We start from the raw sequence: 115343 nt of genomic DNA, 5'->3' as shown, positions 1-115343 counted from the left end.
GAAAGTGCTTTCATCTGCTCCACGGTGAATATCCTTCCTGTTCCAAGCGGGCTGTACGCTTCAAGGAGCATATCCCTTTGTCTGCAATACTTAACAAGCTCCCTCTGGGTCTCCCCCGGACACAGACGTATCTGGTTCACCATAGGGGGTATCTTTGCGCTTTTCATAAGCTCATCAATATGGTGCTGACGAAAATTGCTGATGCCGATAGCTTTTATTTTTCCTGCCTCGTAAAGCTCCTCAAAGGCTTTCCATGTCTCGGCGTTGGTCCTTTGCCAGCTGCTGCGGTACTGCAGGGGATTGGGCCAATGTATCAGAAACAGGTCAACATAGTCGGTATCAAGCTTTTTTAAAGTTTCCTCAAATGAGGACATGGTATTGTCGTAGCCATGCATAGGGTTATCCAGCTTTGAGGTTATAAACACTTCTTCACGGCGTACTCCGCTTATTTTAAGTGCCTCTCCCACCATCTGTTCGTTTCTGTAGCCCTGGGCGGTATCAATATGACGATAACCTGCCTGCAAAGCTGTCACAACAGCGTCGGTACCCGTTTTGTCCCCGGGGGTCTGCCATGTGCCAAAGCCAATTACAGGTATCCTGACGCCGTTTAACAGGGTGTATTTATCCATAGTCCTTCCCCTCCTTTTTATTAAGCAGAAGTATACCATATTCACCCGTCAAAGTCAATCACACACGATTTCAGACTATACAGGCAAATAAAATCACCCGGGAAACAATATCCCGGGCGCATATTTTTATTTCAGTTTTCCGTAATCCTCATCCGACACAGGTTCACACCACTGAGTGCTTGTTTCCTCACCCTGTATCTCTATTGCAAGGTGTGAGAACCAGCTGTCGGGTGCGGCACCGTGCCAGTGCTTGACCTGAGCCGGGATATTTACAACGTCCCCCGGTTTAAGCTCTCTTGCAGGGCTTCCCCACTGCTGGTAATATCCTCGTCCGCCCACACAGATAAGCATTTGTCCGCCGCCGCTTTTTGACCGGTGGATATGCCAGTTGTTGCGGCAGGCAGGCTCAAAGGTCACATTGAAAACAGGTATCTGCTCTGTTGAAACAGGGGCAAGATAGCTTTGTCCCACAAAAAACTCGCCGTAAGGATTTTTTTCACCTATGGGGAACAAAAGTGTCTTTTGGTACTTATCCTTTTCGGTAAGGGCATCCGCATTGTCGGCGTAGACCTCCTTGGCGATGTTGAACACAGCCCATGCATGTGGCCAGCCTGCGTAAAAAGCAGTATGGGTTATCACCGCTGCCATTTCCTTTTGAGACACACCGTGGTTTTTGGCATTGTGGATATGGTAACGGATAGAGTTGTCGGTAACGCCCTGGGACATCAGCGCAACCACGGTGATAATTGACCTAGTTTTAAGGTCCATATCGGTATTGTTCCAGTTCTCACCGAACAGAACATCATCGTTGAAGTGTGCAAATTCGGGAGCAAACTCACCAAGTGCATTTCTGCCTGCTGTCTGTACTATTTTCTCGCTCATTTTTTATCCTCCTGTTATTTCATAATGATCTGCCAAGTTCATATGCAGCATCCGGATATTCACTGTTTCTTGTCATTGACGGACTTCCGCAGCCGTAGCCCAGAACCATTCCCATATCTTCAAAATTGATATACCGCACCAGAGTTTTGTAGTGCGACTCAAGGGCATCAAAGGTCCAGTCGGCGGAATTCCATGCGACTGTCAGCAGCGCAGATCTCAGATGTCTGCGGTTAAGGCTGCTGTTATACGCACAGAATCGGTCCACCACCGCTTTGAGCTGTGCTGTCATACCGTAATAATACAGTGGTGTGGCTAACACCACCATATCCGAGGACAACAAGCTTTGGCGTATTTTTCCCACGTCGTCTTTGCGAACACATGGACCTTCATATCCGCACTTTACACAGCCTATGCAGGGATGTACATCTGCATGGCAGACATCTATCACCTCAACGCTGTGACCGCTTTGCTCGGCGCCCTTTTTAAAGCTTTCCACAAGTATACCTGTGGAGCCGTTTTTGTTGGGACTTCCCATCAGAACCGTTATTCTCATAGCTACCTCACTTTGTTTTCACGTTGTTTGCTTTCAACCATTGGGAAACGTCCTGCGGCATACTGTCGCCGCCCGAGTAGTGCACCGACAGCCCCTCTCCCATGACCGAATCAGGTGCCAGCTTTGCAATAGCTGTAAGGCTTTGTCCGAAGCGTCCCCCGCCGTGGGAACAGAAGGGGATTATACGCTTGCCGGAAAGATCATAGCTCTCCAGGAATGTGGCGATAGGCATTGGGACAGACGCCCACCAGTTGGGGTATCCCAGCAGTACGGTATCGTATTTGCTCACATCAACGGTGCCGTTTATCTTTGGTCTTGCCTGCTTATGCTGATCCTCCTGTGCCTGCATCAGCACAGTGTTATAATCGGTGGAATAGGGCGTTTGCAGGGTTATCTCAAAAATATCCGCACCTGTTTGCTTTTGTATCTCGTTAGCTATCCCCCGGGTATTTCCACCCCAGGAGAAGTACACGATAAGCACATTTTCAGAGCCGCTGTTTTTTGCCCCCTGCTCATTGACTGTGACAACTCCGCTTGCGGCTGCGGCATTTCTCACAAGCCGCACACCCAGATTGTAGCTTTTCATATCAGTCTGACCTGCTGCTCTGTACGCACTTCGCATATTCTTGGCAAAGTCGTTCCAGCCGCCGCCTCTGTATATATGCCTTGTACCTGACTGTACACCTGTGGGATCCAGTGTCAGAGAGGTATCATATTCCCCGTAGTAGTCCCAGCACCACTCGTTCACATTGCCGTGGCAGTCGTAAAGTCCCCAGTCATTTGCCTTGAATGAACCCACATCCACGGTGGTGTTACGATACTCTCCGGGCTTAGCCTCAAGGGGGGAATTATCAAAATAGTTTTCCTCTATCTCATATGGATAATGCCCATAGAAATTGGCATCCTGAGCACTGAGTGAATGCTGTGTATTAAAGGGAGTCGTGGTCCCTCCACGGCAGGCATATTCCCACTCGGCTTCGGTGGGAAGTCTGTATCCGTTGGCGGACCTATCCCAGCTGACCTGTCCGTCCGATACGGTATAGGCAGGTGTAAGACCTGCTGCTTTGCTCTTTGCATTGGCATAGTTCACTGCATCGAGCCATGAGATATTATCCACAGGCAGCTTTTTGCCTTTGAAGGTACTTGGGTTGCTGCCCATAATGCTTTCATAGTCCCACTGGGTGGTTTCGCAGGGGTCTATATAAAACGCACTGACTTTCACGTCATGCTGCTTTTCGTCGCTTATCCGCCAGTTCTCGCTGTCCGGACTTCCCATTTTGAAGCTGCCTGCATTTATGAGAACAAAGCCGTCTTTGCCCGGCTCATTGCGGCTGATTGTACCGGGCACATCACTTTGCGATGACGCCTGGGGAACGGGGACATTCTGCCATGAGTCTGCCGTGCCACTACTGTATTTGTCCTTCAGGGCAAATATCATCACAACAGCTGCCAGTATCACTGCCACAAGCCAGGCTATGGGTCTGAGTATATCCGCCTTGCTCTTATGCTTCTGGGAAAGCCTTGTGAGGGTATGTCCCACAAATGCCCAGAACAGCAGCATTGCAAGATTTTCAACCACCACCAGCCATTTTGCTTTTTCATAATCAAGAAAAGCAAAGTGGGTCTTAAAGAGCATATAGTTTACTATCTCGCCCTTGAAAAACAGGTATCCGCCCCACACAGCAGCTGCTGCGAAAAGGGAAAGCACCGCTGTCTTTACTGCGGCAGAAAACTTAAATTTTGCCGTCATGGAGCGCAGATGCAGTCCGATATGCACACCCATAAGGGTGAACGACCAGAATGAAACTGCAAGGTGAAGCTTTCGTGCGCTCATCACATTTATTGTGCCGTACATAAAGGGTACTGCGTGACCGCTCATGGACATTCCGCTGAGGGCTGTGAGCGCAAAAGCTCCGAGCAGCAGCACATCGGCTGCAGTCAGTATTATTCTGTACGCAGTATACTTTCCTTTGAAAAGCGACTTGTACCACTTGTAATTAAGTACATGGTGACATATCACTATCACCGTCATGGTGATCCCCAGCCACTCGTGCAGCCAGTCACCTGTGACCTGATATGCCATTATGAAAAGCAAAAGGACAGTAAGCACCACGTCCACTATCCTTTTGATAAGGTTTGTTTTCGTCGTCACACGCTGTCCCTCCTTTAATATGGGGCTTCGGTGGGGGATCGATCCCCGTCACCGAAAGACTAAGCTGCCCGCCGCCTCAGAGGCGAGAAACATAGGTCGTGGTTATGTTATTTAATTCCGTCTATCCACTCGGTGAGCTTTTCCTTTGAGATACCTCCGTCAAGCCTTCCGCCGGAAAGCCAGCTGCCCTGCCCTGCCTGCTTTTCCAGATTCTTTCCGCTGTTGCCTATTGGGCTGCTGCCGGAAGTGCAGAAAGGTATGACAGTTTTTCCGTCAAGCTTAACGCTCTCAACGAATGTACTCATTATCCTCGGTGCGTCGCCCCACCAGATAGGATAACCGATGTACACTGTCTTGTATCCGCTTAAATCGGGCAGCTCACCATTGATCTTCGGTCTTGCGCCCGTATCGTTCATCTCAATAGTTGTACGGCTTTTGTCGTCGTGCCAGTTAAGATCCTCGGCGGTATATTTCTCCTGTGGGACTATCTCGTAGATATCCCCGCCTGTTACCTCGGCGATCTTTTCGGCAACTCCCTTGGTGGTGCCTGTTGCGGAGAAATAGACTACGATGGTATCCTTTGAGGAGCTGCTGTTATCCGTGTTGCTCTCCGGGGTCTTTGAGCTGTCAGATACAGAAGTCTCCGGTGCAGCGCTTTCGGCTGCTTGGGTTTCGGTTTTGTCGGTTTCGGCTGCCGACGATCCGGAAACTTCGGAAGCTGCCGATTTTGAGCTTTCTGCGGTGCTGCTTGATGAGCCGCAGGCGGTGAGCATCAGCATTGACGCTGCTATTACTGTAAAAAGCATCTTTTTGATTTTCATGGTTTTTCCTCCTTTTGCTCCTGCACGGTGGGATTTTTCCTTCTGTGCAGCCGGCTGCTTTATCCTGTTTTTATCATACCACAGCTTTACTCAGATTACAAATACTTATATCAAATATCCAGCCATGCCCGGGAGTTATATCCTCAAAACTCTCCCATCTTTCTAAGATCTGTGCAGCACCGGACTGCGAAAGGCGGAACATATGCAGTTTTCAGCCGCTGTACAGTCAGCCAAAAGGACTATTGCAATTTTGAAACAACTATGCTACAATTATCACAAGACTATTCTTTGGGTAAGAGGTGCTGAAAATGCTGGGTGCATTTATTTTTCAAAACTTTGCCACGCTGCTTCTGATAACAGCGATAGTGGTGATAATGTTTGTAAACAAAAAATACAATATCCCTGCCACTGACCTTTTCTTCCTTAGCATAGCTCTGTTGCTTATCATTATGGTTTTTGACACAGTCGAGACCCTTTGTGAAAACAACGACTCTATACTGAGTCTGGATCTGCAAGGGCGTGTTGCGCTGAGAAACTTTGCTGCGGCGGTGCAGTTTATTCTGCGGCCGTTTGTAATTATGATAGAGATAATGATAATCATACCCTCCAGTGTCAAGCTCAAACCACTTTCGGCGATACCTGCGGTAATAAACCTTGTTGTTTACTCCACTGCTTTTACCGGCAGCGAGATAGCATACACCATAACGCCTGACAATCACTTTTCCCGGGGACCTTTGGGGACCACGGTCTTTTTTGTACAGATCTTCTATGTTATAGAGCTTATGGTGATCTCGGTCAGGTATTTCAGAAATCTCACCAACGGCAAAAACGCCATTGTTATCCTGATACTCACCCAGGTGGCAATAACCACTGTACTTGAATACATGGATCTTGTTACGGGATTTTCAAACTTCATTACAGCACTGGCTATTCTTGAATACTACATTTATCTTTCAGTCATTTATCAGGAGGATATGCGAAACACCATAGTCGAAAAGGATCTTGAGCTGGAAAAGGAAAAGATGCTGCTGCTGCGAAACCAGATACATCCTCACTTTATTTATAACTCCCTGAGCATTATCCGTTCCCTTGCCAAGCGTGACAGCCAGCGAGCCGTGTCAAGCATTGACAGCTTTTCGGATTATCTCAAAGCCCACATTGGAGCCATTGAAACTGACGAGCTTATTGATTTTGACAAGGAACTAAACAACATAAAGGTATATCTTGAACTGGTCAGGGCGGACAAGTCCAGAAAGCTTGATGTGATCTATGACCTTAAAGCCACCGGATTTATGATCCCACCGCTGTCGCTGGAACCTATTGTGGAGAACGCTGTGAACCACGGCATAAGCCGTGAGGGAGGCGAGATCACTGTGTGCTCCTATGACACAGATGACAGCTACATAATTACTGTTTCAGACAACGGAACGGCAAGAAATCTGCCTGCTGATGATAAGCCTTTCCACATGGGAGTGGGAATAGAAAACACACGCAAACGGCTGGAGCTGCACTGTGGCGGAACGCTTGATATGGATATGCACGGCAGCGGCACGACAGTCACAGTGAAAATACCCAAATCAGGGAGGGAAAATGCAAATGAAGGTTCTTATAGCAGACGACAATCAGCTGATAGTTGAGGATTACCTTGACGAGATGGGTAAAGTTGTGCCCCACGCACAGTGTATAGGCACCAGCAGACCTAAGGAGGTCATCAAGCTGTTTGAGGAGTATATGTTCGATGTTGTTATAATGGACATAGATATGCCCGAGATAAACGGCATAACCCTTGCAAAAAAGATACTGGAGATAAAGCCGAGAACAAATATCATCTATGTCACCGGCTATGAAAAGTTCGCACTGCAAAGCTGGGAGACCTTTGCAAGCTCGTTTCTTATAAAGCCTGTGAGCACGGAGAAATTCAAGGAGGCATTTGCAAACCTGCGTCACCCTGTTTCAAAAATCACAGCGGAGGACGTTGAATCGGAATACGCCGGAGAAAACGTAATAGGCAGGAAGATACTCAAACACCGTGAGGAACGCAACATGACAAGAGAAGAGCTTGCCAGAGAGCTGGGCACTACAGTGCAGACTATTTCCCGCTGGGAAAACGGAAAACGAATACCCGACATAATAACATTTCTCAAACTCGCCCGGATACTTGCTGTTGAACCCGGTGAGCTGATGTACTGAAAACCAATAAAGCCTGACACCGTAATTTTCACGGTATCAGGCTTTTATTTTTGCTTATTACACAAGGGTTATCCCAAGCATGGTGATATCATCAGACTGTTCCACCTCACCTGCAAAGCTGTTCACTGCGGTCCTGACCTCTGAGATCAGCTCAATGGGCATTGATCCGGCATGCTTATTCAGATTATCCAGCAGCCTTTGCTTGCCAAACATTTCCTCATCCTTGTCAAATGCTTCGGTAACGCCGTCAGTGTAAAGGAACAGAGTTCCTCCTTTTTCAAGCATAAATTCATATTCATTGAATTTCATTGTATCCATATCACCCACAGCTATGGAGCGCTTATCCTTATAGATCTCAAAGCCACCCTCTGCAGTTTTTATAATGGGGTACTCGTGTCCTGCATTAACGGCAGTTATTCTGCCTGTGGAGATCTCCAGAATACCAAACCAAACCGTAACGAACATCTGCTCCTCGTTATTCTGACAGATTATCTCGTTTGTCTTTTCAAGCACAGCGGCAGGTGAAAGTCCAGCCATGGCAAAATTCTGTATAAGTATCTTGGTCATCATCATAAACAGCGCCGCAGGTATTCCCTTTCCGGATACGTCTGCCATTGTAAGCGCAAGGTGATCCTCGTCCACAAGGAAAAAGTCGTAGAAATCGCCGCCTACCTCTTTTGCGGGACTCATGGTGGCATAGATGTCAAACTCATGTCTTTGTGGAAAGGCAGGATAATTGCTCGGGAGCATATCCGCCTGCAATTTAGCCGCAAGCTCCATTTCTGCGGCAACTCTTTCCTTTTCTTTTACAAGCTTCATATTCTCCTGCATATAGTTTTCGATCTCCACCGTCATTTCGGAGAACTCTTTTGCCAGCTTGCCTATTTCGTTGAAGGACTTTATTTTATCAATGCTCTCTGTTGCCTTTGAGCTGTCCTTGGTCTTACTGTACTCATTTACCACATTTTGCAGTTGTGAAAGCGGCATGACCGCTACACGGTTCAGCCGGAGTATTATCACTCCGCAGAAAATCACCAGCCCTGCCAGCATCAGCGATGCCATTATTTCTATATCACCGATAAGCTCTTTGCGGAAGTCGTCCCAGTTATAGTCGATGACCAGCACCGCTTGCAGTCTGCCTCTGAACGTAATGGGATGGTAAGCGGTATAGTGGCTTTTATAATCAAGATTGCCGACTTTACCCTCATAGATCTCGAACTCGGTCTGGTCCGACTTGTCCGAGACTATCTTTTTAAGCGCCGGATGCTGTTCAATATCAAGGCTTATCTTATCACCAAGTTTCAGACCTTCTTTTATTATTTCACCTTCACCCTTGAGGTATCCATCGATCCCGCCGTAATCATCAGCCTGATAATAAACAAATCCGAAATCATCATCTATCCCTATTATATATGTATTTCCGTATCCGAAATCATTATTGTCATAATCCATGGTGTAGCCAAGACCGGAATAAGTAGCCCTTGCAAAGGACAGCTTTTCTTTGTCGGTAGCCTCTTTTTCAATTATATCGTATACTTCTTCCTGATCAGGATCGACTTTTTTAGACAGCCCTGTTCTATCGAAAAAATTTCCCCATGCCGGATCTAATATATCATCATTGTCTTTTTTCGCTCTTATCTCCTCATAATGATCCAGGGCATAATCAAAGAACCAGTGAAGTCCGGAATTTTCCTCGTTTATTCTGCAAATATGATCCAGATCTCTTTTTATCATATCCTGCTTGGCGGTAAGATAGGTTCGTGTTGCGCTTCTGTAAACCAGGAACACACTGAGTATCCCACCAAGTATAAATAGTATTACAACAAGTATGGAAACCTGTATCATCAGCCTGCGTTTCTTCATAGTATTCCTCTAAGCTTTCTTGTATATTTTCACAGTTTTGTGGAAGTGCTTTTCATTGCTAATAATTTTATCACACTCTCGTCCCACTGTCATTTACCGCTTCGGTACAATAAGATAAAAAACAGCCGCATCATTCCCGACACGGCTGAATGTGTTTTGCTCTGAGAAAAGCCGGATATAAGCTTTCAAGTCTGCGGTGGAAAGGTCACACTCTGCTGATGGTATCCGGAAGCTGCTTATCCAATCGTGAGACCGCCCTTCTGATCGACAGAAATGATAACGGAGATCTTCCACAATATGCGTGAAGCTCAAAGTGGGATGATCTATCCTGTTCAATGACCTCCTCAAACAACAGCACCACCGGGCGGAACACTACGCTTTTGATATAACACGCCCTTGCGTCAGCAGCACAGTCAAGAGAAAGCTCTCTGCCTATATCCTTCATGGCTTTTGACACACCGTGCAGCACCTGGGTGCTGTTTTTAAGTCTTGTGCTGTATCGGAAGCTCTTATCTTTAATGCCCAGCAGCAAGGCAGAACCTGCACCGTCGCCTACGCCCAGAGGCGAGACCCATTTGCCTCCTCCCGATGCCATCCGCCCGTCATCAAGAGTAAAATAGCTGCCGACGAGGATGTGTTTGATCTCTCTTTTTCTTTCCTTATTCTTTTTCTTGCGGAGCTTTGAAATTGCCCGCTGCGAAAGCTCCGGATTACTGTTTGAAGAGCCTTTTTTCTCTTCCGTCTGCTCCGCAGCATTTTTCTCTTTATCGGTCATGCTGCTCATATATTACTCCTCCGCTTCAGTAAGCGTCCATTCTTTTTCAGCGTTCATCACGCACTTGAGTTTCTTTTTCACACCGAGGCTTTCACTTTGCAGGACAAGTCTGCTGTTGATCGCATCCAGATCTGCCTCACCGTTGTCTTTTATGATAAGTGAGTTATTCATTGAAACGTCATAATAGCTATGACCTTCGTCATCGGTACCCGGCATTATCACATACAGTCCCTCGGGGACCTTGCCCTCCGACTCAACTGTAAGTGTCCAGTCTCCCCCGGCGGGGAAAATAACTCTGTTACCCTTGAGCAGATAAGGTGTTTTGCTGTCAACAGCTCCTGACGAAGATGTGGACTGCCGCACGTTGTCAACTCTTATATGCAAGCTTCCGCCATCATCGGCATACACCGTAACATCCGCACGGATATTTACTGCATCGTATGACACGCCGTTAAGCTCACCTGTTCGTTTATAGGTGACGGTGGTATAGCCCACCCCTTTGGGAATAATGGTAGAGGCAAGCTTTTTGTCTGTATCCTTTCCGTCAAATACAGCAGAGGCTATGCCGTCGTCTGCAACAGACAGCTCCCACTTCATATTATCCGAGGAATCCTTTGCTTCAAGGGATACAGTGGCTGAGCTTCCGCTTCCTGTAATGCTTACGGGGTACTTTGAATCAGAGAAATAATCCGATCCGTCCTGCGATCCCTCCGACTGTGTGTCCGAGGACGAGCTGCTCTCGCTTTTGCCGCCCAGCTTCATTACCAGCACAGTGACTGCAACAAGAACAATGATAAGTGCAAGGCAGATCAATGCTATTTTTTTATGTTCCTTTATATTACGGATAAAGTTTTTCATATCATATACCTGCTTCGATCAGCCTTTCTACCCGTTGGTCTGAGTCTTATCATTAGTTTGGGTCTTATCGCTCTGAGCTGAACCTTCCGTAGAATTGTTGGTATCCGTTGAGTTCTGACTTTCGGTGCTATTATTTTTGCCGCCGCTGTCAGAACCTGAATCTGAATTGTCCGACTTATCGTTGTTTATCACATATGTGGGCTGGGCGCTTGGCACAACGGTGACATTGATAACATCCTTTATTGTGGGGTTATCCACAGCCCATATCGTAATAGCATAGGTCATGGGGACTGAGCCCTCGTTCTTTGGTATAGTAACCGCAAAAGCTCTGTCAGCTTTGCTTGCAACTTCGTCGGTAATATCGGTAAGTGTCGAGTTGGAAAGCATATCGACTCTCATTGCAAAGCCTGCTTCGCTGTTGTTCACAAGAACAGTTCCGCTGACGATCCTGCCGCCGTTGACCTTTATGTTCTTCTCGTGGTTCTCCACTCGTCCTTTATAGACATTGTCAGCGGTGACGCTTGTGGAAAGAGATACCCGTTTAAGTGATATTGTATTTCCTTCTTCGGTGAATACGGTATCTACCTTGCGGTTTATAAGCTCTTCCTCCAGCTTATACGCTTCAATGCTGTCGATCTTCCAGCTGCCGCTTGAAGGGACTATCCTTATGGAGTTCAGCTCCTTGAAATCAGGCAGGAAGAATCGCACAAGGGTCCTTTCCCCTGTTTTGAACTGCTTGCTGTCTGACTGGATATACTGGCGTATATCGGTGATCGTTCTTGTTTTCTCTGCATTCACACTGTCGGTATAGACAAATTCAGCGGCAACAGGAACGTTTATTCCGCTTTCGGCATTTTCCGATGCTTTGGCGGTTGTAAAATACAGATCTATCGGAGTTACGGAGTTTTCACCTGTCATACCCACAGAAGCTTTAAGCTCTCTGGTGAGATTTGAAGCTTCGTATGACTGATTAAAGCTGAAGCACTCCTCAAACTTGACCGCCTTAGGGTCGGACTCCGAGGTGCTGTAATTGATTCCCATGGCAGACTCTATCGTGGCTTTGACATTGCCAAAGGATATTATCCTGTAACCCGTTATCTGGGACAGATACGGCACATTAAAGCCGACTTCCGCCATCATTCCCGGATATATCTTATTTATTCCCGCCTCGGTCAGATAAACGTACGGAGAATAATACTCTCCAAGAGGATCAAGGCTTGAACGGTATTTCAGACACACAGCAATATCGTTTGGATTAAGATTGTCCTCGCTCAGTCCGAACAGTGTCATTTCGGTAGTATCAGCTCCCAGGGAAAGCATAAGCTTCTGCTTTTTGGAGTCATACACCTTCGTGTACGACGAAGGCAGAGCCTTCAGACCAAGTGTCGCCGATGCACCGCCAAAATCGAAGGAATAGGTCATTACCACTACCCCTTCTCTTACCTGCTGTACTATTGCGTGGTCAAAGGATATTTTCGTATTTCTGCACTGTATGGAAAGCGAAGCGATATTCTTCATGTCGGTTGCTGCCAAGCCGTTATAATAGAACATTGCATCTTCGGTACCGCTTGCGTACACATTCATCTCGCTTTGCTTTACCTGCATGACCTTTGAATCGGAGATATTGAACTGGACTGCCGCACCCACGGCAACATTTTCAATATTTCTTGTTCTTGCTGACGGGAAAACATAAACGTTGAGAGTGTCATTGCTGGATTCCGGGAATTTGGACACAGATGATGCCCACGAGGTTTTTTCAGCCCATGAAATAGTGTTTTCGCTGAAATAAACCGTAAGCTTCTGAGCCTCTCCCGCCGGCAGCAGCAGCTCCTCGTACTCCTTCCCGCCTTTCTTTATCATTTCGCACAACGGGATGGTCTGCATTGACCGCAGATACTCACCGTCTGTGGAATTATTGCTGGCGGTAAGGGTCACAACTCCGCTGTCTGATTTGATCCTGGAAATAGAAACTGCGCCTATTATCCATTTGGACACCTTATTGTTTCTGCTGGTTGCCTTGAAGGTCATACTTGAAATGGTCTTGACATTGACAAGGGACGGAAGGATAAACCTATCGGTATGGTTGGGACGAAGCATCCAGTGCGGGTCGGAAACAGTACCCATGTTCTTATACAATGAAGCATCGCTTCCATCGGCTTTTCCGTCAAAGGATTTTGCTGTTTTCTTCATATACGAAGCCATCCTGGAGATAACATCAAAGCTGACCGTTCTTGGCTGTCCGTCGGTATCTATATAGTTCAGATCACACGACACACTTCCCTCAACGTCCATATAATCCGTATCCCACGGAAGTGCCTTGATCTCGCACAGGAGATTTATGACTTTTTGCTTATATGACATCTTGAAGGTTTTAGCGATCGCAGACAAAGGACGTCCTTCACGGGCTTTAACAGCCGAGTCCTGAGACTTATCGTTATAGTCGATGCCTATCCAGCCCACATTATCAAAAACGAACTGATCTGCCGAGCCGCCTGTTGTGCGCTCGGTGACGGTCATCTGCTCCACATTGAGCTTATCGAAAACATCGCTGTCCTCAGACACGTCTTCAGGGATTATCTTTATCCCGGTGACCTCTCCATAGTCACGGTTTACAGATATAGCAAACGACTCATCACAGCCTGCACGGAATGCGTCGGAGGACAACTGCTGGTTCGCCAGGACAAAGGCACTCTTTCCTTTTTTGAACTGAAGCTGGAAATAGAAGTGGTTGCTTGAGCCGGAGTCACCGTTGAAGTTTCCGGCATCCGGGTCATCGGCTACCTTGACATTGATATCATAGGTCTTGCGAGACCTTGCAAAGCCATAATCATCCTTGGTCTGTTCGTAGGTCATAGAATAGCGCACGGCATCGAAATCGGTTTCCCTTGCGGTAACTATGGTCCCCTCACCTGTATTAAAGGCAAAGCTGTCGCCGGAGGTGACCAGCAGCTGCATATTGATAGGGAACGGTGGTATAACCGTTGAGTTCGTTGATCGCACGATACGGTAGCCGCTGCTCAGAGAGCCTGATTTCATAGTCTGTCCATATACTCTGCGTTTACCCACGCTATGGAGTGCTGCCACAGAGATACCAGCGACCTGCCAGTCGTCAGAATCTGCTCCGACGCTGATCTCTACGCTGGTTATAGCGCCTACATCTGACAGCTGGACAGGAAATTCCACGATATTGCCGGGCTGAACTGCATACTTATAGCCAAAATTATCCTTAACATTGTCACTTGACGGCCAGTAACCCAGGTAATTCATTACCTCGCTGGAAATATTATAAACAGGCGAGGTCATCTCCGATCCGGAAGTATCCTGATATGTAAGGCGTATCCTGGTACTGCCCGAGGGCTGTGCGCCGTCTATGCTATCGGTTTTAAGCCGAATAAGCACGTTGCTCTTATAGTCTGCGCCGATAAGGGGAGCACCCTTTTTATACGTTATCATCTTAAAGGTATCGGAAGCGCCCGGATTTATGCGGATACCTTCAATATTGGCAGAGGTATTATAGATCAGCGGAGTACTATCGCTGAAATCGAATGTATAGGAGTAGCTTTTAAGCTTTGTCTTGGAAACCGTGTCCTCACCGTCGGCGGTATTGGACATACGGCAGGTACCCTTATACATACTGATGCCTGCAATATGCACAAAGTCGCTGTCAAGTGCGGTGATGAGTCTGTCTCTGTCACGGCTGCTGCCTATGGGGGCTATACCGCCTTCGGCAGATAGCTTATCTCTTGCAGCTTTTCCCACTAACAGCTTTGTGCTGACCATAGATTCATACTCGGGCAGGCAGGCTGTGAACGCAAGAGAATCGCCCCGCTGTGCAAGTCCGATAGTGCGCACACTATCCTCAGACCGTTTATACTGCCCCAGTACAGACAAAAGCACAGGGACGGTCACATTTCGTGTCCAGCCGTTTTTATCCTTATAACTTATCTCAAGTGCCAGGTGCTCTGCCACAGGACCTGCGGCAGGATCGCTGACATTGGGATCGTTTCTGAGCAGACTTTCTATTCCGCCGTCAAGAACATCGGAAAAATCCAGTCTGAAAGAATAAAGGTCGTTAAAAGGCGAGTTGGAAGAAGCGCTCTCGTTGAGCTGCTTTAACCCGAAATAGATCGAGCTTTCACCGCCGATGTTTATAAGAGTGTCACCGTTTGCATTAAATGTCTGGGTACCTGACTTTTTGTTTTGCAGCTCACAGATCCTCTGTTTGCCAAGGGCAAGGAAATACTTGCCCGAATAAAAACCGTATTCACCGTATCCTCCTACACTTGTCACACGGCTCACGCACATACCCTGCACTGACCATTTTCCGTTTGACATAAACACTTCGATACCGTTTATGGTTTTTATTTCCGTGTCGGTCTTGAACAGAAGCTCCTGCGTCGACCAGGCATCAAGCATTTTTTCCGAGCTTGTTTTTTCATTTATGGTATATCCCATAGCTCTCAGGTCGTTATGACTTTTGGTGACGTTTTCCAGAAGATCGCTGCCTGTGATCTCCACCTGACCGTCAACATAATTATCAACGATAGAGTGGATATCATAGAATCTGCTTTTCGCTTCTTCCACAGCTTCAAGTTTAGGCTCTACGGTAATAGTTAACGGCTCAAAGACATCCTTCCATTCATCCGGTCCCACGTACTCCTGTCGTCTCACTACACCGGATATAGTGGTATCCTTCCACACCTTTCCGGCGGTCTTGCCTTTGATATTTTTGATATAGCTGTCGACCATTTCCTGACGCTCTTTTGTGGGGAAGATATACTTTGTCTGTGAGGCACCGTTGACGTCGGTATAGCGTATTGCAAAATACTCAACGCTGTTTCCCGGATTTATTCCCGTAGAAACAGTAAGGGTATACAGATCCTTCAGGTCATTCAGGGACACTTTGCCGCTGTTGTACTCCTCGGTCGTCAAAGCCGTTCTTGTTGGTTTCAGATCGCCGGTAACCTCATTATCCGGCCAGTTGCCGCCTGATGTTATCTGAGCTTTATAAACCTCGCCGTTTTTATAGATCTCCATGGAGGGCGTGTCATCCTGCTGCGCACTTCTTTGCTGTAACGCAGCTTCACGCTCCTGTACCTGCTGCTGTTGTGTTTCCTCAGGCTCGGCATGGGCATCAAGGCACAGCGAAGACGGCACCAGCGATACGGTTATCATCAGCGCCGCAAGTCTTATTAAGAATTTTCCGATAAGGCTTTTTTTCATTTTCATTTTAAGTTAAACATCTCCGCATATCCTATCATTTCAAGAACTTCCTGTATATTCTGCGAGGCATTGATAATACTCAGTTCTCCTCCATTGCTGCGTACTTTCATATACAGCTTTTTCAAAGAACGTATGCCTGCGCTGGAAATATATTTAAGTCCGCTGAGATTGAGGGTTATATCCTTGAATCTGTCTGCGGTCTTTAAAAACAGCTCTCCCACCTGGACGGCATTGTTACTGTCAAGCTTTCCCGTGAGGATAAGCTCGCCTTCCTGTCCTCTGTCAACAAGCTTTATATCCACTCTCATGCACCTCTTCTTTTCCTTGAATCTTTGATATAAGACGCAAGCTCTTCCAGGGATATTTCCATGGTGCTGACATCGATCTCTTCCATACGCTCGGTAAGGGACATTTCGCTGTAGCTTTGAAGCTGCTCATCCAGCAGTGCCATAATATCGAATTTGGGTGTGAAATCTTCGTCGGGCTCGGTTTCCTCCGGCTCGGGCTCTTGTATTTCCTGCTTGGGAGCCTGATGTGATGTATGCGAGCCGCCCATACCCATTGCAGGTGCAGCGATACGGCTTTCCGGCTCTGCCACCTCCTGCGGAATGTCGGTTTCCTCGTCAGACTCAGAAGTCGGCACATCAGCAGGCTGCACGGGCACAGCACTGACGTTTGAAGCCGCGTTTTGCTGTGCTGCCATCTGTACCTCCATTTCACGCCTTACCTCCTGGCGTATGGTGGTTATCAGTGATGCAATGTCTATCATCGGCTGGGCAGGCTGCACCGCAGGCGCAGTGGGCTGCACTGCTTGTTGGGAAGCAACGGTTTCATCATCGCCGCCCTGCTGCGGCAGCATTTCACTGCCCGCAGATCTTTGGGCACGGTTACGTTCTAAGGTACTTTGCTGTTCATTAAGCCTGTCGGCTTCTTCGGCAGTTATCTCGCTGAAAGTAAATCCTTCATAGTCATCATCACTTTCCGGTGTTTCGTAGACATAGCCCGAGATCCTGTTGTCGGCATTAGCCCGGTGCTCCTCACGGCTGTCGGCTACAAACTCCTCCCACACCTCTGCGCCGTCTTCATCACTGAAATAGTGTGACTGATAATCCGGCTGCTCGAACATATCCACCATGGTCTGGGGGACCTCGATCGTAAACGACGAACGGCTGGTGGGGCTCATAACTGCAAATGCCAGACCTCTGGGGGCGGTCACTATCTGATCCTGCTCGATCTCGTTGATCCCGCCTGCTTTCTCATAGAGCTTGCACAGATCGTCCATATCATTAGGTGCTAAGCCAAAGATAAAGCTATACTGACAGGCATTGATTATAGCTGTGGATTTTCTTGCTATCTCCTCACTGCCTACAAAGTCCTTTATATTCTGGGTGATAACTATCTGCATACCGTTATACTTACGGATACGCTTTGCAAGCTGGAACATGAAGTCCAGGGCAATGGGGAACTTGGTATCGATGAAAACGTGCGCCTCGTCGATAACTACCACGATCTTTCTGTTAAGACCGTATTTGCGGTTATAATCACGGTTCTTGATTATTTCGTTGTCAATATACTTTAGCACAAGCAGCATCTGGGCATTGGCAATAGTCGAGTTGCGGTTTGCAAGCAGCGACTGGAAGTTGAAAACGGAGAAGTTTTCCTCAGTAGTGACAGAGGACGGTCCGTTCCAGATGTTTGCGTTTCTTCCGCCTGTTGAGAACTTTGAAACATAGTTCATAAGTGTCTGGAGCATAGTTCTCAGATACTCGTTCTGAGTACGCTGGAAATCCTCAAGAACTATGTCATAAAGGTCATCAAAGACAGGATAATCCTCGGGGGAAAGCTTGGAAAGGTCGGTCTCCATAGTTATCCCGAAATTGGTATACAGACGTTCCACCATGGAATTGAGGTGTTCAAGGGCTTCCTTATCCACATCGGGAAGGATCTGTCTGAAGAATTCCTCAAGGAACTGGAGATGTGCCGAGAAACCGGTTCCAGTGCTGTCTGTGCCCTCCTCGTCGTCTTCAAGAGTGGTTATGATATGGAAAGGATTGAGCCTGCCGTACTTGGCATTGCCCACATTTATTATTTTTCCGTGCAGCGTATTTGCAAGCTCGGTATACTCATTCTCAGGGTCAAGTACAAAGATCTTCGCATTCTCCGAAGCCATATTTGTAAGCAGGGCTTTTGTACCGTAGGATTTACCTGAACCGGACTTACCGATTATGACCATATTGGAGTTGACTCTTTCCGAATCCCTGCGGAAAAAGTCTATAAACACAGGAACGCCGTCCTGGGAGCCGAGACGGATACCGCCCTCATCGGAAACACGGGCATATATCCATGGGTACATTGCAGCTATGGTGTTGGAAGGCATATGACGTCCGTCACTCAGAAGTGGGTCATATGCGGAGACCTGTGAACCTATAAAGGCTTCAAGCTGGGAATAATCCATGGACATAAGTCTCATGCCTGTTTCCTGCCATATACGGCGAACGGTCTTTTTCATATCGGCTATGACGGAAAGCGAGGAGTCTTTCATCTCATCCGATCTGCCAAACTCCGAGGTCTTCATAGCGTCATACATACTGATGTAGATATTAACGGTAAGCAAAGCTTCGTTATCCTGCTGCAGTGTTACCAGCAAACGTCCCAGAGTTTCAATATGCGACTCAAGCTCAAGACGCTTTGAATCAATACCGGTAGTCATCAATCTGCTGCGCAGCTCCTGGAGTGAACGATCTATGGCACGAATGGACTTAGTCCTCTCCATAGGAGTTATTTTGACCACCACTTTGGTTGCGGGCACAGACATTACCCCTGCAAGCCATGCATCGCCCACATCAGACGGATAACCCACCACTCTCATCTGGTGGGTGATTATTTTGTTGATCTCTGATCTTCTTGTTGTAAAGGACACGCTTTCGGGCATAGCCCATTTCACATAGTCCTTGGGATCTATCTTTTCTATATCACGCTCGTCAAAGTCAAGATAGTTTGTATATTTAAGGAATATTGCCAGTTCTTTATCGCTGACAAGTCTGCGCACTGTCAGCTCTCCCTGAGTAAACGCAGATATGGCTGCCTCGGTATCCACCAGCAGCTGCCGCTTATCTATATTGAAAAGTGTGAAATAATAGAACGGCTGAATTACTTTGTTGTCAAAGCAAATATCCCGCACAGCATTGATACGGTCATACTGTATCTCCACACGGCTTTTCAGCTCGTCTTCCGTAAGCAGTCCTTTTTCATAGGAAGCTTTCAGCTCGTCAAGCTTATCGTACTCCCTGTCAAGGGTCTTGTCGTATATAACAGGGCGGTCTATTTTGATCATGTTGGCAGAATAGTCCATTTTGAGTGAACGAAGAATTTTACCAAAGCAGTTCTCAATAGATGAATCTCTCCTGTACTGGCTGAAAAAGCGAAACTCCACAGGGTCGATCTCGATGACTGTTCCGTAGTACTTTCCATTATACTCCACAAAGCCGCCGCTTATCCCCGTAAAAGGAATTATATCTTCAATATCTTTACTATTTTTATTTGCAGTATCTTTATTCTCTTCTTTTTTCTTTGCTGCCGCAGATTCTCTTTCTTTTCTTTCCTGCCAGATAGCATTTTTCTCCTTATCGGAGATCTCTCTGCTTGCAAGGCGCTTGTCTTCCTCTTTGCGCTGCTTTTTCTGCTCCATTATATTCTCTATGCTCTCACGCAGAGAATAGTCCTCATCCGGCTGGTACTTATCCGAGAAAAACTCTTTCCAATGATCGCCTTTTTTAGTCTCTGTGGTGCTGGAAATAAGGTGCTTGTCGCTGAATGTCCTCCAGTAATTTCTGGGGAACGCCAGATACTTGAGCAAATTGAGGATAAGCTTGTAGTTGGGCTGTGAATCGATCCTCAACACCAGAAGTATACCCACCGCAAGCACACCCACGGCGATATATAGACGTCCGGGAATGGTCGAAAGGATAACCAGAGCTATCAGCCCAAGTGTCACCAGACCGACAATAATGTCACCCAGTGTGATTCCACGGAATAATTCAATTTTAACTTTGGTTTTTCCGGGTATCAGTCTCATTGTACGTTATCCTTTCATAAATAGTTGTTTTGTTTTAAGGGTTACCTTTCCTTGGCGGAGGAGGCTTGATATTATTGTTCTTTTTATTCTTACTGAGCATATCGGCATAGAATACAGAGCCTACCGGCGGGTCTTCGGGTTCTCCGCCTCTTCTTGCTGCTCTTACTGCTTTGTTCACATCGGCAGAATCCTTGAGCCTGCCCATATCGTCATAAGGCAGCATTGACTTGGTCTTTGCATCAAGCTTGTGAGTGTCATAATACTCGGGCGGGATAATTATCGGCCCTTTTTGTGGTAAAATATCGTTTCCCTGAGCGGGATCTATTCCCACAGCTTTGAGCATTTCATCAAGTTCTTTGCTCTGCTGAGCAAGGTCGCCCTGATTGTGCGGCAGCGCATCGCCGCCCTCATCGAACAGTTTTTGCACTTGCGGATCAAGCTGACGTGAATGGTTTGCTGCTCCACTGCCAGCTGCTCCACTGCCAGCTGCTCCACTGCCAGCTGCACCACTGCCAGCTGCTCCACTGCCAGTTGCATCGCCACCCGGCGGATTATCCTTCTTGTACTTATTAAGAAGTGCCTTCATTGCGGGATCGGGCACTCTTTTGCGCACGTTACCGCCTGCTGCGCCGCTTCTTCTATTATTAACATTTCCGTTGGCATCAACACCAAACAGTTTTTGTTCCGCTTTACTATACGGACCCTTTTGACCACCGATCCCCGGTCTTTGAGGAGGGGGTTGCTGAGATTTTTTCTGAGCCTGACCTGCCAGGTATCCTCCGACTGCGTTTCGGAAATTCCTTTGTTCGTTACGCTCCTGTTCTGCTTGCTGCTTCTGTTTGGCGTCATCCTGCCTTTTCAGGTCCTCGGGAGATGAAACTGCAGCGTTTGAGAGTTTATCCTCAATCCCGCTGAAGCCCATAGCCACCCTTGATGCCGTATTAGAAATAGCGCCGACAAGCGGTCTGAACGGCAATGCGGCAGTTCTGCCTACTGCACTGAGAGTTCCCTTTGCAAGACCCATAGCCTTGCCTGCCACAGCTGTAACAGGAGCTGCAGCGGCACCTTCCACCTTGCTTTGTGCGGCACTTGCAAGTCTGCCCACTGTACTTCCCTTAACATCTTGTGCGGTGCTGCCCGCCATGATCGACTGCCACCCTGCATTGTCTGCAAGGATACCTGTAAGCAGTCCGTTTGCCTTTTCGATAGCCACTGTTCCTGCCCATATCATAACCAGCTTGCCCATGGTACTGATGACCGAGTTTTCTGTGAGCTGAAGGCTGGGTCTCATAACGATAGGAACAAATATCAGGAATATTCTCATAGAGATCACTGTTGCGAACACAGAAAATGCCTGGACTATGAAGGCTGTAAGCCATTGCTTGAACTTGCCTCCGTCATCAAGCGGCGAGACCGCTATGATAGGCGGTGCGATTATGTACAAAAACAGAAGATTGAATATCCGCACTATACAGTTCACAATTATGATCGCCATATTTACCACTATGGCGATGCCCACCAGATAGATAAGCAGATAGTTCATCCTTGTGAACGAAACATAGAAATCCTCATTGACCTGATCCAGGTCATATATGCTCTTATCGCCCATATAATACGGTGCTCGCACATTGTCCAGCATATCCGGATTTTTATTGAACGCATCGTTCTTTGCGGCGGCGTTATTGCCTATACCCATTGTACCGCTGAGGAAAAGGACACGATCCAGCGAAACTTCATCTTTATTATACTGACGAGTCCTGTCATACTCCTGCAGAGCATGGAAGCTGTAATCGTTCATAAGGATCTGCTTGCAGTGATTAAGCGCATTGGCAATACTTTCCTCGTATTTATCCACAGGCTGTTCCTTATTGAAATCCGCAGCCGTAGCCAGCTCCTGCAAAACGGACTGCCAGGTGTTTTTCTGCTTACCGTTTTCCGTATCGGTATAGTAGTAATCAAAAACTCCCGTATCGGAAAGATATTTAAGATCTGCCCTGATCTCATTATAGCAGGTGTTCAGATTATACCTGTTATTGCTCGACGGGTTAAGCGAGTAGTTGCCCACGGTATTGAATATCCTTCCCATGGCAGCAAACTGCTCGTTGGTATACTCGATATGAGTGCTGCCGTCCACAAGGGTGGGGGCGTTGTTAAAGACATCGTTTACAGAGTCCATAAGCACATTTGTAAAGCTTATGGTTATGGTCATAAACAGCGAAAGGCTGATGATAATAAAGATGCTTCGCATAAAAGAACGCAGTATCTGTCCGTGGGACTGGCGCATCTTGTCATCCAGGTCAAAGCCCTTGCGTGTTACAGCCATAATGGTGAATATAAACACCATGACTATACCGATAGCCGCCATGCCCCAGTAGATCGCATTAACGACCTTATTGCCGAAGAACACGTTTATCAGGTACTCATCGTTATTATTATATTTTGCGGGTGTGATACCTGTAAAAACGCCGAAAAGCTGCTGAAGCCAGCTAATAAACAGGCACACTATCCTTTCGATCGCATACAGTAAACGACCGAGAAAATTATCCAGTTTTTCAATCAGCTGGTCTACAACGCCGCTCATACTTTTATCTCACTCTCAATTTCTTTCTTGACCAGATCATATATCCGATCGCTGCTGCTATTACTGCCAAAAACAAAATGCCGAACAAAAGTCCCTGATAATTAAGGTAGAACTTTATTTCAAATGTTTCTGTCACTGTATTTCCCGCATCGTCTGTTATAGTAAGCTCATATTTCCCCGGAAGTGTCAGCGTGTCATCCTCGGGAAACTTGTAATCCTCACCGTTGAGCAGTACGCTGAACGTATCGTCCTTTGAATAGTCCTTTACAGTGACGGGACCTCTGGCATAACCGTCCTTCACTCCATCAAGAGTAACATCAGGCGGATCGTGGTCTATTGTGACGCTTAGTCCGTAATCTTTTCCCGTTAGGTTACAGTGGTATGTAATGACATAATCCCCATTTTGCGACATATCCACAACACTCACGTCCTTGAACGTTTCCTCTTTGCCGGAGATATGAAGCTCTTTAAGGTCGAAGCCAAGGGGAAGCTTATAGCTGTTGATCGATCCCGTTTTCTTAGGGACTATGGTAAAGGAAAGAATCTGCTGATCTATCCCTGCTCCGGTAACGACCAGTGCGTATTTTCCTTCTTTGTCGATTTTTTTATAGTCAATGTCCGAATCCTCTTTACCGTCAAGGTAGAGAACGCTTGAAAGACTGCTGTCCACCTCGAGGCTGACCGGATCTGTGGTTATCATTCCGTCAGCAACGCTGGAGGTAACAGTCAGATTGCTGTTTGGTGCTGTATAGATAAACATTTCCGAGTCTGTATCGTAGAGGCTTCCGTCTGCCAGAGCAATGCTCTGCCGGTCGGATGATTCTTCGCTGCTTGAGGGTTTGCCGGTGTATATATCCACTTCGCCCTCGTAGTCCATATCCACTCCGCCCACGACGTTTGTCGCCATGACCAATGCCATAGACAGTGATACCAGCTTAGCCGCCAACATTGCTTACACTCCCTTCATGTTTATTCTGTCAGCTTGTTTCTCCGAGAACTATCTCATTTCTCACTTCAAGGTCGTAGTACACCTCATTTGCTCTGAACATATGACTTCTCAGCTCGCCCATGTCCATAGTGCCCATTTTGTAATAGGGGCATTGATAGCTTGGTGTATACTTGGTTTTAAGGGGATAATTACCAAAGGTAACTATAATAGCATTACCTGTAGATTCTTTATTATTGAGCATCTGAAGCTCGCTTGGGTAAATAAGCGGTCGTACCTGCGTCTGGCTGGAAAGATTTATATCCCCTTCCTTGCCGCCGATAGCAGAAGATGTGCTTGTGGTTCTCACGGTCATATTTCCGCACAGCTTTGAGAACTCCTCGCAGGTGCCTATATCGTTTGAACCGATAAACATTTTCATTCCACAGTTGGATTTAACGATATCAGCGACCTCGTTTCCATAGACATTTGAAAGCTGGGAATATGACTGAACGACCATATTGAACCATATCTTTCTGGAGCGACCTACGGTTATCATCTTATCAAATTTCTCGATCTTAGGCATATTACCGAACTCGTCCAGAATAAAATAAACGTTTCTGGGAAGTGAAAGATCCTCTCTTGCAGAGGCAACTTTGATAAGCGCCTTATACATACAAAGTACAAACACAGCCGCAAGACCATGCCTGGTATCCTTTTCGTCGGGTATCTTCAGAAACAGTGCGGTGGGTTTATCCGCAAACGATGCCGCATCCACATCAGTTGCACTGGTAAGACCACACAGTCCACGGTCATTGAACATATTGAGTTTATCAAAGGTTATGGACATATAGGACGAAAGAGTGGTATCCGCAGCGGAAAGCACCTGTCTGGACAGGGTATACGCCTGGGAGAGCTTATTTCTGCCTTTGAAGTAATCTTTAAGTGCCTGAAACTCGTTCTCGGAGTTGGTAAGTGCTTTATTGATATTAAAAAAGTTGAACTTTTCCTTGGTCATGTCAAGTCTTGGGTCTTCCGAATCCTCAAGCATAGCCAGGCAGGTCGCCATTATAATAGAGCGGGCGCCTTTTTCCCACACCGGGTCCTTCTCATTTTCCACCGGGCAGATAACAGATATCAGGTCATTTAAGTCCTCATACATTTCGTCATATACCTGCTGCCGGCGCACCGATACATCGTCCTGACAGTGGGTCGGATCGGCGTAGGCATTTCCTCGCCACTCGAACCACATCTCTCCCTCCCGGGCATCTCCGTCAGGACGCTTGAGGTCGGGATATTCGTTCATGCTGTCTCTGTGGGCAATAATGCCCTTTCCCATCTGAGCATAGTCCTGATACATATCCCAGATGTCGCCAAGGGGATTCCAGCGGCTTGAGGAATAGGTATCACGCAGATCCAGCAGCAGCACATTATAGCCCCGCTCCTTTAAGAACTGGGAATGAAGGGAGAAAAGCTCGCCCTTTGGGTCTGTCATTATCATAGAGCTGCCGCAGTCGGTAGCACCAAGCAGCTGTATCATCGGGTTAATGAAAGTAGTGGTCTTACCTGAACCGGTAGCACCTATTATAAGGCTGTGGGCACCGGAAAGGAAGTTGACCTGAAGCTTTTTGTTTTTATCCAGCACCGCTCTGACGGGTATTCCGTCCTTCTTGCAGTCTTTCAAATCATCATAAACATACTCCGGGAAAAAGCTGTCACGCTCTTTATCGGTAAGAAATCGGCTGTTTTCAAGTCCGCCCTTTACCACATCTATTTTGCCGTCCTTGCCCAGAAGACCTTTGCCTGTACCCAGCATAAGGTCAAGATTATTGCTTGAAAAAAGCCATATCACCCCGATAGCCACCACTGCTACAAAGCCGATGAGCCATGTAGTAGCGCTGAGGAAATACTCGGGGTGAACTTTAAAGCTCCTATCAGGACCCAGGGAACTTATGAAATCCATAAGGGTGCGCACACCAAATCCGCCGAGCCCCTGAATGAGCACAGCTATTATAATGTTTCGGATTATTGTTTTCTTCGGGATCTTGCTGAAAAATTCCCTCATATCGTAAGCGTCTCCGTTTTCAATCTTTTGTCAAAGTGGTTGTCGTCCAGCAATGCGCTGGAGCTCACCAGATAATGCGGCTTGCCGGCATCTGAGATCTTATCGGGAAGATATGCTCCCTGGGTGCCGGGCTTTGCGGTAATACTTGCCTTCGCCAGCTGACCTGACAGCGAACCGGTGTTGTTGTTCAAAAAGTAACTGCTGTACTTTGGCAGCATATCAAGCTGCTCGGTAGGAGCAAGCTTCCAGCTAGTTACAATATTCGCTTTTTCATCGTATATATAGCTGAAGCCGTGCTCGTCAAATGCTTTAAGGACTGTTTGTTTCTGCGAATAAGTCAGTTTGCTCATATCAGTGGCACTCTCTTTGAAATTTCCCATAAACCACGAGCCATAGGTTTTTGAATTGTCATAGCACTCCACCCTTGCGCCTTCGCCCAGGCGCATAGCGCCGTACACCAGCAGTCCCTGGTTTATGAGCGTGGAGTTCTCGTCCATATAAAATGGGACGATATTTCCCACTTCATCATTCATACCTGCATAAAGTGCTCCGCCTTCTTTGATGATAATATCGCCGCCGAGACATTTTATTGTGCCGCAGCCGTTTTTGGAGGGGGTAGAGCCTGAACGGAAGGGATACACATTTCCGCCCTTTTTTATAAGGATAGTGCCGCCCTTATTTATTATCGTTCCATTGTTGATAAGATCGCCGCTTATGCTTAAAACGCCGCCCTTTTCAATGGTAAGCGTTTTTCCGTTGGGGATCATTACACCATTTTGCGACTGGATATCACCTTTGGCGTCAACATAATCGTTTGCAGAGATAGAAAGGATCTGTCCGCTGCCCACAGTGGTATCCTCCATAACGGCAGAGTAACGGAAAGCCTCGCCGAAATAGATATCAGCTGTCTCGGCATCGGCGGTGAACTGGTCGTTGAAATAGCCTCCGCCAAAATCGAACTTTGATTCTCCTATAAAGAAATTATCCTGCAACACGAGATAAACGCTCGGGTCGCTGGTGTTATAATCATATATGTGATACTGACCTTTGCCGTCGTTCTGAAAAACGATATTCTCATAGGACGCAACACGCTCATTCTCCTTGGTAAGCTTCATCTGACCGCTTTTCTGGGCGGAACTGGCTTTTTCCGCTCCGTTGGGAAGATTGATGATATAATCGCTTTTGGTAGACATAAGCGAAGTCGCTGCCGCATCCTTGCCGTTGGAAATGCCGATCATGAAATAGGGACACTTGGTATATTCTTCAATTCCCCCATAACGAGCAAAGGTGCAGTTATAATTACTGGTCGTATAGAACACGTTTTTGTTGATACCGTCCTTCAGTTCTTGGTAATTTGCGGTATCGTGAGCCTTCAAAGCAGCTGCACCGTTGGGGTCAACATTAAGGTTCGTTCCCTTGTATGAAGAGAATCTGCGGTCGTTATAGTCGGAAAGAGGGAAGATCCCGTTTCCGTCTCTGCCAAACCATTTCGCACCCTCGATGACTGCATGGGCATCCTGGAGATAGATCTCAGATGGCGCAGCAGGGTTGAGCACCTTTGATCTGCTTGCTCCCCACAGCGTGAGCAGCGGATGCCATTTATTATCCTTGGGATAATTATTACCGTTGAACCTTTCCCAGCGATAGAAAATGATCTCCCCCAGCACATCGTCAAGCACCTTGCCGCCCACGGCATTGTTGCTTTCATCGGTGGTGCTGCTTTCGGCTGCATATACGGTGTTATAGGGCGCAGCAGTGCTTTGCACCGCCGTTAGCAAAGCCAGGGCAGCACAAAGCACCGAAAACATTATTCTCTTTTTCCTAAGACAGAGCAGTTTCATTCAGACCATCCTTAAGCAGATCTTAAGACAATTATCATTTTTTCCCTGAATTTTTATTCATCCAGTCTGTGAAGATAGGTGTTGCGATACGCAGTGCAACGATAAGCACAAAGATAAGAACAAAGCCGATGATAGCACTCTTGAGGTGCTGCTTTGCCTTCTCACGCTCCTGTGGCTCCTCAGCCTTTGAATACTTCAGACCCAGGCTTACGCAGAATATTGCTCCCACAGCTGCAACAAGCGGGATAAGTACGTTCAATACATTTTTGAGCAGGTCGATGATCGGGGTCGTAACATCGTTAAGTGAAGCCTCTGATGAATCATCTTTAGCAGCAAAGGCTGTGATCATCATTGTTGAGCACGCAGTCATTGCTCCCATAACTCTGGCTGCCAGAAACATTGTCTTCTTCTTTACGGTATTTTTCATTGTAAAAACCTCCATATAATATTGTTTTCTTACTTTCTCCGCTGCCGTGATCCGCGGCACGCAAAGGCTGATTATTATGACTGTCGGAAATTGTGCCTGCACAAAAGGGTCGTTACGCCCCGGCAAGCAAGACTTTAAGTTTTTCCCGCCCACGCAGCAGCTGTGATTTCACGGTATTAACGGACTTTTGCAGCATCTGTGCGATCTCGGCGGTGGACAGCTCGTTGAAATAATACAGTTCTATTATCTCTCTGAAATCATCATCCAGCTGCCTGAGAGCCTCTTTTACTGCAAGCATATCCTCCACGCTTGTATCCCATGCCGCAGAAAGAGGTTCGTCACCGAACATATCGTCATTGATCTCCTCGGTGTACTTTCGCTTCATGAGAAACTCCTTGGAAGCATTGACCGTGACACGCAAAAGCCACGCCTTGCGGTGTTCCTCGCTGTCAAAGCTGCGCTGACGCCTGAAATAGCGATAAAACACATCGGAATAGACGTCATCTGCGTCGGTTCTGTTGCGGACATAGCGCATAGCTACGCCGTAGATCATGTCACTGTAGGTCTTGACCATTTCTTCGTCATTCATAAGTAATACCCTGCTTTTTTTAGTTTGGGTGCAGCAAAAAACATTCTGCCGCCAGCTTATACACCTTAATTATACATTATAAAATAAAAAAAGTCATTTACCAATCTGGTACAAGCGCATTTTACACAAAACTACAAAATTATTTTCCCCCTGCACCCTTATCTGCCTGCAGCGGGTATTACTTACATAAGGAACAAAGGAGGTCGTTCATATGCCTGATTTACTTATTCAGGAGCCGGAAGAAATAAAGGAATTTTCCATTACCGAAAAGCTCAGATACTATAAAGAACACAATTTGCCTCAGGGCGTTGCCCAGATCTTTATTGATCTTTATAAAGAGCAGTTCAAAAGCGAGGAACACGACAACAGTAAGATCAAACAAGCAGAGGAATATCTCAATACCCTATCTGTAAAAGATAAGGCAAATAACAATGAATTTCTTGCAGAAAACAAAGACTTTCTTGTCGGCGTGTGGAAGCATTTTTGGAACTATCGTGCAGAATTTGCACTGGAATACGACCAAAAGCTCAGATACTGGGAGGATAAGATCAGAAAGGGAGAGATCCCCAACGCTTATATGATCGCCGATGAACCAAAGCGTGTCACCCAGCTTGCTCACGATCTTGTAGCAGCACAGTACGGGACCGACATAGACTGCCTGCCCTTTATCGCTATATCTCTGAGACAGTGCTTTGGTTTCAACAACGCTAATCTGGACGGTCAGGAAATGGAAGATGCGCTGAACACAATGCAGGACCAGTTCCTGGCGGATAGTGCCAAAGAAAAGGGCATCGCCGTCGAGAAAATGTACGAACTTATCCAGCTCACAAGCGAGCACGATCCAAATGACGCAAAAACAGGTCTGAGACCTAAGCAGAATTTCAAAGAAGGAGAAGACATCTTTGAATGGGTCGATCCCCTTATCACCCAGATCCAGGGAAAGACTCCGGATCAGCTTTACGACAGAGCACAGGAGCTCACAAAAAAGATCGAGGAATCAAGAAGATTTGTCAAGGATATTAAGCAGAGCGTTAAAAACGCCAAAAAGATGCTCGCAAAGCTTGAAGCCGCACGCAAGCCCGGAGAACCCCAGCTGGACGATGAAGGCAATCCCATAGACACCAATTCCGATTCCTACAGACAGCTGCATGAGGCATTGGAAAATTACTGCAAGATCGGAACAAAAGAGTTTAAGGTGACACTTCCCGACGGCAGCGTAGTTAATTCAGACCACTATGACAAGTTTGTGCTTAAAGATGCGACCGACAAGCTGATGGAAGCAGCCGCAAACTACGAGCGTGAGCACAGCGGTGCTGCCCACCTGTTCCAGTCCAACTGGGGCTATGGCAAGGACAGACTGGATATTTCACGGCAAGCAATACAGCTTTGCAAATTCAACGAAGAATACATTAAAAAGAATTCTGCAAAAAACGAGATCACATCGGAGTTTGAAAAAGAGCTGAAGTTAATCCACGCAGAGCAGAAACACAGAGGTCTGTCGATCATCCCGATCAACAACGTCAAGAGCGGCTTTGCAAACGAGATAGATAAAACCGCAGAAAAGCTCAGAATAAGTGTGGGCAAAAACGCCGTAAGCTCCGATGCATATGCAGATCTGTTCGACCTTACCGACAACAGCCAGCGACTTTGCCGCAGACTTGAAAATGCCACGCTTAGAAATGACATCAAAACTGCCAGAAAGGTCGCTATGGAGCTTGAAGAGCATTCAAGAAAGGTTATCCAAAAGCTGGATTCCTGCAAGGACTATGAAAATGCGAACAAGCCCTCTGCTACCGATACATCAGACGGCAAGACCGCTCGTAAGGAAATGATAGAAAGCCTTAAAACGACCATGCACAACATTCGTGACTACACGGTCAATCTTGGCAAAGTGCTGAAGCCTGAGGTTGAAAAGCTGATCCGCATCGAAAGTGCGCAGGCTATCATCGGATTTTCAAACCAGCAGACCGAAGCTGAGAGAACCAGGCTTTCTAAAATGGACGCTGAGCGTGTGATCTCCAGCGAGGGAAAAAAGGAGCTTCACAAGGGACTTGCCGTTATCGTTACAAATCATCTCCTGAAAACAGGCAACGCAAACGCCCTTGCAGTCAAGATATCAAAGACCGAGGAGGGCTACAATGCCCTCGTAAACGATCTGACGACAAGCAGATCTTTCATAAAAGCTGCCGGCAGCATCAGAAACAAAAAGGATCTGGACGTATTTCTCCAGGACAAGGCAGGAGCTGCAAAGCTTGCTGACAAGTTCCTTGTGAACCTTTCCCGGGAGAAGAGCCTTAAAGATCGGAATGGAGCTACAGAAGAAGGTCCTGCCAAGACAGTTGGCAAAAACACGATCATGTTAAAATAATCCACCGTAAAGCCAAATGACTGCGATATCCTCGCAGTCATTTTTTTCGCTCAGATCCCCCGGCGGCAGATATAACAAAGTGCCCGTACCCGTTTGTATGAACGCTTTTGCTCCTGATATATTCAGTGCCTCACAGTTCTTCTGAAAACGTTAGTGTAACCTGCAGCAAGTTAGCCACGGCCGGCTGTATATGTATCTGCCTGTCTGCGGATAGCGTCTGACTCTGTGCCAAGACCGACGGGATCTATCCCTATATTGGCAGCTCGATCATATCATATATCATAATATATCAAAGTCTCCGTCAATTATGCAGCCCATGAAAACACGAAAAGGAGTATATTGGAGCAGAGCATTTCGATCTGTCCGAATATTGCTTAATGATCTCGCTTAAAATCTGTAAGCAGTTTGCAAGCGGCAGTGTATTGTACATAAAAGCAACAGAAATAATAAAACATGAACTCCAAAAGCGAAAGAAGGCTTTATAACACAAAAACACAACGCCCCAAAGCTGATCCGAGGCGTTGTTTGTAATTTCGACTTATTTGTTCATACCGGCAGACGGTGCTTTTGGCATCTTGCTTGCAGACATTTCCCTGTCTGTGTGAACCTCTGTCCGGGCAGTTGGTGCGCTTTGTGCTGCCCGCTTATTCCTTGCTGCATTCAGCGCACTGACTGTCTTTACCATATTATCCACGGTGCTTTCAGGGGCGTGGGGAGTATTCTTCCCCAGCGATTTCAAAGCCGCTTCTATCCTTACTTCGTTCATAGTCTTTCCCTTCCGCAAAGCTTATTTCATGCTTTTATTTTTGAGGTTATCTGTTGACTTGATCTGCTCTGTGCGCTCCAGTTTCTCGCCATTTTTACCCTTGGCAAACTTCTTCTGCTCCTTATACTTGGCATATTCCGCAGCATACTCTACCATAAGCTCATTCGGCTTTCTGGTAAGTGCCTTATCTACCAGCTTCCTGAAGCCCTCATCTGTGTTTGCCTTTGCCATCATATTCTTAAACGGCTGGCTTTTCTCAACAGCAGCAAAGGTCTTGTCAATCTTTGCCTGTGATTCACTTGTACTGATGGTTTTTTCCTTATCTCTTACGATGCAGGTAGCAATGATCTGTGCCATGTATGTTCCGACTGCTGCTTTTGTTTCAGCATTGATCTCGCCGGAGCTTTCCATGATATTCCTGATAGCTTTCTGCGAGGAAGAAATGGTATACGACTTGGTCTTTATCTCGGGAGATACATCTGCTCTGGTTACGCTGATCCTTCCCACCTTTATCTTTAAATCATCCTCTGCCTTTGCAGAATTGTTTGACTTATAGATCGTATTGCTGCGTGGTCTGGTCCGGATCTCAGGCTCTGCATCCTCGATCCCGGGTACATCAGCTTCAGAAATGTCGATCTCAACAACTCCGCTCATTGTTTCGTTTGCTTTCACCTCAGAAGGCTTCTTTTCAGCAGCAAGTGCTGCCTTCTTACCAAGCTTTTCCTCCAGACGTTTGATACCCTTGCGGCAGATGGTCTGGTCACGTTTCAGATTCTCAAAGCATTCCTCCAGTTTCTGGTTATCGTAAAACGACCCTGCTAATTCGTCGTTCAGCTTTATGATGCTGTCAAAGCTTTCATCCAGCGACATTTTTATAATTTTTGCGGAGATCTGACGTTCAGCGCCTTTAACGAACTTGTAACCTGTTCCGAGTATTCCTCTCTTGTGTGAATTATAATAACTGTCGGAAGCTTCCTTCAGCTCTCTGAGCTTGCGGGTGATCTCCGAGAAAGTGTGCTTGGATGGGTCAAGAGCAGCGAACTCAGCGGTAGCCTCGCACAATTTCAGATACTGTGCATGGCTCTTAGGGTCGAGCGTGCCTCTTTCCTGTCTGTCTCTGGCAAGATGCTCGGCAGCCGCCTTAGTCGCTTTTTTAATATCGTTTATCTTCATCTCAAAGGCTTTGAGCTTACCCTTTTTCTCAACACCGCTAAACAGCTGTGCCTTCATTGAGGAAATATCCTTTATATCCTCCGGGAACTGTTCATCCAAAGCACGATGCTTCTGTGCCAGCTCTACCTCCTTGATCTTTCTGTTGATTACCAGCTCTTCTCCGTCGTATCTTTCCTTGGAAAGGTTGGGGTTGATATTTGCTGATTCATTTTCAAGCTTCAGCTTTTCCTCTGCAAGCTGCTTCTGGTTAAGCGTACTGCACTTTATTCTATCATTGGAAATAGAATCAAAGATCTTTCCGTTGTCGTCTGCGGGATGAATACGTTTTTTGATTGCATATCCACTATTATAGAATTCGCCGGATGATATTGCAAGCTTCATGAGCTTATCGATCTTTTCTTCAGTCATTCCCGGCTTGCTCCTGAGCACCTTTTTAGCTTCGTAGGATGCAGGATATGTGATGATATTATTGCCCTCTGCCTTGCCCTGGATTATTTCGCTGATCATATTTGCGTCTTCTTTATTCATTGCCTGATTAGTATAAACAGTTCCGAAGACCGCCATTATTCCCATGGCTCCGCTTATATCTTTACCTATATCCGTTCTTGAAAGAAGTATTGCTCTGGCAAGCTCTTCAGTCTTTTGGGGGTCATCGGCAAAAAATTCCGCATCCTCCATCTCGCCTTTTCTGATCTGCTCCTCGATGTCTTCAAGACAATCGTCCGCCTGATATACAGCCTCACCCACCTGTTTGTTGACCTCGTGGATAAATTGCTTAAAATAGTCTACATTTTCGCCGCCCTCTTCAACAGCCGCTTCCAGAGTTCTTCCGATAAAATTAACGATCGCATCGTATTTCGGGGCGTTCTCCTCGTCAAACTCAGCATTGTTGGTTTCTTCTATAAGTACCTGCTTCATATATGCAACGATGGATACGATATCTTTTCTGTTTTCCATTTCGTCCAGTACATTTTCTACTTCTCTTCTTTTTTTCTCGTAATCTGCTCCTCTTGGCATTGTCTTTTCCTCCAATTCAAACTTTTGGTTTTTGTCTTTCCGACCGCTTTCATAAGTAATACCCTTGCTGTGCAACGTTGGGTGCAAAAAAGTAAGACTTTTTTACCGGCACCGGATCTCTTGTGAACGGCTCTTGCTGCAGAGTAATAAAGACATAAAAAGAGGCCCTCACGTCTGATTTGCGGTCGTGATAAGCCTCTCTTTTAATTGTTCCTATCAAATCCTTATCCTGTCTATGCACTCGCCCGTATCGTCATGGAATACGAAAACATATCCATTCCCCAGGGCACTTTCAGACGATCAAAAAGGAGACTGCTGTGTTAACATACAGTCCCCTTTTCAATTTAAGCTTTTTAGTTTTTCTGACAGCTTTCACCGTTCATTGTGCATTGTCCTCAAGATAATTGCGCATACTTGCAAGTGCAATGGCTACTGTGGATGAATTGTGCAAAAGTGCTGACATCGAAGGGGTTATTATCCCGCTTGCACCCAGCAGCATAAGCCCTGCATTGAATCCGATGATACTGCGATAATTCCTGCCGATCCGCTTCATCATTCCCTCGCTGATCTTACGCAGTGTCACAAGGCAGTACAGATCCTGTGCGGAAATGGTTATGTCCGCTATTTCCTTTGCGATAGCTGCACCTGTGCTTATGGCTATGCCTGCGTCAGCCTCCGAAAGTGCGGGTGAATCGTTCACTCCGTCGCCTATCATTATGACCTTGCAGCCCTTCTGACGTTCCGTTTTGATGAAGCTTGCCTTGTCCTCGGGGAGAACCTCATAATAGAAATCGTCTACGCCCACTGCTGCTGCGACCGAGCGTGCGGTGCGTTCGCTGTCGCCTGTCATCATCACGACCTTTTCAAAGCCCAGTGTATGCAGCTCTTGTATCACCTGTACAGCCTCATCTCTTAACGGATCCTCAATACAGATCACAGCCGCAAGGACGCCTCCTACTGCAAGGAACAGATGCGAATACTGTGTCGGAAGGCTGTCAAACATGTCCTGCTCGTCCTTGGGTACAGTACAGTTTTCGTCCTCAAAAATAAAATGATAGCTTCCGATGACCGCCCTTTCACCGTCCACCGTGCTTGAGATACCGTGTGCGACAACATACTCCACGGTGGAATGCCTTTCCTCATGGTCAAGACCTCTCTGCTTTGCTTCCTCAACGACTGCGTTTGCAATGGAGTGGGGATAATGCTCCTCCAGACAAGCTGCAAGACGCAGCATTTCGTTTTCGTCATTTCCGCCGAAGGTTATTATTTTTGCCACCCTCGGCGAGGAGTGTGTCAGCGTGCCGGTTTTGTCAAACACTATGGTATCCGCCTGTGCCACGGCTTCAAGGAACTTTCCGCCCTTTACTGTAATGCCCTTTGCGGTGCACTCACGCATTGCGCTTATGACCGATATCGGCATTGCCAGCTTCAGCGCACAGGAAAAATCCACCATCAGGATGGACATAGCCTTCATGGCATTTCGTGTGAGAAGATACGTCAGCACCGTTGCGCCGAGACAATAAGGCACAAGCCTGTCCGCAAGCGTTGAGGCTTTGCTCTCGGCAGCCGATTTCAGCTTTTCGGACTCCTCGATCATCTTAACTATCCTGTCGTACTTTCCGCTGCCGGAGATCTTATCGACTTTTATAACAAGGCTGCCGTCCTCAACCACCGTACCTGCATAAACATAGCTGCCTTCGGATTTGTGGACAGGCAAGCTCTCCCCCGTCAGTGACGACTGGTTTATCGCAGCCTCGCCCGACACAACGATACTGTCAAGCGGTATCATGCTGCCCGTGCGGACTACCAGCTCATCGCCTTTATTTACGTCGCTTACAGGCACAAGGGTGTCGCCGTTTTCGCTGTGAAGCCACACCTTGTCAACGCCCAGCGACATCACGCTTGCAAGCTCGTCCACCGACTTCTTGCGTGTCCAGTCTTCCAGCATCTCGCCTACACCCAGCATGAACATGACCGAAGCGGCTGTCTTTTGTTCACGCCGCAAAAGCGAAACGGTTATCGCCGTTGCATCCAGTACACTTACTTCCAGCCTTCCCTTTGAAAGTGAACGCAAAGCCTCTTTGATATATTTAAGTGAGTGAAAGATACTCACCGCAAACCTTATGGGTGCAGGCAGCAGCAAACTTCTTGCGTAACGCAGGGCTATGGCATTTATAAGCTTGTTCTCAAACTCCCTGTCGAGCTCCCTGCCTGTGTGCTCAGGAACGAGTGCTATGGCATCCTTGTCCTCATAAGAAAACTTTGCAAGCGCAGTTGTCACAGCCTGTCTTTTGCCGCTGTAACAGATCACCGCATCGCCTGTTCTGTCGTACACCTTAACCGACTTTACAAACGGCTTTGCACGCAGATAGTATTCAAGGATATCTGCCTGGTGCATAGTCATATAAGGGCGCATAATGTGGACCCTTATACGCCCCTTGCTTTCATGTAAAACGCTGCATCTCATTACTTTTCAGCTTCGCTTTCGTCCTCAATTACCTCGCACTTTGCTTCCTGTGCGGCACGCTTTTGCTCGTTGAGCTGTTTTGCGTCAGCAACGATATCGCCGCAGCCCTCACGAACCTTTGTAACATCGGTCATAACGCTGTCCTTTGCACGGATAGCTGCTGCTGCGGTGTGAACATAGACCTTTCTTGCTTCCTTGCTTCCAAGGAGCTTGAATCCCAGAGAACCGAAGACCACGCCTCCCACAAATACTGCTGCATTCTTTACAAAACTCATTATAAACATCCTTTCTATTATTTATTCCGTATACGCAAAACACTGTATTAACGGTCTTGGCATACACAAAGTTAGCGGCGGCTAACTTTTGCTCTTAAAAATTGCAGCGCCTTGCTGCCAACATCATTTTAGCACTTATTATTCGCAATGTCAATAGGAAGGTCTTGCAAAAAAAAAGGACAGCCACTAGGCTATCCTCTTTATTTACTGCTTTATATTGTCGGACCCGATCTTCTATTCGGTCGAAGCTGTTCTTTTGTTTTTTACTGCATTTACTGCCCGCCCCGTCAGATATGAGCAAAGCTGATAAGCTTTCAGTATCAGATAAGACACCACCGCCGAACAAGCAAAAACCGCCGGAACGATCAGGAAATAATACCAGAGTCTTTCGTCAATAGATGGGACTCTTGCATTCAGCGCAGGATAAAACAGTTTATCAAATATCCACGAGGTGAGATATATGCCAAGACAAAGATCCGAAAGCTTTGCAAAGCACCATTTTACCGCATAGGGACATTTGTCGTATTTCAGATTCAAAAAGAAGAGGAATATCGAAACGGTTATCGCCAGAACGAACAGAGAGTTCCACTCTATCCACATGCCGCTTACAAACTTTTTGCCGCTGCTTTTTAAAAGATTGAAAGCAAATGACGCTCCCGTGCTAATGATAACAAGCAATGCACAAACCGACACCTTGATCTTCGGCTTGTATTCCCTCAGATAGCTGCCTATGAAATAATACGTAAGTGGATAGATCTTTGTCCACCATTCGGGAATGATCTTGTCGCGGGAATCGGTAAAACTGGGATCAACAGAAAAGTCATTTTGTATGTGGAACACGTTTATCAAAGACGGCAGCGCCGTCAGAGCTATGCAGGTCAGGACAAGAAGCTTCTTGGACTTCTGTGTTTTCAGTCCGTGGTAAAGAACATTCAAAAAAGGGATCAGCAGAAAAAGCCCTGCGTACATCTCGATATACCACGAATACGATCCCGAGAAGCAGAGTAGCTGTTTTACGGTAACAAGAAACTGGACAGGTGCGAATTCTATCTTCGGGATTCCGAGTGCCTGATACAGCGAAGAATACAGGAACCTGAACAAAAAAATACACGCCAGCACAGAGCCTACATATATGAAGTATATCTTCCCGAACTTTTTATAATATTTTTTCTCAGGACGTTTGTTGCACATAAGATATCCCGAAAGCATTAGGAACAGCGGCACGCAGTATCCGAAAAACGAACGGATAAGCACCATTGCAGCCATGTGCGCTCCCGCGACCTCACGGGTATAGAATCCGTTGTTCAAAAGAAAATGTACAGATACTACTCCGAAGCAGGCAACACACCGTAGTATATCCATTGCCGGATCTCTTTTCATTATCTTTTCGTTGCGCATAAAAACCTCCAAAAATGCTGCAAGATCATCGAGGCTTGCAGATGATCAGAACAAATTCATCCTTGGATATTATAGCATATTACTCGAATTTTTGTCAATCTTTTTGCCTTTCATTCTCATTTTCCCGACCGGTCTGCATTCATATTCCATTTTATATGCAAGGCCTTTGATTTTCTGTTTGAGTTCGTCATCGGTGATGCCTTTGCCCAGACGATATGAATAGGTATACTCCTGTGCTTTTAAATCGGTGCCGTCAATTATCGAATCTGCCGAACCGACCATGTTCACAACAAGAAAAACTCCCATTATTATCAGCAGCACAAGTGCAAGGTATCTTCCAAAATTACTTTTAAGCTCACGCAAGAGCCTTTTTCAAGAAACTCCTTTTGCACATTCTATCAGCCTTTCACGGCTTTTGTTATCAACAGACATTTTTCGACCTCCGCATAACAGTGTTACGTAACAATGTTATGTTGCAACATTTTTTCTGATTTGTCAAGGGGGGCCGAAAATTTTTCCCGGTGATAAAAAAATCCCCCGCAATGTTTCGGGGGATAGATCAGATATTTCCGTTTTCTATATGCAGAACGTGGGTGCAGCAGCGCCGGATAAGCTCCATATCGTGGGTGACGATAAGCACTGTAACATCGCAGCCCAGTGAGCGTATCAGCTTTGCAGTGCTCTCCATTCCAGCATAGTCAAGACCACTGGTAGGCTCGTCAAACACAAGCAGTTTTTTATCTGCTGCAAGTGCCGAGGCAATGGCGGTCCTTTGTTTTTGTCCCCCCGAAAGTGACATGGGGTGACGTTTCCTGAACTGTGCAATATCAAGTCTTTCCAGCAGCCCGATTGCTTTTTCCTCGCTGCAGCTTCCGGCTGACAGCAGCACCTCGTCAAGCACGGTATCTGTGAAAAGCTGGTGGTTTACGTCCTGCATAACCATATACGAAAGGGTCAGCATCTGCTTTGGCTTAAAGCGTTTTCCGCCGATAACGGTACTGCCTTTAAAGCCTTTCTGAAGACCACACAAGCACTTGATAAGCGTGGACTTGCCTGCACCGTTATGTCCCACAACTGCGGTAACACTTCCTTGGGGGATCTCAAGCGTGTCTATACGTATAGCATCCTGATCTGCATAGGTGTAATGGAAATTTTCAAGACGGATAGTGCCCCTCTGCTCAAAATCAATAAGAGAGGTCATGCCGGTTTTTGTTTCAAGGTAGTTGGTTTGGATGTGAACAGCACGCAGCCCACGCCCATTAAGCTGCGCTGTGGTGAGGGCAAAAAAATCACTTGCAGAAAACTCCTCTTTTACGCTGCCCTGCTGCATAAACAGAACTCTGTCGCACACGCCGTCAATCCAGCCGAGTCGGTGCTCGGCGATGACGATAGTTTTGCCCTGCTTTTTCCACATGAGCAGTATCTTTTTAAGCTCCTCTATCGAATCAAGGTCAAGGTTTGAGGTGGGCTCGTCAAGCACTATAAGCTGCGGAAGCATTGCAGCGGTGCTTGCACAGGCTATTTTCTGTTTCTCGCCGCCGGAAAGGTTGAAAATGCTTCTGCCAAGCAGCTTTTCTATATCCATATCTTTTGCGGTCTTTTCGATCCTTGTGAGTATCTCCTCCTCGGGCAACCCGAGATTTTCGCAGCCAAATGCGATCTCAGATGTGGTATCCACGCAGAAAAACTGACTGCGAGGATTCTGAAAAACGCTGCCCACGCTGCCTGCAAGCTCCTCTATGGACGTTTTGCGGATATCTTTTCCAAGCACAGTGACCTCGCCCTGCATATCGCCCTCAAAATAGTGAGGGATAAGCCCGTTAAGAAGCCTTGTGACCGTAGTCTTTCCGCAGCCCGAACCGCCGCACAAAAGCAGGCACTCCCCTTGTCTGATTTCCAGATCGATCCCGTTGAGAGCACCCTCTTCTCCGTTTGCATATCGGAAAGAAACACCCTTGATCTGTGCTGCATTATCCGTCATTTCACCACCCCGTTCATTCCAAGTATCCAGAGGGTAAACAGCGCAACTATGCCGACAAGCACAACTGCGTCGGGCAGATGAAAACCTATTTTGCAGATGTTGGTTCGTTTCACTTTTGCGCCAAGTCCTCTTGTAAGTGCGGCGGCGGAAAGCTCGCTGCCGATGTTGACACTGCATACCATAAGCGGCACAAGACGGTACTCCACAAGTCCTGCTGCATTTTTGCCCCCAAGGCGGATATCACGCATTTTCATGGCGGTATTTATTGACGAAAACTCCTTTGTAACTGTCGGAAAAAAACGAAACATCACCGAAAGCGGAATGGTTATCTGCTGGGGAATATGCATACGGTGCATTGCGGCAAGAAACTCACTGACTGTGGTTGAGCAGAGCATATAAGAGCCCATTGAAAGCGATGGCATAAGCCGCACGAACAGCATACAAAGTACGCTTGTGATGCTCAGAGACGCACCCGAAAGCCGGGGCACAAGCCAGGTTTCCGCCGACTTGACAAGTATAAACAGGCACAACAGCACCACAGTCTTTGTATACCTTTTTGCTGTGGCGTGCAGGGCAAAGGGCACAATGCTCAAGGCAATAACGGCATATCTGACCGCCTGTATATGGCTGCCTGTGCCGCCGAGTGTGAATACTACAAGAGACAGCATGACCGCAAGCTTGGTTCTTGGGTCAAGAACCAGTCCACGATTGTTAAGGTCTGCCGAAAAAAATCCTGTCATTTTAAAGTCTCCACGATGCAGCTTCACGCCTGCTGTCTACAAATGTGCGGTAGATACCGTCCTGCGCCATTAGCTGCTTATGAGTGCCCTGCTGTGCGATCTTACCCGAATCTATAACAAAAATATTATCTGCCTTGCGGACAGTTTTAAGTCTGTGGGCTATCATGATGATAGTCTTTTCTTTGGTAAGTGCATCGATAGCATTTATAAGCTCTGCCTCGTTTTCCGGGTCAACGTTTGCAGTCGCCTCGTCAAGCACGATTATGGGTGCGTCCTTCATTATGGCACGAGCAATGGAGATACGCTGCTTTTCACCGCCCGAGAGAGATGCACCGCCCTCTCCGATGACGGTATCGTAGCCGTCGGGGAGCTGCATAATAAAGTCGTGACAGCACGCCTTTTTCGCAGCCTCGATGACCTTTTCCATTGGTGCTTCAGGCTGACCGAAACGGATATTGTTTGCTATTGTATCTTCAAAAAGATACACACGCTGGAAAACAAAGCTGAAGTTTTTCATAAGCGAATCCATGCTGTACTTTCGCACATCGGTCCCGCCCAGTTTTACCGTACCGCTGTCAACGTCCCAGAAACGTGAGAGCAGCGATGTAAGCGTGGTCTTTCCGCCGCCTGACGGTCCGACTATGGCTGTGGTGGTGTGCTGTGGGACGGTGAGAGAAATGTCGTTAATAATACTTCTTTGCTCATATGCAAAGCTGATGTTTTCGGCGGTGATGTCATAGCTTTGCGGCGTGATATTCTCGCCGCTGATGTCCATTTGCGGTGTTGCAAGGATCTCGTTTGCCTGAGTAACGCACACGTCCACCGAGCGAAGAAGTGCGGAGTATGTGCCTGCGTTGTCAAGCTGGGCATAGATGAGATAGGAGCTGATTATCATAAGCAAACAGGTGAAAAGGTCCATGCTGCCGCCGAGGTGAAGCAGCACCGATGCAAGCAGTATCCCTGTGCCAAGGGCTTTAAGCCAGAAGCTTTGCAGGGACATAAACGGTATGAGTTTAAGTTCCATTGCGGAGTTGGCGTGCTCGTTTTCGTCAATGGCTTTGTTAAGGTCACGGCTGCGCTGACCTGTGAGTCTGAAAGCTCTGACCTCGGAGATGCCCTGAATGTACTCGATTACTTTTGCAACCAGCGCAGAATCCTTTATCTGCTTTTGCTTTGCCATACCTGCACTGACCTTCATAAGTCTGTTGTTAATTATGAAGAATACCACAAGTCCCACAAGCAGTATAAGACCGATGCGCCAGTCAAAAAAGAGTATCATAAGGGTGATGACCGCTGTGGCGAGAAGTCCCGAGCAGACTATCATTACAACTCTTGTTGCAACGTTTTCAAGGTTCTGCATAGTGTTTGTGGTCACCGACATTATGCGTCCGAGACTGTTTTCGTTATAATAGCCCATAGGCAGATAACGAAGGTGCTCGGCAAGCTTCATTCGCTTTTGTGCGCAGGTATTGTAGCCGCCCTCGGTCTGAAGCATTGTTGCTTTTGCCTTGAACGAGCCTGCACCGATTATGCTGACAAGCATTATACCAAAGCAGGCAAGGCAGGTCTTTGATGTAACGTTGCCGTCCAGAAGTGCCCGCACCATTACGGCGATAGCAGGTATTTTCAGTGCCTCGAACATCGCCTGGAACAGACTTAAAACGATAGATACATAAAAGCGTTTTCTGTCCTTGGGGTCGCAGAAATCAAAGAAGTTTCTGAGTATCTTAAACATCGCTGTCACCGTCCTTGGCCGATATATGCGCTGCCCACATCCTGCTGTAAAGTCCGCCCTTTTCAAGCAGCTTTTCGTGAGTGCCGGACTCCTCTATCACGCCGTCATTTACAACATAGATGCTGTCTGCATTCATGACCGTAGATAGCCTGTGAGCGATAACGATAAGCGTTTTGCCCTTGACAAGCTTTGCGACGCTGCGCTGGATCAACGCCTCGTTTTCCGGGTCGGTATAAGCCGTGGCTTCGTCAAGGATTATAACGTCTGCATTTTTGAGCATTGCCCTTGCGATAGATATGCGCTGCTTTTCGCCGCCCGAAAGGTGTCCGCCGCCTGTGCCGACTACGGTATCATAGCCGTTTTCAAGCGACATTATAAAATCGTGGCAGCCGCAGAGCTTTGCAGCCTCCTCCACCTGGGCATCGGTGGCACTTTGCCTGCCAAGGCGAATGTTCTCTCTGACGGTCATATCAAACAAAAAAGTATCCTGCGAAACAAAAGCTATTTTATCGTTATAGTCATCAAGAGGGATATTTTTTATATCCACTCCACCGTAGGAAATGCTGCCCGAGCCGGTGTCCCAGAGGCTTGCGATAAGCCTTGCTATGGTAGTCTTTCCGCTGCCCGACGGTCCGACAAGTGCGGCAAACTCCCCTTGTTTTATTGTAAGTGAAACGCCGTGAAGTATCTCTTTATCTTCGTATCCGAAATGCACGTTGTCAAGTACTATGTCGCCGCCGCTGATGCTTTCGGTAAGCTTTTCGGGGCGGATCATTTTGGGAGCGTCGATTATCGAGCGCACCTCGGTGACTATGGTATTCATCTGTGCTATGTCATCGGAGTACGCCATTACCCTCAGAAGCGGCTCGATAAGACCGACGGTGAGGATCATAACGGTAATAAAATCAGCTGTGGAGATAGTGCCATGCATTGCCATGATACCGCCGATGGGCAGTACCGCTATCATGGTTGCAGGCATAATGCACATTGCAAAGGTCATATATACGTTGCACGAACGCATCCAGTCAACAAAGCTTGCGGCACTTTCCTTTGCGGCTGCGGCAAACTTGTCGTAGCTGGACTGTGCTTTGCCGAACACCTTGATGACCTCGATGCCTCCGATATACTCGGCTGTTACAGCGTTAAGGTCCTTGGTGGCTTTTACGGTCCGGTTGTAGCTTTTTTCGTAGCCAAACATCATAAGTGCATAGCAGACGATCCCGATCGGCACGGTGATAAGTGCGGCAAGACCGAGCTTCCAGCTGACCGTAAAAGTATAAATAAGAATGATTATCGGTGCACCGATGCCTGTGGTGAACTCGGGGAGGATATGTGCAAGTGTTGTTTCGATGCTGTCGATACGCTCGACCAGCGTGCTTTTCAGCGTGCCCGAGGGCTGACTTATCACGTCGCCAAGGGGCATTGCGGACAGCTTGTCAAGTGCCTTTTTGCGTATCACTGCAAGGGTGTGGAAGGTCGCAAGGTGAGAACAGCCCGTTGAAATGGAATGAAACAGCGAGTGTCCCAGCCAAAGCGCAAGTATCACGACCGTGTAGGTGATGTACAAGCCTTTGTCGGTGCTGCCCTCAAGCAGCATTTTTACTATCTTTGCCACGAAATAGTACGGCACTATCCCGCAAAGCATACTCAGTGCGGCAAGTATCACGCTTGCGGTGAACTTGCCCTTTCGCTCGCCGGACTGGCTCAGCAGCCAGCCGAACGAACCGTTTTTATCCTTTCCCATTATATCTCCTCCTGCCTGTTTCTGTAATTCTGCGGAGTTTCGCCCATCACATCACGAAATGCCGCCGAAAACTTTGAAGCGTTATCGTAACCAAGCCGCTGTGCTATCCCGGAAATGTTCAGTCCGCTGTGGGAAATGAGCATCGAGGCGGCGGCTTTCATTTTGTAGCCTTTAATATACTGATAGATCGGTGCACCGTACACCGCTCTGAAAACCTTGCGCAGTGTGGCACAGGGCATATCGAATTTCTCTGACAGCTGTTCAATGGTGAAAGTGCGGTCAAGAGAGGTAGTGATAAGCGAGTGTATCTGCTTTATCTTTTCGGTCTGACGGGTGGGAAAATACTGATGCTGATCAGCCTGCTTATGCACATCAAGTGACGAGAGCAAAAGCAGGAGCTCTGCGATCTTCACTCTGAAATAATCCAGCTTTACGCTTTGCGGTGCGTGGTAAAGCTGGGCAAATACCCACCCGAGCTGCTCGTTTTCACGAATAAGCAGCTCTTTGCTCTGCGGACAGAATTTCTCACTCAGTGCTTTCAGATTGCAAGGCAGAAAAGGCAGTTCCCTTTTGAGTGACTGTTCTGCGGCACCGCTGACAAAGCCTATTGTTATACCGTGATAATGTGAAAGGGGCAGCACAACTTTCCCCTCGTGGTGGACACGCTTGTCGATGCGGATATTTCCTGCTTCCATGTAGTAATGCTCGTGCAGGGCGTTTTCATGCTCGATCCGTCCCTCACGGCAATGGTCTATGCAAAGCACCGTCTCAGCGTTCTGATACTGGGAAATGCAGCTTTGCAGGTGAAAATCGTTATACATCAGATACACCCCGTCAAAGACACGGTACATTGTCATAAAACCCTCGCCTGTCTTATCCTCCAGCCGCAGCACACGACAGTCACCCTGAGAGGCTACCTCGCACACATTTGCACCGAAGCCTGCGCTGTCCAGCGTTTCAAACAGGTCGCTGCTCATGCTATACCAGCCTTTTCAAAGTGCTTCTTCATTAACTTTCTCCCAAGCAGTCCGCCGATTATTCCGCAGACAAAAGCTGCTGCAAACAACGTCGGGCACATCCATTTGGGCATAAGCTTGTTGACGCTGTCGATGTAGTCCTGTCCGTAGTCCTTGCGTGACTCCCAGTATTTATCAGCTGCAAAAAACAGCGGCAGATAGTTGGCTGCGACCCACAGACTGAACACTGCGTTGGTCAGAACTGCCATTGCGGCGCTGCGGTATTTGCCGGCTCTGAACACAAGCTCTGCGATCAGTCCCGTAACAGCCGACACAGCAAGCGGCGGCCAGCTCATTCCTGTCAGAATCATGAGCAGTCCCATTATGATACTCATGATCCATATCATGCCGAACTTTTTGACACGAGTGAGAAACAGCATGAACGGCACTCCTCCGATGATCGGCACAAGCACCGCAAGCATTGGCAGCATTATCGGGACAAATCCCAGCATTGCGACGATGAAAACTATAACAAAATAGATCGCTGAAAAAATACCGATGTTGATAAGATCTTTTCCTTTCATAATTCAATACCTCCATTGGTTAGTTATATCTAACCTATAATCAAAAATACCGAGCCGTTTTCCGGCTCCGGTTGTTATTGTAGCACATCGTGCCATGGGTTTCTACTCCATTTCGTTCCGCAATGCTCCGATTTGTTTTCGTTTTTTGCAAAATATTACCCGCAAGCAGTCTATAAGATTCCGCCTGCGGGCATTTCAAAACATAAACCCTCCTCTACTCCATACCTTTGAGCACGCCGACCATGTCGATACGCTTGATCCGCTTTGAGAACATAAATCCTACAAGCACCGACACGCCCATTACAAACGCCGCTGCAAGCAGATATGTGTACCAGTGTATCATGCATGGCCAGTCAATAGAATCGCCGTTTGAGTCCATCATCGCCTGCAGTGCTACACTGCCCAGAGGTGTGCCGAGAATTACGCCGATGACCGACAGCCAAAGATTCTGTGTACTGATGAGTTTCCTGATCCTGCGGCTCTGGAAACCAAGGACTTTGAGAGTTGCGAACTCCTTTTCCCTCTCGTTGAAGGACAGATTTCCCGAGTTGTAAAGCACCACGATTATCAGCAGCAGCGAGAAGAATATCATGAAGTACACAAGCAGGTCCATGACCTCCATGCTCTTGTCAAAGGCTTTTTTCAGGTCGCTCATGCTGTGGACTGCGGTGATGTAGTCCCTGCCTTTTGCATCTGTACAGTCGTCCTTTGAAACCAGCATTGCAGGCTTGAACTCAAAGCCCTCTTTTTCATAATCTTCACGCAGCATGGATATGCCTGTTATTGACGGGTGGCGTGAGATAAGTCCTATCTCGCTTTCGACCCACTTATTGCCGGTAGCGGTCTTCCAGTACACCTTCTCGCCGACTTTGAGCTTTAGCTTGTCAGCCTGCTTCATCGTCAATGCGACCTTACCCTTTTCAAGTGAACCGATGTTGAGATCTCTGTCCGAAACTCTGAAAAGCTGCTTGCCCTCGGTGACTGCCAGCTTGCAGCTGATTATATCGTCCGAGACGGGGTGAGAGTCAGCTGCAATGGATATCATGTCCATTGCGATAAGCTCGCCGCCGAACTCTATCTGCAGCTGCTGCGCCTGTTCAAGCGTGCAGCTGTCTTTGAGTATGACCTGGGTGTTATAATTCTGTATATCGTCAAAATACCAGCTGCGAACATAGCCCACCGTGTCATATGCACCAAGTCCGAGAGACACAACAAGCATACCCATCATCGTTCCGAAAACACCCATTACCGCACGCATTTTTGAGCGTGAAACGTCACGGAGATTGTAGCGTGCATTGAAACTGAGCTTGTTCCAGAAAGGCAGCTTTTCAAAAATGCAGCTCTTGGCAGTCTTGGTAGATGCAGGACGCAAAGCCTCCGACGGGTGGATCTTCAGTATCTTCCGGCAGCTGAAGTATGCGGTAACGGTGCATACAAGCACTATGACAGCTGCAAGCACGATGCTTTTGAAATCGTATCCTGCGCTCCAGTTGGGCACCGAGTAAAACTCTCCGCCGAACATATCCACCATGAACTTGCCCAGTGTGAATATACCCAGCAATATCCCGATCACACACCCCGCCGCTGACGAAACTATGCTGAAGCTGAGATAGTGCGTCATGATCTTGCGGTTTTTCATGCCAAGTGCGTTCAGCGTACCTATCTGCGTCCTCTGGCAGGCTACCATCCTCTTCATGGTCGTGGTGATGACAAGCAGTGCGATCGCTACGAACACTCCCGAAAAGATATAGGAAAACCCGTCGTGCTGTTCAAGCTCGTCGGTGAGACGGTTGTAGCCGTCAATGCTCTTGCGATCGCCGATAAAAGCATAGCTGCCCTCAAGTGCAGCCGAAATATCATCTTCAAGTTTCAGTGGATTTCCCTCACAGGTGAAAGTTATCTGGTTGAATTTCTGTTCATCCTGCGGCAGAACATTCATTGAGAAGTACGCAAATCCAATGTTGTGATAATCAACATCTGCGTCTGTCGAAGCACAGGCATATTCATATTCGGGCGTTGCGATAAGCCCCTTTATTTTCTTGCTGATATCCCGTCCCATAACGTGAACGGAAAAGCTGTCTCCAACATCCAATTTCCACGCATCTGCAAAGCGGTAAAACAGCCACACACCGTCCTTATCTTCCGGGTCATAGTCTTCGCCCGACATAGTGTAGGGCTTTGTGACTACGTTGTCCTTCTGAAAATAACAGTACACCTCGGCAGAGTTGTGATCCTTGTCCGCCTTTCCAAGCATCTGCGTACGCAGCTGTACATCATTGACTTTATCAATGTCCTTGACCTTTCCTGCCTGCTGTGAGGTCATATCCGCACCGTATATCCAGCCGTCAGAAAAGTTGGTCGTCTTATTGAAATTTTCCCTTGCTTTCGTGCCGCCGATAACGTTCGCCTGAAAACCCGTGTAACACCACATTGCGACCACTGACAGCACAAAGATAGAAAAGAACTGTGCAAAATTCCCCTTGATATCACGAAGCATTTTTCGCCAAAGCATAACCAGACCTCCCCGCTGTCACCACTCAATGTCCCTGACAGACATCGGAGATTCGTTGGTCTTTATGGACTTTATCTTGCCGTTTCGCATATGTATCACTCTGTTTGCGCATTTTGCAATATCAGCATTGTGCGTTACGAGAATGACCGTGTGACCGTCCTGCACGGAAAGCTTTTGCAGCATCTCAAGCACGATAAGTCCCGTTTCCGAGTCAAGGGCACCCGTAGGCTCATCACCGAGTATGATCTTGGGGTTTTTGGCAAGTGCCCTTGCGATGGAAATCCTCTGCTGCTGACCGCCCGACATCTGCGACGGGAACTTGTTTTTCTGGTCGGAAAGTCCCACCTTGTCAAGCATTTCCCCCGGGTCCAGAGCACCCTTTTTGATGTCCTTTACAAGTGCAACATTTTCGTAGGCGGTAAGCCCTGCGATGAGGTTATAAAACTGAAATATAAAGCCTATCGTGTCCGCACGGTAGCTTGAAAGCTGCTTGTCGCTGAAGCCTGAGATCTCCTGTCCCTCAACGATGACCTTGCCCTGAGTAGGCTTGTCCATTCCCCCAAGCATATTCAGCACCGTGGATTTTCCCGCACCTGAACGTCCGAGAATTACCACGAACTCGCCCTGTTCTATCGTAAAGCTGACATGGTCAACTGCGACCTGCATACCGTCACCCTTACCGTATGTTTTTACAACGTCCTTGAATTCTACCGCTGTCTGTCCCATTTTGCTCTCCTCCATTTTCTTAAAAGATAAGTACGCACAGCCCTGCAACAGCTGCCGAAACAAAGGGAAATACCACCAGCTTTATTATCTGCGACTTTCGGTTGAAGCCCACCTTTTTGAAGCTCTCGCAGCCTTCAGCCTCGGGATAGTAGCGCTGGAAAAAATGCGTTCTTGTAAGCACGAACCAATCAAGAAATATCATATCCCATATCTTGTACAGGTACAGCACCGTCAACATTCTTGTAAAAAAGCCCCAGAAGCCGAAGCGGTTTTTAACGCCGTCGTACACTCCGATGACAAACGCCGCAGCTATCATCGCCATGCTCAATATAAGCAGGCACCACCCCAGCAGATGCTGTCCGCCGAATCTTTCGGGCTTGTCAGTTATAACAGCCTGTATATCCTTTGGTGCAGAGCCGAAAAAGCTCCTGTTCTGCACAAAGGCAACTGCCGAAAAAAGCATAAGTAATATCCCGGCAATGACCATTAGTGCGAGGATCAGTGTTAAAATCATGATCCATCCTCCCTCCTCGGAATGCAGGCTCTGCTCGCCATGAATCCTTGACAAGCGTACCTGATCCAAATAATTAGTCCAAACTAACCAAATGTGATTTTAGCACTTTTATATTTCCTTGTCAATGCTTGCAATACAATTTAGTTAGTTTGCACTAACTATTATGAAAAGTGATGTTATTCATTGTAAAATCAGACAAAATGCCGCAAGCCGGCACGCCCGCTATTGACAAATCAGAACGGATGTGATACTATTATATATGGTTAGTTATAACTAACCGAGAATAGATCAAAGGCAGGCTCCTCTCAAAATGCTTTAAGGAAGTGCGAACCTTAAAGATATGAGCCTGCTGCGTAAATAACGCAGGAATTTGCGTTAATAATAAAAGAAAAGCCGCACAAGCGGCAGGAGGAGAATATTATGGAATATTTGCAGATCGAAAAGGTAGTCGGCAGAGAGATACTTGATTCAAGAGGAAACCCCACAGTTGAAGCTGAGGTATATCTTGCGGACGGAACTGTTGCAAGGGGTACAGCACCGAGCGGTGCATCAACAGGTGAATTTGAGGCACTTGAACTGCGTGACGGTGACAAGAACCGTTATCTTGGAAAGGGCGTTTTGCAGGCTGTCAGGAACATCAACGGAAAGATCAACGAAGTTCTGACAGGAATGGACGCTTCCAACATCTACGCTGTTGACAAGGCGATGATCGCTGCTGACGGCACAAAGGACAAGTCAAAGCTGGGTGCTAACGCTATTCTTGCGGTGTCGATCGCTTGTGCAAGAGCAGCTGCGGCCTCGCTGGACATTCCGCTTTACAGATTCTTAGGCGGTATACAGGGAACAAAACTCCCTGTTCCGATGATGAACATTCTCAACGGCGGTGCTCACGCTGACAGTGCTGTTGACACGCAGGAGTTTATGATAATGCCTGTTGGTGCACCGTCCTTCAAAGAGGGACTTCGCTGGTGTGCAGAGGTGTTCCATACTCTCAAAAAGCTTATCAAGGAAATGGGCGATGTAACTGCTGTCGGTGACGAGGGCGGCTATGCACCGAACAATCTCAAGAGCGATGAGGAGGCTATCGAGAAGATCCTTGAGGCTATCAAAGCTGCTGGATTTGAGCCGGGCAAGGACTTCATGATCGCAATGGACGCTGCGTCTTCCGAATGGAAGAGCGAAAAGGGCAAGGGCTTTTACAAGCAGCCAAAGAGCGGCAAGGAGTTCACATCGGACGAGCTTATCGCACACTGGGAGGCTCTTGTTGACAAGTACCCGATAATCTCTATCGAGGACGGTCTTGATGAAGAGGACTGGGAAGGCTGGCAGAGAATGACCGCCAAGATCGGTCACAAGGTACAGCTCGTCGGAGATGACCTGTTTGTTACAAACACAGAAAGACTTGCAAAGGGAATCTCACTCGGCGCTGCAAACTCTATCCTTATCAAGCTCAATCAGATAGGCTCCGTTTCGGAGACTCTTGAGGCGATCAAGATGGCTCACAAGGCAGGCTACACCGCTATATCCTCGCACCGCTCGGGAGAAACAGCTGACACAACTATCGCTGACCTTGCAGTTGCGCTCAACACCTGCCAGATCAAGACAGGTGCACCGTCACGCTCAGAGAGAGTTGCAAAGTACAATCAGCTGCTTCGCATCGAGGAGGAGCTTGGCGAGTCCGCTTGCTATCCGCAGATGAGCGCATTTAACGTTAAAAAATAGTATCATAAATACGTGCTCAGCTTCGGCTTCCGAACGCTGCACTTCTTCGAGCAAGGGGCGTTGACCCAAGGACTGTGTCCGCCCACCCGGGTCACTTGCAGACAAACACTACTGCTGCGCAGCTCGCAAGAATCGAATATTTGATATCAGATCCTTCTTCCGAAGTTTTCGGAGGAGGGATCTTTTGTCCCAAAAAAATCATTACATATACTATCAAAGGAGTAAGTCCGATGTAAATAACAATATCAGAAATCAAAACGAAACAAAATAAGTCAGGGCAATAGAGAGTGTGATCTGTAATGGGAAAGGTATCCCGCCGGAGGGGTGAAAAATTTTTTTATTTTTTGCAACCTATCTGCGATCGACAGGGTATTACTTATGAAAGCGCAAAACAAACATTGAAAATCATAAAAAAATAGAAAAAAGGAGTTAATCACTATGAAAAGAGAATTAGCAATGAGGGTAATGATCAAGGCAAGCGTCGGCGGACTTTTAGATGAAAATTACAGCAACAGATACAATGATGAATACAAAAATACTGATGATCTTTCAGAAAAGAATCAGAAGTCATTTAACAATTGCATGAGTCCCCTTATCATGCTGCACTGGGCTCAGCATATTCGTTCGACGAGTCCCTATGTAATGCTCAGAAATGATACAAAGAAATACAAGGAAATGTTCCCGGACAAAGATGTATCAGAGTTAGTAAAGGACGAAAATCTCGAAAAGTTCCCCAGCGGCAGGGGCAGCTTTTTGGAAGACAGCACCGGAAATCCATTCCAGATGATGGTCATAGATCACGCACCTGACACGGAATATGAGACCTACATGGCAACTATCGACTACCTTATCAAAAAGAAGCAGGAGCTTGATAAGAAGTACCCGAACAGGCTTGAAGAGCTTAAAGGCGATAAGCTCTCGGAAAAGGAAAGAAATGAGCGTCTGCTTATAAACCCGAGGAGAGATTACAAGGATAAGTTCTGGAGACACAATGGGCAGAAAACTGTTACACAGGAGCAGTATAATAAGATACTGGATTCCTATACAGCGCTGCTCAACAAGGGGTTCAGAGCTGATGAATATGTGGACTCCCGTGCATACACCAATTTATTAAAGGATAATTTCAATGTCAATTATGATGAGGTGCGTTCGTTTGACCCTCTTGCTGCTGCGTCTGACATTATAAAGGCTGACAAGACACAGAAAGAAGATATAATGGACGATCTCACAGAGAAAAAAGCAGCGGAGTACATCAAAGCACTTGATATGATGAACGCTCATATGGACAAGTGCATAGCTGACGGCAAGCCCGAAACTTTTGCAGACATAAAGGGCTTTGATGTAAAAGTATGGTTCGACCACTGCAAGATACCGCCGATAGTGACCTATGACGTTGAGAGCAAGATAGAAAAGAACTACAATGGCGACGAGGAAGTACATTATACAAAGTTAGAGCCTACTATATTGGATCTTGTAGAGCTTTACAAGTCTGACAGGTTCGACCCCGACCTGAACACCGACTTCAGTCAGAAGGACATCGACAAGGTAATGGAGATATTCAACACCGACAAGAAGTTCTTCACAGAAGAGCTCAGAGACCTGTACAGGATAAAAGGCGACAAGAACAGAGGCAACGCTCAGGCATACCAGACTATGCATTATGAGAGCTTGTCCGAAGATGAAAACTACAAGTTCAACAGATTCCGCAGCGCGCTGTTCAACATAAAGCTCAAGGACGAGAATGTAATGAAACTGGGCGATGACAACAATCCTATCTATACTACAAAGTTCACAGAGGCGGACAAGAGCTTTGAATTTGAAGAAACAACAGAAAAAGAAACTAAAATGCTGGGTGCCTGCAAGAAAATGCTCAATGATGCAAGGCAGAAAAGAAACTCCGCAGAATATGATAACATACAGAAGGCTATCACTAACATGGAGAACGTTATATCAGATAAAAATAAAGTGGAAGGCAAGACCATGTCTGTTCTGTACACCGAAAAGGTAGAGGAGGCTATTATAGCTATTGGCAGATACTACGCTCACAAGGCAAAAGACGGCGAGACTGATCTCAGCACACAGCACAAGTACCCTGTAATACAGAGGATCGAAAAGGTGCTTATGGACAGATACGAAGCACTCACCGGCAAGACGTTCATTGAAGATCACCCCGACATGAAGGACTTCTACAACACCGAAAAGGCTGTAAAGGACAAGAAGGGCAATCTGTTAAAGGGCGATGAGTATGTAAGAAGCATCTCAAAGCAGCGCATAAAGAACGTTGAAAAGATCCGCAAGGACTTAAAGCTCGGCAAGTCAAAGCTTTCTGAAAAGACATTTAACACAAGAGAGCAGAATGAAGCTGAAAGTGTTATACAGAGATCTAACTCCGTAGGAGCTATAAGAAAATAAGAGCTGATATCGGGCAATAAAAAGAAGTCGTGAAACCGGCTTCTTTTTTTGTCTGCAAAATATTGACGTTTGAAAGCATGTGTGATATACTTGATATATAGTTAGTTTTAACTAATCGAAGGAGGGAGTAATTATGAAGTCATCGGCAAGAATATGAATAACAGACTGGCAGTTTTCAAGTGGTAAAGACAGTTATTTATCCTGACAATTTTTCGGGATGTTTTTTGAGCGAAATATGATGTGATATGATCGGTTGCGGTTAGTTATCGCTAATCCGAGCCGAAATGGAAAGGCTGAAAAAATACGATGTGATGATACCTCCTGCATTTTTTGACAGGATAGACCCCGTGCTTGCACAAGGCGATGAAGCCTATCTGCTGAGCCCCATGCTCCGGGATATTTCGGGCTTTCCGGGCATTGATGTTTTCTACGGGACACATGAGGTGATGTATGCCTATCTTGACGACCTGAGAACCCACTGCGAGAAATACAATGTGCCCCTTAACGTTCATATTGGCAGGGGCATGATGCACTGCTGGGGTGCTATGGAGTTTGTTCCCGAGGCAAAGGCGGTGCGGAAAGAATATTTCAAGGCTCTTAACAATGGCGGCAAGGCTGCTCAAACACAGAATGAGACGTATGCTGCGGGGCTGCTATGATGAGAATGTGCAGACCGGAAAAGCAAGGATAAAGGTGGAGAATATGCATGTTGATATTCTTATGCAGTGCCCGGGCTGCGATGACTGCCGGCCGTCGGACGAGGCAGTTCCGAGAATGAAAAAGAAGCTGGAAGAATGCGGCTAACCTTACAGAGTTCAGGCGACAGTATACGAAAAAGGCAGTCACTTGCTTTGCGGAGATCTTATATCCTCGCACGAATATCTCAAATCAATGCGTAAGATATTGCAGGCGGAGCACGTCGACCAGAATGCCTGCAGCAAAGCAAGAAAGGACAGCACGAATGAAGCACTTGAATTTCTTGACGGGTGGCAGTGAGTACAAGAAGCCCGGTCTTTTTCACAGTATGTCTCGCTGAGCTTCAGATCAGACACATCACCCTGAGAAACAGTACATCTGCCTGCATGGATCATAGCCTTGTTATACTCAGATGCTTTCTCCACAGACAGAGGTGAATAATCGATCGCATCAACGTGTGCGTCGGGATAACGGTTCAGAAGTTCACCTGCGTTGCGTCCTCCACCATAGAAAACCGGCAGCGGTTCGGTCAGCTCGGGCAGGATCTGCATCGAAGCCTGCTTTCAGCACAGCAAGAGTGCATATCGGGAACAGTTCACAGCGTTTTACCATTATCCCCACCGGCTGCTCTTTTCCTACGCCGTTTCTTGCAAGCAGCTTTGCCAGGTTTTCACTGTACCGGTCAAGCTGTCGGTATGTAAGACGCTCAGGCTCGCAAACAAGTGCGGTCTTATCAGGCGTTTTACTATCTATATGCGCAAACCTCCGGACAAAGTTTTCCATAGTGAAGCTCCTTTTTAATAATTATATCATAAATCCCCGTTAGATTAATACTTTGGGGCTGAGAAAAAATTTTTTCACTTCCCCGTAAATTTGTAAGTAGTTTGTAAGAGGCGGTGTGTTATTATGTGATCACAGCAAAGGAAATCACCCGAAAACAACAAAATAAAACCAAAAAGAAAAGGAGTAATCACTATGAAAGTAACAACAAGAAGATTCAAGAAAAAGCACAGAGGAATAAAGGCAATACTGGCAGGGATCCTGCTGGGCAGGTTTGGGATCAATGCACTTGACGAGAACGGATTTGAGGTCGATGAATTCGGAAATCCGATAAACTGAAAAAGCATGATCGGCAGGGGAAACTGCTTTAATGAAAATCAGCGGTATGATCTCTGTACTCTCATAATGAGAGCCGAAGGATCTGATATGAATAAAGCTGAAAAGCGTCCGTATGAATAATAGCGGGCGCTTTTAATTTGTTTTTGGCGGGCATCTTTACAATTTTATATTTTTAAGGTATAATAAAGCAGATAATAAAAACATAAGCACAAGGCGAGGTGAGAGGGTGAAAGGTAAAAGAAAAAAGCGCAGACTGCTTTTTCAGATAACGGCTATCGTACTGCCACTGTTCGCAGTTATGACGGCAGCAGTAGTCTGGACTGTATACCACAGCATGCTCAAGGGTTATCTTGAAGCACAAAATGACCATATTGAAGATGTGATGACACAGACGCTGGGCTACATGCCTTTTGTTGCGGGGAAAGTCCTTGATCAGGATTCTAAGGACTGGATATTTCAGCATATGGAAGAATACCGCATCGCCCTTCACGACGAGGTGACAGATGAAGAACCAGAAAAGCTGAAGGCGTACTTAAAAGCCGATAACAAGTATGAATACAGCTGGTTTGAAAATATGCCTGAGGATATACGATACAGCTATATAAGACAGCATCTCAACGGAACAAAGAACATACTTTACAATCACATAAACAACAGCAGCTTTGACAGTATGTTTATCATGGATATGCAGCAGCAGTACCGAGGGCTTATATTGATTGACTTTAACAGGAACGAGCAAAATGATAAAATGGGAAGCTACCTGGAGCTTGACCTTTCAAAACACCCTGTTTTGGAAAAGATGCTTGATTCAGACTCAGATAAGATCGTATTTGAAAGAGCGACCGACTTCCCCAATGCCGGCAACTACTACATAGGCTACAAGCCTGTGATAATCGGCGGCAAGACAAGGGCGGTAGTGGGCATAACCTACAATTGGGACGATTTTCGCAGCACCCTCACGGGAATGATAGCAAAAGCGCTGATAATAATCATAAGCGGTATCCTCATCGTGCTTATGGTCCTTCTCATTTTCCTGTACCGCAAGGCTGTCAAACCCATCAATGCGATACAGGACGGTCTGCTGGATTACTCTGCTGACAAGGATCCGAAAGAGATAGTCAAAAAAATGTATACGATCAAAGAGAAAAACGAGCTTGGCTACCTTGCTGATGTTATTTCGGATTTTACCCTGGAAATAGACTTCTACACCCGTGAAAATCTGCGTACACAAAAGGAACTGTATGATGCAAAGCTGCAGATAATGGTGTCGCAGATACGTCCGCACTTTATGTACAATGCTCTGACATCTATTGCAATGATGTGCGAGCTTGACCCGAAGACTGCCAAGGAGGCGACTATTGCTTTCTCAAAATATCTTCGCTGCAATATGGATTCTCTCAGTCAGACAAAGACAGTGCCTTTTGAGCAGGAGCTTAGTCACCTTAAAAACTATCTGTTCATTGAAAAGCTGCGGTTTGACGATCTGTTGAACATTGAGTATGATATTCAGGTGACTGATTTCAGAGTTCCGCAGCTGTCAATACAGCCGCTGGTTGAAAATGCTGTCAAGCACGGTGTGGGGATGGCTGAGGACGGCGGTACGGTAAAAATTTCCACAAGACAGACCGATAATGCTTATGAGGTCATAATCTCTGATGACGGAGTTGGATTTGATGTGAACGCTCCAAAAAAGGATGACGGACGCTCACACGTGGGAATGGAGAACACAAGAAAACGCCTTAAAGAGATGTGCGGTGCGGACATAATCATCACCAGCAAGATCGGCGAAGGCACGACCGCAAGGGTCATAATACCAAAGGAACGGAGAAACGAAAATGAGGATACTGTGTCTTGATGATGAGCCTTTAGCTCTGAAAATGCTGGAACAGGCGGTAAAGGCTGCTAAACCCGATGCTGACATCTCGTCATTCAGAAAGCAGGCAGAGCTTATAGATGAAGCTGAAAAAAACGGATGTGATGTGGCGTTTCTGGATATACATATGCGTGGCATAACAGGCGTTGAGGTCGCAAAGCGGCTGAAAGGGATCAACCCGAAGATGAATATCATTTTCGTGACAGGCTTTTCAGAGTACAAGGGCGATGCTATGGATATGAAGGCAAGCGGATACATTATGAAGCCGGTAACTGCCGATGAGGTCAAGGCAGAGCTTGAGGATCTGCGTTTTCCGCTGGTGCCAAAAAGCAACGCACTTTTGCGGGTGCAGTGCTTCGGCAACTTTGATGTTTTTCTGCCAAGCGGCGAGCACGTCCGCTTTGAAAGAAGCAAGTCAAAGGAGATATTCGCATTCCTCGTGCACCGTCAGGGCAGCTCGTGTACTATTAAGGAGATAGCGGCGGCACTGTTTGAGGACGAGCCGTATGACAAGAAACAGCAGAACTATATGCAGCAGCTCACTCACTCGCTTATGAAGAGCCTTAAAGCTGTCGGGGCAGAGGCTGCGGTAATCAAGGACTTTAATGCGCTCGCCGTTGACCCGAAAGCGCTTGATTGTGATTACTACCGTTTCAAAGAGCTTGACGGCGGTGCGGTAAACGCCTATCAGAACGAATATATGAGCCAGTACTACTGGGCAGATTTTCTGTTTGATGAGGATCTGTATTAAACATGGTACTATGCACTCGCATTGTAAAAAAATGCGGGTGCTTTTTTGTTTTAAAAAAATATTTTATTTTCATTGAGATCTGTAAGTAGTTTGTAAGAGGCAGTGTGATATACTAAAATCACAGCAAAGGTAAAACCCCATAAAACAGGCAAAAACAGACGGTCAAAAATTTTTTTGAAAAACATGAAAATCTGTAAGTAGTTTGTAAGAGGTGCTGTGATATACTAAGATCACAGCAAAGGGAAAGACCCCGAAACAACAAATGATATAAAACCGAAAAGGAGAGATCACTATGAAAAAAACAAGAATAATCGCAGCAGCTTTTGCAGCAGTAATGACAATGACAACGACCGCAGCTATCAGCGCATCGGCAGAAAGCACAGAGATCAAGTCCGACGAGTTCGTCTGCATCTGGGACGTCCCGGAGGAAAAAGTGCCTTCGCTCTTTGAGCAGGTACAGAAGTGGATAGATCAGATCACACAAAAGAAAAACGAGCCGCAGAAGAAGAAGCTTGTTGATCTGAGTCAGCCCGAAATAGAACAGCTGATAAAAACAGAATACAATATGACATTGATACAGTTCTATAATGCGGCGTTTTATCTTCGCTCCTGTCAGAGGTATTATTTAACCCTTGAGCAGACAGAGGTCAATATCCGTGACGGAATGAGAAGAGCATCACGCTTTAACTGCGAGCTCACATGGAACGAGGATATGATAAGGTTTCTGAAGGACTACTGGGACGAATTCTCAGAATATGTACGCACCAGAGATCTGAAACTTGAAAGTATCAATGTTTATGATAACTAAAAGTAAACAAAGATAAAAGATAGGAGAAAAAATTCGAAAAACGAAAAAAACTGTAAGTAGTTTGTAAGAGGTGCTGTGATATAATAAAGACACAGCAAAGGGAAAGAACCCTAAACCAAAAAACTAAAAAACGAAAAGGAGAGATCACTATGAAAAAAACAAGAATAATCGCAGCAGCTTTTGCAGCAGTAATGATGATGACAACGACCGCAGCTATCAGCGCATCGGCAGAAAGCACCGAGATCAAGCCCGAAGACTTCGTCTGCACCTTGAACGTTCCGCAGGAAAAAGTGCCTTCGCTCTTTGAGCAGATCCAGAAGTGGATAGATCAGATCACACAAAAGAAAAACGAGCCCCAGAAGCAGGAAAACAAAGCCCCCGAAAAGCCATGGCTGCCGAGTATGAACGCTTTACAGGTGGAGAAATACATCAAAAAGAACTATAAAATGGATAGGAATAAGCTGATTCAGGTTTTAGTCGATGTGAGGTTATACAAAAGATATAATAAGTCTCAGGCAGAAATCATACGGGAGATCAGAATACAGATACAGTCCGTAAAAAACAGAAACATGACGCCTGCATGGAATGAGGATATGATCAGATTTATGGTAGACTTCTGGGATCAGATCGATTCACTTTTGGATCAGCTTAGTTAACTTTAAATAAGCACTAAAAGAATTACTAAGAGTTAATAAAGATGATCGACAGGAGACAAAAATACAGATCAAAATAATTTTTTGAAAAAACAAAAGATCTGTAAGTAGTTTGTAATAGGCGATATGTTATTATATGATCACAGAAGAAAAACAACAAACAACTTAAACGAAAGGAGGAAAGAATATGATCACATTTTGTTATGTAATGCTCGGTGTAAGCACAACAGCATATATCGTGGGAGGCATCATCTCGACAATCTTCGGATAATAAGCACAACAAACTGAAACTAAAGGAATGCAACAGTGACAGTAACAACGACGATCAAGAGCTTATCGCAGTCTTTGAAAAGAAATAAAAGGCTGTCAACAAAAAACTCCCGCTCCTGTAGCGGCGTTCCTTCAGGGACTCACTGTCCGCCGGTACCTAAAGAATAAAGGCTTCAATGTTGATGATCTGCCCGCAAACTCTATTCTGATCACCGGTCGGGCATATAACGATCTGGAAATTGGACACGTCATTACAGGCATAGGCGGATACGCCGCCGCTCACGCCTCCTATAAGGGTATAAACATCGACTCTCTGCTGATAGATGAAAGAGAGGTCACATTCCACCACGCAGGTTTCAATCAATGGGGGGATGAGGACTGGAACTACATTGAAAGCGGAAACATCGTATCATTCAACACCGACAAGACCTCATGGGATTGGCTGACAAACCCGATAATCTGCTGAACCGAATAATAACAGCCTCCTCCGTGACCTTTGTGTTAGTTTAAATAAAGACATCACCCGTACCGATAAAAAAGTGCGGGTGATCGTCTTTTTTGTAAGCAGTTTGTAAGTGGTGGCGTGTTATTATATAGATACAGAAAAACAAAAACGCAAAACACAAAGGAAAAGGAGAAAATCAATGACTATCGAAAACAGATTTGCAAGATTTATGAGAAACACAGGTCCGGCAAGGATGATGGTTCCGCTTGGTCTGATACTTATTATATTCAGCGTGGTTCTTTTCAGTTTCAACACCGATAAGTACGCCGAGACCACGGGTACGATAACCTCTGCGGTGCAGTCCGATGCAGGTCAGGAAGACGAAAAAGGCTATGATGTGAAGTTCACATTCACCGTTGACGGCAAGCAGTACGAGGACGAGTTCACAAACCTCAGCGGCAGTTTCGCAGCCGGTGATGCTGTCAAGGTTTTCTACGATCCTGCTGACCCCTCAAAAACTGCAAGCAGCAGGATGAACAAGCTGATACCTGTTGCGATCGCAGGTGCGGGAGTTCTGGCTCTTGCGGGCGGTATCGCTCTGACAGTAAGAGCTTTCAGAAAGAGCAAGGAGCTTGACAAGACTGCTCCGGCGGCAGATGTGCAGACTCAGGCGCAGCTCGATGCTCTCAAAACAGCTGATGGCGTGAACGAGTATTACTTCCGCTTTGACGGTCACAGCTTAAAGCCGGGTTACATTGTTGAGGACGCAGACAGAAACATCCTGTATGAAGGCAAGATGCTCAAAAACTCTCTGGTAGGTGCAAGAATCTACGAATTTACCGACCACAGAACAGGTCTGAGCGAGCAGCATGAGGTCGGTCACGTTACAACGTCTTCGCTTAACGATGAGATGTTCTCGGTAAAGTCATCGTTCAGATTTGACGGTGAAAAGGTGTGGGATCGCCTGCACGGTCAGGGTATACGCCTCAGCACCAATATGCACAGCAGATTCCCATACTTTATTTATGATGTTACAAAAGACGGCAAGGCACTTGCAAGGATCGAATCGTGCAGCGTGTACATTCACGAGGACGACGAGGTCAAGCACAAGGTCAAAATACCAACAGGCAATATGTACTACCGCTTCTGGACAGCCTCTGATGACCTCAGTTCTCTGTTCCTTTTAATATTTGCGATCTCCGAGTGCGAACAGACAGTTGTTGAATAAACCCTGTATCGGCGGCTGAAGTATCTTAAACAAAAACAGGATCGTCAAAAATTGCCTGCAAAAGAATAACTGACACAATAACGCTCGGGTATAAGACTCCCGGGCGTTAACTGTTGATCAGCTATTTGCGCTTTGATGAATAAGCAAAGCTATAGCGCAGCAAAAAAGCGTCTCACTTTGTGCAGGACGCTTTTTGTCTGTTAAGCTCTGATAATCTTCTTTGGGGGTTTCACACGCAGGGCAAGCAACATAATAGCAGACATTATTCAGGGGAAAACAGCAGGGTAATATACGAACAACGCTCGGACAATAGCAAAAAAACAAAGGCGGGAGCTGCGCAGATGCGCAGTCTCCCATCGTTTGACTTTTAGGGGTAAGGTCCATCATAAGGTCCACAAAGCACTTTTGGGCAAAAAAAGAACTCGCAAACAACCTGTTTGCGAGCAAGAATGTATAAGTAATATCAAAGCAACGGCGAAGCAGTTAGCAAATACCAGGCAGGTAACAGCTGTGAAACAGGCAAGAGCAAACCTTTACGGTTCCCTTTGTTTACTTTCATTCCGCCGCCAGCCTGTATTTCTGCCCATAAGCAGTATAGCTTTCTATAAACCGGGGGGAACGTTCCGCTTTCAAGCCACTCAGATAATCATGGCTGTTCATACTGGACTTTGAGATCTGAATGATGGACACAGCTATATTCGAGCAATGATCGGACACCCTCTCGCAGTTTATCAGCAGGTCTGACAGATAAACGCCGAGCTCAGGGCTGCATTCACCTTTGCGAAGCCTTTGGATATGTTTATCCCTGATAGCAGCGGTAAGATCGTCGATCACTTCTTCCAGCGGTTCAACATTCATGGCAAGGTCAGTATCATTATCCATAAAAGCTTTTACGGTAAGACCTGAGATCTCGGTCAGTGCCGCAAAAAGCGTGGCGAAATCGGCTTTTGCATTTGCGGAGAATTCCTGATCGCTTTGTTTCATCTCCTGCCCGATCTCGATCATATTGATAGCGTGATCGCTGATACGTTCAAAATCACTGATGCAGTGGAGAAGCTCTGTAACGATACGGCTGTCCGGATCGGTCAGACTGACCGAGGAAAGCTCCAGCAGGAATGTAGACAGCTTATCCTCCATCTCATCGAGCATCTGCTCCTTATCCTCAACGCTCTGTACCGCCTTTTCGTTGATGTCAAACATCGCTGTCAAAGCTTCATGTAAGGCTTCTTTTGCACCGACCGCCATTTCGACAGTTCTTTCTCTGCACTGTGAAACTGCAAGGGGCGGTGTGGAGATCAGGCGGTTGTCAAGCAGCACACTGGTCTCTTTCTCCTTTGTATTCGGTATGATCTTGTTTGCCAGCTTCACGAGCTGATCTGTGAACGGCAGAAGTATCAGCGTGGTAACAATGTTGAATATTGAGTGAACAGCGGCAATTTCCACAGCACTGATAGACTTGTCCACAAAGCTGAAATGAACGATCGCATCAAGTCCGTAGAAAAATGCAAGGCAAATGACCGTACCTATGATATTGAACGACATATGCACGACGGTAACACGCTTTGCGTTCTTGTTTACACCGATAGATGACAGCAGAGCGGTCACGCAGGTACCGATATTCTGTCCCATGATGATAGGGATAGCCATCCTGTAGGAGATCGTGCCTGTCAGCGACAGCGCCTGCAAGATGCCCACGGATGCTGCCGAGGACTGCACAGCAATGGTGATACCTGCACCGAGGGCAAGGCTCTTGAACGGATTGGAGGTCATTTTTTTGAGAGTCGCTTCCAGCTTGCCGCCTGCGATCTTCTCCAAGCTCTGTGACATAACGTGCATGCACGTCAAGAGTACGTCCTGTGCTGTCATGTCCCCATATCCTATCAAGTATGTCATCACGCCGAAGCACGATCTTAGGATTTCTCAAAAACAATTTCAGAAGCTCATATTCCTTAAAGGTAAGCTCCACAGGCGTGCTGCCTGCGGTCACTGTCCTTATATCCTCAGACATAGTAATGTTCTCAAAATTTATGATATTGCCATTTTTGTCCTGAACACCTCTGAGCCTTGCTTTCACACGGCTGACCATTTCCATAACGCTGAACGGTTTGCACATATAATCATCAGCTCCCAGGTCAAGCCCTTTCACACGGTCAAGCTCGGTGGATTTTGCCGAGATGATGATAATGGGTATTCTCGAACAGGCAGGATCGCTGCGAAGCTTACCAAGTATCGTAAGCCCGTCATCGCCCGGCAGCATAATGTCCAGCAGTATCAGATCGGGCGTGCGTATTTTGATCGCATCATAAAAGCCGTTAGAGTTTTCAAATGACTGCACTTCAAAGCCGTTCTTTTCAAGGGCATAGCTTTCCAGCTCTCTGATGTTCGCCTCATCTTCAACTATGTATATAAGCATTTCATCACACTCCTGACTATAATAGTATAGCATGACAATGTAAAGTTGAACAGTACCACAATGTTAAACTCATGATAAATCGTAAAATGCCTCCGCACGTTGCATATTCCGTTCAGCGAGTGCACATAAACCGTTCGTTTTGTGCATGGTTTCCGCTGAAACCGTGCACGGAGAATGCTTGAATTGTGCATGAAAAACGTACGACTGAATATTGACAATCAATCTATGCCATGGTATCATTAATATGTTTTTAATCCTACAGGAGGATAAGGCAACGCAGGAGTGTGACCTGAGCGCCTGATGCGGGGTTTAGCAAGGAGAGTGATGCCGGGTGCGTCACTCTTTTTTATGCCTAAGCATAACCTCACTCTCCTTGGAAAACCTTAATGCGTTAAACTCATGACCAACGCAAGTAGGTCCGTTCGGTGCACCTAAGGTGCCTTATTTCTTTTCTTCGTTTACACCTTTTCTCTTTCTCATTGATTACTCGCATTCAATTACGATGCGATATGAATCATGAACGATACGGTCACATATGGCATCAGCAATGATAGGTGAACCAATCTTGTCACGCCAGACGGGTACATAAAACTGCGAACAAAAAATCATTGATCCCTTTTTGTAACGAGCTTCAGCTATTTCGAGAAGATCTCTTGCTTCTGATTCTTTGAGCTGATACAGCAGCCATTCGTCAAGTATAAGCAGCGCAGGCTTTTTGTACTCCGGTTTTGCCGCATTTGCAGGAACGATAGTATCTGCAAGCTGTTTGTCTGACATTCCATCAGGCAGAGGATAGCTCAATCCTTGTGCAGCAGCAATGCTCAGAACCTTGATGACAGTAGTTCTTGAACATCCGCAGGCACCTGCGATCTGTGCTTTGTTAAGCCCGAGCCTGCTGAGCCTCAGGATCTCACGATAATTGGTCATTTCTATGACCTCCTTTTGTTGAATTCACGCAATTTGCGTGTATCAACATTTTACCGCAGGATCTTTTGCCGTTCAACTATATGCACAATGGTGCGGCGAGCATGCACGGTTTAAGCGTTTTGTATGCACAATTCGTGCGGTTTTAACGCTCGTTTTTATGCGGAATATTCATAACACTATTCTATCGTGAAATCGAGCTCCTACGCAATCATTTTCTGCTGCTGTTCACTTCGTGCGATGAAAGTGTTCATTCTCGCCGATGGCACTGTTCAACTTGTGCGGCAACTGTTCATTTTGAAGCGACATATTCACTCGCAAACGCCGTGTTTGCGAGCAGTTATTATAGGTTACAGACAGGTGATGATTCGCCGTGACACAAAGAAATCCGCCCTTGATAATTAACCAAAGGCGGCCAAGCGTGGTACACGCTGTGTACTATGCGGCAAACGGGACTTGAACAGCGTCCGAGGGCTTTTCAAAGTCCTTCAAATAGCGCAAAAGCGGCGGTTTTACGAAGCTTCCCGATTGCCTGCCTGTTGTGATCTCTGCTGACTTTTAGCCGAATCAAAAACCGATAAGCGTCAAATAAACGTCAAGGTGCAGGAGGTACAAACAGTCATAACATATCTGAACATCAGCCGTTTTTCGAGGCAACAATGGTCATGATTTTTGCGATCTAAGGTCATTTTTGAAATAAAACGGTGAGCATTTTTTCTTCACTCAAATGGCTATTTTACCATAAGCTATTTCAGCGGCGGAAGCGAATGGATATCATAGTTATCGTAGTAGATATCGAACGCTGTTTTTACGTCGCCTGACAGCTCGATGAGCGCACCTGCCTGGAACATTGCCGAAAGCGAACCGGAGGGCGCTTTCCACGCAGCGTTTGAAACCACCTCAAGCTTTTCGCTGCCGGCTTCGCTTGCACGCAGGATCGACACTGCCCTGAACAGCAGCTCTCCCGTTGCGATGTGATAGTCGCTCGAAACGATAGCCAGCTTTTTTACCGAGGTGTATTTCGATGTCAGTATATCGTAGGTAAATATTGCATTCTGCGCCGTTGTTATCGAGTTATCCTCGATGATGATGCGCTTTTTGTCTATCCCTTGCTGCTCTAACCACTTTGCCATTTCGCCTGCTTCCGATGCAGCTTCGTTTTCCGATGCAGTGCCGCCGCCGGTGCAGACAATGTACGCCTTAGGGTACTTTTTCGCACTGTTCAGGGCGACGGTCAGGCGCTGTATCAGCTCGTCCTTCATCGTGCCGTCGGCCTTGAGCTGAAATCCGAGGACGACTATGCAAAGCTCGTCCGTATCAGGCAGTCCGTCGGGGAGAACATCGTAATTAAGATGTTTGCCAAGGTCGTCCGATGTCCAGATGTCCATTATGTTTTTCCAGCGTTTGCCCGCAGATGTGTCGCAGGCAGAAAGCTCACCGAGCAGGGTGTCTATCTTATCCTTTGCCTTAGATCCGTAGCTTCCGTAGTCAACGACCATTTCCTCGACTATCTTATCCACACCCCTTTGGTCTGACGAGGTATGTGATAAGTCGGCAGAAGATACGGCTGCGGAGCTTTCGCCTGAATCTTTGGACGAGCTGCTTGCACAGCCTGTGAGTTGAACGCACAGACACAGGGCGAGCAGAAATGATATAAAATGTATATGTGGTTTTCGTTTCAATGGGTACACCGCCTGTTCGTTGTGATAATACTATTATAGCACAATTTGGCGGCAGGTTCAAGAGAAAGATCCCTGTCAGGCAAGATGTTAAAACAAAAAGCGATCCATTTTTGTCAGTTGACAGATTCGCCGCTGTGCAGGGCAATGAGTTTATCGCCCATGATCTGCTTCATCAGATCAAATGCAGCAATGCCTGTGCAGTGACCGCTGTAAAAGACAGTATCAAGCTGTGAAAGCTCCTGCGCTGTCTGAATAATAACAGCTTTCTCTTCTTCGGTATGCTCGCCCTCACGCTTCATCATATGGAATCCCGTGATAACGTAGTCGGGATAGCTGTCAAACAGCTCCTTATATTTATCAAGTATATTGAGTATGCCGTTATGAGCGCAGCCCGACAGCAGCCAGCGTTTGCCGTTTTGCGTGATAACGAGGCATTGCTCATGAATGAAATCATCAGGAACTATTTCACCGTTTTTCATACAAGACAGCCTCCTGTTCCCCTGCGGATAGCACCGCCTGCCTTTGATACCGCTGAACAGGAACAGCTCATCATCTATCTTCAAATCGCCTTCAATAAAGCGTACATTTGTCAATTTGAGTATATCAGTATCAATGCCGATATAGCGTTCACCGTTGTAATGCGGCTCGGCTGCTGTTCTTTGCAGGATGATCTGTGCAGTGTTATTGAGCTTTGAAAAGGGCAATATACCGCCCGAATGGTCATAGTGACCGTGACTGAGGATAACAGTATCGACGGCAGACAGGTCAATATCAAGAGCTTCGGCGTTCTTCACAACTGCGTCCGTCTGCCCTGTGTCGAGCAGGAGTTTATGCTTTTGTGTCTCGATATAGATGCATAGTCCGTGTTCTGCGATACACTTTTCATTGCCGCAGGAGTTTTCTACAAGTGTGACTATCTTCATCAGTGATCACCGCAGCTGTGGCTTGCACAGATATGACCTATGCCGTGTTCGTGGTGATGATCGCAGGTCGGGTTATCGTTCTGAACAAGTGTGTGTGCAAGGAAAGCCTTCACCGCTTCATCGGCACTGCCCGAATTGCCGCCGTAGAGGGTGATGCCAGCCTCCTGCATAGCCATCTGCGCACCGCCGCCGATGCCTCCGCAGATAAGAACGTCAGCCTGTGCATTCTTCAGAAATCCTGCAAGTGCGCCGTGTCCTGCGCCCATTGTTCCAACTACCTGCTCATTGATGATCTTGCCGTCGGCAACGTCATAGAGCTTGAACTGCTCTGTTCTGCCGAAATGCTGAAAGATCTGTCCGTTTTCATAGGTTACTGCGATTCTCATAATACTGCTTCCTTTCCGTGCGATCTCCTCCGAGATCGTGTTATCAAGAGTATAATTTCCGCCTGAAATGATGATGCGTCTGCCCTCGACCAGAGCAGCTGCGAGCGTCAGCGCTTGGAAGAACAGCACTCTTTACTTTGAGTAGAATCTCTGGTTTCTGCTTGTCGGTTTATCCGGTATCTCCATAAACAATTTGCCCTGCTCAACGAGTGGGATAACATACTTATTGATAGCATAAGTTGCAGATCTTATCCCAAGAAATTCAGTGATCTCTTTTCGGCTGCGTGGTGTTTTACAAAATTGCTCAAGGGTAGGCTTATCCGCATTATTCTCCTGCATTTTTGCTTCTTCTTTAAGATGGAACGTAACGCAGAACTCACCACGGATAACTGCAAACTCAGGCTGAGGTAAACCATGCTGTTCAAGTTCGTTCCTTATTGTAGGTATACCGCTGTAACGATTCTCTGTAACTCCCATAAGCTCCAGAGCTGTGGCAAGTACAGGATTTCTTGTATCAGGCTGTGTTTTACCGAGGTCATCAAGAGTTAATCTGCCATACAGACCACCCGGATTTTTGATCTCAAGCCTGTCACTGAACACCATTATCTGAATCGGCATGCCCTCTGTGTGAATACTGTAATCACGGTGAACAAGAGCATTCAGTATTGCTGCGCTTGACTTCTATCGTCTGAAACTCTGCTTTGACATTTACTATTTTCTCAACAAGTTCCTTCAATCCTGCTTCATTCATTGAAATCACCTCTTTTGATTTTAAGTTTAGCACAAGAAACTTAAAATATCAAGAAAAGATTTAAAGTTTAAAGGTGTAGATTTTAAGTTTTAAGGTCGAAATTTAAAGTTTCAAACGAATATTTTAAGTTTTAGAGTCGGAGTTTTAAGTTTTCAAAGTAAAATTTAAGGTTTTGAGGGTACATTTTAAGTTTTAAACCCCGAACACGGCAATGTCCTCAAAAAGAATACTGACCTTGTCGATCTTCTTGTTGGTGTGATAGTATACCTCTTTGTGCGGATATTGTCAAGCTAGAATCAAGCCGGGTATCGTGGCACAATGTTAACGTGCGATATATCGCTCGTCAATATGTAGTTTATATTTCGATTTGGATTAATTGACTACATTGCTGGTTTATGTTATAATGCTCTTAACAGATAATCCCAAGAGATAAAGGAGGTATGCTTAATGGAAATAAGTGATATTCGCACTAAAGAGAACATCAAGGCATTACGAGAAGCATATGGCTTAACTCAGGAGCAGCTTGCAAAGAGGTTCGGCTCTGATGATCATCAATACATCTCAAACTTTGAAAGAGGTAAAAACAAAGTGGATGATGAAACAAAAGTATTATATATGAAATTCTTTGATGTTACCTTAGAAGAACTTGTTTTTAGTGACCTATCGAATTACAGATTTAATATTGACACCAAATTAATAAAGGAATCATTGAGGAGTTGTTTCCCGATATTTGTTGACGATAATGCATTAAAAAACGAGCCATTTTCCATTGCATATCTATTACAACAAGAGTTCTATACCGCATGGGAAAGTATGCCTTTTGAGCAAATACATCATGGAGCTAGTTTTCCTGTGTTTGTAAATGATAACACGGACAAATTCCATGGTATTATGGCAAGCCTTGAAGAATATGAGAATATTATGAACAACTACCTTCTGTCATATCAACAAGAGTCGGAAGAAATCTTTATCGCTTCGAATTACATTTCATTTTACTATTTTCTAAAATGCGTGGAATCAGCTTTAACCGTATTAACAGATAAAAAAGCGCTTTCATATAAAATATACAAAGATTATAAAATAGACCCAAGTTTAATCGATGAAATGGCTGCTGCTTTCACAACAGAGCTTGAACGCTTTGTTCCAATCGATTTTAGCATATTAGAAGAACCTATATATAAAAGTGCTTTTGACGAAATGATGATACAACTAAAGAAAGAACCTACATTTGCTGATCTTGCAGATTATTATGACGCATTAACCTTTTTCTTTATAAAACCAGGAGGAACATTTTTTAACCAAGACGGATATAAAAGATTAGAAAAGCTAAGCTCTTACAATAATAGATATGCAAAACGATATTTACGTTTCAATCCAAATCCGGCAAATTGCTAGTAAACATATGTGGCTGACCGTTGCGCAATAAATCATTGCTCGACAACAAACAAAGTAGATGCTATACTAAACTTAAAGGATATCCTTTATGATTAGTATGGCATTTTTATTTATGTGCACAAGTAGAATTGCCGGCAGTTAGTTAAAGAGATGACGATGTTGAAAAGGATGAGTCAAATGAATATTGCAGAGAGAGTAAACGAGATAAAGTCGCAAATCAGCGCATTCAACAAAGACACATACACCAAGTCAGAGTTATTACCCGAGCTTCTTAAGCTTCAAAAGGAAATAGTCGATCTTACTTTCAATTCCCAGCACGCTGAAAAAGGCAATCTTAGACTATGGGACGTTGTTGAACATATGAAAAAACTCAACGATGAGCGCAACGGCGCTGCGGACACCCTGCTTGAAAAGTTTATCCAGAGCAGCAAATCTGTGGGCAATAAAATTGCGGCTGAGATCTCAGGTAAATACGGCGAGCAAAAGGTTTTTCGGGCATTGGAGAATCTTGGCTGCGAGAATGCTGTGCTTAGAAATGTTGAGCTTGAATTTGACGGAAAACGCACGGAGATCGACGCTATTGTTTTTACCAACAAGGCTATATTCATTGTTGAGATCAAAAACAGCAAGAAGAATATTTTTATTGATGAGCAAGGCGGTTTCTACAGGATAGGCAATTGTATGCATTACGATGGCAATATAGCCGAAAAGATGGACGAGCGTGAACATCTGCTGAGAATTGCTTTAGAGAGAGCCGGTGTTGAACGTCCGAAGATATTTAAGGTTATAACCTTCACCAATCCTTATATTGATGTCGAATGCAAATACCACTACATAAAAACCTGCCCGTTCAATTATCTCCCTGTATTTATTGAAAAGTTTACGAGCAGTCAGTGGTATTCATACGAAAGTATCTGCACGATGATGGCAGCGGTAAACGAGATGAAATGTGCCGATCCGTATCAGATGCCTGTTGATATGAACGAGTACAAAGCTATCTATGCTAATCTTGTAGCAACTTTGGAAGCAGCTGAAGAACCGGACAGTGTCGAAACAACAATTCAAGTAGAAACACCCCCTCCCATTGTAGCCAATAACAATCCGAAAAGCAAAGGTAAACTCATCCTCAACATATTAGGGAAAGGTGTAGAGGTTGCAAGTATTGCGTTTGCAGCTTTAAGCCTTTTCAACTTTGGTCTCGGTAAGATAAAGAAATAGCCTGTTCCCTAAATCGGAATCCATTTTTATAATGGCTGATCCGAGTATGTTATATTATTATCAAACAAGCAAACAACGTAAATCGTATCTATGAAAGGAGAGTTTTTATGTCTTGGGATTATGCAGATATGTCTAAACAAATAAGCGAAGCCGGAGGACCACAAGCGTTCGTTGACCAAAAAGAAGAAAAAGGTCGTCAAAAAGGCAGAGATGAAATGAAGCCAGTGGTTATTATAACTAGTATTGTCAGCCTCATAGTCGGAGCAGCCGTTCCGAAGGTTTACCACTTTTTTAAAGGCAAAAGAGCCGCGATACAAACTGAAAGCGAAAACGCTAAAGCCGAGATTATCAAGGGCATCGAAGATTACAACAATACACTTCAAGATAATGAGCAAGCACTGACACAGGACGAGGAGGACGATGAGTATATGGATTACGATGAAGAAGTATTTGATGATGCACAAGCTATCAGCGTTGATGAAGCCGCACTAATCTGGGCATCTAACGGCAAAGACGAGGACTATACATATGGTTACTCTGAAGATGAGCTTGAACAAGCTTTGAAATAACACATAAACAAGGAGAGGATAAGCGTGAATATAACAAACGAAGAAAAGAGCTTGCTGGCAAAGCTCGCAAGCGGCGCACTCGATGGCGTGGCGGGCGAAGAAACGTCCTGTGCGGAGTATAAGGGAACATACCACGGACAGTTTATCAAAGGCGGAGAACCTGTCTACTACATCCAGAATGAGTGGCCACGATTTAGCAATGGAAAGGAAAATATGCAGATACCAAGCAAACGTGCCGAGGAAAGTTTCATCACTGACGAAGAGAAGCTTAGTTTTCTCCAGAAATACGGCTGGCTTATGGATGATGAAGATGCACGCAAATACAGTATGAAGTTCAGATCCGAAAAAAGATCATAAGAAACAAGATATCAGGTGATAAAATGGACAGGCTTATTCCTACGGCTATCGGAACAACAGTTATGGTCTGCATATTGAAATACATCACAATTTCAATAAGTCCCGAGGGAGAATACCAATTGAACAGGGCTCTTTCAATGCTCGGCGTGGGCGGTATGATCGTGCTTTTCGTGATCCTGTTCATCGTGTGTGCTCTCACAAGAGACATCGTCGAGAGGTGCTATATCCGCAGAGTACACAGACTGCTTGACGAAGGAGTTTCGCCCGAGCTGGTGGTCAGCGCCGTTAAGTCACACCACTTGTCGATCTTGATGAAGGTGATCCTGCTTGATGAGATCGAGAAGTATGCAGGCTATAAGGTATGGTAGGTCGGTGCTCATGCACTCTACATTATAAAAATATATGTCCCGCTATACAGACCAAACATCAGGGGCTGCTGACCTTTGTTCTGCTTGGCAGCAAATGACCCGGCACCTTGACAGGTGTCGGGTTTATGTATTAAAAAGACATCTTGAAAAGCAGTTTGATTTGTAGTATAATACTGTCAAAAGAATGAAGCGGAGGTTGAGTGCGATGAATGATAACAACGAGCTGCCCAGGGACGACAGCACGCAGTACATATACGACGAGATGATCCTCGATAATCCTGTGTTGAATCCGTCATCGCCAAGCGACCTTATCACCGGCATAAACAAGGCGCTGGAGCTTGACTCCCAGCCGATATTTTTGGAAGGACTGGCAAAGCGCCTGTGTGAGCTTGGCACGATTTGCACAAAAGACGACAAACAGATAATGCTTGCCGAGGTCAAGCGCAGGTTCAAACAGCTTCTGGGCAAGGACTGTCCGAAAGCGGTGACCAACTGGATAAAGGGCACTCCCCCGGGCGTGACCAACCGCTGCAACCAATACGACCTTTGCTATGCGCTTGAAATGAACGAACAGCAGGTGCATATTTTCTTTGAGAAGTATTATCTGACTATCCCGTTCAATGTGAAAAGCCGTATTGATGCGGTTTATTTCTATTGCTTTGTTCACCAAAAGCCGTACTCGGCAGTCACGAAAATGCTTGAAGCTTCAAGCGGATTCGTACCGCAGGAGAACGCTCACACCCATACCTCGCAGATAGCACGGACTATCCGTGAGACAGACGATGACGACAAATTCATAGAGTATCTTTCCGCACACTGCTACAACAACGAGCAGCAGTTTCAGATGGCGAGAGAACTCATAAACAATGACATCGACGAGATCAAGAAAATTGTGCTCGCAAAGGATCACACAAACAGTATCCGCAAGGGCAGAGAGAACAGCAGCGTAATTGACGAACTTCTCGGGTATAGATATCAGTCACCTGACAGAAAAGGGCTGAGCAGAAAGCTGCCGAAAAGATTTACCGAGTCACTTATCAACGACGTAACTCTCGGGAAAATAATAAACGGTGAAAAGGCTACTTATGAAACGCTACGCAAGGCGCTTATGCTTTGCAGGTTCTACCGCTTTTACAACGAGGCTAACAACATTGATGAATTAACTATCAACGGCAATCTGCTTGATTTTTACGATGAACTGAACAATCGGCTGATACAATGTGGATTTGCAAGGCTGTATGTGCGTCACCCGTTCGACTGCCTGCTGCTTTACTGTGCAAATTCCGATAATCCGATAGTTACGATGAACACACTCAACGAATACGGAAACGAGGAGTGAATCCATTTTTATAACCCCAACTGCATATGCGGTATACTTTTCAAAAGGAGGTCGGTGCTATGCTGAAAACAGGACAAAAACTGAATACAGACGACCGTGAGTATACCGTGCTCGAGCTGCTGGGACAGGGTGCGAACACGACAGCGTATCTTGCCAACTGCGAGTCAGGCGGACTTGTGACCAAGTGCATTCTCAAAGAATTCACGCCGCAGAGTACCGAGAACTTCGATGCAGGTAAGCAGCGTTTTATCGCCTCGGGAAAAATGCAAAGCGACATCAGACAGCGTTCAGCGCTGACCAATCAGACGCCGCCTGTCAGCCATATTTTTGAGGCGAACGGAACAGCCTTCATTGATGTTGCCTGCTTTGGCGGAACGACGCTTGACAAGCTCTCTGACCTCAGCCTTTTGCAGTATATGCAGCTGTGCCTGACGATAACAAAGACGGTCGGATACTATCACAGCGAGGGTTTTCTCTGCCTTGACCTCAAACCCGAGAACATATTCGTTATGCAGAATACTCCCGACGATACCGTAACACAGCTCGTTGAATTTATCGACTATGACAGCATCAAAGAGATAAGCTCTATCGCACAGACAGGTATGTTTTCATACACACGCAGCTGGGCAGCACCCGAGCAGCTCGACTCCTGCGGTGCATCAAAAATAGGCGTTCAGACGGACATCTTTACGCTGGGCGAGATAGTTTTCTTTCTGCTTTTTGGCAAGCACTCGACCGACAGCGAACACAGAGGATTTTCAAAATATCCGTTTGATAAATGCAAAAAAGAATACAAGCTGTTCACCGAGCGCCCCGAGGTGCAGAACCTTTTCACAAGACTGTTCAGAGGCACTCTGCGCTCGTCACCGAGCAACAGGTTCAAAAGCACCGATGAGCTTGCAAAACTGCTTGAAAAGCTGTGCGAGGTGCTTTGTGAAAAGGATTTTGTTGTACCGCATCTTCCGCATATTTCGCCCAATTTTGTCGGGCGTGAGAGGGAGATGAAGGCGCTTTCGCAGCTGCTTGATGAGCAGCACACGGTGTTTGTTTTCGGCGTGGGCGGTATCGGCAAAAGCACGATAGTGCGCAACTATATCCACCGCAAAAAGGCAGAGTACGATGTGATAGTTTACCTTGAATTTGACGGCGATATCAAGTCCACCTTTGCAAGTGATATGCAGCTTCAGATAAGCACTATGCGCAGGCTTGACGGTGAGAGCATCAAAGAGTATTTTGAACGCAAGCTGTCGCAGTTCAAGCGGATATGTGCGCAAAAGAAAGTGCTGTTCGTGGTGGACAACTACAATGCGCTGATAAGCAGGGAGCTGTCGGCTATCTGCGAATGCGGATATGACACGATCATCGTTTCACGCAGACAGCCGCCGATAAACAGCTTTGCTTACCTTGAAATTCTTTCTATCGCAGATCTTGATGTGCTGATGCAGCTTATCTCGCTCAATCTCGGAAGGCGGATCGCCAAGGACGAGCGTGAGCATTTTGAAAAGATAATAACCTGTGTGTTCGCTCACACGCTGGTGCTGGAGCTTATCGCACGGCAGATAGCTGCGGGAAAGCTGGACGCAAAAGGCGCCTGCGAGCTTATCCAGGACATCGGATTCACACGCTTTTCGGGTGAAAGGATCGAAAATTTCAAGGACGGCGAACAGGTCTATGACACCCTTTCGGGCATTGTTTCCGTGCTGTTTGATGCAGGCTCGATGAGCGATGATGAAAAGAATATGCTCAAAATCCTGTCGCTTGCAGATGTGCGTGGGCTTGAAAGCGAGATGCTCTCGGATTTCTTTTCAAGCTATGCCTGCGACCTTGACGGTGCGCTGTCGGCACTTGAAGAACAAGGCTGGATCTATTTTGACGACTCTGACAGCACTTACTACGTTCACCCTGTTATTGCGGAGGCGGCGCAGAACTGGGAATGGGCCGACTCGTTTTCGGACGTTCGTGTAATGGACACATACAAGCTGCTTACGGATATATACGCAGGAATGGACGATGAGATACAGATAGAGCTTATCGTCAGGGATGCAGAGAGATTCAAGGACAAGCACCCTCGGCACTTTGTCAGGGCGATGTATCTTTCGCTGCTTGGCACCCTTTACGATGTACGCATCGGCGGCAGGTATGATCCGATAGATGACGAGGAAGAACAGCAGCTTGAGGAGTTTGCAAATCTTCTGCTTGATGCGGCAGACGAGATGGAGCAGTCAACAGATGAACACAAAACAAAATATCTGATACAGATGTATCTTGATGCGATAAGTGTGATAAGCCGCTGCTATCCCCAGTACAAACAAGAGGCTGCAAACCTTTTGCAAAAGGTATCGGATATGGTGCTCGATGCAAAATGTCAGAGGAATGACAAGGTCACCTGCTACTACTTTATGACTATGGCGTGGTTTTTCACCTTTGCAGAACCTGACTGGGATAATGCATACTATTTTGCATCCTGCGCATCACAGACAGCACAGGAATGTTTCGACTCCCCTCTTGAATTCATCGACAGCGTACTTATCCCCTCGGCAGAGTGCTTTTGCAATCACAAGCATTATGACAAGTCGGTGGAAGCGCTTTTGGGCGGCATAAAGATCTGCAAAGAATATCCCAATGTTTATGCACATATTGACAAGCACGCACATTTGCTGAGCTGTTTGGCTGATGTGTATTTTGAGATGGGCGAATTCGACAAGTGCAGAGAGGTGATCGCCGAGTTTGACGAGCTGACAGAGAAAAACAAAGATAATAAAGTATTCAGGTTTATAAATCCATACTATCGGGAAACGCTTTTCCCCAATGACTGACAGCAGGTTCGCAAAGAGCCTGCTGTTTTCTTTTGGAATCCATTTTTATATTGCGGGTTCTGGGTGTGGTATACTGGTTTCAGGACAAAAAACACTATAACTATCAAACAGGAGGTAAGAAACATGAAAAAGAGATTATTAACAATGCTGTTGGCGGCAGTTATGACTGTCAGCATTGCAGGGTGCAGCGGGTCAGGCACATCGTCTGATAGTTCATCATCGGGCGACAACTACACTAAGGAGGTGAAAATAGATAATGTTACTCTCTATCTTCCCGAGGATGCTGTTGAATCAAATGAAGATAATAGCAGCGATAATTTGACCTGGTATAAAACAAGCTTCGGAAAAATCCGAATAGCGAAAGGTGTTATTTTAACCGATAACTGGCACAGTGATACCACGATAGCTAGTTGGTCCGAAGAGGCAAAAAGCATGGAAAAGATTATGATTGGCGATGAAAAGGCATTGATATGTGTATTAGACTTCAATTCAAAGCCTTCTTATATGGTTAACTTTAACAGCAATGAGCACCGCATCGGTATCGTAATTTCAAGTGATAAATCCGAGGAAAATGCAAAAGAGGAATACGAGAAATTCATAAAGCATATTTCAATAGACTCCTCTGCTCCAAAAGCAACCACTACAACCACGGAAACAACCCCTTCAGCAAGGGACGAGTTCAATAAAAAATACGGTGATCTTCCTACATGGAAGGATGTAAAATATGATCCAATGTCATATATAGGCAAAAAGTTTACAATAACCGATGCTACATACGAATTGGACGATTATTACAATTATAATTACAGGGATACAGAAGCAAAATATTTTGTCTTCTCTGCTGAGACTACCGGATCATATTCAGACAGATGGTATGTCTATGCAGACCGTAAGGAATTTGACTGGCTATTTAAACAGCTTAAAGAGAGAAATCTTAAAGGAAATATAGTTGTTAAGGCACAATTCAAAGACGGTACAAAGAACGGATTGGTAACACTTGTAGATACGCAATAAGCTTTTACTGAACAATACTGTCTAACTAACCAAAGAGCGATTTGCCCAAATGGCAACTCGCTCTTCTCAATTATCATTATTGTTGATCTATATACCACAAAACTTATAATAATCAATATGCCAATCGTAAATTGAGCATATGCAAACATAGCATTAATAACATTTATTTGCCTTCTTTGGCGTTAGCCATGGATAAATTAATCGAATAAATTTTGTCGCAATCGTTTCAAAGCAATTGACTTTTTGACCAATTTTGTAGTATAATATATAAAAACAATTGTAATATATTACAGCGAAACACATTTATTCTATTTCGGAGGTGGAATATGATACAATTTAAGATAATAAGCGATCCCTATAAAAGGGAAATCAAATTTGAAAGCGTTGACCCGGAAACTAATGCGACTATCCCTGTTACCGAAACAGATAACAGCGACCTTTTAAGTGATGAATTAGTCCATGGCTTCTTCCCATATAATGTGAAGAAAATCATTGACATAATATATGCCATGAAAAAAATAGGAACAGAAGTTGTTAATATCATCTTTGAAGGAACAGACGATGAATATGACGAGCTTAAAGACCTATGTTCAGAAGAATACTATGCTGACAAAATAAAGCTTTTACCACAAGAACACTACCTTAACAGCGCAAAAGACATTCTCCCTAAGATTTCAGATATTTTTCAAGATATGCAGCCTTTGATTGAAGAGAGTGTTCACTCTAATGAGCAAGTTGCTCTCAATAGACGCAAGTTTGAAGATGCTGTTGATAAACAGGTTATCCCTATATGCGTAATCGGTAATTATAGCTCAGGAAAGTCAACTTTTATAAATGCTTTAGTAGGCAAAGAAATTCTTCCCAGCGGTGATGATCCTGTAACCGACTGCGTTTATCAGATTACTCGTTCACAGAACGCAGAATCAGGCTGCGTGGAATTCAACTATTGTGGGAATCCAATAAAGTTTTCAATGGAGGAGTATAGCAGAGGCAAAGGCTGTACTATATCTTCTGCGGGAAAATGTGATGATGAATTTGTTTCTTCAATCCAGCAGGAACTTGATGATATTGCATCAGAGAAAGTCCACATAAGAATTCATGCACTCCTTGCCATTATTGAGGAACATAAAAAGAAACGCAAGCGCGAAAATTCCGAGAAGGATATTGACTCCCTAATTAAGATCACACTTCCGTTCAGCAAAGAGGGAGTATTATCGCAATCTCAATGCAGATATGTTATCTTTGATACTCCAGGCGAAGGTTCTGCAACGAATATTGATCATTCAGAAACACTCGAACGTCAAATGCGCTCCCTAACTAATGGTTTAATATTGTTTATTACAGATAATAAATCTCTTGATAAAGTCGAGGGTAGAGATTTATGTGAAAAGCTAATTGGTATGGAATGCTTTGATAATCGCTTTACTATGGTTATTGCTAACCGTGCAGATGATGCCAATCTTCCGGAAGGCGGATTTGACAACGACGATATTGATTATAAAACAAGACAAACAGTTTGCAAAACGCTCCACTCAAATCGGATATTCTATGTATCTTCTATTATAGGCTTGGGTTCAAAGCAATTTGAGAATGAGAAGTTAATCGAAAGATCCTATAGAAAAGTCTTTTCAAAGGAAATAGATTCTTATGATGGTACTGATAAAGAGTTCCCAATGAACCTATATATCTATGATATAATTCCTGAACAAATCAAAACGCGCTGTATTGAGCGTTCTGAGAATGAATCGAACAGAGCCTTTGCCAACAGCGGATTATTCTGGATAGAACAAGAAATACGCACTTTTGCAGAAATCTATTCACCATATAATAAGTGTACTCAGTCCAAGCGTTTTCTCGATGAGATTATAGCTGAAACATCAAAACGTATTGATGAAAGCCAAAAAGGCTTTGAAGCTGCCAAGAAAACTCTTAACGAGAAACTAGAAGAAGAACAGCGCAGTTGTATAGCAAAACTCGAAGAAAAAGCTGAAGCTCTCTGTGATGAATTTGAGAATCTCTTTCCGACTTCTGAAATGCAGGAAATCTCGAATTCCGCTAAAGAGGCAAAAAAGCGTGAGATGCTTGAAAAGCGCCAATCAGAAATAGAAGATGATGTTCAGGAAAGAAACGATTATGCTGCACAAAAAGAAGATGCACGTTTCATTAAATCTGATACTCGGAAAACAACAAATAGTTCGACTGATAACGGAATTGAGGAATCTGATGATTCAGATGAGAAAAAAGGAGTTGTTGGCAGCGTATTTTCAACTATCAAGAAAGCTGCACAGCACACTGTTAGAATTACAAAAGATACCATTCACTACACTCAGGATACTTTTGATAAAAAACGAAAACTATGGGAACTTGAAAAGCAAATAGACGCAGATGTTGCAAAAAAGCTCTTTGATGAGGTGAAAAATGATTTTGACACAGAAGTTAAGCGACATCAAGCCACGCTTGAATCAGCCTCAGAAAAGTATTGGAGCGATGCTTCAGATGTCTTTCGGACCAAGATGATTGATGCAGTCACAAATTCTGAAGGCATATCTGAAGAAAAAAAGAAAGAACTTGAGGATATTATAGCTAGTTATGAAGCTATCGTATTCGATAAGACTGCTGATAAAGACTTCAATTTTGATGATTATAAAAAGTTTTTATCTAATTCTCTTAATCTGCGCAAATTAACTTCAAGATATAATACATTAATGCATGAATATATTGAGCAAATGTTAAGTGACCTGAATACTAACCACGGTGGTTGTTTTAAAAATTGGGAGCAAAGCTTGCTAAATGAACTGAAAGCGAACATTATAAAGCTCAATCCCGAATTAAGAAAACTACAGGAGCAGATTGACACTCAGGCTCAGCAGATTTTAAACCTTAAAAACAGAAAAGAACGTTTATTGGGATATCAGTTAGAGATCGAGCATCTTATGCAGTGGAACTGATTTTCCCTAAGATTGGAGGTACAGTAGTATGGGATTAATGAAGATTGTCTCCAAAGTTAACGGCAAACTCGGAGATGGAATTTCAAAAGCAGCAGCACTTAGTCCTGAACAATTGAATGAAGTTGCTGAAAAGCGAGAAAACTACCTGCTTGAAATGCCTGATCCTAATGATACTATAGCTCAGGCTACAACTGAAAAACTCCTTGCAGCAAACAGCGTCGAGGTTTTCAATGCATACCTGCCACAATTATCTTCTCTATATGCACCTCTTCAAAAAGACGATTTTCAATGTGACTATAATATCAGGTATTTTAATATTACTAAATGGGTTACTGATAAGAAAGAGAACAGCCTTGAAAAACTTGTAAATGTTTATGCTGTTCTTTCTGATGAAACCTGTAATATTGCATTGATCTTTCACCGCACATGTAAATTAACACAGGTATATCTTGCTGTCACCAATACAAAGAATGCCAACAGCAACGATGACGCAGATACTTTTGTAAAGCGTCTACAAGATGCTGTTAAAGGAAATTTCCCCGGCACAGAATTTGAGCCAAAAAGTGAAAGAGGCATTCCTCATTTCTTAAAAGACGAAACAAAGTATTCTGTTGCTTCTGCATCGAACATTCCAACCGAAAAATCAGAAAAGTTTATCAGTCAAACAATCGAAAAGCTGTTAGATGGTATTGTTCCCAGCAAAACAGAAGAAGAATACACCCTTATATTGCTCGCATCGCCGATAAACGATGTGGAAGAGCGAAAACTAAGGCTTTCTCAGATATATACAGGATTAAAACCCTATGCCGCCTGGCAGACATCTTATACAGTTACTGAACTAAACACACAAGGCTCATCTGCTACTGTAGGGATAAATGTTGGTGCAAGTGCAGGAATACAAAACGGAAAAACATCTTCTACTACCGATTCAAATTCATTAACCAACAACGAGAGTACCACCAACACTGATTCAACAAATAGCGGATTATCAAACACCAACAGTAATACTACTTCAGATACGACATCTGATGCCACTGCACATACTGACAATCAATCTATGTCTGATATGACATCAAATTCAGATGCACATACTGACAATAGATCAACATCTAATACAACTTCTGAAAACAGTTCTCATACAGACAGCACAAATGAATCAAAAAACAAAACCGGAAACGCTAATGTAGCTCCATCCGCATTTGGGTTTAGTCTTGGTGGCGGCGGCGGTAGCTGGGGAGAGGCTTCAGGAACAGGAACTGCTGATACATTGACTCAGGGTACTGCAGAAACTATTTTGAACGGCACCGCAGACACAGCTACCAAAACCACAGCTAAAACACTTATGAAAGGCGCTGCCGAAACTGTTACAAAAGCATCTGCTAAAACACTTGCAAATACTGCCGCTAAAACAACATCAAGTCAGGTAGGTACTGCTGTTGCCAAAACACTTGGAAGAGCAACAACAAATGCCTTCTCTAAAACCGCTGGCATATTCAGCAGTACAAGTTTTGGCGTGAACTTTGGAATGAGTTTTGCTCGTTCCTCTAATGTAAGTGCATCTATTGGCAAAAACGAAGGAATAGATCAATCCTTCGAGAATTATAACATTCAGCACGCTTTAGAGCTTCTGCAAGAGCAAATGAAGCGTTTAGAGCAGAGCTCCGCATTAGGACTGTGGGATTTTGCCGCTTATGTTCTTTCACAAGACAGAAATATTGCTAACAATGTTGCACATACCTATCTTTCCTTGACGCAAGGAGAATCATCATATATGTCCAGCTCCGCTGTTAATCTATGGCGCGGCGATAGGGAAAGCTCGGATATTCACGCTAAGGTAATTTGCAGCTATCTACGGGAACTTCGTCACCCTGTTTTCGGGCTTAATCCTTCAATTATAGATACAGATGAGGGCAAGGATTATCAAGTATACCCCACTGCTGTAACTGCCACAACAAGCCTTTCTGGCAAGGAACTCGCATACTCACTCAACTTTCCTCAGAAATCAGTAGCAGGATTGCCGGTCATCCAGTGTGCGGATTTTGGGCGAAGTGTGTCCACATTTGATTCGAGTAATCCCGATCCTAAGACGCTTCAACTGGGCAATATCTTCCATATGATGCGTGAAGAAAAGCTTTCCGTTGAATTATCTGCAAAATCACTAGCATCTCATACATTTATTACTGGCAGCACCGGTTCCGGAAAAAGCAACACCGTATATCAAATGCTCTCAGAAGCATATAAAAACAATATTCCGTTCCTTGTTATCGAGCCCGCAAAAGGCGAATACAAAGATGTATTCAGTGATTATGATAATCTATCCGTATTCGGTACAAATCCGAAAAAATCGACATTATTGCGTATCAATCCATTTTCATTTCCTGATGATGTTCATGTTTTGGAGCATATCGACCGCCTCGTGGAAATATTCAATGTCTGCTGGCCGATGTATGCAGCAATGCCCGCAGTCTTAAAGAGTGCAGTTGAAAAGTCTTATCTTGACTGTGGCTGGGATATGATGTCTTCTGTCAATAACTACGCTGATGATCTGTACCCATCTTTTGCTGATGTTGCTAGGAATATCAAAAAAATCATTGATACCAGCGAATATGACAAGGAGAACAAGGGCGCTTATAAAGGCTCGCTCCTCACAAGGCTCCAATCCTTGACCACTGGTATCAACGGACTGATCTTCTCAGCCGATGAGCTTACAGGCAAACAACTCTTTGACAGCAATGTTATAATCGATTTAAGCAGAGTTGGTGCATCTGAAACGAAATCACTTATCATGGGTATGCTCGTATTGAAATTACAGGAGTACCGAATCAGCGAAAATACGGCTATCAACAATACTCTTAAGCATATTACAGTTCTTGAAGAAGCACATAACATACTTAGAAGGACCTCTGTCGAACAGCCAACTGAAAGCTCTAATATAATGGGCAAGAGCGTCGAAATGATTGCAAATGCTATCGCCGAGATGCGTACATACGGCGAAGGATTTATTATTGCCGATCAAGCTCCTGGGCTTATGGATATGTCTGTTATCCGCAACACCAACACAAAAATTATCATGCGTCTGCCCGACCATGGAGATCGTGAACTCGTAGGAAAAGCAGCAAACCTAAATGACGAGCAGATTGAAGAACTTGCAAAACTCCGTTGTGGTGTAGCTGCAGTTTATCAAAACGAATGGATACAGCCTGTCTTGTGCAAAGTAAGCGAATACAAGACTCCTGACAAATCATATTCATTTGACCCAAGCAACAATAATGATCAGATCAGAAAGAATGATAAAGTGTCCGACTCTCTCTTAGAGTGTATTATGGACAACGAATTGTTTCAAAAAGGAGATAAGCAGGATCTCAAAGAGCTGAAAAGCCAAATACTGCGTTCTTCACTTGATTCAATAGTAAAAGTTGATTTCCTTGATTATCTTGCGACTGAAAGAGAGAAAGGATTCGCAGAACTTAGATGCTTAGTTTATGATTTCTTGAAGGCAGAAGAGGCTATACAAGCGGCTGCCAAACATGATGATATTCATGAGTGGGTCGATGCCGTTTTGGACAAGCTCGAGCCTTCAGTCAAGGGTTATACCAAGAAGCAGATAGATCTGACAATGGCACTGATAATACATGAAAAAGCTATTCGAGATCATTTGTATGAAGGAAGATATCAGAGCTATGCATTAGAGTATAGAAATGGAGGTGGGACATTTTGATAAGCGAGATTGGAAGAAATGAAACATCAGACATCAAAGAACCCTCTGTTGAAAAGTTTGATGATTCAAAGGCAAAGAGTGAAATGTCATTCAAAGAAGCGGAAGAATTCTGGAAGAAAGAATTTCATGACCTTGCCGAACAGGCAAAAGCTGAAACACAAGGGAAACACGATGTTTCAATGAATGATAAACAGCTGGATATTCAAAGCCGTGATTTGTCAGATCTTATCAAGGACTATATTGATGATCTGAAGAACAAATCGGAATGTCCTGACACTATTCCTTCTGATGCGATAGATACAACAAAGCTGGAGATCAAAACGCCGGAAGAGGTCGCCGAAAAGAGAGAAGATTTTGTTGGTAATAAGAATAAACTTAGACAAGAATGGGAAAACATCAACCATAAAGAATGGCCTAAATATGAGAATGATGTTACTAACAGCGAAGGTAATGTGATCAGAAAAGCCGGAGATAATTTTGACGCTCATCATATCCGTCCATTGCAATTAGGCGGTGAGAATACAGCTGAAAACATTACTCCGATGGATGTAAAAAGCCACCAGGAAGTCCATTCTTCAGGCGGAAGCTGCAATGCTTTAGTTGAAAGAGTTAAAGGAGATATATAAAAATGACTAAACAAGAATATCTTGATAAAATGATGAAATATCCCAAGGATGAGGGAAGAATAAAAAACATCTCCGAAATGTACAATACCCCAATTGGTGATGTTGCAGAGAAAGTTATCTCTTTTGCAGATAATGCAGATTTTATCGCTGAAGAAAGACGAGCTTTTTCATTTAAGGAAATTGAGAATGCATCTAAAGAGTATGATAGAAACTTTCAGTCTATGGGTATTATCCCCTTATTTGATGCATATGATAACGATCTGATAGTTTATGTTGTCGCTGAGAAAGTCTGGGCAAAATACAGCCTAAGCGATGATGTTATATTCAAAAAGAGAAATACTCTTGCTGAACTATTATGATGTAACTACTGATTGCTCGTAAACAGAATGCCAAAGTAGGTGATAAAGAATGATAAGGTTTTCTGATGCAAGTTCAGGCTTTTCAAGAATAGAGAGCGTTGAAAACCATACGGAAATAAAGACTCCGGATAAATCATCTCTTCATGAGATCGATTCTTTCTGGAAATCCGAGTTCGAAAAAGCTCACCGTGAAGCGATGCTTGAGCCTTATGACAAGCTGCTGGAAGAGATCTACGATGTGTCTGATGACGACATATCAATTGATTATGAGGTCAGCGATCAGGTCAAGGAAATACTCAGCGATTTTAAGCTTACCAACTGGCTGACTTTGAATGAAAATAAGCGGCTCGATACGATCAATAAGCTTGTTGACACTGTAAGCGACGAGCTTGGGATAACAGACAAGCCCAAGGTTATTCTGACCACAGAAAGCGAGGATTTCTTTGGTGCATACGATCCGCAAAAGAACACTATCATTCTTAACCGCACTGGTTTTATAAATCCAAAAGAGCTTGTGGACACAATAACGCACGAACTTCGACACGCTTACCAGCATATGAGAGCAGAAAAACTCGAGACCCATGAGGATGCACTTTTCAGAGTCAATCTGGAGAATTATATCTCACCTGAACAAAACGAAGACGGAGAGTTTATCAATTTTTATGAATATCAGAATCAGTATGTGGAAGTCGATGCAATGGCTTTTGCAGATAAGTTTACGGAGGCGATGAAATGAGCAGTATAATTGAAAAGTATTATAATGACAACAACGTTGCTCCGGCGCTTGTTAAGCAGAAGATTGAAAGACTCGGGCGAAATCCTGATATCGAAAAAGAGTTTGAATACTGGATAGAGAACAAGCAGTATAAACCTGATTCTCTGGAGATAGAGGGCTACACAGCACAAAAGCTGTCACAGCTATCAAAGTACCTTATTGGTGAGGGCGCATTTATGCTTTTGATCGAGCTGCGTGAATCTCCCGACAAGGCACACAAGAAAATAGCCAGAGGGTTTAAGGTAAAATAGCTGTTTTGAGCTGGCTGTATCGGAGGTGATCCTATGGCTGAATTGTTTGAATATAAATGTCCAAGCTGTGGGGCTTTACTGAAGATCCGCCCCGAAGAATCCTTTGTCAAGTGTTCCTACTGCGGAACGATCGTGGAACGTGAGCTTGATGAGGACGAAAAGGCTAATGCTTCCGCTAAAAAACTTGCAGCAAAGCTTGAAAAATACAAAAATGATATGTACGAACTTGAAAGGCTTAAGGACAGATTCCTGTCAACGGGCGTGCGTGTAAAGGAGCTTGAAAAGGATTCGGTAAGACAGACCAAGTTTATGCACGAATGTCCGTTAGTTGTGCCAATAATCATTATGACTTTGGTCGTTATCGGATTGATCGGAACAAATGAAGATAAGGGTGCGACATTCCTCGGTGGACTTGTTCTTGCCGGAGGTGTGTACATATGGTCAATGATAGGCAGATCTAAAGAGGATACCAGAGTAAAAGAGGCATCGGAGAAGCTTGCAGCTGCAAGAAAGGAACTCAAAGAGATCCAGCCGCAGTATGAAAAACTAAAAGCAAGTTTTGACCCCGATGTTGTGCCGATTCAATATAGAAACGATAAGGCACTCGACTATGTAATTACGCTGTTCAGAACAGGACAGGCAAGTAATATTGGTGATGCATTCAGGCGTTACGATGAGCATCTGCATTATGAGAAGATGGAGGCTATGCAGCAACAGCAGATAGACCTGCAAAAGCAGCAGCTGCGCAAAATGGATCAGATGTCAAGCAATGATCCCAATGATCTTGGGAGCGCAGCACTTAAAGCAGGCGCAGCAGTTGTAGGTGTTGTCGCTGCAACAAAGATAGGCAAGGAAATAATAAAAAATCTTAAAGAATTGTAATCGACAATATAACTGAAAGAGCTTGCTGTGTTCTCACAAGAATCAGCAGGCTCTGTTCATTATATAGCAGTATAATTGTAATATTGTGTTTGCTCGTATCTTGCCTGTGATTCATCGACCATATTCCGTCAAAATGACGGACAGCCCAAATGGCGTAGATACGTTTGCTCGTCGTTTGCTTGCTGTTTGCCGGACAGAGAACTCGTAAAGACTTTGCCTGCGTGTATAGCCGTGCATTGTTTGCTTGTTTGCTCAAAATACTTATGTGAGTTTTGGCGGATTAAAAATGTCCTTGCAAATGGTTTTTAAATGTCCTGCAAAACTATACACTTCGAAAATTTTTACCCATAATAGAATCAGAGAGCATCCGAAAGGGTGCTCTTTTTCGCTGGTGCACATTACTATCTGTATAGTAACTCAGATCACATATATTTTTGAAAGCGGCGAGTTTACAGAGTTTGTGCGGCACAGCTGCGGTCAAAATCTGTTCAAAGTGACACGGGTGACGGTAACCTACCCTGTGCGATTTTACCGTCACTACCGTCACCCACGCTATGAAAAACCTTTGCCTGCGTTGTTTTCAGGGTGACAGTAACGGTGACGGGTGACGGTAGGGGTGACGCTAACTTGTGCACTGTGAGCCGATTTGTGAGCGCCTTGTTTGCGCCGACAAGTTACCCGAGTTGCTGCCCAAAAACGCTGTACAGAGCAGCGTGGCGCAAGTGTGAGCACAAGTGCAGGGGTGTATCACAATCCTTGCCGAACAACCGAACAAAGCAACTCAAATCCCGTAGATATGCTGTTTGCGCCGTTCGTTTTCTGTTTGTTTTTGTTCGGCAATGTTCGTTGTGTGTTCGTTTTGGTAATCGTTTTGAAAGCTTGCAAATGCGCTGAACCCGTAGCGCTTGATCGTTTCGTCTCTCCACTCGAACGCTTTATCGATGTGCTGTTATTATGCTCTCGCAATTTATTTACGCTATATTCATAGTTAACGCCTAATTTGTACATACATTTATGCTATATTCGTTTACAACCTGAGCAACACTTAATCAAAATCAGGTTTTTGATTTGATCTGAAGATCAGGGAGGGGTAAACAATGAAGAAAATACTATCAGCGTGTATTTGTATCATTATGGCAGTTTCAATGGTCGCTTGCGGAAGCTCATCAAGCAGCAGTGACTCAAAGAGCACAAGCAGCAAAAGCTCTGCTTCAAGCAGTGCCGACAGCAAGTCGGACGGGGGCAATTCGGGCGACAGCAGCGGTCAAGATCTGAGCAAGTACAAATTCAACAAAGGCGAGCTTGTAAGGATAACCGATGACAACAACGAGCCTGCGGTGGCAGACCTTGAGATCAAGGGGCTTATCGTTGCAGGAAACCAAACAGAAGGAGCAGGCTTTGATGCACAGAAAAGCGGCGGCTACAAGACAAGCGGACTCAAAGCGGATTTTATGCTGAACGAGCATATCACGCTTCACGCAGAGGGAATAACGGGAAACACAGAGGATCTGAAGATAATCTGCTTGCCCCACAGAGAAATGGCTGACTATATCCTTAAAAGCGCAGATGAGCTGACCCAGATCGCCGAGACCGAGGGTGCTTATGTAAACGCTTCGGGACCTGATGCTGAAAGGGACAACGAGATAGTTGATTTCTATGTAGGACCTATTGAGGAGAGAAAAGCAGGCAGCTACGATATACTTTTCGTTTATAAGGGTAAGCTGGCATACTATCTGCCTATCGAGCTGAGTAAGCCTGCGGAATAACCGAATGACTCCAGCAAAAATCACACCGGCTTTTGTCGGTGTGTTTTTTTATCATCTGCTTTAGTATCAAGCAAAAAAGAAGTGCACCGTGAGCCGATTTGTGCCCGCATTGCTTTTGGCGACAAGTTACCCGAGCTGCTTCCCGAAAACGCCTCACAGAGCAACGTGGCGCAAGTGTGAGCACAAGTGCAGGGGTGTATCACAATCCTCGCCGAACAACCGAACAAAGTAATTCAAACCCCGTAGATATGCTGTTTGCGCTGTTCGTTTTCTGTTCGTTCTTGTTCGGCAATGTTCGTTCTGTGTTCGTTTTGGTAATCGTTTTGAAAGCTTGCAAATGCGCTGAATACTGTGCTTGTTCGTTGTGTTCGGCGAAAAAATGAAATACCCCCTGACCTGCAAAATCAAGCAGAAAAATGTGGTCGGAGGAGTTTTAAAATGTGGTCAAAAACTATACACTTGGCATTTTACTTCCCATAATATATATAGGAGCATCCGAAAGGGTGCTCTTTTTCATTTTTCATCAGTGCGCCGCGCAAGGTCCTTGTGATCGACGCACACAGCGATTATACTAACGCTGTTGTGCTTTTCTACAACTCAAAGTGCGAATCGTTGTGCAAGCCTACGAACTTTTGAAAAATGAGCAAAAAAATCGTTTGCAAACCACCGACATCTCACCCTATACATATGGGAATATTTTTAGCAGCTTGAAAATTGAATCCGCACATACGAATGATGTCTAATGGTGAAGTACATAGGGCTTCAGAAGAGTCCGATAAAGAGCGACCTCTACTCTCAATTTCGTCTTACACGCCTTACAGTCATTGCAAACGGCGTAGCTTTAGGCTGAAAGCTGTAATGCGAGTGTATGCTGTGTGTAATACGAAGGAAAAGTCAGCAAAGCCCTTTGGTTATTGACTTAGCGGCAGATGTAATACGTGTAATGCGTAAAAAAGGATATGCCTTTGTATAAGGCTACAAAAACAATTGCTGTTTTCAAATTTACCCCTCTCAAAACGCCTATCTCAAAGCCTTTATATATAGAGGGCAAAAATTCATAGCATCTTGACAAATCAAAGTTCGGTTTGTTGTGCAAGGCTACAAAAATGATTACAACTTTTAGTTTTACCCGTCTCAAAACAATGCTCCCTGTCTCTTTATATTAGAGACCTATATATAAAGGAACATATTGAAATCTCATCGTGCTTTTAACTAAATGAAAGTTCGGTTTTCTGTGCAAGGCTACAAAATGTATTACAAATTTCAATTTTACCTACTCAAACCCCTTTGCCCACTGCCTCTATATTAGAGACGTGTGTTGAAATCTCATCGTGCTTTTCACTAAATGATAGTTCAGTTTGTTGTACAAGCCTACAAAAAGAATTACAAATATAATTTTTGGGTGGTCAAAACCACATTCTCTGTCCCTTTATATTAGAGACCTATATATAAAGGAACATATTGAAATCTCATCGTGCTTTTCACTAAATGAAATTTCAGTTTTCCGTGCAAACCTACAAAAACAATTACAATTTACTATTTATGTGATGTTAAATCCTTGATATCTTACCGATACAAGTGAGAAGAAAAAAGGAGTGATTCAAATGTAAAAGTCAACGAACAAAGCAGGAGAGCAGCAGCAACAATATCTCTTTCTGCCATGATAACAGAAAGGTAAAGCAGTCATTTTGAGGTGGTCAAAAGGCAGTCCGAAAACCGCAGGTATTCTGTCAATGCCAGCATCGCAGGCGGCAGTCCGCAAAGCGCCCAGCTCACCTGCATTACTGGCTCGGGGCGGACCCCGGACCCCCTCATAGCGAAAAGAAAGGAGTGATGAAAATGAGAACAAGAGATGTAACTATCACCGTCCGCTGTACCGAGGACGAGCGGAGAAAGATCAGAGAGCGAGCCGCAAGCCGAGGGCTGAAGCTGTCCGATTTCGTTCTGCGGTCGGCGCTGGGCAAGAAGATCGTTGTGCTTGACGGCTTCCACGAGTTGAGCAAACAGCTCAAAGCTGTGGGCAACAATCTCAATCAGCTGACCAGGCTTTGCAACGAGGGCAGAGTGAAAGTTGCCGAGCTGAAAGAGTGCAGAGGTCTGCTTATGGACATCTACGGTCGGCTGGGCGAGATGCTAAAGGAGGTGAAATGATGCCGATAATCCACTTTGCAAACAGCAAAAATCAGACAACAGGCGGCTTAAAAAAGCTGCTCGGGTATGTCAGCAGAGAGAAGAAAACCAAGCTGGAGGACAGACGGTTCGTCACGGGCATCAACTGTTCACCCGAGAGCACCTACGAAGAAATGCTGCTCACCAAGCAGATGCACAAAAAGACAGGCGGCAGGCTGTACTATCATCTGGTGCAGAGTTTCCCCAAGGGTTATGAAATCAAGCCAGAGCTTGCTCATAAGATAGCTTTGGAGTTGACCGGGAAAGCACTCAAGGATTACGAATGCCTGGTGGCGACTCACATCGACAGAGAGCATATTCACTCACACATTGTGTTCAACTCGGTGAGCTTTGAGGACGGCAGGAAGTATCATTCGGACAACAACAGCCTGCACGAGCTGATGAAGCTGTCGGACGAGATATGCCGGCAGTACGGTGTGGCTGTTCTGGACAAGCCAAAGTTCGGCAAGGAAAATCAGAATGATGTTCTCGGAGACAAGGAGTACCGCAGTGCTGTGCGTGGCGAGAGCTTCAAGTTCGCTTTGATGAATGTTATCACTGACTGTATGAAGCAAGCAAAGACAAAGAAACAGTTCATAGCTTTGATGAAACGCAAAGGTTACGATGTGCGGTGGGAGCAGCAGCGAAAATACATCACCTACACCACGCCCAAAGGAAAGAAATGCAGGTGCAATAAACTGCACGACAGGAGATTTACAAAGGAGGTAATGGAATATGAATTCAAAATACGATATGCAATCTTTAATGGAACTGAACAAGACGAACCTGAACGAAGCAGCCGAGACACAGCCTATGGTGGTCGTTCAGGAGCAGAACTGGACGGCGGTGCTGAAGATATTGAGTTCGATTTGTCAGTCGCAGGACGAGGTCAGAGAAGAGTTAAAAGAGCTGCCGACCGGCAAACAGATGACGAGGTACGAGCAGAACCAGTCGATACTGCTGGGCAGGTACCAGCAGGAGAGCGAACAGAATCGTCAGCAGATACATCAGGAGATGAAAGAGATGAGCAGCGAACTGCTCAAACAGGTTGGGAGCATGAGCGCAGAATACTCATCTCGGCTGAAAGAGCAAGAGAGCTGGCGGCAGAAAGTAAGCTCAAGGCTGTGCAAGGTGCTGATAGCATCACAAGCGCTGCAATTGATACTGTGGGCGATATTGCTGCACTGGCTACGCTGATAGAGGACAGCGATGAGGACGAGGACAAGCACTACTCCGCAGTTGACCGCAAGCGGCTCAAGGAAGAATGGGAGAAGAAAGAGTCGCTGGGAATGCATATGGGGTAACGAAACGGGCTTTCGGTATCAGTGGAGCCCCAAAACAGGACTACATCTCTCACCGTGACGTGACAGAACATCCCGTCATCATGGGGTGGCAAACCACCACCTCGTCCAAGGGAGTGGACAAAACGGACACACCTTGAAACAGGGTATCACGAAACATGATACCCTGCAGAAAGGAGGCGCTAAACCACCGCCCCCTTAAAAAACGAACAACAATGAATTATGAAAGGAAAGATGCAAATGAAAAACACTGTAATGACAAACACAGACAGACCTGTGATGCTGACGATAAAAGAGGCATCGGAATACGTCATCGGTCTGTCGGAGTATCAGATAAGAAAGCTGTGCAAGTCGGGCAAGCTGCCCTGCATAACTGCCGGCAAGCGCTATCTCATCAACAGAGATGTGCTGCTGAAATTCCTCGGGATAGAGCTTGGCTACGAATGATAACTTTCTGTGTTGTGAACGCAAAAGTTTTTGCATCCGCTGGATATTCAAAATCAGTTGTGGTATGTTTGGTTGATAAGAAAAAGAAAAGGAGGAATGCTGATGGCAAGTATTCGCAAACGGGGGAACTCGTATCTGATAACCGTGTCCTGCGGCTATGATGCACTCGGAAAACAGGTACGCCAGCAGATGACCTGGACTCCGCCCGAGGAACTCAACAGCCGTGAGATAAAAAGAGAACTCGACAAACAGGCTGTGCTGTTCGAGCAGGAGGTCAGATGCGGCAGAGTATCGACCGCAATAAAGTTCAGAGACTTCGCCGAGCAGTGGTTTGAGGAGTACGCTGTGGTAAGGCTCAAGCGACGAACATATGAGAGATACAAAGGAATGATAGGCAGAGTGTACGATGCGATAGGACATCTCAAGGTTTCGCAGATGACCACACGGCACATTCAGCAGTTCATCACTTCCCTTTCAAAGGAAGGTGCGAACAAGACAACGGGCGGTGCACTTTCACCCAAGACGGTCAAGAACTATCTGTCGATGATCTCAACGATAATGACATACGCCCAGCGCAATCAGATAATCATGATGAACCCATGCAAAAACGTTGTGATACCAAGGCTGGAGCGAAAGGAGATCGAGTGCTACACACTTGAACAGGCGCAGAAGATGCTGGAGCTGTTCGAGCAAGAGCCACAGGAGGATCTGAAATTCACTGTGTTCTTCACACTTGCGATGTACAGCGGAATGCGCCGGGGCGAACTGCTCGGGCTTGAATGGCAGGACTTTGACTTTGACACTGGGCGTGTTGAGATCGTTCGCACTTCCCTGTTCAGCAAAGAAATCGGCAACTACACGGGAACGCCCAAAACCGAGTCCAGCCGCCGTGTCCTTATTCTGCCGATGGAGGTTATCGAGTCGGTAAAAAAGCTGATGCAGTATCAGCAGAGAGAGGCACAGCGCATCGGTTCAAAGTGGGAGGAACACAACCGCCTGTTCACACAATGGAACGGCAAGCCCATGGACGGCACTGCACCGTACAAGTATCTGCAAAGGTTCTGCACAAAGTACGGATTCCCTTTTCACAACATACACAGTTTCAGGCACCTGAACGCAACACTGCTGATAGCAAGCGGTGTCGATCCGAGAACGGTCTCCGCCTGCCTTGGTCACTCCCAGACAAGCACCACGCTGAACATCTACACCCATGTTTTTCAGGAACAGCGCATGAAGGCGATGGGCGCAGTTGCAGAAATGATAGGTTTCAAACGAAAGGCAGTATAGGATAACAACACAACCGCCCGGGAGCTTTAAACTCCCGGGCGGTGGTTGTTATTAAAACTGTGCGACGATATCAGATACTGTCACAAGCGCTGCTTCGCCGCTTATAGCTATTCTGCCGCTGCCCGGCAGGCGGCAGGTCAGATACCCGCCTCGCTTTGATGCCTGGTATGCGTGAATGTCATTTTTATTAAGTTCCCCTGCCCAATACTGCGCTATCTGAACGTGCGCTGAACCGCACACGGGGTCCTCCGAAATAGACAGCTTGGGGCAAAAGCTTCTGGACACGCAGTCGGTATCTGTTCCTTTTGCGGTCGCATTCTGGATACGTCCGGGGATGTTCACAAGCAATGACTGGTCGGGGGACATTGTCCGCACTTGTTCTTCGTCCTCAAAAACACATATCAGGTCAAGACCAAGAACTGCTCTGACAGGGCGGACTCCGAACGCACGCTCCATATCATCGGTCACGGGTATTTCTTTCAGTTCAAAGGTTGGGAAATCCATTTCATACAAATTCCCCCTGCGCTGTACGGTCAGCACTCCGCTTAGTGTGTTGAACTGCACGGTATCGCTGCCCTGCTCATAGAAATTCAGCATCACAAAAGCTGATGCCAAGGTTGCGTGGCCGCAAAGCTCGACCTCTGTACCGGGCGTGAACCACCTGAGGCGGAAGCCCTGCTCCTCCTTAACGATGAACGCAGTTTCAGACAGATTGTTTTCCATCGCCAGCTTCATCATTGACTCATCAGACAGCCATTTATCCATTACGCACACCGCTGCGGGATTGCCGCTGAACGGCTTGTTTGTAAAAGCATCAACTATGTACTGTTTCATAGTTCCCCTCCTGAAATACAAATGCATTACCGATATTTATCCCATTTCATACACGGGATATCAATAATCAAATTATACTTTGTTTAAAACGCTTTGTCAATCAAAACAAGCGCTGCAAATTGACTTTCAGACTGTGTTGTGGTAGAATGGATGTGGTGATAACTATGAAAAACAACGAAATTATCTTATATGAAACCGCCGACCACGAAGTCAAGCTGAATGTCAACACTGACGGCGACACTGTGTGGCTCAACCGTGCGCAGCTTGCTGAACTGTTCGGCAAAGATGTCAGCGTTATAGGCAGACACATAAACAATGTCTTCACAGAAAACGAGGTCGACAAGGAAAGCAATGTGCAAAAAATGCACATTCCAAATTCTGACAGACTAATTGAGTTTTATTCGCTCGATGTTATAATATCTGTCGGCTAAGGAAATGATGATAAAGGTCATTATGAACTGTATGGTGTGAAAACAATCAAATATGAATAACAGCCTCCGTGGTTAATAAACCTGCGGAGGCTGTTTTATAAGCTACAAATCCAGGCTGTACCCTGCACCGACCGCCCTGCTGGACTTGAATCGCTCATAGCATTTTGCGATGATAAGGATCGTCACAAACGACGGCAGCCCTGCTCCTCCTTAACGATGAACGCAGTTTCAGACAGATTGTTTTCCATCGCCAGCTTCATCATTTTTCATCCCTTTTGATATAGATCTTTTGTTCCTTGCCTGAATTATTTGAAAAGCATTGTCAGTGTAAGAAGTGCTCCTGCACCGAATACGCAGCCGAGTACGATCATTTTCTTTTTCCTCCTTTCGGTTATTGTTTGTTCCCTTTACTGTAATTCTATTATTGCATTTCGTTCCTTGCAAATTCCTTGCAGATGTTTTGATTTTTCTCGTTTTTATCAGATGACTCCTGCTACACTCAGATATGTGAATACCATACCGCCAACGGCAGCAACTGCTGCTATACTCAACAATACCATTTGTATTTCACTCCTTTCGTTTGGGTTTGTTCCACTTGCTGTGTTCACATAATATCGCATATCACAGCAGATTTCAATAAACAATTTCAGTCAGAATCGTAGTATAAACAACACTTGGGAAAGAATGTGTAGCATATGCGACAGATACCGGATAAATTGTAGCATTTTTGTTTCGCAAACGCGCTGCCGTCAGACAGGGCATATGTATCAGTCTCAACAATGCTGTATATATCTGCGCTCGCCGCACTGACGATAATGATAGCGGAGTCAAACCCCGACGAAAAAGAAATGATGATAAAGGTCATTATGAACTGTATGGTGTGAAAACAATCAAATATGAATAACAGCCTCCGTGGTTAATAAACCTGCGGAGGCTGTTTTATAAGCTACAAATCCAGGCTGTATCCTGCGCCGATGCCGACGGCAGGGGACTGCTGTTTTTTTACTTTGTTCCTGTGAGCTCCTTGCCGTTCACATACAGCTTGAAGCCGTTTGAGATGACGTTTGAAGCGTCGCCGTCAAAGCTGGTCACATAGCTGTCAGCGGTGAGCGTCCACTTGCTCGTGCTGTCCAGCTTTACGCTTACCTTACCGACCTCAGTCGAAACGGTATCGCCGCTTGCGTTGGTGATCTTTCCGCTGACATAGCCGCTGAATTCCGAGCCTTGCGTGAGGTTGAGCGTAAGTGTGGAGTTGTCGCCTACGAGCACACCGCCCTCGAGCTTCTGATTCTGAGCGTTTAGCGTTGCGGTGTTGTTGCCGCCGCTCCAGCCGTCGTCGCATACGGAGATGAGCACCTTGTTGCTGTCCTCATTTGTGATGTTCACGCCATTTAGATTTATGACCGCATTGGTGTTGGTAACGTGGAAAACGTGACCGTTCTTGCTTGTCAGCGAGCCGCCCTTCATAGTAAAGGAAGATGTTCCGCTTGCTGCATCGCCCGACATCGACTGGTATATCATTATCGTGTCAAGGAACTTTGCGTTGCCGTTTTGCTTGGTGTTGTTGGCAGTCAGATTACAGTTGTTGAGGGTAATGCTGTTGAGTCCCTCGATGCACACACCCTCGGAGAGATTGGAAACGAGCGTGGCATTTTCGCAGGTGATGTCGGCGGTCGAGTAGATAGCAGGTGAGCCGAGACCGTTTGACGTATACGTTCCGCCGCTGACCGTGACCGTTCCGCCGCCTCTGTCCGTCCTTATCGCCGCAGATGATCTGCCGCTTGTGGTAACTGTGAGGTTTTCAGCTTTGGTTATACCGCCGCCTGTGGTCATTATTCCGCCCGAGCCGTCGCCGGTAGTGGTTATGGTCGTGTTTTTGATAACAAGCGTAGTTCCGTCACCGTCTGAGCCGTTCTTTCCGCCGTTTCCGCCGTAGCAGAAAACTCCGTTTGCGCCTGATGCGTCAGAGGTTACCGTTCCGCCCGAGATGGTCGTGGTCGAGCCGCCCTTGACAAGCACAGCCGCATTCTGTCCGTAGAAATTGCAGTTGTCGCCGCCGTCTGAGTCGCCGGATTTCTTTACGGTGGGGTCGGTGATAGTGACCTCATCGGAGGTGCTTATCATCAGAGCGATCTTATCTGCATCACTGCTCTCGTAGGTCTTGTTGTCATCACGCTGCGACTTGGTTATCTCGGTCGCCGCATCGTAAACGACCTCGCTTTGCGTTCCGCCCGGCTTTCCGTCCGGCTTATCGCCGCCCTTGCCGTCAGGCGGTGCATCAGGTCTGCTGCCGTCGGGCTTATCGGGCGGTGCGTTCTTGTCCTTACCCTGCTCGCTGCTGTCCGAAGCCGAAGAGCTTGAATTGCCTGATGTATCCGCTGTGCTTGATGACTCACTGCAAGCCACCATAGAGATCGTAAGCACTATCGCTGCTATTAAAGAAAGTATCTTTTTCATATCGGTGTCCTCCTTTTTGGGTGTTTCCCTTAACTGTAACTTTATTGTACATTGCATTCCTTAATTATACTTTAAATGCAGCAAATAGTAAAGCCCGTGAGCATAGAACTCTCGGGCGGGTTTTAGTCTGGTAAATCAGGCTTTGCTAATCAGTACAAACCTGACAGCCATGAACACAAATATATGCATCATGCTTCTTACATTTTGGAAATCCGCATTTCACAGGATCGTTCTCATCGGCTTCGGACAGCCATTCGGTCAGCGATCCTTCGATAATATCATTGGCGGTCATACGCTCTATCAGCTTTTGAAAGGTGCCGAGATATTCAGCTACGATCTCCTCATTTGGCTCATAACCGAGGGTTTCCCAGCCGAGCTTTCGCCTTGCGCCCTCGATCACTCTCAGCATAAATTCTTTATCTTCCTCAAAGCTGTCCCTGTTCCACGGCATATCGACTATATCAAAACCGACAGTGCCTATACCGCAGACACTCTGATTTTTCTCAGCGAGGAACACCATAAAGCGTTTCTGACTCTGCGTTTGGGCAAGTCTGCCGCCGCTTAGGCAAAGAACGTTGATAAAAACAGAAGTACCGCCGTTTGACATACTCAGATCATCTTTCAAAGCATTCTTATCCGATCTAAAGTTAAAGCATATCATATTTGACATTTATAACTCACCTTTGTATTTCTCCGTATCCCGACTTATCTCATAATTTAAGGCAGGCTCATTCCCTTGTGTGTGTTGTTCTTTTTGAGCTGCAAGGGTGGGGTTACAGCTTGTGTCGGTATTATATTACTCCTGCGGGAAAGAATTAAACCATGCTCTTTCACCAAAGGGTTTCTTTTTAGGCTGCGCCGCCTCACATTCAGCTATCCCAACGGGCAGATAACAAACCAGTTCATAGTTGTCGGGCACATTTAAGACCTGCGCTATCTTATCGCATATCTTGTCATCATCGGTAATGTGTCCTTCATACCAGCAGCTTTGATACCCCAGCTCAACGATAGCAAGCAGCATATTCTGGATCGCTGCTGAATAGTCCTGTACGGCAAAGCATTTATCACGGTACGCATTTATCCTCTGCGTGAGGACGCAGATAGCTGCCGGTGCAGTATCCCCGATCGGAGGTTCGATCACACGGCGAAGTTTTGCCAGAATATGCGGATCATCGACTGCAATCAGTGATGTTGTCTGCTTATTACAGCCTGATGGGGCATCAAGGCCCGCCTGCATGATCTTTATCAGATCGTCCTTCGGCACAGGAATATTTTTATATTTCCCACGATAGCTATGTCTGCAATGGATCGCCTCTATAACATTCATGACATTTTCCCCTTTCAAATTCGATCTTTCAAGCGATCATAGTCCCCCTTTCGCAAGCTCCGCAATAAACTGTGCGGCATGGGAAACTACTCTTGCGTTTTGGGTATACTTTATCACATATTTTGCTGATTGTCAACAAGCGAGAATAAATCCCGTAAAACGGCTTCTTTCGGGCTTAAAAACACAACAAGTCGGCAAACGGGACTTGAAGCACTGCCGCTTGCCAAAATCCACGCATCTTCGGCGTTTCTTTGCCCGCTCCTGCGGCGATTCTGTCACAAGGGGCTATGCCGTAATATCGTGCAGTATTGTGTCGTTTTATGCAAAAATAAAAGCCAAACAAAGACCAAGGTTTGCTAAATCCATAGTTTTATGTGAATTGCAATGTTATAGTAATTTACCTTATTCAAACACAAAGATTCATATAGTGAGATAATTTGTGCATTAGGAATTGATTATTTCGGACTAAAGCATTTCCTGGATCGTCCCTCCGAGAAGGTCTTTGAGAGCATCCTCAATATCCTTGGCCGACTTGATGTCATATTCTTCAAGCAGCATTCCTATGATGTTCTTCTTTCCCTCACTCATCGGTTCTCTTTTTCTTCTTGCCATAAAAAATCAGCCTCCTGTGATATTAATTCTATTTTATCACAGTTAGCTGACTTTTTACAGACTTTTTTTATATGCTCGTTTTTGCAGAGAAACTTATTTGCCGATGTTTTTTTCCGTCTTTTTATTCATTGTGTTTCTCTCGCTTCTTATGGACTTTCTTTCAGTGGTGATGATGTCATCATCTTTCTTTTCAAGCGCTCTGGCATTTGCATTTGTAAAGCCTGCATACAGCAGATCGCCGTTGTTTGTCAGTGCCTTTTCTTTGAGACTCAGAGCCTTTGCCCAGGAAGTCTTCCCCTGTGCCATGCTCTTGAAGCCCTCATTTGCCTTGACAGACTCTACCTGATCGTTGAAATCCATTTCTTTGAGCTTATCGAATGTCATCTTGCCGTTTTTGATAAGCCCTATCAGCTGCTTGGCAGCTATGATCCCCGCTGTGTAGTTTGTTATATCCTGAGATACCTTTTCTGTTGCTTCTTCACCCACAGGGTCGTTAAGATAGCTGTATCTTTCAAGCAGCTCTTCACGGCTCCTTATCTGCTTTTCAAGCTCTACTGTATATTGCTCCTCGTGACCGGGTCTTGCGTGGTATTTGAGGTTTTCGCTACAGTTCTCTATCGTCCTTCTGTTTGCTATATAGCGGTGGTCAAGCTCCGCCTTGCGGTCTGTATTTTCATTTATGATCGGTTCGGGATCAATTTCCTCTTTGTCCTCCGGCTCGTCATTACTGCTTTCTGAATTGTTATCTTCCTCAAGTTCGGACTTCTCATCGTCCTCTATCTCCGACAGATCCTCTGCGGCAGCAGCCTGCGGACTGCCGATACCGTAAACATCCTCCGCGGATACGTTCTTGTCGATAAGCTCATTGATATTAACTTCCGCTATGTTTTTGCCGTCAAGATCAACGCCTATCTTTCCTTTCTCTTTTGCGAGAGCGTCCATTTTGTTAAGACCGTCTGACGGTACGCCCCTGTCAATCTCGTCAATTATATCATCACACTGTTCCAGCGCATCTTCTATTGTAATGCCCTTTGGCATAAAGCATAATGTCATATACCTCGCGTGGAGCATATTTTCTGAATTGAGAATGTCATTATAGATCTCCCTTGCGTTTTCAACACGTTCTTTGCCTTCAGGGGAGCCTGCTCTTGTAAGTCTGTAAATACCCGAATGAGTATCTATATACTTCTTCGTAGCTTTTTTCGCATTCTCAAATGCCTTCATTATCTCCTCGGGAGTATAGTCACCGAAATGCTCACGATTACGCATCTTTTTAAGCAGCTTTAACGCCGAGATCATGCCGCGGTATGAAGCTGATCGCTTATCGTCCTTGGCTCGGGTAACATTTGTTTTTCTATTGTCGTTATCCTCCAGAAGGCTGTCTAAATTGTCATCTGAATCGCTGAATGAATCCAGCATATCTCTGAATTGATCAATGCTCCACTTGCGGAGCTCAATAGCCTCTCTTTCATGATTTCTTTCGCCCGTTCCCGCATCGAGTGCCTGATACAGCATCATATTCTTGTCCTGAATGTATTCTCCGGCCGAATAGATAAAAAGCGATCTGCTGCCGACGGTAGCATTGTTCCTCAGCCTTTTGATATAATCGAATTTCCTGGAGCTGTTTATTGCGGTATTATTGAATTCATTATAAAGCGAAGGCTCGTTCTTTTGCAGATCATCAGCCGATCTGACCACATTCATGTACATAGTATCCAGCTCGGACTTTGTCATATTGAGCGAAAGACGGCGGTTCTCTTTGTTTTCATCAACTACATCGATCATATTCACAAGCTTGACAGACTTGTTTAATTTCCTCATATACTTATTATCTGAATCAAAACTATATTTATCAAATATCTTGATCTTATCAGTTGTATTGTATATACTGGTCGAAGAGTTTTCAACAGCCTCGCTCATCACATATTCCGAAGTCGCCTTTGTAACTGCCGACAAAATATTATCCGTGTTTTCCTTTACATCTTTTTCATCACCGTGCAGGAATACGGTAGAGTAGGCATAATTCTTGTAACGGGAATGTGCCAGGCTGAAAATGTCCTTGGTATTCGAATCGCGTTTATAGAGAGCAAAGAACATACTGTTTTTTGAGTCATTGGTCTTGAGTCTTTCTTCAGGATCATCCTCGCTGTCCTCACTGGTCGAATCAAAAGACGAATTTGCTTTGATCCGATCGGCAAGATATTCAGGGTCTTCTATTTCCTGATCATTGTCGGATCTTTCCTTTTCCGGATTATAGCTCCTGGTAGATTCATTTTCCCTGTATTCCTTCGCTGAATCGATATCCTCTTTACCCGTAGCTATCCGCTGCATTTCGTCTTCCACACTCTTTTTCTGTGCTGCGGTCATCTTCGGGGCGGTTTTGTTTCTGTCCTTTACATTATCGAAAACATAATCCTCCAGTGAAGCCTGGATCGACGGGGAGTTCTTTGCCGTGATGATCGCAAAGCGAACTATAAGGTTCATTTCGGTGTACTTTTGGCAGAAGTCTTTACGGCTTTGGAATTCCAGCTTTGTGGGGTCTGATTTACCGAGATACTGGTTGCAGCGTTTGTTAAATCCTCTCAGATCCCTGTACTCGTCCTCAATAAGATCGTTTTTGGGGTTGTACTTTACAGCCTCACGGATCTTGATGTGTACGCCGACCTCGTCTGCCTTTGAAGGATCCCAGCCTCTGCCGAGAGCATCGCTCTGCCAGTCGATATTCTTCTTCGCCTCGACAATTTTAATATAATTTTCAGGGGCGAATGTCTTGTCATAGTCGGTATAAAGCTCCTTGTTTTTCGGAGCATTTTCCTGAATGCTCCTGACAGCGGCTTTCAGTTCCGTATTTGTCCTGATGATCTCATCCGAGACTGCCTGTGCATCCTCGTCCCTGATAACGGTGCAGTTAGTCCTGCCCGAAAGCTCAACTCTTTTAGCCATGCTGTTCCACAGCTTGTCATAGCCGAGGGTGCAGAGGGCATCATTGATCTGCGGAAGTGTCTTCGGGTTACCGCTCTTATCCAGGGCTGAGATGCCTTCGGCACCAAAGCTCTCCGTAAGGTGTGTATTGCCGATGATATTGAAGGATTCAAGCTCTCTGTCATAGGAAAGCAGTGCATAGTCCGCAAGACTCGATCCGTAATTGAGATATGACGCTATTCCGCTGCGCCCGGAATATACCCTTGATGTATCATCTATGCTCTCCTTGAAAGCATTGAGTTTTTCCTCCACATCAAGAGCAAGCTCATTCCTGTCATCAGTCTGAGCTAAAAGGGCTTTTTTCAGTTCCTCTGCTGCCTTGCTGACACCGGGCATACTGCCTTCGACTATCAGCTTTGTAACATCACTGTCCAGCCATTTTAAAAGGTAATCGTATTTTTCTTTCGGATCAATAGGCTTCGGCATATTTTTTCCTCCTGAAATGTATATTTATATGCATTTGTTATATATACCCCCAAAAATATAAGAAAGTTGCCTTGCACAGACCATGTTTACAAAAAATTCATATATGCGTGCTTTTGTTATAGAATAAAAATGTCATCTGAAAAATCATTATCAAAAAAGTTCACGCTCTCCCAGGACATATCACTGCCTGCAGGTCTGACCCAGTAATGATCTGAAAGACTAACTGAAGAATACTTAGCCAATAGGGTACAGTAGGCTAGCGTTCTTACGGATAATAATATGCAATGAAAATGAACAAGGATGGAATCATTTCCTTTTTCGCCATATTGACAAATTAAGGATAATAATATTCAGATTGCAAAAAAAGGAGAAAACTATAGTGTTAAATCGATATAGAATAATCGTTTTATTAATCTTTCTTGTTTTTTCAATGGCTATATTCTGCTCTTGTAAAACTGATGACAGAAGCTATACGGTTGTCATATTCCTCATTGATTATTCCTTTGAGAGTATACTCCTTTCCGCCGTTATATCCTCAGCAATGTCAGGGGCGGCAACATTTTGCTTTGCAAAGTAATAGACCTTGGTGTAAAACTCCTTGTACAGCTTTTCAAACGACGCTTTATCGCCGTTTTTAGCTTTTAAAACAAGTGTTGTGATCTCATTGTTGTTCATCATTTTTTATCTCCTCGGAATCTGAAAATACCCTTTTATAGACCCGTGCTTCACGTTCCTCGTCGTGATCGCAGTCAAGCTGAGTCAGCAGCCAGACTATAAAGCTGTCAATATCAAATGCAGTATCCATAGTGCACCCCTTTCGGTCAAAGGCTTCTGATAATATAGACGAAGACAGCTTGCTGCGGTTAGTGGGTTCAGGAGATTTGAGCGTATAGCACAAAACGAAGGATATGTATTTGTTCAAAATGCTCTTACATTAGTAGTAACACATACGAACAGCTAATAAAAGTGAAATTGTTTACAGCTGCACTTTGTTACCTTTCACAAAAACGTCCTCACTTGCACAATTTCTTTAATGGTGTTGATAAGACGCAATTTCGGTGCACGATTAAGGCATTACGTAAAAGAAGAGAACGTCAGGGTTCGGAAACAGCGGCAGAATTCCTGCACCCGTCTGAAATCACCGTGCGTGTTGCTTGTAATGCAGATCATAGTGTTCTCAACTGATTTATTGTGATAGTATACCTCTTTCCGCTTTGTGTTATAACGCTTTAGAATATCTTGAAACCACGACCGTATGTTTCGTCAAAACGACGAATTCTTCATGGCGTTCAGAATCCGATAATGTGACAGATAATGAACACTGTGCCTTTTTTCAATGTCAAAAAAAACTATATAAAAGCGTCCGAACAATGTCAGACGCTTTTGTTGATGCAGTTTGTTATTTCCGATCATTTATCAGGTTCCCCAGTACTCGCCGCCACGCTCAGAATATTCATACAGGCGGTTACAGTGTTCTTCTTTAACTACGCTTGACTTGTTGTTGTTCTTGACAAAGCCGTTATCCTTATGCCAGTACTCGCTCCACTGTACGTTTACGTTGGTCTTGTCTGCCTTTGTGCTGATGAGGACAGCAGGTCCCTTTGAGTCATATATTCCGCAGCCGTAGATCGTGACTTTTGCGTTCTTTGCGTTGTCGGGAACGTACACGTGATTTGCACCGCCCTCAAATTTTGCGTGTCTGATGGTGAAATCTGAGTTGCTGCCAACGGTGAAGATGTGCATGTCGGTCTTTGCCAGTGCGTTGAAGCCGTTGCTCCAGCCTGTCATGTCGATATATACTTTTTTTCCATCGGGAACTACGAATCCGCCGTCCTTGCCGATGCCCTTTACATTATTGTCGCTCTTGAAGCCGTTTTTGCTGTCGGCAACGAGCTCCTCACCGCTCTTAGTAACATTGATGGTGAAGCTGCAGCCGCTGTCTATACCCTGTGACCACGCATCTATGAAGGATGTGCAGCCTTTTTTCACAGTGTTGTCTTTCTCTTTTACATACAGGTAAGCAGTGATATACTTGCCCTTGAGAGATTCGTTCTCCTTGAGCACACCTTTGAAAATCTTGTTCATCTCAACAAGGCTGCTCTGAAGATTTGTTGCTGTGTTTTCATATTTTGCAAATGGGCTTTCGTCTTCGTTGACAGTGATGATGCCGTTGTCGATCTCGTACTCCTTGACCTTGCACTGCATGCTGTTGAGCACGTTGATGATCGCAAAGTCCATTATAGCCTGCTCTTCCATGATCTTTATCTCTGTGTTGATAGCGTCGATGCCGCCGTTATAATCAGGTGTATTGGTGTAGCTGTGTTCGTTAAGGTCTGCTGCTACGATCCTGTCCATCAGATAATTGGTAAGCTGACGGTAGCCGTTTTCGTTGTTGTTGGAGGTACGCTGACCCTTGAGGAAGCGAAGCATCTCGTCAAAGTTTGCCTGCATGGAGCTTACGTTGCACTTGGGGTCTGCGAGGATCTCCTTGTACGCCTTGTATGTGGTGTTGTTGATCTTACCGCTGCCGTCGCAGGTGATATTAGCCTTGTTCTCGTCGATTCTCTTGAGAGCGTGTGCAAAATCCGCAGCGACCGTATCAGCCTGTGTTCTGAAATCTTTTGTGTCGATGTTGCTGTTGATCGCCTTGAGCTGGTTCATCTGAAACTGGTGATAGTTGGCTGTCTGCGTCGAAAGCTCCTTAGCAGCGTCCAGAACCTTTGCTATCTCAGCCTTGATCTCTGCGGTGCTCTTTTCGATCTTGTCGAGGATGTCCTGATTGGAGGGACCGTCTTCAATGCCGAGATACATATTGAGTATCGGTGTCAGACCAACCTTTGTCAGCTCAGGACCGATGACCTTCAGTGCTGAATTTTTCAAAAATCCGAGGGATGTGTCCTTGAAGTAGTTCGTTACCGTCGAGGTGATCTGAGTGGAAATGGAATCTTGCGTTTCTGCCGCAAAAGCGGTCGTCGTTGCAGCTGTACTCATTATCATTACTGCTGCGAGCATCGAAGCGATGGTTCTCTTGATTTTTCCGTTTGTCTTTCTTGTGTTGTTTGTCATTTTTGTTTCCTCCTTTGTTGTGTTGGTGTTGTTTGTATTTTCAAATGTTCTGTTGTTGTTTTTCATTCTGTTTTCTCCTTTTCGTTTTTGTTTTTGTCTTTTGTTCTTTCGGGGTTTTCCCTTTTCCTTGACTTTAGTTTATCACACCGACCTTGACAACTTCTTTACAAGTTTTCCTGCTTTGAAAAACTTTTTTGTTTTTGTGGTTTTGGGTGTGTTGCTTGGGGTGTTTCCCTTTCTGTGATTACATAATAGCATACACATCTTGACAACATCTTTACAGATATTAATACTGTTTCAAAAATAGAATATTTTTTTAAAGGTGCAAAAAAGCACCCGCATCTTTAATGATACGAGTGCCTTAATTATAGTATCAGAAATCTTCATCGTACAGAAAGTCTGCCCAGTAGTACTGGCTCATATACTCGTTCTGGAACGAATTGACTGCACCTGCGTCAAGCTCCTTGAAACGGTAGTAATCGCAGTCAAGCACCTTTGTGTTGACCGCAAGTGCATTGTAGCTGCGCACTATCGCCTCCTCTGCACCAACAGCTTTGAGGCTTTTTATCATTGCGTGGATAAGCTGCTGAACATAGTTCTGCTGCTTGGTATCGTATGGCTCGTCCTCAAAAAGCACAGCGGCTATCTCCTTGGTGCTGCAGGAACTTCCCTGTCGGTGAACGAGGTAGGCAAATATCTCCTTTGACCTGCTGCGCTCAAAGCGGACGTGTTCGCCGCCCGGCAGGAACACATCGAAATTGCCAAAACACTGCACTCTCAGCAGTGCATCGCTTTTCGGCACGATAGGGAAACGCAGGTCTGAAAGCTCTTTGTCTACCTTTTCCTTAGTGACGGGTTTCATTATGTAGCCGCTTGCGTGCAGACCCATTGCCTCGCCCGTGTATTCGGAAAAACCCGTCACAAAAATAATATTTACCTTCGGGTTCAGCTCTTTGAGCTTTTTTGCAAGCTCAACACCGTTCATTCCACGCATGTGTATGTCAAGAAATGCAATGTCGCAGCCTCCCTGCTTTGTCTGTTCGAGCAGTTCGTCCTGATCCAGATATGCCGATATGTCCGCATCGGGCTTTGACTGTCTTACCGCCTGTTCAAGCATCCTCAGTGCCAGCGGCTCATCATCAAGACACAGTATCCTCATTTGCCTTGCCCTCCTTTTTGGGTATTATCACTCGAGCTGTCGTGCCCTTGCCGACCTCGCTGGTTATCACGATGTCAGCTTTGCACATCTCTTTCAAACGTCTCTTTGTATTCTCCATTCCGACGTGCGAACGTCCGTCGTCCTTTTTCGGAGCGTTCACATCAAATCCCACGCCGTCGTCGGAAACTATCACTTCAAAAGCACTGTCCGTTTCGACAGAGGATATCTTCACCGTTCCTCCGCCTTTTTTCATTCCGACGCCGTGCTTGACAGCGTTTTCAACGAGCGGCTGTATGCTCAGCAGCGGCAGTTCAAAACCCGTTGCCTGTATGTCGTATTCAATGTTCAGCAGATAATCAAAGCGCAGTTTTTCAATATAAAGATAGTTTTTCAGATGCTCAAGCTCCGTTTCAAACGGCACGGGTCTTGTCTGCTTGAGCGAATCCATATTGCCCCGCAGATAGTCCGCAAAGGCGATCGTTGCCTTTTTCGCAGTCATCGGGTCAAGCTCGCACATCATTGCGATAGATGTCAGTGCATTGTACATAAAGTGCGGTCGTATCTGCGACACCATTATCTGCACCTTTGCATCGTACAGATCCTTCTGCACCCTGAGGTTTTCCTTGGTGTAGCGGTCTATTTCCAGCGACATATCCGAGATAACATCGGCAAGATAGCCGATCTCGTTTCTTTCACTGATGCCGAGCATATCGCTGACGATCTTCGCACTGTCCTTATCCTCCGTGTATCTCACCAGAGCTTTCTGTATCCTCGTGACAGGTCTTACTGCCCTGCGGTAGAATATGATGAGAATGACGACTATTGCGACAACGATGCCGCCGATGCCGAGCAGATATGCCATTATCAGCGAGGAACCCAGCGTCTTTTTAAGGTCGTCCCAGTTGTATGCAATGCCTATCGCTGCAATAGTCTTTCCACCGGCAACTATCGGCTTGAACGCAAGATAATAGTTCGCCTTGTCGGGAAAGTCCTGTGACATCTCAAACTCGATCTTTCCGTCATTGCCGCTTTGCAGCTTTTCGATCGCAGGGTGCTCTGACTTGTCGATCTCATAACGCTCACCGAACTGCTTTTCGCTGCCGTCCTCTTTGTATTCGCACAGCACAAGACCCATATCCGAATCAGTCAGCCCGATGAAGAACGCACTTTGATATGAGTGCTTATCCGCCTCGACTTTCAGAAGCTGCTGAACAGTCTGATATTTGACCTTGATAAAGCATCTCTTTATGTCCTGCGGCAGCTGCTCAAGATACTTGATTGAGTTGATGCCGTCTTTGTTTTCTTTTATGTATTCGATATATTTTTTCGTTTCCTCTTCGGTGATCTCCTGCTGCAAAATGTCGGGGTTGCTTTTCCATTGCTCAATAAACCAATCTGCCGTTTCCGAACCTGTCAGGCTCGTTTCCACAATGCTGTCATAGGTATCTTCGAGCATATTCTTCATATTGCCTCTCTGCGTTTCGAGCATACCGTTGACGGTGGTAGTATACATCACCCATGATACCAGTGCAATGAGTATCATAAACACAGGCAGCATCACCAGGCCAACCTGAAACAGCAGTTTTCTGTTTTTGTTTTTCTTTTTCATTATCTCACCTTGCTTTTCTCTCAGGTCTGATTTAGTATAGTATATCATTTTTTTGTCAAAAAGAAAAGAGGTTTTTGAAAAAACCTCAAAAAAGTCGTCTGACAAGCAAAGAGAGGCTCTCCCGTCAGAAAACCGTCAGAAGTGAACCTCTCTTTTATTTTTGGCACAATTACTTGCTCCAGGGCAGCTTAATGTTCGGCAGCGTCAGTTCCCTGACACCAAGATGCTCATAGGCAACGCCGTTTTCTTCCAGCTGCTGCAGAAAGCCGTTCACATAGACAGGGTCGGAAAACGGCTGGATAATATCCATGATGAACCGTCCGTTCACGGCGGATATCTCGACGATGATACCCTTGTCGGGGCAGCGTGTCCATGTCCTGAAATCCCGGATATACTTCTCCGCATCACCGAATCCTGCTTTGCCGACATAGCTTATCACAGCAGTCATAGTTCCATTTAGCATTTCATCGGCAGCGGACATTGCTTCAAGACGTTCCTCATCTGTTTTCATATTTGTAAGCATTCCTACGAATGAGGCGGCAGCATTTACCGAGGACATGATCGCTTCGTCACCCGACTGTTCAAACACCCTCCTGCGGAATTCGGTCACCTGCTGTCCGATAGGCAGACTTCGCAGCTGTCGGTCATATTCCAGTGCAGAAAATCCCACAAGGCTCTGGTGCGCAAGCGGTGCTCTCAGCGCTTTTCGCTGGTTTACACACACGATGATCCTGATCGGTGCAGCAGCTTCCGGGTGCAGTTTTGCAATGGCACGGCTCAGCAGCAGCGCTGTCATCGTTCCGGGACTGCCCTTGTGTTCTGAGTTGAAACTCATGAACTCCGCCTCTGAAAGAGCTATGCTGTGTACGGTCTTTTTATGGTCATTGAGCAGCCCGGGGTACCCGGTCAGAACGAGAGCGGGCGACATCTGCGTTTGCATCTCAGCAGGCTGCCCGCTTAAAGCATCAACGGGATCATCCCATTCCTCAACGGAGATCTCATCTCCCGCAAGACGGATACCCTCTCTGCTCAGCTTCACATCATACCTCTGTGAGCAATAATAGTACAGTAATGTGCGGATCACTTCGTATGCGCCAATACCATCTGTGAGACCGTGGAACACGTCCAGAACGATCCAGTCGTCCTCGGCGGAAAAAGCGATCATATGGTAGTTTGAGCCTTCCGAATTCAGCTGTGTACCCTCGAGCGTATCGCTGATAACGACAGGCCGTGTATTCTGTGCAAATACATACCGCCCGTCCTTTTTCCGAAGCTCAACGCAGAAATACGGATATCGCTGCATAGTCATATCCACAGCACTGCACAATACGCAGCGTTCTATCGGGTCACACATCCGTATCATCATTCTTATTGCGTGGGGGTTATCTTTCCTTGTGGAATACAATGTCTGTATCGCAATGGATAATTTCTGTTGCATATGCCACCTCTTAGTTGTCGTTTGTATGATAAATCAGAATCTATCCCAGTGTATTCGCTGCTTGATATCAATCTGTTTTTGTTTCACAGGTGCGATATCACTTTTTGGCTTGCCTATGCCAATGAAGCAAGGCATAAAATAGTCATTCGGGAAACCAAGAACACTTCTTGCGTGTTCAGCCTCATTTCCAAGAGGTATCCGCAGATTGCAGCTGTACCCTTCGGCTGTTGCACAAAGAAATATATTCTCTATGCTGCACCAGATAGATGCAAAGCCATTCAGATGTGATATATTATCAGGGTGAAGCAGATCTGTCTTTTGTTTAAGAAGCGGAATGATAACTGCTGATGCATCAAACAGCATTCTGTATTGCTTCGGAACTGCATTGCGGTAACACTCCTGCTGTATGCTGTCACTCAGATTCCAATCATTTATCAAAGCTTGCATATCTTCGTCGGATATTCCTTTGGGTATGATGTCCAGCAGTTTTGCCGTGACATTTATATCCCGCACGATAATATAATGCCAATCTCTCATATGGTCATTAGTGGGAGCTTTAAATGCGGCTTCTATGATCCTTTCCAGAACTTCCGCAGGGATCGGCTCAGCCTCGAAATCTCTGACAGTTCTTCTGCTGTTTATCGCTTCATACAGTTCCATAATAAAAATCTCCTCTGATTTTTTATCTCACCGTTCAATTATCATTCCCGCAAGCATTAAACCCACGGGCGGTTATCGTTTTATCCGTTACAAATTCAGGCTGTACCCTGCACCGATGCCGACAGCAGCTGACAGCAGGATTATCTTTATCGGGTTCACCTTTTTGAAAACAAGAACAGCCGACACGGCAAAGATACCGAGGAACACCCAGAAAGATGCCTGTGTGAACCTGTCCGCCTGCAAGCCGCCGGGGAAGAATACCGTTCGTCCGACGGAAAACAAAGCTGTGCCGATCATTCCCACAACGGCAGGCTTCATGCCCAACATTGTTCCGCCGACCGCCTTACTGGTCTTGAACCGCTCATAGCATTTTGCGATGATGAGGATTATAACGAATGACGGAAGTACCACGCCAAGCGTCGCAAGCACCGCACCGAGCACACCGCCTGTTTTCATTCCGACAAATGTAGCCATATTCACCGCAAGCGGTCCGGGCGTGCTCTCGCTGAGCGCCACGAAATCCACAAGCTCAGACTGCGAAAGCCAGCCGTGCTGCTCGGCTTCGTACTGTATCATAGCTATCATCGAGTATCCGCCACCAAAGGTGAACACACCTATTTTCAGAAAGATGAGAAACAGTTCAAGCAGTATCATCGCTATGCTCCTTTCTCATCAAAAGCGACCACAGCAAGCCGAACAGACCGCAGCCTATGATTACATAGACCGCATCTATTTTTACAAAAGCCGTAAGCACAAGGACGGCTGCCATTATGAAATATGAAAAGGCGTTTTTCTTTGATGCCTTGAACATCATCCACAGCGCTTTGAGTATCAGTGCGAGCACAGCTGCACGGATCCCCATGAAAGCGTACTGAACAGCTCTGACGCTCTGAAATTCGGTCAGAACGAGCGAGATCAGCGATATGATAAGAAACGACGGAAGCACTACTCCCAGCGTCGCAAGAGCAGCACCGAGAAACCCACTCGTGCGAAAGCCCACAAAGGTCGCCGCATTTATCGCTATCGGTCCGGGCGTTGATTCCGCTATCGCAACGATCTCAAGTATATCCTGCTCTTTCATCCACTTTTTATTATCACAGACCTCACGCTGTATCAGCGGTATCATCGCATAGCCTCCGCCGAATGTGAAAGCTCCGATCTTCATAAATGTCACAAACAGCTCAAGATTTTTATGCACTCTATCACCCCACAGTTCAATTATACAATACCGCCCCGTGATTGTCAATCAAGCTTATGGATAAGCACCTCGCAAACAGCGCAGATAAAGCCTTTGCGGGCGCTTATTTGTTTCACGGGAAAAATTTTTTCAGTTTTTTTGAAAAAGAGTTTTTTCTGTCAAGATGTTGTCAAGGTTTGTATGTTATTATGTAATCACAGAAAGGGAACACCCCCCGAACACACCGGAAAGAACAAACAAAAAATTTTTAAAGCATAAGAGCTTGTAAAGAAGTTGTCAAGATCGGTGTGATATACTAAAGTCAAAGAAAAGGGAACGACCCGAAAGAACAAAAGACAATAACAAAAACCAAAAAAGAAAAGGAGTAATCACTATGAAAAACACAAACAAGAAAACTATCGTAAAGTTCGCAGCATTCGTTATCATCTTCGCTCTCATCTGTATAGCAGTAAATTTCGCAGCAGGTCAGATCATGAACAAGGAATTCTTATCTGCAAGAAGCATTTTCACAACTGCGATCGGCTCAGTACTGTTCGGATACTTTATCTTCTTCGGAAGAAAGAAAGCAAAAAAGAACTCGTAAAAAATATTCGGTCAAATCAAAATCTGTCAAGAAGTTGTCAAGGTCTGTATGATATACTGAGATCAAAGAAAAGGAAAACCCGAGACCGAAAGGAGAAACAACAATGAAAAACACAAAAACAAACATCAACAACACAAACAAAAACAACAAAACAAACAAGGAGGAAACAACAATGACAAACACAAGAAAGACAAACAGAAAATTCAAGAGAATGATCGCTTCGATGCTCGCAGCAGTAATGGTAATGACAACAGCCGCAACAATAGCAGCTTCGGCAAACACAGACGCAGTCGTTAATATGAACACAAGAACAGCTATGTGTACCGCAGCAGACGGCGGAGAAAAGTCGATCAGGATCGAAGACGGCAAGATAATACTTGATGACGATATGAATAAAGTCAAGGATATCACTGCAAAGACTATCTTTGCTATACTCGACGAAGTCCCGGGCGCAAAGTTCTTTACTCCCGCACTTGAAGGTCTGCTCGATTCGTACGTTGGCACAGTAGATCAGACACAGCTCAAGCTCGATGAGATAAACAGCAAGCTCGACACGCTGTTTGAAAAGATCGACAAAATGGAGCAGTCGATCAAGAATCTTCTCCAGAACGAGCTTAATATGACTGCGTTCTACACCGCTTACGTTAACTTCAAAGCTGACGCTGAATACTTTTCAAGGAAGATAAACGAGACCATGAACAGCAAGACTCTTTCAAACGTTGACAAGCTCGCAAAGATAGGCAGTCTCGCAGGATCATTCAAAGCATGGAAAGATAATTTCGACAAGTCTCTGACCGTGCTCAACACCTACATCACAGACACATCGCTCGGAACCAATACCTCGATCTTCGACGTAGTATATAACAACAGCTGTGCAAACGTAATGTTCTCAAATGAGGCTATCGTCAAGGCAAAGCCCGTCTGCGAAGCTATCGTTCAGACCTACACCGCAGGCTGCACAGCGATCCTTGAAAGCCTCTCGGCTCAGCTTTATGTAAACAATCTCTCAGACGATATGCGTGCACAGATCAACAGTAAGTATCTCGACCAGATAGATGCAAGCGACGAAGAGATCATCAACGAGATCCAGTCCGTTTCCGAGCACGTTACAGGCGAGTACAAGGTAAAGAAGTACTACACCAAGCAGGTCAACACATCAAGGAAGAACAAATACGGCATAATCTCCGTGTTCTTCGATGACACCAAGACTATCAATATAGACTTTGATTCCAATGATATAATCAGCGTAATTGCAAACAAGGACGGCACTTACGACGTAAATTCCGGAAAGGACGGACTTGTTCGCTCAATGACTCTCAGAGAAGAGTCCGGTTACGACAACAGCACCACATTTGCAGGAATGTATGAAAAAACATTCAGGAGCAAGAGCAAGACCGCACTCGTAAACCACGGACTTTGCAATATCAATCTTAAAGCTGATCTTTTCACTCAGGACTTCAAAGAGATCCCGAAGAAATGCAATGCAGGCGACGACAGCCAGAAGGAAGCCAACAAGCAGGTCGATTGGTTCAATGATAACGTGGTCGAAGGTCAGATATCCGGCGATTATGTTAAGGATATAGCAGCTTATGCAGCAAGCAAGGGCAAGACGATCCGTCAGCTGCTCAATGAGAACGGCTTTGATACATCTAAGATCAAGAAGGATACCTACATCATCACTGCAAAGGCATTCAGCAAATGCTACTCAAGTTCTCTCAACGGTTTTGAAGATAAATCCGACGCTATCTTCAGGGGCATCAACATCGACGCTAACCTGACGCTCGACAAGAACGGCAAGGTATCCGATCAGGAAGTCAAGTTCTGGAAGGTCGGCTGGGAAGGCTTAAAGACCTGGTTCAGCTTTACAACAAACAGATGGAACAGCAGCTTTGACGGAAACTGCTGCAGATTCGAGATAGTTTGATCAGAACGAGAAATACAAATATATTCAAAAATCATAAAAACGAAAGGCGGTAGATACTTAATATGCAAAAGCGCTCCCTGCTGTAACTCATACAGTGGGGAGCACTTCTCTTTTGCATAAATGACAGCACAGATCGCAACACGCCGGCAAACGGGATCATCGCACGCCTCGCAAACAGCGCAGGGATAGGCTTTGCGGAGCCGTAAGCGTCAATAAGCGTCAAAATAAGCGGCAAACCCGATTTTTGAGCAAAATAATAAATATCACACCGGCGAAGCCGGTGGTTTTATAACAGCCCTAAAAGGGCACTTCACCAGCCGCCCCTTAAGGGGCACGTAATACGCTAAAGCTACCTACCGCATTACTTGATCTTCTACTTTGTTATATCTTTAAACGGATCCTGGTACTCTTTAAAAGATATCTGATCATACATCATATCTTCTTTCTCTTGGTCTCGTATATACTTTGCTATTCCGTTCTTATTTCCGCCAACAGTGCTAACATAGTATCCTCTGCACCAAAAGTGCCTGTTTCCGTACTTGTATTTCAAGTTGGAGTATCTTTCAAATAT

At 45.5% G+C, this 115343-nt stretch carries 92 protein-coding genes and 2 pseudogenes (1 of these 94 running past the window's edge); 36 read left to right on the top strand and 58 right to left on the bottom strand.

Translation table 11 applies throughout. The features are described from left to right. The 5 genes from T494_RS0104945 to T494_RS0104925 all read right to left on the bottom strand — a co-directional run. Positions 1 to 629: the 5' portion of an aldo/keto reductase gene (locus T494_RS0104945; RefSeq protein WP_028505337.1), read on the bottom strand. It extends 211 nt beyond the left edge of the window; only the first 629 of its 840 coding nucleotides appear in the window; the start codon lies at positions 627 to 629; the stop codon falls past the left edge of the window. Between the two features lie 126 nt (positions 630 to 755). Next, on the bottom strand, positions 756 to 1511 hold the full coding sequence (locus T494_RS0104940) for a carboxymuconolactone decarboxylase family protein (protein ID WP_028505336.1): 756 nt from the start codon (positions 1509 to 1511) through the stop codon (positions 756 to 758). A gap of 19 nt (positions 1512 to 1530) precedes the next feature. Continuing rightward, positions 1531 to 2064 carry a flavodoxin family protein gene (locus T494_RS0104935; RefSeq protein ID WP_028505335.1) on the bottom strand — a complete coding sequence of 178 codons (534 nt, stop codon included), beginning with the start codon at positions 2062 to 2064 and terminating at the stop codon, positions 1531 to 1533. A 7-nt stretch (positions 2065 to 2071) separates the two neighbouring features. Continuing rightward, positions 2072 to 4216, bottom strand: coding sequence for a flavodoxin (locus T494_RS0104930; RefSeq protein ID WP_242836389.1), 2145 nt, complete (start codon positions 4214 to 4216; stop codon positions 2072 to 2074). A gap of 107 nt (positions 4217 to 4323) precedes the next feature. Beyond that, positions 4324 to 5037 carry a flavodoxin gene (locus T494_RS0104925; RefSeq protein WP_242836388.1) on the bottom strand — a complete coding sequence of 238 codons (714 nt, stop codon included), beginning with the start codon at positions 5035 to 5037 and terminating at the stop codon, positions 4324 to 4326. Positions 5038 to 5345: 308 nt separating this feature from the next. Here T494_RS0104925 and T494_RS13385 point away from each other — a divergent pair, with 308 nt between their 5' ends. Then, positions 5346 to 6674, top strand: coding sequence for a histidine kinase (locus T494_RS13385; protein ID WP_051540097.1), 1329 nt, complete (start codon positions 5346 to 5348; stop codon positions 6672 to 6674). Next, positions 6634 to 7227, top strand: a complete 594-nt coding sequence (locus T494_RS12335; RefSeq protein WP_037343976.1) for a helix-turn-helix domain-containing protein — start codon at positions 6634 to 6636, stop codon at positions 7225 to 7227. Before T494_RS13385 ends, T494_RS12335 begins: the two co-directional genes overlap by 41 nt. A 57-nt stretch (positions 7228 to 7284) precedes the next feature. Here the strand turns inward: T494_RS12335 and T494_RS13380 are convergent, their stop codons facing one another. The 12 genes from T494_RS13380 to T494_RS0104855 all read right to left on the bottom strand — a co-directional run bounded on the left by T494_RS13380 (position 7285) and on the right by T494_RS0104855 (position 28449). Beyond that, positions 7285 to 9090: a PP2C family protein-serine/threonine phosphatase gene (locus T494_RS13380; protein WP_051540095.1), complete on the bottom strand. Its 1806-nt coding sequence runs from the start codon at positions 9088 to 9090 to the stop codon at positions 7285 to 7287. Between the two features lie 205 nt (positions 9091 to 9295). Next, a complete protein-coding gene (locus T494_RS0104905; RefSeq protein ID WP_028505332.1) occupies positions 9296 to 9874 on the bottom strand; it encodes a hypothetical protein in 579 nt (192 codons plus the stop codon). Between the two features lie 3 nt (positions 9875 to 9877). After that, entirely contained in the window at positions 9878 to 10723 is an 846-nt protein-coding gene (locus tag T494_RS0104900; RefSeq protein WP_028505331.1) for a hypothetical protein, read from the bottom strand. A 27-nt stretch (positions 10724 to 10750) separates the two neighbouring features. Beyond that, positions 10751 to 15952, bottom strand: a complete 5202-nt coding sequence (locus T494_RS0104895; RefSeq protein WP_028505330.1) for a hypothetical protein — start codon at positions 15950 to 15952, stop codon at positions 10751 to 10753. Further along, on the bottom strand, positions 15949 to 16248 hold the full coding sequence (locus T494_RS0104890; protein ID WP_197021125.1) for an STAS domain-containing protein: 300 nt from the start codon (positions 16246 to 16248) through the stop codon (positions 15949 to 15951). Before T494_RS0104890 ends, T494_RS0104895 begins: the two co-directional genes overlap by 4 nt. A gap of 2 nt (positions 16249 to 16250) precedes the next feature. Then, entirely contained in the window at positions 16251 to 20021 is a 3771-nt protein-coding gene (locus T494_RS13375; protein WP_051540093.1) for a DUF87 domain-containing protein, read from the bottom strand. 34 nt (positions 20022 to 20055) lie between these two features. Further along, the gene (locus tag T494_RS0104880; protein ID WP_028505328.1) at positions 20056 to 22602 is read right to left on the bottom strand and encodes an Mbov_0396 family ICE element transmembrane protein; all 2547 of its coding nucleotides are present in this window, start codon (positions 22600 to 22602) and stop codon (positions 20056 to 20058) included. A gap of 4 nt (positions 22603 to 22606) precedes the next feature. Next, positions 22607 to 23551, bottom strand: coding sequence for a hypothetical protein (locus T494_RS0104875; protein ID WP_028505327.1), 945 nt, complete (start codon positions 23549 to 23551; stop codon positions 22607 to 22609). 28 nt (positions 23552 to 23579) lie between these two features. Continuing rightward, on the bottom strand, positions 23580 to 25592 hold the full coding sequence (locus T494_RS12320) for a type IV secretory system conjugative DNA transfer family protein (RefSeq protein WP_051540091.1): 2013 nt from the start codon (positions 25590 to 25592) through the stop codon (positions 23580 to 23582). After that, positions 25589 to 27433, bottom strand: a complete 1845-nt coding sequence (locus T494_RS0104865) for a hypothetical protein (protein WP_028505326.1) — start codon at positions 27431 to 27433, stop codon at positions 25589 to 25591. The genes T494_RS12320 and T494_RS0104865 overlap by 4 nt, the downstream gene beginning before the upstream one ends. A 34-nt stretch (positions 27434 to 27467) precedes the next feature. Beyond that, positions 27468 to 27860 carry an Mbov_0395 family pilin-like conjugal transfer protein gene (locus T494_RS12315; protein WP_242836387.1) on the bottom strand — a complete coding sequence of 131 codons (393 nt, stop codon included), beginning with the start codon at positions 27858 to 27860 and terminating at the stop codon, positions 27468 to 27470. Positions 27861 to 27972: 112 nt separating this feature from the next. Further along, positions 27973 to 28449, bottom strand: a complete 477-nt coding sequence (locus tag T494_RS0104855) for a sigma-70 family RNA polymerase sigma factor (protein WP_028505325.1) — start codon at positions 28447 to 28449, stop codon at positions 27973 to 27975. A gap of 211 nt (positions 28450 to 28660) precedes the next feature. On the opposite strand from T494_RS0104855, the gene T494_RS0104850 reads away from it, so the two are divergent. After that, a complete protein-coding gene (locus tag T494_RS0104850) occupies positions 28661 to 30817 on the top strand; it encodes a hypothetical protein (protein WP_028505324.1) in 2157 nt (718 codons plus the stop codon). A 538-nt stretch (positions 30818 to 31355) separates the two neighbouring features. Here T494_RS0104850 and T494_RS0104845 read toward each other — a convergent pair. The 15 genes from T494_RS0104845 to T494_RS0104775 form a co-directional block, all read right to left on the bottom strand. Then, positions 31356 to 31583, bottom strand: a complete 228-nt coding sequence (locus T494_RS0104845; protein ID WP_028505323.1) for a hypothetical protein — start codon at positions 31581 to 31583, stop codon at positions 31356 to 31358. A 21-nt stretch (positions 31584 to 31604) separates the two neighbouring features. Continuing rightward, positions 31605 to 33773, bottom strand: a complete 2169-nt coding sequence (locus T494_RS0104840) for a hypothetical protein (RefSeq protein ID WP_028505322.1) — start codon at positions 33771 to 33773, stop codon at positions 31605 to 31607. A gap of 379 nt (positions 33774 to 34152) precedes the next feature. After that, positions 34153 to 36240 carry a heavy metal translocating P-type ATPase gene (locus T494_RS0104835; RefSeq protein WP_028505321.1) on the bottom strand — a complete coding sequence of 696 codons (2088 nt, stop codon included), beginning with the start codon at positions 36238 to 36240 and terminating at the stop codon, positions 34153 to 34155. Continuing rightward, complete coding sequence (locus T494_RS0104830; RefSeq protein WP_028505320.1) at positions 36240 to 36515, bottom strand: DUF6110 family protein; 276 nt, start codon at positions 36513 to 36515, stop codon at positions 36240 to 36242. Before T494_RS0104830 ends, T494_RS0104835 begins: the two co-directional genes overlap by 1 nt. A gap of 234 nt (positions 36516 to 36749) precedes the next feature. Then, the gene (locus T494_RS0104825) at positions 36750 to 37913 is read right to left on the bottom strand and encodes an acyltransferase family protein (RefSeq protein WP_028505319.1); all 1164 of its coding nucleotides are present in this window, start codon (positions 37911 to 37913) and stop codon (positions 36750 to 36752) included. A gap of 69 nt (positions 37914 to 37982) precedes the next feature. Next, positions 37983 to 38276 (bottom strand): hypothetical protein, encoded by a 294-nt coding sequence (locus T494_RS0104820; RefSeq protein WP_028505318.1) that lies wholly within the window; start codon positions 38274 to 38276, stop codon positions 37983 to 37985. 196 nt (positions 38277 to 38472) lie between these two features. Next, entirely contained in the window at positions 38473 to 39894 is a 1422-nt protein-coding gene (locus T494_RS0104815) for an ABC transporter ATP-binding protein (protein ID WP_028505317.1), read from the bottom strand. After that, a complete protein-coding gene (locus T494_RS0104810) occupies positions 39891 to 40634 on the bottom strand; it encodes an energy-coupling factor transporter transmembrane component T (RefSeq protein ID WP_028505316.1) in 744 nt (247 codons plus the stop codon). Before T494_RS0104810 ends, T494_RS0104815 begins: the two co-directional genes overlap by 4 nt. A 1-nt stretch (position 40635) precedes the next feature. Then, a complete protein-coding gene (locus tag T494_RS0104805; protein ID WP_028505315.1) occupies positions 40636 to 42369 on the bottom strand; it encodes an ABC transporter ATP-binding protein in 1734 nt (577 codons plus the stop codon). Then, the gene (locus tag T494_RS0104800) at positions 42362 to 44113 is read right to left on the bottom strand and encodes an ABC transporter ATP-binding protein (RefSeq protein ID WP_028505314.1); all 1752 of its coding nucleotides are present in this window, start codon (positions 44111 to 44113) and stop codon (positions 42362 to 42364) included. The genes T494_RS0104805 and T494_RS0104800 overlap by 8 nt, the downstream gene beginning before the upstream one ends. Beyond that, the gene (locus T494_RS0104795; RefSeq protein WP_051540090.1) at positions 44113 to 45090 is read right to left on the bottom strand and encodes an AraC family transcriptional regulator; all 978 of its coding nucleotides are present in this window, start codon (positions 45088 to 45090) and stop codon (positions 44113 to 44115) included. Before T494_RS0104795 ends, T494_RS0104800 begins: the two co-directional genes overlap by 1 nt. Next, positions 45087 to 45653: an MptD family putative ECF transporter S component gene (locus T494_RS0104790; RefSeq protein WP_028505312.1), complete on the bottom strand. Its 567-nt coding sequence runs from the start codon at positions 45651 to 45653 to the stop codon at positions 45087 to 45089. The genes T494_RS0104795 and T494_RS0104790 overlap by 4 nt, the downstream gene beginning before the upstream one ends. 214 nt (positions 45654 to 45867) lie before the next feature. Next, on the bottom strand, positions 45868 to 48165 hold the full coding sequence (locus T494_RS0104785) for an ABC transporter permease (protein WP_028505311.1): 2298 nt from the start codon (positions 48163 to 48165) through the stop codon (positions 45868 to 45870). Positions 48166 to 48183: 18 nt separating this feature from the next. Next, the gene (locus T494_RS0104780) at positions 48184 to 48891 is read right to left on the bottom strand and encodes an ABC transporter ATP-binding protein (RefSeq protein ID WP_028505310.1); all 708 of its coding nucleotides are present in this window, start codon (positions 48889 to 48891) and stop codon (positions 48184 to 48186) included. A 19-nt stretch (positions 48892 to 48910) separates the two neighbouring features. Further along, positions 48911 to 49405 carry a hypothetical protein gene (locus T494_RS0104775; RefSeq protein ID WP_028505309.1) on the bottom strand — a complete coding sequence of 165 codons (495 nt, stop codon included), beginning with the start codon at positions 49403 to 49405 and terminating at the stop codon, positions 48911 to 48913. 420 nt (positions 49406 to 49825) lie between these two features. Between T494_RS0104775 and eno the strand changes: the two genes are divergently transcribed. The 4 genes from eno to T494_RS13805 all read left to right on the top strand — a co-directional run bounded on the left by eno (position 49826) and on the right by T494_RS13805 (position 54343). Beyond that, a complete protein-coding gene (gene eno, locus T494_RS0104770; RefSeq protein WP_028505308.1) occupies positions 49826 to 51127 on the top strand; it encodes a phosphopyruvate hydratase in 1302 nt (433 codons plus the stop codon). Positions 51128 to 51565: 438 nt separating this feature from the next. Beyond that, on the top strand, positions 51566 to 53539 hold the full coding sequence (locus tag T494_RS0104765) for a hypothetical protein (RefSeq protein WP_028505307.1): 1974 nt from the start codon (positions 51566 to 51568) through the stop codon (positions 53537 to 53539). A 284-nt stretch (positions 53540 to 53823) separates the two neighbouring features. Continuing rightward, positions 53824 to 54198 (top strand): hypothetical protein, encoded by a 375-nt coding sequence (locus tag T494_RS0104760; protein ID WP_028505306.1) that lies wholly within the window; start codon positions 53824 to 53826, stop codon positions 54196 to 54198. Next, positions 54179 to 54343 (top strand): hypothetical protein, encoded by a 165-nt coding sequence (locus T494_RS13805; RefSeq protein ID WP_242836386.1) that lies wholly within the window; start codon positions 54179 to 54181, stop codon positions 54341 to 54343. Before T494_RS0104760 ends, T494_RS13805 begins: the two co-directional genes overlap by 20 nt. 38 nt (positions 54344 to 54381) lie before the next feature. Here the strand turns inward: T494_RS13805 and T494_RS13800 are convergent, their stop codons facing one another. Beyond that, a complete protein-coding gene (locus T494_RS13800; RefSeq protein ID WP_155984041.1) occupies positions 54382 to 54786 on the bottom strand; it encodes a class I SAM-dependent methyltransferase in 405 nt (134 codons plus the stop codon). Beyond that, positions 54719 to 55018 carry an AMP-binding protein gene (locus T494_RS0104745; RefSeq protein WP_028505305.1) on the bottom strand — a complete coding sequence of 100 codons (300 nt, stop codon included), beginning with the start codon at positions 55016 to 55018 and terminating at the stop codon, positions 54719 to 54721. Before T494_RS0104745 ends, T494_RS13800 begins: the two co-directional genes overlap by 68 nt. A 192-nt stretch (positions 55019 to 55210) precedes the next feature. Here T494_RS0104745 and T494_RS13795 point away from each other — a divergent pair, with 192 nt between their 5' ends. The 5 genes from T494_RS13795 (at position 55211) to T494_RS0104720 (ending at position 59442) form a co-directional block, all read left to right on the top strand. Then, positions 55211 to 55354: a hypothetical protein gene (locus T494_RS13795; RefSeq protein ID WP_155984040.1), complete on the top strand. Its 144-nt coding sequence runs from the start codon at positions 55211 to 55213 to the stop codon at positions 55352 to 55354. 226 nt (positions 55355 to 55580) lie between these two features. Then, complete coding sequence (locus T494_RS13370) at positions 55581 to 57209, top strand: histidine kinase (RefSeq protein WP_051540086.1); 1629 nt, start codon at positions 55581 to 55583, stop codon at positions 57207 to 57209. Beyond that, positions 57190 to 57978 (top strand): response regulator, encoded by a 789-nt coding sequence (locus T494_RS0104730; RefSeq protein WP_028505304.1) that lies wholly within the window; start codon positions 57190 to 57192, stop codon positions 57976 to 57978. Before T494_RS13370 ends, T494_RS0104730 begins: the two co-directional genes overlap by 20 nt. 292 nt (positions 57979 to 58270) lie before the next feature. Continuing rightward, positions 58271 to 58786: a hypothetical protein gene (locus tag T494_RS0104725; protein WP_028505303.1), complete on the top strand. Its 516-nt coding sequence runs from the start codon at positions 58271 to 58273 to the stop codon at positions 58784 to 58786. 149 nt (positions 58787 to 58935) lie between these two features. Beyond that, positions 58936 to 59442 carry a hypothetical protein gene (locus T494_RS0104720; protein ID WP_028505302.1) on the top strand — a complete coding sequence of 169 codons (507 nt, stop codon included), beginning with the start codon at positions 58936 to 58938 and terminating at the stop codon, positions 59440 to 59442. Between the two features lie 424 nt (positions 59443 to 59866). Here the strand turns inward: T494_RS0104720 and T494_RS13790 are convergent, their stop codons facing one another. Then, positions 59867 to 60073, bottom strand: a complete 207-nt coding sequence (locus T494_RS13790) for a hypothetical protein (RefSeq protein ID WP_155984039.1) — start codon at positions 60071 to 60073, stop codon at positions 59867 to 59869. Positions 60074 to 60353: 280 nt separating this feature from the next. Between T494_RS13790 and T494_RS0104710 the strand changes: the two genes are divergently transcribed. After that, a complete protein-coding gene (locus T494_RS0104710; protein WP_028505301.1) occupies positions 60354 to 61382 on the top strand; it encodes a DUF3592 domain-containing protein in 1029 nt (342 codons plus the stop codon). A gap of 555 nt (positions 61383 to 61937) precedes the next feature. Here the strand turns inward: T494_RS0104710 and T494_RS12305 are convergent. The 7 genes and pseudogenes from T494_RS12305 to T494_RS12290 all read right to left on the bottom strand — a co-directional run bounded on the left by T494_RS12305 (position 61938) and on the right by T494_RS12290 (position 68328). After that, complete coding sequence (locus T494_RS12305) at positions 61938 to 63218, bottom strand: Na/Pi symporter (protein ID WP_242836385.1); 1281 nt, start codon at positions 63216 to 63218, stop codon at positions 61938 to 61940. Positions 63219 to 63267: 49 nt separating this feature from the next. Next, positions 63268 to 63795: pseudogene (locus tag T494_RS13615) on the bottom strand (response regulator transcription factor); the annotation flags it as partial. Positions 63796 to 64278: 483 nt separating this feature from the next. Further along, positions 64279 to 64722: an ATP-binding protein gene (locus T494_RS14330; protein WP_081777221.1), complete on the bottom strand. Its 444-nt coding sequence runs from the start codon at positions 64720 to 64722 to the stop codon at positions 64279 to 64281. A 743-nt stretch (positions 64723 to 65465) separates the two neighbouring features. Next, positions 65466 to 66239, bottom strand: coding sequence for a YdcF family protein (locus T494_RS0104695; protein ID WP_242836384.1), 774 nt, complete (start codon positions 66237 to 66239; stop codon positions 65466 to 65468). Positions 66240 to 66514: 275 nt separating this feature from the next. Next, positions 66515 to 67324 carry an MBL fold metallo-hydrolase gene (locus T494_RS0104690; RefSeq protein ID WP_028505299.1) on the bottom strand — a complete coding sequence of 270 codons (810 nt, stop codon included), beginning with the start codon at positions 67322 to 67324 and terminating at the stop codon, positions 66515 to 66517. Beyond that, on the bottom strand, positions 67324 to 67839 hold the full coding sequence (locus T494_RS0104685) for a NifB/NifX family molybdenum-iron cluster-binding protein (RefSeq protein ID WP_155984037.1): 516 nt from the start codon (positions 67837 to 67839) through the stop codon (positions 67324 to 67326). The genes T494_RS0104690 and T494_RS0104685 overlap by 1 nt, the downstream gene beginning before the upstream one ends. Before the next feature lie 3 nt (positions 67840 to 67842). Further along, a complete protein-coding gene (locus tag T494_RS12290; RefSeq protein ID WP_051540082.1) occupies positions 67843 to 68328 on the bottom strand; it encodes an ATP-binding protein in 486 nt (161 codons plus the stop codon). Positions 68329 to 68908: 580 nt separating this feature from the next. Between T494_RS12290 and T494_RS0104670 the strand changes: the two genes are divergently transcribed. From T494_RS0104670 to T494_RS0104570, 20 genes are all read left to right on the top strand, one after another. Then, a complete protein-coding gene (locus T494_RS0104670; protein WP_028505297.1) occupies positions 68909 to 69856 on the top strand; it encodes a helix-turn-helix transcriptional regulator in 948 nt (315 codons plus the stop codon). 177 nt (positions 69857 to 70033) lie between these two features. After that, complete coding sequence (locus T494_RS0104665; protein WP_028505296.1) at positions 70034 to 71074, top strand: nuclease-related domain-containing protein; 1041 nt, start codon at positions 70034 to 70036, stop codon at positions 71072 to 71074. Positions 71075 to 71181: 107 nt separating this feature from the next. Further along, positions 71182 to 71643 (top strand): hypothetical protein, encoded by a 462-nt coding sequence (locus T494_RS13365; RefSeq protein WP_051540080.1) that lies wholly within the window; start codon positions 71182 to 71184, stop codon positions 71641 to 71643. 24 nt (positions 71644 to 71667) lie between these two features. Beyond that, a complete protein-coding gene (locus tag T494_RS0104650) occupies positions 71668 to 72000 on the top strand; it encodes a hypothetical protein (RefSeq protein ID WP_028505295.1) in 333 nt (110 codons plus the stop codon). A 23-nt stretch (positions 72001 to 72023) separates the two neighbouring features. Then, entirely contained in the window at positions 72024 to 72368 is a 345-nt protein-coding gene (locus tag T494_RS0104645) for a hypothetical protein (protein WP_028505294.1), read from the top strand. 205 nt (positions 72369 to 72573) lie between these two features. Continuing rightward, positions 72574 to 73707 carry a hypothetical protein gene (locus T494_RS0104640; RefSeq protein ID WP_028505293.1) on the top strand — a complete coding sequence of 378 codons (1134 nt, stop codon included), beginning with the start codon at positions 72574 to 72576 and terminating at the stop codon, positions 73705 to 73707. 59 nt (positions 73708 to 73766) lie between these two features. Next, positions 73767 to 76523, top strand: a complete 2757-nt coding sequence (locus T494_RS0104635) for a hypothetical protein (protein WP_028505292.1) — start codon at positions 73767 to 73769, stop codon at positions 76521 to 76523. Between the two features lie 123 nt (positions 76524 to 76646). Continuing rightward, positions 76647 to 77537, top strand: a complete 891-nt coding sequence (locus T494_RS0104630) for a hypothetical protein (RefSeq protein ID WP_028505291.1) — start codon at positions 76647 to 76649, stop codon at positions 77535 to 77537. A 326-nt stretch (positions 77538 to 77863) separates the two neighbouring features. After that, positions 77864 to 80485, top strand: a complete 2622-nt coding sequence (locus tag T494_RS0104625) for a dynamin family protein (protein ID WP_028505290.1) — start codon at positions 77864 to 77866, stop codon at positions 80483 to 80485. Between the two features lie 28 nt (positions 80486 to 80513). Beyond that, positions 80514 to 84203 (top strand): ATP-binding protein, encoded by a 3690-nt coding sequence (locus tag T494_RS12285; protein WP_051540078.1) that lies wholly within the window; start codon positions 80514 to 80516, stop codon positions 84201 to 84203. Next, positions 84200 to 84829 (top strand): HNH endonuclease signature motif containing protein, encoded by a 630-nt coding sequence (locus T494_RS0104615; protein WP_028505289.1) that lies wholly within the window; start codon positions 84200 to 84202, stop codon positions 84827 to 84829. Before T494_RS12285 ends, T494_RS0104615 begins: the two co-directional genes overlap by 4 nt. A gap of 2 nt (positions 84830 to 84831) precedes the next feature. Then, the gene (locus tag T494_RS0104610) at positions 84832 to 85188 is read left to right on the top strand and encodes a hypothetical protein (protein ID WP_028505288.1); all 357 of its coding nucleotides are present in this window, start codon (positions 84832 to 84834) and stop codon (positions 85186 to 85188) included. Between the two features lie 49 nt (positions 85189 to 85237). After that, on the top strand, positions 85238 to 85924 hold the full coding sequence (locus T494_RS0104605) for a DUF6782 family putative metallopeptidase (RefSeq protein WP_028505287.1): 687 nt from the start codon (positions 85238 to 85240) through the stop codon (positions 85922 to 85924). Continuing rightward, the gene (locus tag T494_RS0104600; RefSeq protein ID WP_028505286.1) at positions 85921 to 86214 is read left to right on the top strand and encodes a hypothetical protein; all 294 of its coding nucleotides are present in this window, start codon (positions 85921 to 85923) and stop codon (positions 86212 to 86214) included. Before T494_RS0104605 ends, T494_RS0104600 begins: the two co-directional genes overlap by 4 nt. 33 nt (positions 86215 to 86247) lie before the next feature. Then, the gene (locus T494_RS0104595) at positions 86248 to 87096 is read left to right on the top strand and encodes a zinc ribbon domain-containing protein (protein ID WP_028505285.1); all 849 of its coding nucleotides are present in this window, start codon (positions 86248 to 86250) and stop codon (positions 87094 to 87096) included. Between the two features lie 1097 nt (positions 87097 to 88193). Next, positions 88194 to 88862, top strand: coding sequence for a hypothetical protein (locus tag T494_RS0104590; RefSeq protein ID WP_028505284.1), 669 nt, complete (start codon positions 88194 to 88196; stop codon positions 88860 to 88862). 1839 nt (positions 88863 to 90701) lie between these two features. Then, positions 90702 to 91013, top strand: coding sequence for a plasmid mobilization relaxosome protein MobC (mobC, locus tag T494_RS12280; RefSeq protein WP_051540076.1), 312 nt, complete (start codon positions 90702 to 90704; stop codon positions 91011 to 91013). Continuing rightward, the gene (locus T494_RS13360; protein WP_242836383.1) at positions 91010 to 92335 is read left to right on the top strand and encodes a relaxase/mobilization nuclease domain-containing protein; all 1326 of its coding nucleotides are present in this window, start codon (positions 91010 to 91012) and stop codon (positions 92333 to 92335) included. Before mobC ends, T494_RS13360 begins: the two co-directional genes overlap by 4 nt. A 237-nt stretch (positions 92336 to 92572) precedes the next feature. Further along, positions 92573 to 92779: a helix-turn-helix domain-containing protein gene (locus T494_RS0104575; RefSeq protein ID WP_028505283.1), complete on the top strand. Its 207-nt coding sequence runs from the start codon at positions 92573 to 92575 to the stop codon at positions 92777 to 92779. 102 nt (positions 92780 to 92881) lie between these two features. Then, a complete protein-coding gene (locus T494_RS0104570) occupies positions 92882 to 94066 on the top strand; it encodes a site-specific integrase (RefSeq protein ID WP_028505282.1) in 1185 nt (394 codons plus the stop codon). Positions 94067 to 94117: 51 nt separating this feature from the next. Here T494_RS0104570 and T494_RS0104565 read toward each other — a convergent pair whose 3' ends face one another. Continuing rightward, complete coding sequence (locus T494_RS0104565) at positions 94118 to 94900, bottom strand: PhzF family phenazine biosynthesis protein (protein WP_028505281.1); 783 nt, start codon at positions 94898 to 94900, stop codon at positions 94118 to 94120. A gap of 164 nt (positions 94901 to 95064) precedes the next feature. Between T494_RS0104565 and T494_RS12270 the strand changes: the two genes are divergently transcribed. After that, complete coding sequence (locus T494_RS12270; RefSeq protein ID WP_037343996.1) at positions 95065 to 95331, top strand: hypothetical protein; 267 nt, start codon at positions 95065 to 95067, stop codon at positions 95329 to 95331. Between the two features lie 1002 nt (positions 95332 to 96333). On the opposite strand, the gene T494_RS0104550 is transcribed toward T494_RS12270, so the two are convergent. From T494_RS0104550 to T494_RS0104485, 14 genes and pseudogenes are all read right to left on the bottom strand, one after another. Further along, entirely contained in the window at positions 96334 to 97788 is a 1455-nt protein-coding gene (locus T494_RS0104550) for a hypothetical protein (RefSeq protein ID WP_028505280.1), read from the bottom strand. Between the two features lie 145 nt (positions 97789 to 97933). Further along, positions 97934 to 98458 (bottom strand): hypothetical protein, encoded by a 525-nt coding sequence (locus tag T494_RS0104545; protein ID WP_028505279.1) that lies wholly within the window; start codon positions 98456 to 98458, stop codon positions 97934 to 97936. Between the two features lie 126 nt (positions 98459 to 98584). Continuing rightward, positions 98585 to 99115 (bottom strand): nitroreductase family protein, encoded by a 531-nt coding sequence (locus T494_RS0104540; RefSeq protein WP_028505278.1) that lies wholly within the window; start codon positions 99113 to 99115, stop codon positions 98585 to 98587. Positions 99116 to 99583: 468 nt separating this feature from the next. Next, positions 99584 to 99727, bottom strand: a pseudogene (locus tag T494_RS14000) (IS256 family transposase); the annotation flags it as partial. Between the two features lie 93 nt (positions 99728 to 99820). Beyond that, on the bottom strand, positions 99821 to 103135 hold the full coding sequence (locus tag T494_RS0104530) for a hypothetical protein (protein WP_028505277.1): 3315 nt from the start codon (positions 103133 to 103135) through the stop codon (positions 99821 to 99823). A gap of 495 nt (positions 103136 to 103630) precedes the next feature. Next, positions 103631 to 103813 (bottom strand): hypothetical protein, encoded by a 183-nt coding sequence (locus T494_RS0104525; protein WP_155984035.1) that lies wholly within the window; start codon positions 103811 to 103813, stop codon positions 103631 to 103633. Continuing rightward, positions 103797 to 103940, bottom strand: a complete 144-nt coding sequence (locus T494_RS13785; protein WP_155984034.1) for a hypothetical protein — start codon at positions 103938 to 103940, stop codon at positions 103797 to 103799. Before T494_RS13785 ends, T494_RS0104525 begins: the two co-directional genes overlap by 17 nt. 611 nt (positions 103941 to 104551) lie before the next feature. After that, positions 104552 to 106267 carry a hypothetical protein gene (locus T494_RS0104515; RefSeq protein WP_028505275.1) on the bottom strand — a complete coding sequence of 572 codons (1716 nt, stop codon included), beginning with the start codon at positions 106265 to 106267 and terminating at the stop codon, positions 104552 to 104554. Between the two features lie 307 nt (positions 106268 to 106574). Beyond that, positions 106575 to 107360, bottom strand: a complete 786-nt coding sequence (locus T494_RS0104510; protein WP_028505274.1) for a response regulator — start codon at positions 107358 to 107360, stop codon at positions 106575 to 106577. After that, on the bottom strand, positions 107341 to 108969 hold the full coding sequence (locus tag T494_RS13355; protein ID WP_197021122.1) for a histidine kinase: 1629 nt from the start codon (positions 108967 to 108969) through the stop codon (positions 107341 to 107343). The genes T494_RS0104510 and T494_RS13355 overlap by 20 nt, the downstream gene beginning before the upstream one ends. A gap of 169 nt (positions 108970 to 109138) precedes the next feature. After that, the gene (locus T494_RS0104500) at positions 109139 to 110407 is read right to left on the bottom strand and encodes a hypothetical protein (RefSeq protein WP_028505273.1); all 1269 of its coding nucleotides are present in this window, start codon (positions 110405 to 110407) and stop codon (positions 109139 to 109141) included. Between the two features lie 33 nt (positions 110408 to 110440). Continuing rightward, positions 110441 to 111067, bottom strand: coding sequence for a nitroreductase family protein (locus tag T494_RS0104495; protein ID WP_028505272.1), 627 nt, complete (start codon positions 111065 to 111067; stop codon positions 110441 to 110443). Positions 111068 to 111154: 87 nt separating this feature from the next. Then, positions 111155 to 111721, bottom strand: coding sequence for a chromate transporter (locus T494_RS0104490; RefSeq protein ID WP_037343967.1), 567 nt, complete (start codon positions 111719 to 111721; stop codon positions 111155 to 111157). Continuing rightward, positions 111708 to 112265 carry a chromate transporter gene (locus tag T494_RS0104485; RefSeq protein ID WP_028505270.1) on the bottom strand — a complete coding sequence of 186 codons (558 nt, stop codon included), beginning with the start codon at positions 112263 to 112265 and terminating at the stop codon, positions 111708 to 111710. The genes T494_RS0104490 and T494_RS0104485 overlap by 14 nt, the downstream gene beginning before the upstream one ends. Positions 112266 to 112638: 373 nt before the next feature. On the opposite strand from T494_RS0104485, the gene T494_RS0104480 reads away from it, so the two are divergent. Together T494_RS0104480 and T494_RS0104475 are read left to right on the top strand one after the other, a co-directional pair. Then, complete coding sequence (locus tag T494_RS0104480; RefSeq protein ID WP_028505269.1) at positions 112639 to 112848, top strand: hypothetical protein; 210 nt, start codon at positions 112639 to 112641, stop codon at positions 112846 to 112848. 103 nt (positions 112849 to 112951) lie between these two features. Then, positions 112952 to 114772, top strand: a complete 1821-nt coding sequence (locus T494_RS0104475) for a hypothetical protein (RefSeq protein ID WP_028505268.1) — start codon at positions 112952 to 112954, stop codon at positions 114770 to 114772. A 373-nt stretch (positions 114773 to 115145) separates the two neighbouring features. Here the strand turns inward: T494_RS0104475 and T494_RS0104470 are convergent. Next, a partial coding sequence (locus T494_RS0104470; RefSeq protein WP_028505267.1) for an IS200/IS605 family transposase occupies positions 115146 to 115343 on the bottom strand: 198 nt, incomplete at its 5' end.

This window comes from Ruminococcus sp. FC2018 (assembly GCF_000621805.1).
GTDB lineage: Bacteria > Bacillota > Clostridia > Oscillospirales > Ruminococcaceae > Hominimerdicola.
Note: the sequence above shows the minus strand (reverse complement) of the source record. Positions and strands in the feature narration are given on the sequence as shown.

Bases quoted from the DNA above. Each gene is read 5' to 3' on its own strand.
- T494_RS0104940 (WP_028505336.1), bottom strand. From the start codon at position 1,511: ATGAGCGAGAAAATAGTACAGACAGCAGGCAGAAATGCACTTGGTGAG.
- T494_RS0104935 (WP_028505335.1), bottom strand. From the start codon at position 2,064: ATGAGAATAACGGTTCTGATGGGAAGTCCCAACAAAAACGGCTCCACA.
- T494_RS0104925 (WP_242836388.1), bottom strand. From the start codon at position 5,037: ATGAAAATCAAAAAGATGCTTTTTACAGTAATAGCAGCGTCAATGCTG.
- T494_RS13385 (WP_051540097.1), top strand. From the start codon at position 5,346: ATGCTGGGTGCATTTATTTTTCAAAACTTTGCCACGCTGCTTCTGATA.
- T494_RS12335 (WP_037343976.1), top strand. From the start codon at position 6,634: ATGAAGGTTCTTATAGCAGACGACAATCAGCTGATAGTTGAGGATTAC.
- T494_RS13380 (WP_051540095.1), bottom strand. From the start codon at position 9,090: ATGAAGAAACGCAGGCTGATGATACAGGTTTCCATACTTGTTGTAATA.
- T494_RS0104905 (WP_028505332.1), bottom strand. From the start codon at position 9,874: ATGAGCAGCATGACCGATAAAGAGAAAAATGCTGCGGAGCAGACGGAA.
- T494_RS0104900 (WP_028505331.1), bottom strand. From the start codon at position 10,723: ATGAAAAACTTTATCCGTAATATAAAGGAACATAAAAAAATAGCATTG.
- T494_RS0104895 (WP_028505330.1), bottom strand. From the start codon at position 15,952: ATGAAAATGAAAAAAAGCCTTATCGGAAAATTCTTAATAAGACTTGCG.
- T494_RS13375 (WP_051540093.1), bottom strand. From the start codon at position 20,021: ATGAGACTGATACCCGGAAAAACCAAAGTTAAAATTGAATTATTCCGT.
- T494_RS0104880 (WP_028505328.1), bottom strand. From the start codon at position 22,602: ATGAGCGGCGTTGTAGACCAGCTGATTGAAAAACTGGATAATTTTCTC.
- T494_RS0104875 (WP_028505327.1), bottom strand. From the start codon at position 23,551: ATGTTGGCGGCTAAGCTGGTATCACTGTCTATGGCATTGGTCATGGCG.
- T494_RS12320 (WP_051540091.1), bottom strand. From the start codon at position 25,592: ATGAGGGAATTTTTCAGCAAGATCCCGAAGAAAACAATAATCCGAAAC.
- T494_RS0104865 (WP_028505326.1), bottom strand. From the start codon at position 27,433: ATGAAACTGCTCTGTCTTAGGAAAAAGAGAATAATGTTTTCGGTGCTT.
- T494_RS12315 (WP_242836387.1), bottom strand. From the start codon at position 27,860: ATGAAAAATACCGTAAAGAAGAAGACAATGTTTCTGGCAGCCAGAGTT.
- T494_RS0104855 (WP_028505325.1), bottom strand. From the start codon at position 28,449: ATGAATGACGAAGAAATGGTCAAGACCTACAGTGACATGATCTACGGC.
- T494_RS0104850 (WP_028505324.1), top strand. From the start codon at position 28,661: ATGCCTGATTTACTTATTCAGGAGCCGGAAGAAATAAAGGAATTTTCC.
- T494_RS0104845 (WP_028505323.1), bottom strand. From the start codon at position 31,583: ATGAACGAAGTAAGGATAGAAGCGGCTTTGAAATCGCTGGGGAAGAAT.
- T494_RS0104840 (WP_028505322.1), bottom strand. From the start codon at position 33,773: ATGCCAAGAGGAGCAGATTACGAGAAAAAAAGAAGAGAAGTAGAAAAT.
- T494_RS0104835 (WP_028505321.1), bottom strand. From the start codon at position 36,240: ATGAGATGCAGCGTTTTACATGAAAGCAAGGGGCGTATAAGGGTCCAC.
- T494_RS0104830 (WP_028505320.1), bottom strand. From the start codon at position 36,515: ATGAGTTTTGTAAAGAATGCAGCAGTATTTGTGGGAGGCGTGGTCTTC.
- T494_RS0104825 (WP_028505319.1), bottom strand. From the start codon at position 37,913: ATGCGCAACGAAAAGATAATGAAAAGAGATCCGGCAATGGATATACTA.
- T494_RS0104815 (WP_028505317.1), bottom strand. From the start codon at position 39,894: ATGACGGATAATGCAGCACAGATCAAGGGTGTTTCTTTCCGATATGCA.
- T494_RS0104810 (WP_028505316.1), bottom strand. From the start codon at position 40,634: ATGACAGGATTTTTTTCGGCAGACCTTAACAATCGTGGACTGGTTCTT.
- T494_RS0104805 (WP_028505315.1), bottom strand. From the start codon at position 42,369: ATGTTTAAGATACTCAGAAACTTCTTTGATTTCTGCGACCCCAAGGAC.
- T494_RS0104800 (WP_028505314.1), bottom strand. From the start codon at position 44,113: ATGGGAAAGGATAAAAACGGTTCGTTCGGCTGGCTGCTGAGCCAGTCC.
- T494_RS0104795 (WP_051540090.1), bottom strand. From the start codon at position 45,090: ATGAGCAGCGACCTGTTTGAAACGCTGGACAGCGCAGGCTTCGGTGCA.
- T494_RS0104790 (WP_028505312.1), bottom strand. From the start codon at position 45,653: ATGAAAGGAAAAGATCTTATCAACATCGGTATTTTTTCAGCGATCTAT.
- T494_RS0104785 (WP_028505311.1), bottom strand. From the start codon at position 48,165: ATGCTTTGGCGAAAAATGCTTCGTGATATCAAGGGGAATTTTGCACAG.
- T494_RS0104780 (WP_028505310.1), bottom strand. From the start codon at position 48,891: ATGGGACAGACAGCGGTAGAATTCAAGGACGTTGTAAAAACATACGGT.
- T494_RS0104775 (WP_028505309.1), bottom strand. From the start codon at position 49,405: ATGATTTTAACACTGATCCTCGCACTAATGGTCATTGCCGGGATATTA.
- eno (WP_028505308.1), top strand. From the start codon at position 49,826: ATGGAATATTTGCAGATCGAAAAGGTAGTCGGCAGAGAGATACTTGAT.
- T494_RS0104765 (WP_028505307.1), top strand. From the start codon at position 51,566: ATGAAAAGAGAATTAGCAATGAGGGTAATGATCAAGGCAAGCGTCGGC.
- T494_RS0104760 (WP_028505306.1), top strand. From the start codon at position 53,824: ATGGAAAGGCTGAAAAAATACGATGTGATGATACCTCCTGCATTTTTT.
- T494_RS13805 (WP_242836386.1), top strand. From the start codon at position 54,179: ATGCTGCGGGGCTGCTATGATGAGAATGTGCAGACCGGAAAAGCAAGG.
- T494_RS13800 (WP_155984041.1), bottom strand. From the start codon at position 54,786: ATGCAGATCCTGCCCGAGCTGACCGAACCGCTGCCGGTTTTCTATGGT.
- T494_RS0104745 (WP_028505305.1), bottom strand. From the start codon at position 55,018: ATGGAAAACTTTGTCCGGAGGTTTGCGCATATAGATAGTAAAACGCCT.
- T494_RS13795 (WP_155984040.1), top strand. From the start codon at position 55,211: ATGAAAGTAACAACAAGAAGATTCAAGAAAAAGCACAGAGGAATAAAG.
- T494_RS0104730 (WP_028505304.1), top strand. From the start codon at position 57,190: ATGAGGATACTGTGTCTTGATGATGAGCCTTTAGCTCTGAAAATGCTG.
- T494_RS0104725 (WP_028505303.1), top strand. From the start codon at position 58,271: ATGAAAAAAACAAGAATAATCGCAGCAGCTTTTGCAGCAGTAATGACA.
- T494_RS0104720 (WP_028505302.1), top strand. From the start codon at position 58,936: ATGAAAAAAACAAGAATAATCGCAGCAGCTTTTGCAGCAGTAATGATG.
- T494_RS0104710 (WP_028505301.1), top strand. From the start codon at position 60,354: ATGACTATCGAAAACAGATTTGCAAGATTTATGAGAAACACAGGTCCG.
- T494_RS12305 (WP_242836385.1), bottom strand. From the start codon at position 63,218: ATGCACGTTATGTCACAGAGCTTGGAGAAGATCGCAGGCGGCAAGCTG.
- T494_RS14330 (WP_081777221.1), bottom strand. From the start codon at position 64,722: ATGACCAATTATCGTGAGATCCTGAGGCTCAGCAGGCTCGGGCTTAAC.
- T494_RS0104690 (WP_028505299.1), bottom strand. From the start codon at position 67,324: ATGAAGATAGTCACACTTGTAGAAAACTCCTGCGGCAATGAAAAGTGT.
- T494_RS12290 (WP_051540082.1), bottom strand. From the start codon at position 68,328: ATGCCGATTCAGATAATGGTGTTCAGTGACAGGCTTGAGATCAAAAAT.
- T494_RS0104670 (WP_028505297.1), top strand. From the start codon at position 68,909: ATGGAAATAAGTGATATTCGCACTAAAGAGAACATCAAGGCATTACGA.
- T494_RS0104665 (WP_028505296.1), top strand. From the start codon at position 70,034: ATGAATATTGCAGAGAGAGTAAACGAGATAAAGTCGCAAATCAGCGCA.
- T494_RS13365 (WP_051540080.1), top strand. From the start codon at position 71,182: ATGTCTTGGGATTATGCAGATATGTCTAAACAAATAAGCGAAGCCGGA.
- T494_RS0104645 (WP_028505294.1), top strand. From the start codon at position 72,024: ATGGACAGGCTTATTCCTACGGCTATCGGAACAACAGTTATGGTCTGC.
- T494_RS0104640 (WP_028505293.1), top strand. From the start codon at position 72,574: ATGAATGATAACAACGAGCTGCCCAGGGACGACAGCACGCAGTACATA.
- T494_RS0104635 (WP_028505292.1), top strand. From the start codon at position 73,767: ATGCTGAAAACAGGACAAAAACTGAATACAGACGACCGTGAGTATACC.
- T494_RS0104630 (WP_028505291.1), top strand. From the start codon at position 76,647: ATGAAAAAGAGATTATTAACAATGCTGTTGGCGGCAGTTATGACTGTC.
- T494_RS0104625 (WP_028505290.1), top strand. From the start codon at position 77,864: ATGATACAATTTAAGATAATAAGCGATCCCTATAAAAGGGAAATCAAA.
- T494_RS12285 (WP_051540078.1), top strand. From the start codon at position 80,514: ATGGGATTAATGAAGATTGTCTCCAAAGTTAACGGCAAACTCGGAGAT.
- T494_RS0104610 (WP_028505288.1), top strand. From the start codon at position 84,832: ATGACTAAACAAGAATATCTTGATAAAATGATGAAATATCCCAAGGAT.
- T494_RS0104605 (WP_028505287.1), top strand. From the start codon at position 85,238: ATGATAAGGTTTTCTGATGCAAGTTCAGGCTTTTCAAGAATAGAGAGC.
- T494_RS0104600 (WP_028505286.1), top strand. From the start codon at position 85,921: ATGAGCAGTATAATTGAAAAGTATTATAATGACAACAACGTTGCTCCG.
- T494_RS0104595 (WP_028505285.1), top strand. From the start codon at position 86,248: ATGGCTGAATTGTTTGAATATAAATGTCCAAGCTGTGGGGCTTTACTG.
- T494_RS0104590 (WP_028505284.1), top strand. From the start codon at position 88,194: ATGAAGAAAATACTATCAGCGTGTATTTGTATCATTATGGCAGTTTCA.
- mobC (WP_051540076.1), top strand. From the start codon at position 90,702: ATGAGAACAAGAGATGTAACTATCACCGTCCGCTGTACCGAGGACGAG.
- T494_RS13360 (WP_242836383.1), top strand. From the start codon at position 91,010: ATGATGCCGATAATCCACTTTGCAAACAGCAAAAATCAGACAACAGGC.
- T494_RS0104575 (WP_028505283.1), top strand. From the start codon at position 92,573: ATGAAAAACACTGTAATGACAAACACAGACAGACCTGTGATGCTGACG.
- T494_RS0104570 (WP_028505282.1), top strand. From the start codon at position 92,882: ATGGCAAGTATTCGCAAACGGGGGAACTCGTATCTGATAACCGTGTCC.
- T494_RS0104565 (WP_028505281.1), bottom strand. From the start codon at position 94,900: ATGAAACAGTACATAGTTGATGCTTTTACAAACAAGCCGTTCAGCGGC.
- T494_RS12270 (WP_037343996.1), top strand. From the start codon at position 95,065: ATGAAAAACAACGAAATTATCTTATATGAAACCGCCGACCACGAAGTC.
- T494_RS0104550 (WP_028505280.1), bottom strand. From the start codon at position 97,788: ATGAAAAAGATACTTTCTTTAATAGCAGCGATAGTGCTTACGATCTCT.
- T494_RS0104545 (WP_028505279.1), bottom strand. From the start codon at position 98,458: ATGTCAAATATGATATGCTTTAACTTTAGATCGGATAAGAATGCTTTG.
- T494_RS0104540 (WP_028505278.1), bottom strand. From the start codon at position 99,115: ATGAATGTTATAGAGGCGATCCATTGCAGACATAGCTATCGTGGGAAA.
- T494_RS0104530 (WP_028505277.1), bottom strand. From the start codon at position 103,135: ATGCCGAAGCCTATTGATCCGAAAGAAAAATACGATTACCTTTTAAAA.
- T494_RS0104525 (WP_155984035.1), bottom strand. From the start codon at position 103,813: ATGATGAACAACAATGAGATCACAACACTTGTTTTAAAAGCTAAAAAC.
- T494_RS13785 (WP_155984034.1), bottom strand. From the start codon at position 103,940: ATGGATACTGCATTTGATATTGACAGCTTTATAGTCTGGCTGCTGACT.
- T494_RS0104515 (WP_028505275.1), bottom strand. From the start codon at position 106,267: ATGAAAAACAACAACAGAACATTTGAAAATACAAACAACACCAACACA.
- T494_RS0104510 (WP_028505274.1), bottom strand. From the start codon at position 107,360: ATGAGGATACTGTGTCTTGATGATGAGCCGCTGGCACTGAGGATGCTT.
- T494_RS13355 (WP_197021122.1), bottom strand. From the start codon at position 108,969: ATGAAAAAGAAAAACAAAAACAGAAAACTGCTGTTTCAGGTTGGCCTG.
- T494_RS0104500 (WP_028505273.1), bottom strand. From the start codon at position 110,407: ATGCAACAGAAATTATCCATTGCGATACAGACATTGTATTCCACAAGG.
- T494_RS0104495 (WP_028505272.1), bottom strand. From the start codon at position 111,067: ATGGAACTGTATGAAGCGATAAACAGCAGAAGAACTGTCAGAGATTTC.
- T494_RS0104490 (WP_037343967.1), bottom strand. From the start codon at position 111,721: ATGATACTGCTTGAACTGTTTCTCATCTTTCTGAAAATAGGTGTGTTC.
- T494_RS0104480 (WP_028505269.1), top strand. From the start codon at position 112,639: ATGAAAAACACAAACAAGAAAACTATCGTAAAGTTCGCAGCATTCGTT.
- T494_RS0104475 (WP_028505268.1), top strand. From the start codon at position 112,952: ATGAAAAACACAAAAACAAACATCAACAACACAAACAAAAACAACAAA.